This window comes from Pseudomonas sp. NY5710, from assembly GCF_013305665.1.
GTDB classification, from domain to species: domain Bacteria; phylum Pseudomonadota; class Gammaproteobacteria; order Pseudomonadales; family Pseudomonadaceae; genus Aquipseudomonas; species Aquipseudomonas juntendi.
In genome coordinates this window covers 3,812,208-3,925,141 of sequence record NZ_CP045554.1, presented here as the reverse complement: position 1 = coordinate 3,925,141, position 112,934 = coordinate 3,812,208, and the positions used below count along the sequence as shown (strand labels likewise).

Genomic DNA, 112,934 nt, shown 5'->3' with positions numbered 1-112,934 from the left:
GTCTTCCATCGTGACCAGGGGTTTGCCTGACACAGTGTCGAGACGATCGTCGATCGCGCTCACCCTGCTCTGGAGTGCGTCGATGGAAATTTTCTCTGCTGCTCCGTTCACAGCGCGAGACAGGGTCGACAGCTGGTATTGCTGGAACGCGATGATGCCGCCCAGGATGAGCAGTCCTGCGGCGATGGGCAGATATTTTCGGATCGGCAGTTTCATGGGTGTCCTCTCGAAGCCGAGTACACCCTCGCGCATCCATGATGCTGTTTCAGCAGAAAATACTTAGCCCGACCGTGTGGAATTTATTGATCGATGCCAAAGGGCCCGCCATCTGCTGGCGAGCGCCGCGACTGCAAACCCACCTTTGCAGCCCAGGTCGCTCAGGACGAGCGTGCTGGACAAACGGTTTTCTCGGCTGACGGCCAGTGAACGATTGCCACGAATGTTTAGAACCAGCCATCTGGGGGTTACACTGGATTCACTTTCCAGCAGGCAAAAAAAAACCGCCTTTAGGGAAGGCGGTTTTTGTGCAATCCAGATTAGGGGGCTGAATTGCGAGTCCTCACAGGGACCATCAACGTGCGTTCAGTTTACGTTCGTAAATTACGATTTGCAAATGGTGGTGGTCCGATTGGGATTGCGTTTTGGCATGCGACGAACGTACCGACCGTTTTCGGTGGCCTGAAAACCGATCCGCTTTTCGGCTTGGCTGAAAGCTGACTGCTTCCGCCCATGATCGCACAATGCCAGATTTGCAGCTATTATGGCGCTGCCTGCACTCACGTTGCCCGAAGCAGGTGGCCAGTTACGCAACAGTTTCATCCCCCAGACGCGGCGTAGGAACCCGCGCCAGATGACCATCCGGGGGTTCTCAACCGGCCACCTCACAGGGACCATCAACGGTAACTCGAAGGCGCTATGTGTTCTGGAAAAAGCGCTGGAGGTTCGGCCTTACCTACTTAGGAGGCCGAAATGTCTAAATTTGGACGTTTGTGGGACCTCGTTTGGAATGGTTACAGAGCTTTCAAGCTGTACGAGTTCCTGCGGGACCATTATGAAGACTGGTTCTAATTAATGGGGAAGCCCCGTTCTGGTTCGCCAGGGCGGGGCTTTTTGCATTAAGACAGAGCATGGCCAATGCCTGGCGCGCCACCCTCATCTGCAGTAAACCCGCCATAGCTGATCTAACCGGGTCGTAAACGACTGACTCAGCAGTTCCCGACGCATACCCCACTCAGGGCTTCTTGGAACGTTGGCAGATCTCAGTGTGCCTTTGCCGTACCGCTGGTTTATGCCATCCATTACCGACATCAGGCGATCGCAGGCAACTGGTTGCGTTGCCGCGAAGAGATCGTCAGTGAACTCACCCGGTTGCCGTAGCAAGGAGATATCGCGGTAATGCCCAAGCCCAGCCCTCGCTCTCCGCCGAAGTAGAGGGATAAGCCTTAGCCCGTTATAAGACTTGATAATCAATTGTGGCTGAAATAGGCTTAGGACCGGGCCACTTGCTGCCTGCCCCCTCCGCCGAATTGGCATGGTGAAAGCAAGGTTTTACCCCCTAATGGTGATTCTCACCGGCAGGTCGCAAAGGAGGGTCCGACACGCGATGCGAGCCGGTATATTGAGAACACATCATGACCAAGATTGAAGCGCTGAAGTCACAGGCCAAGCGCCTGCGCACCCACCTAGCAGCAAATAACGTTCCTCTCAGCCATAGCCAGGTTCTCGAAGCGGTTGCTGTCATGCATGGACATCGAGATTGGAACACGGCTTCAGCGGCCGAAAAAGAACATTCCGCGCTCCTGAAAGATCCCCAACATCTTAATTTGTCATTAGAAGCCATTTTGAATGGAGGCATGCAGCCTGGTGCAGACCTTGGGCCAGCCGAAGTGCAGAGGGAAGGCACTTACAGGCGCGGCTACCATCACTGTGCTGCTGTGATCATGCATGCGATGCGAGGGCCCGCGCCGATTACGGCTGCCATGTTGAAGGGCTGGATCGAGGGGGCGGGTAAGGAGTGGAGACATGATAAGCCTCTGGACCGTATGATCATCGCGCCCGCCTTTGTGGCTGCGAACGCAGAAGATTAGATGCTATCTAAGTGTTTTGAAGCGGAAGTAAAGGCATGCGTGGCCTCTAATTAGCGGGGGCTGAGTGTTCTTCCTCATACTAAAACCTTCACCAATTATTATAAGGGTCTTTCATGGCAAGCTTCACAGAAGGTAACAAATATCAGTTCGCGCTCCCAGATGGACAGGTCATTGTCCTTCTCTTTAAAGGTTTTGAGGGATATATGGAGCCTGTATGGATTGATCCGGCGTCCGGTCAGAAGGTCCAGCTGCCACCATTTAGCAGCTACAAGAAGGTTTGAGGGAACTAGATTAAAAGAGGCCACCTGAAGGTGGCCTTAAGTTATGCAGCAATCAGTTGTCGTGCGAGAGCCATCTCTACCGAATCTCCATCTTGGTTTAACGAGTCGAGTCCGGATTCCGGCACATCGCCCGAAGTGCTCTGGGCCACTGCGATCTTCTTGGCCATCAACTGCAGGCAGGTGATCTGCGAGCTGCCGGCGTAGCCGAAGAACACTACGCGGACCGGGTGTTTCTGCCCGATCCTCCACGACCGCCGCGCGGCCTGCTGTAGGGTGTACACGTTGTACCCGGTCTGCAGGAACGCGATGGTTGGGAAGTCCAGCAGGTCCAGCCCGGTCTTAACCAGCTCCGGGTTGGTGAGCAGCACGTCGACACCACGGTCAACCTGGTCGAGGATCCAGTCCTCGCGCCGAGCCGTTTCAACCGTGGCCCGCAGTACCGCAACGCGAAGGCCTGCCTGCTCGAGGACCTTCTTCAGCCTGGACGTGGTGTCGCGCGTCCCGCTGTAGACGGTATATGCAAGGACCTTGCGGCCTTTCGCTTTCTCCTCGAGGCAAAGGTTCAGCAGCGCCTGCTCCTTGGGCATCAGTTCATGGTCGCCGAAGAGCGCCGGCACAAAGGCCAGCGTGTCTCGAGTGCGCGGATGTTTGACCATCTCCGATCGGAAGCAGCAGTCCGGCCAGGCCAGTAGCACGTTGAGCACCACTCCCAGAAGAGTGGTGTCTCTCCGGGCCAGGGCCTGGCGGAGCTCAGCGGTCAACGTGGCCGCCAAGCGCTGGTAGGCCGAGGCCTGCTCCGGCGCCATGGGCACGTCGATGAACTCCTCCTGGTAGCTGGGCAGCACGTTGCCACCGATATCCTTGAGCTTCAGGAACACGGTGAATGGCAGCACGAACCGGTGGATGCCTTTAGGGCCGAAGCCTGGGGCCTTCACGGTGCGTACCGACAGCTTCTTGCCCTTGGCAGTCTTGTGCGAATCGCCATCGCGCTCGGTGTAGATGTCCTTGAGGACTCCGTGATCGCGCATGAACGACATGGCTGCAGGAGCCATACTGCCGCGTGCGTTGGGTCGGTAGCCGTCCTCGATCATGCGCTGGGTGAGAATGCGGAACAGGAGGTAGAACAGGTCGTCGGCGTAGCCGCCCATCAAGGTCCCGGTGAGAAGCACGGTTTTACGCGCCTTCGCGGCCAACACCCCCATGGCCTGGCCCTGGGCCGAACCGCTGTTCTTGTATTCATGCCCTTCGTCGACAACCAGCAGGTCGAAGAAACCATCGGGTAGGTAGCGCTTGATGAACTCTGTCGGCTGGTATCCGCCTTCGCCGAATCCAAACTCGATGTTGGCCATCGCCCGCTCCATGCGCTTGGCCTGACGGTCGCTGAAGACGAAGTTGCCTTTCGCGTCCATCAAGTTGATGAACTCTGAGACGTTGTCGACCAGCATCGAGGCCAGGAAGTCCTCGCCGAAGTCGTTCAGCAGCCGTTCCGCCCGGACCGGGCCGATCGTTGGTATCCGGCACATCGACTTCAGGATTGTCGAGCGTCGGTCCCCACCATCAGCTTTGCCTGGGCGCATAAGCGTCCAGAGGGCAGCGTTGCAGGCACTGCAGTTGCGACGGCGATCACCGCGCTCGAACTCTTCCACGGTGACCAGGTTGCCTTCCAGGTCCTCGAGGACCTGGCCGCAATCTGGACATGCCGCCAGCCGCTGGCCACCTGCAGTGCGCCGCTTCCAGCAGGCGAGTCGCCAGTGGAAACCCATCCGCATCCTGACGCGGCCGAGGATGAAGAACTCCGGCCGGCCGTCATAGGTTTGCCCCGCCTGGTCACGCAGCTTAAGCAGTTTGACCAACGTGTCCGGGCCGTTGAGCACCCAGACGCGGGCGCCTGGTGTGGTCTCCAGGATCTCGCGCCGCCACTTGTAGACAAGGTGGGGTGGTGAGATGACGAGGGTTCGACGGTAGCCTGCCGCGTGGAGCACGGCAGCGACTGCGATGGCCATCATCGTCTTCCCGGTACCCATCTCGGCGTTGATGATCGCAGCTTGCTCGTTGCGATCGAGCAGAAGCGCCGTGATGGCTTGGACAACCTCAGCTTGCGCCACGAATGGCGTGCGCTTGAGACTTGCCATCACGGCCTGGCGCTGTTCGTTAATGCTGCCGGTATAAACCGGAGGGTTGGAGCGGTTGAGCGACTCCAGTAGCTCATCGCCAAATTCGTCGATGAAAGCCGTCAGGTTGATATTCAGTGGGGAGTTGGCCGAGGCGGCTGCTTGGGTCAGTGCGTTCATGTGCATCTCCTGCAGGGAAAGCAGGGCATGCACAAACCCCAGCGGGTATGGGCATACCCTGTGGGTCGGTGTGGGGTTGTCGCCGTTGCGGCGTGGGTCAGTAGTCGCTGGGAAGCAGCAGGGTGGTGGAGCTGCGGTCGGCTTCGGTGATGATCCAGAGCCTGGACTCGTCGCCCGCGTCGATGTCGTAGCCTGAGAACAAACGGTCTCCGTGGGTAAGCGCAAGCTGATTGGAGGCCCGATCGTCATCGCATAGCTCACCCCAGTCGCCAGCAAGATGGCGTTTCAGCGCGGGAGTAGGGTTGAGCTGCCCGGTTTCGACCAGATGGCTGACAGCGGCGGTCATCATGATCTGCCCCGGGTTGAACAGCGGCGTTGCAACTGACTGATCGGTTGCAGGCGCTTCGTCGTTGCTCGCCGGTGAGGAACTGATGATCAGCACCTTGCCGTAGTTCACCGAGGAAGGTGTCATTTCCCAGGCGCGGATGATCGGAATGAACCGGTCGGTGAGGATCCTGACTTCTGAGACGTTGCCTTTCTCGTCCTCGGTGAATTCTGTCTTGCGCACCTTGTCCTTGTAGGTATCACCCTTCACGACCAAGACGCGCCCCGACTTCGAACGTACAACACCGGAGATTGCGCCGGCGGCCAGGGCCAGGGCGAGGTGCCAGCGAGAAAGCTCGCGGACAGGGGCTCGGGGTTGAAGGCCGGCCTGACCGAAATGCAAGTTGAAGTCGGGCCAGAGGCCTCGCAGCCGCAGAATCTCGGAGGCGAATTGCTCCGGCTCCAGGGTAATGCGGTAGAAGTGCTCCAGCTCGCTGGCAACTGACGGAATGAGGTACGGCTCCCATGGCCAGGTGGCAGGGATCTCCTCGGCCAGTTGCTGCCCAGCGCCGATCGCCTGCAGGCGGGACCTCACCTGGTTGGTGGTGGCCCGAGCCAGGTCTTGCCGGCGTACGCGAATGCCGAAGATCACCACCTGTTTGAAGGTGGGGTCTGCAGCACCGTATACGCGCAGTTCGGCGAAGTGGTTGCTCAGCCATCCTGTGAACTCGTCGTCCAGCACGTAGTGAGGAACGATGAGCACCATGACGCCGCCGTACTGCAGAAGCGGGAGGCAGCGTTGATAAAAGGCTTTCTCCAAGCGCCGGCGGCCGTTGCCTTGGTACTGGGATGCACCGGAGTGATCCGCGACCAGGTCACCGTAGGGTGGGTTGAGCCAGAGCAAGCCGAACGACTGGCGGCTGATCAAGGTGTCGAAGAGGTCGCTGTGCAGCACCCGGTCGAGCAGGCCACGCGCGTGATCCGCGCGTTCGAGATCGTACTCGACGGCGAACGCTTGGACCTGGTCGCGGCCTAAGAGATGAGCCGCTTCAGCAAGGGCGACACCCTCGCCGGCACAGGGGTCGCAGATCCTCATCCTGCCCGAAGTGGCGGGAGTGAGTGCCTGCAGCGTGCGTTCAAGAGTGATTTCATCGGTGGGGTAGTAGCCGTTGCGGGCAAAGTTGCGCGCCAGGCGCGGAAACATGAGGGCCATAGAGTGTCCTTTGAGTTGGTGGATGAGCTCAGGCAGGTGCCTGAGCTTCAGTGGTGAGTACGCCCTGGCGAATCAGCTCTCCGAGAGTAGGCTCGAGCACCTCGAGCTTCATGGCGAGTCGCCAGGCGCAGACATTGCCGATCGCTCCAGGGAGGGCGATCAGCATCTGGTGCTGGGTGAGTACCTCAATCACGGGCTCGCGCCAGTGGGAGAGAAGGGGGAGTGGGCAGGTCTCGATTACCAGCGGCCAGAGTCGATGGTGTGGAGCTTCATTTCGCTCCAGGAGGGCGAAAGCGAAGTGATTGGCTTGGTCGGGAACAGAGGCGCGTCGATCGAACAGCCAGAGGTGCAACATGCTGCCGAACAACGTCCCGCGGAATTGCCGTGTGGTGCGCTTTTCCAGCAGGTCCTGGTTGGGGAAGACGGGAATGCTCCGCCCGTCGACGAGAATGTGAAACTGCTCAAGGCCATTCTCTTCCCGGCCAAGTGTGAGCCTGGCCAGAAACTCCTGTAGTGCGGTGTCACGACCCCAGGCCGACATGAACACCAAGTTGCGTTGTTCGTCGCACACACAGGCGTCGACGTACAGGTCCGGGCATTCCTCGATCTGAAACAAGGGGGATGGGTGCATGATGGCCTCCATTGTGGAGGCGTCCGTCCCAGAGGGCGGAAACGCCCCCCGGGGTGGTCTGGTGGTTAATTGAAGGTCCTGGTGAGCGGATCGAAAGCCACACTGTCTTGTTGGTGCAGCGGGCCGTGACCCTCGAGGAATATTTGGATCCGGTACTGGTCGCGGAGACGTATAGCAGCCTCAGCCTGGTCCAGTGTGAGGTCCAACTCTTCGATGAAGAAGTCGACGAGTTCCTCGTCAGTCGACACCTCGTTGTTGGACAGCTGGTCCTCAATGTTGGCGAGGGTTTGTTTGCTCAAGTGGCTGAACATGGCGTTCATGGTGGTGCTCCAGGTAGATAAATGGAGCCCCCGAGGAGGCCCCTCAGGGTGTGTGGTTCAGGTTGACTGCGGCAGTGGTCTGGCAGGGGGGGGTTAAGGCGAAGCCCTGGTCCAGGTTTGAGTTTTGAAGTCCATGGTAAAACCGAGCTGGTCCAGCCGCGTGCACTGGGCGCGCAGCCGTTGTCGGTCTACGGTGGTGTCGAGCCTCACGGTTTCGCTCAATGGCCAAACCGTGCCAAATAGCTCGGCATCGATGTCGTTCGTGCTCGGTGGCTCCGATGGACTCATCCCGAAGGGCTCATCCGAGGCGAAGGCATCAGTTTGGGGCTGTCGCGCCGGCGTACTTGGAGTCCGACGTGGCGGTATCGGTGTGGGTGGTGGCCCGTCCTCTTCAAGAGGGTCAGGGACGTTGGTTGGCAGGTGTTCTTCGTCTTCGCGACTGAGACCTGTGACATCCTCCAGGGTCATGCCCTCGAGTTCAGCCCTGATCTCAACAACGAGTCGACCGCCGTGTGAGTAATACGATGGGCGAATCTGCTTGATCGCGAAATCACCTCGGTATTTACCCTCCTGGTACTGATCCAGAAGAGCATCCTTGATGGTGAACTCACCGATCGAGGTACTGAGGCGGCCGACGTTGAATAGCCCGAGTCGGCCGGAGATGGTGCGGATGGCCAACTGGCCGGTGATTGAGATCATGCGCGCTCCCCGTAAAGCATGGGGAACTCCCAGCGGGCGTTCCCCGCGAGGGTGGAAGGTGGTCAGCAGTCGAACAGCGGCAGACCGTCGAGAACGTTGCTGTTGGGGTCGATGACCAGGAACCTCACTTCAGCCTGAGCGGCAAGAGTGAGTACTCGGATGGTCTCCTCACTGAAGCCCTCGGTGGCTTGCAGAGCTTGAAGTGTCGACAGTTCGTACCCCCAGTACTGTCCCAGATGTTGGTCGGTCCAGGGCGTACTGAGAAGTTTGAAGCCGATGGCGTCACTGTCGGGCAGGGTGAAGCACTCGAACTGAAGCAGAGCTGTATCAGCAGTTTCAACGAGTGCCTGCAGCTCCTCCCAGTCCTCCTCGGGCAAGTGTGCAGATGCGATCTCGAACGCTTGGCTGCAGCAGGGATGAGGTACAGGGTGATCGCCGGTAGCGATGTTGAAGGGGTTGGGTGATTGTGCCATGTGGCGTGCTCCTGGTTGAGAGGAAGCCACCCCAGAGGGTGACCCCTCTGGGTGATTAACTGGCTGTGTCAGGCGGGGTCTGCAGTGGGCTGCAGCTGGATCTGGATGTAGGCAGGCTCGTTCTCGGGGGTGACGACTCGCAAAGCGAGGGCAACCCAGTCACGTTGGCGGCCAGTATGGCGCTTTGTATACACGCCGAAGGTAAAAGCCTTGGCCAGAGGTTGCTGCTTGAGTTCTTGCCACGCCGTTTGTACGACGGTAGCGAGGCGTTGGCTCATTTCGGCTACCCGGTCAGGGTTTTCGAGATAGACCGCACGCATCCACGCAGCGTTGTCCAGGACAACCGGAAGGGTGAGGTATGCCTCGGACGAGGCGGATGGTATGGACATCAGAGGTCTCCAGAATGAGCGAGGCCTCAGTCCGCGAGGGATGAGATCCCCGCGGGTAGGTAAAGTAGAAGGCACTCCATCACTGAGTGATGTGATCGCGCTGCCGAGTGCTAGGCGATCTTGGGTGGGTTGGCGCAACGCGCTGGAGCCTTAAACCCTGGCTCCGGGAGGCACTGTCAACGACAGTGAACCAATACGGAATTCGTTTCCCGGACTGTAGGCTGAGGCCTCACAGTTGCCAGGTGCCTGCTTTGAAAGTCCCCCCCTAAGGGATACCCTTCGGGGTGGAGGACTGGTGATACAGGGTGGGTCAGATCATGTCTTCGTAGATATCTTCCCAGAGGTTGGAACTAGCTTCCTGTACAGCGCGGTAGTGCTCATCATCGAGCTGGAAGCCTTGCCGTTCTGCCTCACGTTTGAACAACTGGTCGTGAGGAAAGGTGAGAGCTGCATACTGATCGCGCAGCGTAGTGAGCAGGCTCATCTCGTACAGTTCGAAGTGTTGGCCACAGCGATCCAGGGCGAGGTTCGAGCTAGCTTTGATTGAGTCCGCGAACCGCCGCTCAAGCACGTCTACGCGGATGAAGGCCCCGGCAACTCGTTTCTCGAAGGGATTGGTGATGAACATGACGCCATTGAAGACTTGGGTGGCTTGAGACATGGTGATTCTCCGATGAGGGGGTCACCAACCCGCTCGGGTGATGTACCCGATAAGGTTTATAAGAGCGCAGCCGAAGGATGTCTGGTTGTTACAGCTCGATGGCATACGTCGCATCGATACAAAAAGCGATGCCGTCGGTGAGTACATCACGTAACTCCCAGTTCAATACCCGAGGCTTATTCTCATCCAGCCACAAAAACGCTGACAGGACTGATGAGAAATGAACTGACCCTTCCAGGTCGGGATAATTAACTGGTACGTAGAGGAGTTCGAAATTTCGCTCGAAGTTCAGCAGAGGCATGATGTCTCTCCATTGAGGATCATCAGCCAGATCGGGTGATGTTCCCGATACGGTTAAGTGAAATGCTACAGATCATTCGGATCCATAAGACCCTGTATGACCCTGATAAGGCGTGTATTAACCCGAAGATCCTTGGGAGTTATCTCGCCTCGGGCATAGGCCATGTCAGCTAGATGGTATTCACGGCCGCTGAGCTGCGCATAGACATCAACAAGACGATATCTGTCATTTGACAGTTCATCATCCGTGATTGACCAAGATGAGGCGAAGTGAGGAAGCAGCTTGGCGTAATCGCACCACTGCATGTTTGTGTAGTCTGGGATTCGCACCCCGTTATCATCGATCTCACAGCCCAGATGCGCGAATGAGGTCGAGTAGTACAGCCTAGGTTTCTGACCCTGGTTACGCAGCTCCAGAATATCTGAGCGCGCGGTAGCGAAGTCAGGGAAGCACTGCTGAATATCTCCAGCGACAGTGATGCAGTAGGGCATGGCGAAGTCCTTTGTGAGGAAAACGCCTCCCGAAGGGGATCGTCGTCCCCTATTGGGTAGGAATCAGGTTAGTGATCAGTGGGGCAGCGCAGTCGGGACTGTGCTGGCTTTGCGGTTGAGCACGTTGATCGCGAAACCGCTCAGCCCAATGAAAGCGCAGGCACCGAAAACAATGTCGCCGAGGATTACAGCGGCGACCAGGATTAGAAGGTTCAACGCGAACAGGATTTTCATGACTGCCTCCTTGGCAGAATATGAAGGCGCTGAAATCAGCGCCTTGATAGGGGTTATGCAGCCTGGTTGGCTTCCTTGGGAAGATCAGTACCGAGGTCATGGTCGAGTTGCTCACCGAATTGGTCGGCGACTGGCTGTCCCTGATTCACGGGTTGCTCAGGTTGTTCCTGATTCAACGTTTGATCAACACCAGGTTGTCCCTGATTGTCAGTGGGCGGGGTGGCATTTTTCGGCTTCGCTTCGTAAACCAGCTTGCCGTCAACTTTGATCCAGCCGATGAAGAGCAGACGGCCTTTGAGGCTTGCGCCGGCCTGACCCTTCTTGTCGCCTTTATCATAGGTGAAAGCGTCAGCCCAGATGTCGCCGATTCGGAAGGAGACGAGCACCTTCTTTTTGGCTTCAACGGCCTGCTGGCAGCGTTTAACCAGCGATTCTGCCTCAGCACCGACAACGTTGCAGTCGATGTAGGAATACTCGGCTTTATCAGTCGCGCCGTGCAAAGCTGCAACGGTGACACAGGTGAAGGGCTTGCCCTTGCGGGGGCTGACTTCACGGATACGGTTGAGGTAGCCGATGCCAGTGGTGTGCAGGTCGAAGAATTTGGCTTCGTTGGATTGGTTGCTCATGGTGATTCTCCAGTTTCAATAGCGAAAGCGGAGAAACACTTCGCCCATGGGGGAAAGTATTCCCCGCGTGGGTTGGGATGTAGCAAGTTGGGTGGGCTTCCATCAATCTCTCGATTGATCAATCGCGCTTCCGGAAGCTTGGCGATTTTGGGGAGATCAACACCGCAGTGGGTGTAGCAGTCTTTCAGATCATGACTGCTCGGGCTTGGGTTACTGACGACGTCAGCAGCTCACGGTCACAAGGATGGAAACGGAGAAACACATTGTCAAGCCCTGAAAGAAAAAAACCCTCCAGGTGGAGGGTTATGTAGGGAAAATCGATGATCAATGTGCTCGAAGAATCTTCTGGCACCGGCGTTTGATATTAGGCCAATCGGCCCAAACTGCCATGCCGACGCAGATGACGAGCAGGGCGGTGAACATGAGGATGCCGAATGTGGTTTGGCTCATGTCATTCCTCCGGGGTGAGGTAAATGCCTGTGATCCAGATTACAACACCTACCACGAGGGCGAAAGCGGTCAGGAGACGGCTAGTGCTGAGGAAGATACCTACGAGGGCGGCGGCAACGGCCGTCGTTCCGATCTTGCGAAGGTCGTCTGCCACAGCGGCACGTTTTTTTGAAACCATGGCGTTCCTTTGATCGCCAGGCCCTCACCTTGCCAGGTGGGGTGCCTGGCACTGGGTGAGGTTGGAGGGAGTTAGATCGCAACTGGAGCTATGAGGTCGTTCAGCGGGCCCATACGCAGCTCTGATGCTTTGGATTTGCTCGGCTTGCGCTGACGGGTGCGGCGCTTGGTCGGTGGTACCGCTTTGGTGTTGTTTTCGAACCACTGGTTCAGATCAACACCGCGGCGTGCGAGGGTTGGAATGCGGCAAAGCTCATCCCAGTCGCTGCGGGTGGGTGCTATGTTCGCGAGTTGTACAACAGGCCGAACATGTGCTGGGACTACTGGGGCTGGACGTTTCATGGCGCGCAGGAACTCACGGGTGAGGGTGCCGAGCGCGTAGCCAAAACGGAAGCCGATGGAGGGTGCGGACATTGCGGTCATGGTGTTTCTCCTGCGGTTAAAAAATGCGGAGAAAACACTGTCCCTCACGGGGAAATGTATTCCCCGCTGGGTTTGCGGAAGGAGCTTCTATCGACGGAGGTCGACCGGTCGTGCTACCAGAAGCTAAACGACCTTGGGCTGGTGGATCACACAGACTTCGTGCTGCAGCATTACGGATCCGAGCTGCATGGGGCATGTTGCTGACGACGTCAGCAGATCACGGCTTAATAATCGGAGCGGGGAAGGGTTGTGTCAAGCGGAGGGGGGAAAGGGGGGAGAGATGGAGGGAGAAGTCCGGCTGGATCAGCCCTTGAAAGGTGACCCAGCCGTGTTTGAAAAAAAAAGTTGAAGGAGCCACCTGTGTCGGAATCGTCGATCCCTGGGCATTGATCGTCTCGATTCTCATCACCTGGCCATTCTCGTGGCTTTGGCCAGCAAACGTGAGGCACGCATCCGCGCACAAAAGGAGCCCGGCTTATCGCCGGCGGGCCACCGGCAGGGGGAGAAATACCCATTGGGTAGCCTGATGGACCTCGCTTGAAGTCCATCAGGCTACCCAAAGGGAAAGAAAAGAGTGGGGCCACATCACCGGTGTGGCCCTTGGAGCTAAGAAGCACCGAATCTCTTGAGACTCTGTATGCCTTTGGACTCGATCATCACGAGTTAGACGGCTGCGCGACTAGAGAGAGCAGGGAGGCAAAGGGAGAATCACAACCAGATCCGCACGCCCTTCCCGGAGCTATAGCGTGCTTACGGTTTGGTATTGGGGCGAACCACAACACCTGGGCGCTACTGATGACCGTCAGTAGCCAGCGGGGTTGAACCATTGCTGATGGCATTATGTTGTCGGCACCGTACAGATGCAAGCCGATACGCCCTTGCAGCCTGAATTCTTTAGTTGAGCGCTACGACCGCGCCTTCGGGTACAAGCGGAGGAATAGTGACGTTCGTCACGCCAGCAACTGGCGAGTACAGCAGTCCGGAACGCTTGACCCCAACGGACATCGATTGGGTTCTTTCCACTAGGGCAGCAGGTAGCCCCGCTGGTACGGCACCGGTGAAGTAGGTGTAGCTCTGTCCCGCCGTCACATAGGCGGCCAAGCCCGATGGTTTGGAAAACCAGGAGGGAAGCGACAAGGCGGCATCTGCAGGCGTGCCAGTGTAGGATGGGTTCGCAGCGGCATACTGCGCTGCAGCTGATCGGTAAACGAGGAAGTTACGGCTGACCGAATCAACCGTGGCGTAGTCCGAGAGCTGGAGAGACTGTTCCTCCTGCAGGGAAACTATCCCCACGGCAATCAGAAGTATGGTTATGACGATCCAGTTGAAAGACATTGCCTGGCCTCCTGGAGTGCAGAGGGTGAAGTTCAGCCCTGTGGGGCTTTGTCAAGACCAATAGTTCCTGAGATCGCCCCAGCCGCATCATGAGCGTGTTAGAAATTCCAACGCAGCAACGTTTTCCACATGTTCTTGAGCGGCGACCGCCAATGCTTGCGCCAGTTGCGCTCCCACCAATCATCTTCATTTTTAACCACTTGCTCCAGGTCGCTCCCAGTTACGCAGGCAGCGTGCTGCCGGAACATCATCGGGAAAACGCAGTGCTGGCGGATAGTGTTTTTGAAAACGACGTCGACAGGTGTGCCGTCATATTGGGTGTTTGCCAGGATCTGGCAGCCTTCTCGCGAAAGCACGTAGGCATGCAGCGCTACGACGCGTCCACGAGCGATAAATGGAAACCACGTCAGCCATGTTCGGCCCATGGAGTAGCCCAGGTGTAGCGCCTCGAATCGGTGCCGACGCATGAACCGGTTGATCCATTGAATGCGTGAGGCTTTGAGTTCATAAGGCTTCACATCATCTTCAAACACAAGAATGCGCTCAAGTCCCTGATCCAGGGCAAGGCGAGCCAGCTGCTGATGAGACTCGTAACAACCTTGTTTGGGATCGTGATGTTTTTGAACGATGTGGAAGTTGACAGGGTTATCGATTACTTCGCCGATGCTTTCTCTGAAGAGCTGGCGGCGATCTTCGCGAGTGTCTAAAGAGATGCAATACACTGCATCTACATCAAAATGGATACTGCTCACTTCTCAATCCTTGTAAGTGCTGCTTGGAAGCTCGGTAAGGCGGTAAGCCATGATACCCGCTAGAGGGTGTGTCACAAAGCCATCATTGCTTATCGAGCAGTTGGAGCCGCCGGCACGGCGGCGCTGGGTCAGAACTGGCAGCAGAAAATGGTCGAGTAATCGTTGGAGCCGATGATGATTCCGGGCGTCGTGCTCGAGCGCCAACCCTGGCCGTAGGTGTCCCACCCGATCTTGGTGTAGCCCGCGGGGCAGGCGTATGTGGTCACGTCGTTCGCGGCGTACCCGGGGATGGTGTAAGCCGCGCACTTGGGGGCTGTACTGGATGCGGAGCGCCATACCCCTGATTGGCAGGAAAGGGTTTGGCCGGCAGCGTTTTTGGCGATCAGGCTGTTGTCGCTGCAGGCAGCACCCTCAGCAGCCTGGCCACCGATCGAGAGATACTCCCCCGTCGTAAGTCGCCCAGACGCGCTGATGCTGCCGTAGGACTGGACCTGACCGGCGACGACGGCACCACCCGTAGCGAGGCCTTTGTTGTTGTAGATGCGCACCCAGTCCGGATCCGACTGGTAGATGCCGCCGCCCCATTTTTCGTTGTACCAGCCAGTATCACCGCGCGATCTGAACCAGCCGCCCGTATAGGTCTCCCCTGTGATGTTGGCGGTTGCTGCAGTCACCGTATTTGTCGCCGTCACGTTCCGAGCATTGAGGTCCGCACTGGTTGTCACATTGCCAGACGCAGTGATGGCTGCTGCGTTGTTGATATTGTGCCCCCCGATGCTGAGGTCGGTGTTCATGCTGTTCAGCTCGGGGTGGCCCGGCACCGCGTTGCGATACAGGTAGTCGTTGGCGAGTTGGCCATCCATCAGGAACAGTGCGCTTGCGGTATGGCCGGCGCCGGGGTTGATGGCGTAGTTGCTCAGGGTCACTTGCCAGCCACCGCGTACGCCCTGAATCACATTGGTGTTGCTCGAAGAAATGAAGCCGCCCGGGCCGCCGAGGTTTTCTGCAATTGTTCGAATGCCCAGCTCCGATATGGCCTGGCCACCGGTGGTGAGGACGACAGCTTCCAACTGGTTGGCATTCGGCTTGCGAGCCAGCCCGACGATCGTCTGGCCAAACCCATTGGTGTCCGTGAACCCGGCCGGCAGGAAGTTCGTGTTGCGAAGCATCGGTACTGTGATCTGTACCGGATTCGTAGCGGTGGCGCTCGCCAGCACAGTACTGAAGTTGTCTTTGAGGTACTTGCTGACCGCGTCAGCGACCGCCTTCTGCTTGTCTGCAGCGATCCTGAAGTCCTGGGCGTCCATCTGCTTGATGATCCACACCGAGCCCAGGGTGATGAGCACAGAGAGCACGAGCAATGCCATGACGGCGTCCACGCCGAGCATCCCCGCCTGGTTGCGTTTATTGATCATTCCAGAGGCTCCTAGAGGACTGGTTGGCGATGTCTTGCTCGAGCATCTGCAGTTGGCCGGCACGGATCTTTTCGCGGATACCAGGTGCGTCGGTTCCAACCAGAGACAGGCATTGAAGTTTCAGCCGCTTGAAGCCAGATGCGTCAGGGATCAGGACCTGGTGGATGACGGCAATGAGTCCTTGAGCCAGCAGGTCTTTCGCATTCGGGATCAGTGGCTGTGCCAGCGAAGCCAAGCGCTCAATGCCTTTGGTGGCGCTGCCGGCATGCCCGGTGCAGATGATGAAATGACCATTGATCGAGGCCTGGACTACTTGGGCGGCTGTCGGTGTGTCGCGTACTTCGCCCACCATCAGGATCTCCGCGCGCGTTCTCAGCGCCCGGATCAACGCCTCCTCATATCCACCCTGGCGACGGGAGACTGGGATCTGGATACAGCGCCCAAGTCCATGCTCGCCATGCAGCAGAGGTTCGGGTGGATCCTCGACGGTCAGTCCCATTCCCCCAAGCTCCTCAAGCCTTGCCGCAACCATCGAGGCCGCACTTGAGGTCTTGCCGGAGCCCATCTCACCGCAGATGAATATCAACCCTCGTATGCCAGGGTCGAACAGGCTCCGATGGAGTTCATCAGGCAGCCCGAGATCGTCCAGCGGGAGAATCCGAACCACCGACCTGCTCAGTACGAAGAGCGATTGTGCGTGGAGATCCTGGAGCTGGGTAACCCGGTAAACGGCACCATCGAAAATCAGCGAGAACTCAGGTTCCTGCGTTTTGTTGAAGTGCTCTTGGCAGCGCTCGCGCAGTTGATCAATTTCGACTCCCCATTCCTGAGGGGCAGGAACACGAGTGGGCTGCCCAGGCAGCCCCTTCACGTCCGCGAAACCGTCGCCGAGGTAGAGGTCGACGAAGTTTGCTTCGGAGATGGCGCTCACACCAAGCTCCTTCAGTAGGTGGTCCAGGTCATGGTGTTGGCGTTGTTCGAGCAGCTGGTGGTTGCTGCAGTCGCTAGTACTTCACCCGTGGTCGCCGTGCCGCCATTGATTGCGGTAGTGGTCTGCTTGTCTTTGGCCACCTTGGTTGCCAAAGTGATACAGGCGCTTTTCGGAACGTTGGCTTCGGAGATAGTGAAGGTCATACCGTTGCTGACGACCGTCACGGCACCATTCCACTGGTTCACCAGGGTGGTGCCGGAAATCCCCATCGAGCCGGTGCCTTCGATGTTGATCAGGGACGTTACCAGGCTCTGCCCGGACGTCCCGTAGCCAGTGGAGCCTTTAAGCTTTTTGGTGTTTGCGATCAGGGTGCTGATGTTGCTCTGTTCGATCGCGACATCGGAGTTGCCGATCATTCTCCAGCTCATCCAGACGATGAAACCGATCGCAACCGCGATCAGCATCAGCCAGAAAACACCGTCAATCGACAGGAAGCCGGCTTGTGTACGTTTTGCACGAGTTACCATGCTTGTTACTCCTTGGTTACTGTTTAAAAGCTGGTTGAGTCCATTACGCTTCCGGCCATCTGGAAGATCCCGATGACCACGAGGATCATCAGGACGCCCATGCACACCGAGGACATGGCGATCAGGAATTTGGAAGTCGCATCAACGCGAAGAAGGGTTTGCTCTAGCCAGCGATTGGCAAAGCGCTCCATGGACTCCGCGAATCCCTTGCGGGTCGCCAGGACCTCCAGATAGTGGATGGCCATCGCATCGGGAAATTGGTGTCCGGCGAGCTTCAGCGCTTCGCCGAAGTTTTTGCCTGAGCTCACGCCGTAGTGAATCGCGTCGAGCCTTTCGCTGAGCCAAGGTGGAGCGCTCCTGTTGAGGATGGCTAAGGCATCCAGCTGGTTGATGCCGGTGCGCAACATCACCGACATGTTCAACAGGAAAATTGAGCCGTGCAGAACCTTGTACAGAGACCAAGGTGGGAACGACTCAACGCGAAGGCGCGCGACTTGCAGAACCCTGCTCACCTGTACCTGCCAGGTCGGGCTGTCAGGTTTGATCTTGAGCCCGCAAAATACGGGTAGCGTGGTTACAGCAATGGCGATCACCGCCAGCAGGCCGATCAGTATTGCCAAACCGTAATGGGTGACGAGGTTGGACAGGTGGTAAAGCAGCGCCGGAATACCTGTCCAGGATTCTGGGTCCGATCGCCTTGTCATTGAAGGGACCATCCATAGGGCGATCACATACAAGAGCGCCCACATCAGGCTCCAGGTCAGCGATGGAAGCGCAACTACTGATCGGACCAGCCGGCCAATGCGCTGGCGGATCTCGATGATCCGCACGCAATCACGAAACGCCTGCACCAGGTTCCCGGTTTCTTCTCCCGTCTCGATCAGTGACGCTTCATCGTAAGGAACGTGAGCCCTGCAGGAGTGCGCCAGGGACTTCCCCCCACGTACTGTCATTGCGATCTCGCCGCAGATTATCGATACCGGATGCAGCTCCTTGCCGTTGTTGCTGAAGGCTTTTTCAACCGTCTCCAGAGCAACCTCGATCGGGATCCCGTCCTCGAGCACGCCCATGAGGCTCTCGTAGAATTGGACGCGCTCCTTCTTCCCGAATTGCTTGGCATAGAAGGTCTCGACCCAACCTCGGGACGCCTCTTTCAAACCAGCTCGGAAGTCTTGGAGCGCATCAAACATGGGAGAGCTCGACTAACTGGCGGTCAAAATCGAGCGGACCAATAATGGTCTCTGCGTGCCGAGGATCGATACTTCCCATTTCGATCTTTGTAATGGCATGAGCGATCTTGGTAATGCCCCCCATCTCCTTAACCCAATGCCTACGCGCAGCGCTGGCACCTCTCTCTGAGAAGACACCCATGAACTGCATGTCGGTGAGCAACACCTCACCTACTACGGTTCGATCGACGACACCGAGATTTCTACAGCATGAGCAGCCTTCGCCGCGCAGATTGACCTGGTCGACGATCCTCAGTTTTTCAAGGCGAGAAAGTAGGCCGGGAGTGATCGTCCCGAGGTTCCTAGACAATGGAACGCGACATGAAGGGCAGAGAACTGGAAGCAGGGACTGGTTGATGATGCCGGTGGTGAGGGCAGGATCCGTCACCAGGTACTTGGGTACCCCCATGTCGATCAGGCGCTGAAGGGAAGCGACAGCGTTATTCGTGTGCAACGTCGACCAAACCTGGTGACCTGTCATCCCTCCGCTGTAAGCGGCCTGGGCCGACTCAACGTCCCGCAGTTCTCCGTACATCAAAATGTCAGGATCCAGGCGGACTGAGTTTTTGATGCCGTGATTCCAAGTCTCACCGCTACTCAATGGGGATTGATTGGCTTTTAGCGGATACTCGGGTGGATCCTCGAGAGTCAGAAGGTGCTTCGTACCCTGCGTCTCGTCGTGGAGTAAGTTCAGGTTCACCTGCAGCGATTTTGACTTTCCGGAGCCAGTCGGACCGGTGATCAAGTTCACCCCATACGGCAGACTCCGAAGGCGCGCGAACTGTTCGATTTGCGCCGGCAAGAAGCCCAAGTGTTCGAGCGTCATCTTTTTTTGATCGTCGTAAAGAAGCCGCATGACCATCAGCGGACCGTCCACGAGAGGGCGCGTAGCTACCCTGGCACCGAACAACCCAAGCTGTTGCACGAATTCCCGACCAACGCGCGCGTCTTGCGCGATCTGCGGTTGGTAGTGATCTTTGGTGACGTCACACATGCTGTTGTAGAGCGCTGAACACAGCTCCAGACCGACCAGGCTTGACTCCTGGCGTGCCTCCCAGAGCAGTCCATGTAGGCGGTAGAAGATCTTGGAAATGTCGTGGCCAACAACGATGTGTACGTCACTGGCCCCGCGTCGATGGGCATCACCCAGTATCTGCAGGGCATGGGCCTGACGGTCGGTATCGACTTGCGCGAGACCCACGCCGGCCTGGGCGGAGGTTTGGTAAAGCGCCTTGATGTCTGTCATCGAGCACGTCGAGATCGTGTAGTCGAACCCTGCGTGGTCGAGCTGATCCATGAAAGCCATCACCCAAGGATCAGTCTGGTGCTGGGTCGACACATGAAGTGTGCCGTCTTCGGTTAGCGCGCAGTAAAGACGCAACTCGGGCTTTACCTCGAATCTGCCCCCTGGGGCCGTCAAGACGGTACAGGCAGGGGAGAACAGAGCTGCTGTGCCGGCATCTGCCGACAGACTATCGGCAGGGTTTGGAGCTGTAAGGACGGTCACTGGGCGCTACCTCAGGGCTTGGTTTGGAACATGCCGGGCAAGGCGTTGGCTGGCTGGGTGAGCGCAGGGGGCTGGATGGCTACCGATGGGGCCTGGTCAGAAAACCCCAACGGGAATCGCTTGCCCTTACGCTCGAGCGTTACGCCGTCCAGGGTGATCTGAGCAACGCGGTAGCCACCAGGCAGCTCGCGGCCAATCAGGGCATCAACCTCGATACCGCTGCTGTAGAGCAGGGTCGCCTGCATCCTGCGAGCTGAACCCGTGACGGCCTTGACCACTGGGAGGTCTGACTTGGCGGCTGCTTTGCTTTCAGAGGGCAGGTACTGCATAGGCTGAGGCGCAGGGAAGGGATTACTCATCCCAGTGCTTACCGGTTGGACCGATGGCGTGGGTTCGCCCTTCATTTCTCGCTCGGCCTTGGCTCGTTCGGCCTTGGCCTTCAACAGAATCGTCTCGCTCTGTACCTTCCCCAGTTCGCCAATGCTGATGCCAGACAATTCCGAAGGGGTCGCAAAGGCATTCGTAGCGAACGCCGCGACGATCAAGAGGCCCACGGCGTTATTTCGCATACAGATCACCTGTCACAGTCCACATCAAATGGTTGGCCTGATACTCAGCCTTGATTTCGCGCAGCCTCAGCCCCTGGACGGGTGCGTCCGTGAGCGAGTCGTGCGGTAGCACACCCGTGCTGTACTTCAATTCAAACTGCCTCCACTCAGGGGGCGGAGGCGGTGGAGGAGCGGGTTGTCCTGGCAGGGCGGGCTCTTGGGGAACAGCAACAGGCACTTCAGTGAGCGTCGGTTCTTGAGAAAAACGATGAAGCGACGACGTCAAATTGGCAGTTGCTTCGGCTACGTTCAGCAGTGGCTCGTCACCTGCTGCAGGCAGAGATATCGCGTAAGGCAGCGTCGCGGAATTACCCTGGTTGAAGAATGCAGGGGGACCCGAAAAGACGCCGTTCGTGGCGGATATGAGGTCAGCTGCCGTGCTGTTGCCTGTGCGGTTGTAGGTGGTCAGAACCTGGGAGCCGTCGCACACAGCGTCGGCATAAAGCCAGCCATCGATGCTGGGGGGCAGCCAGTAAATGACCTTGCTGCAACCGTCCACAAAGTCTCCGACTGAGGGACGTTTTGCCCAAGGGTGCTCCAAGGCTTGTGCAGGCTGAGTGCTGCCACTCTCCCGCTCCAGCCTGGCGAGTTCTTCGAGCCGCTTCTGCTCGGCCGCCAAGCGTTTCTCCAGCTCAACCTGGTCCTGGTAGGCGCTCCACTGCGACCAACCGATCAGCCCTGCTGTAACAACGATGCCTGCGATTGCTAGCTGGGACAGCTCTGCTCTGGATAGCCCGAACACCAATGGGCGTAGTCGATACTCGCGCTTGAGCTTCGACGGCTGGAGCAGCTCATCGACATCGAGTGGTTTGCCCCCCATGTCGAATTCGGTGGGCAAATACCACTCTTCAAACTCAATCCCGCGGCTGCGCTGTTGCGCCACTCGCCGGCGGATTTCGACTTCCGAGCCAATGACGTCACAGCCAGGGATGATGCCGCCCTTGTAAACAGCGACAAGCGCGTATCGATCCTCGTCCGGGCTCACTCGCCACGCGGCGATCCAGGACTCACCGAGCTGGCCTGCCAGGGTCGAGGCCAGGGAGTACATCCCTTTGGTCACACCATCGGTACGAGCAACGAAGCCGGCCTGGATAATTCGCGGGTTACGTCGAATCGTGACGATATCGAGCTTGTTCTCCTTACCGAACTGGCGAGCTTCCTTCATGTGGCCAGTCACGCTGCCCAGCGGGTGCCATCGCAATCCGGTGACGAACGCTCGGCCTCGGTGGTGCAGAATCTGCACCCGAGAGATGCGTGGCGACTGAGTTTCAGTGCTCATTGTCGGCATCTCAAAGAACCTGGCAGACGCTGAGTGGCGGCCTGCAGTGGGTGCGGGAGGCAGGAGCGGTTCCGTTCAAGCTGAACTGATGGCTGCTGAGGGGGTAAGGAATGCTCCAGCTGCTGGACAGGCTGTCGGGTAGAACGATCGGCGTTACCAGAACGACCAGGGAACTGTGGGTGGTAGCGCGCTTGCGACCGCCGCCCAGGCCAAAGAAGCTTGCACTCCCTACACCACTCTTGTCGGCGTTTTCACTGTTCTCATCGAACCCGGTCAGGACGAGTGTCTCACCGCTCCGCAGGCGTACCTTGGGGGCAACGTTCTTGGTGTCATAGTCTGTGGTCTGGATCTTCGATTCATTGCTTTCGAAGTCCTTGAAGGTGGGCTTGCTGCTGATGCTCAGCGTGATCATCAGCAGCATGTTTTCTTTGTCCAGGAGCTTCGGCAGCAGCATCATGTTGAAGCCACTGGTGATGGTTGCCGGCGTCAGGGCAGTGCTTGAACCTACCGAGGCAGTGGTGGTGGTCGAGCTCGAGGCGACGTAGCTCTGAACGTTACCGATCTGGATGGGCGCGGGTTGCAAGTTGAGTGTAGTGACCGAAGGCGAGCGGACCTCCGACACCCGGCCTTGCTCCGACAGAGCTTGGAGGACGGCTTTCGAGCCAGCCCACGGCGAGCTGGACGTGTCCAGAATGCTACCGGTTGCAGAGATTGCCTCTGAGCTAATGCCGGCAACGGTGTTGCTGAGTCCAAAGCCCCATTTGCCTGATATCGACTTGTAGACGGCGCTCCAGTTGATGGCTGTCTGATCGCTGTCGGTAAAGTTCACCTCATAGACCTTGACGTTGAAAAGTACCTGCCGCGTGATACTGCGATTGGTGTCCTTGAGGTAGGCCGCGATACGGTTCAGTACGTCAGGGCGATCGCTGACGGTGAGCGAACCGGTGGAGCGGGAAAGCGACAGGCGCCCGGGCGGTTGTACGCTTAGCATTGCCCGCACATCGTTCTCGATGTCGGTCATCAACGATGTCTTATAGGTCGACTTGGTGCTCTGGTTGCTCCCAGACTCCCCTGTGGCGCCCGAAGAGCTGGACGAGCCGGTATCTCCGCTGCCTGTCGAGGTCAGCAGGCCGGACTTCACCGTACTCTCGATTTCCAGGACATCGCCGAAGGTCCACACATCGAAGGTGCGCGTGTCAAAGTAGGTGATCCGCACGCCTCGTAGTTCCTGGTCAAAGTGCCAGGACAGGCCGAGCTGAGAGGTCGCCTGGTTGAGCAGACCGGATACTTTCCCTGAGTACTTGAGGCCCGAAATCAAGCTGCTGGAGCCAATGCCGAGGTCGAAGGTGCTCGTATCACCATAGCCACCCATCACTGAGCTTGGCAGGAGGCCGGCCAAGCTATCGGGGTTTGCTACAGGAGGCTTTGGCTGGGCCGTTTTGTCCGACTTCCCAGACGACAGAATTGCCGGGTTGATTGCATCAGGTGCCACGATTACCGGCAGGCCTGTTTCCTTGGTGATGTACTGGGCCAGCTGCGAAATCGAGACAGCCCCTGCCGGGCGATACGCGATGTCGGCATCGAGCGCGAAGGGCAGCCCACGCTTGCTCACCAGCGGCTGCGTCGACACCCACGGCTTGTTGCTAAACACCACGGTTTCACGCGCCTGTTGAGGCTGCTGATTCTGGAGGTACTTGCTGTATTGCCCTGCAGTTCGCCCTTCATACTCCGAGCGGTCAAATGACTCGTTCACGCGCTGCAGCGCGCAGCTGGTCAACATTGCCATGGCGATCGGCGTCAGGGCCCAGCGTGCCCAAGCGGACTTGGTCATTTCTTTTTCCTCTCAGCTACGTGCAGGACGCTCTGCGCCCCCTCGCTGCCGTCGACCACGAAGGGGCGAGGGGCGTTGTCGTAAAGTGGGAACAGCTGCTTGATGGCTTCCTGGAAAGACCCTTCGAAACGCAGCGGGGCCTCAATGGGGTAGTTGAGGTCCTCCTGTGCCCAGATCACTCGCCAATTGGCTTTTTTGGCCCATTCCTCAACGGTCTCGCGCAACGTTGATCCAACTGCGGCCGTCCATACCTGTGGCAGCGGCCGGGGAGCGGGTTTGACCTCGATGGGCGGGGCGCCGACTGCGGTACTAGAGACCGCAACCGCTGGCTTGGAAGCTGCCTGTTTGTTCGGCACTGTCGGTGCTGGGAACGCAGGCGTCGAAGGTTTAGCCGCGGCGGTTACGGTCGCAGCCGGGATAGAGCCATCCTTGGCGGGTGCCACTGGGGGGAGCGCGGGAGCCACTGGCGCTGGGGATGCGACAGCGGGCGTAGTGGTGGAGATGGGAGGGGGACTAGGCACTGCGGCGACGACTACGCCCGGCGTCGAGCCCGGTGTGGCGGAGCTGGTTTCAGGAGTCCGCGCTTTGTCGGCGTAGAGCTCGCCTGCCGGCGTCGACGGGGTTGGCAATTGGTAACCGGGGCGAAGCACGAAGCACACCTGACGGTTCACTTCATCGATCTTCACCTGCCAGGCTGGGCCGGCGAGGACCTGGAGGGTATTACGCAGCGTCATCGGGCCAAGTTTGTACTGGGCTGCCGGCAGAGGTCGGGTGTACAGGATGTTGACGTGCTGCGAACTGGGCGGGCAGAGGGCGTACCCTGACCGGTCGACCACGTAGAGCATGGCATCCCTAACGCTTGGGTTCATGCTGGACGGGATGGTTACGTCGATGATCTGTGCCATCAGGTCGCGCTGGCTCGCATCGGGTTGGGTGCTCACCAAGGTGTAGCGGCCATACCGAACGACCGGTTCCTTCTCCGGACTTGCACCGTTCGGGTAGATGTCCGGAGACAGCCATTCGGGATTACGGCTGCTATCGAACGCCGGCTTCGGCGGCTGCTCAGCCTTCTGAATCGCACAACCAGCAACGAGTGCGGCGAGCGAGAGAGTGGTCAACTGCCTGATCATGAGGCCCCCTGTAGTCATTGAGGGCACGGTGACAGCCAGCAGATTCTCATGCAGCAGGAAATCAATATCACACAGAGTTAGAATTTCCGGCGCGCTTGATGGAACGCAAGTGAGTAGCCGCTTGGGGCGCCGAGGTTGGCCTGACCTCGGACTGGAAAAGATCAACGGAGGTGATAATGCTCGACAGTCGAATTGCCGCTTTCGAACACCTGATGGACTGGGCGAACACTCTCAGCGCTGAACACAATCGGCGCGGCCTGGAAGACCTCATAAAAATTGTGCTCAGGCCCGTTCAGGCCATCCACTTACGGGACGCACTGCTTCGACCTCGGCATGCGGGCCCTCAGTCGCTGCACTGGATGAGCTCACTTGGTGGGCTGTGGGATGGGCACGCCGAGAACGGCACTTGGGCTGCATTTCTGCTGAAGAATTGCCGTCGGCCAGTGGATCAGAGCTCAAGTATCCGGTTGGCCAGTGACATGGTAATCCCTACTCTGTGGTCGGAAAGCAGCATACTCAATAGCCTCGGCATGATCGGGGAGGGACGTGAGCTCGGCGCGTTCGTGCAGGATCCAAACCATAGCGTGACCCTGATGCAGCCGTTGAACATAGCTTGGGTCAACGGTGGTAACCATTCGATCGCCCAAGGCATTCTGGGCGGGGAAGGGGTGCTCGTACCCGATGATGTTTATGACGTTACCGAGATCATCAGGGGAGTGCGTTTTGATGGCGAATGCTGGGTCTGTCGGAAGACCGGCGACAAATATGGTTCACCAATCTACGTTGAGTTTGGATGGGCCTGGGAGATCGCACGCTTGCTGGTCGATCTCCCACGCGGATCTACTGGCTGATGGTCGCGGCGAGCATAGCCTTGGCCAAGGCGTCCTGCTGCTCTTCCGGCTCGATAAGCTCCAAGCTGACTTGGCGCTTCGCTAAGAGCATCTGCCAGAGCTGCTGATCGATGCTGTTCTCCACGAGGGGGATCTTCACGATCACCGTCCTGAGCTGACCATTCCGGTACGCCCGGTCCTCGGCCTGATCCTGTTGTCCGGGTGTCCAGGGCAGGCCCAGGAAGAAGACATAGTTGGCGGCCGTGAGGTTGTTGCCGGTACCGGCGGCTTGTGTGGTGCAGATGAAAGCCCGGCAGTCGGGGTCGCCCTGGAACTTGTCGATCGCCCTCTGGCGCTTGGTGAGTGAGTCACTGCCGACCAGGGTGACGTTCCCGATACCGGCTGCATCGCACAGCTCCTTGAGGCGCGCGACGGTGGGTTTGAACTCGCAGAACAGGATGACCTTGTCTTCGGGGTCCAGCTCGCCCAGCAGGTCCATAGCGACTCTGACCTTCACCTGTTCCAGGTAATGGCGAAGCGCGCCGAGCCTGGCAAAGATGGGCCTGTCCTCGAGGCGAATGCTGTCGTACTTCTTCCGCTCCTCCACCCCCATCGCCACGGGCAGCAACTGGCGGTGCTTACCCTTGAGCCCGGGCAGAACGTCTTTGCGCCGGCGAAGCATCCAGTCGCCCAGTTCTGCCCGGAGGTTTTGCCGGAACTCTGGGCTGCCGGCGAAGCGTTCGCAGAAATCGCTGAGGGGCAACTGGCCGACCGGGTGCCCCGATAGACGTAGCAGGGTGTGCAGCTCCGTCTCACGATTGAGGACAGGCGTGCCTGTCAGCAGATAGCGATTCGGCACCTTGGCTGCGATATCGAAGCCATGGCGTGTACGCTCGGCAGTGGGCTCCTTCAGCTGGTGCGCCTCGTCGACCACTAGAACGTGGTAATGCTCAGCCAGCAGCACGTAATCGCCGAGACGCTCGTAGTTGATCAGCATCCATTGGACCAGCGGGTCGTGCTTCTGCACAGCGACTGTCGCGTCGGGGTAGACCGCCAAGATTTCGCGCTGCCAGTTGATCAGCAACGAGGAAAGGGTCACCACCAGGATCGGGCGACCGGCTGCACTGATATGCGCCGCGATGATGGCCTGGCGCGTCTTGCCGAGGCCCATATCATCAGCCAGCAGTGCGCTGGTGCGCTGGAGCAGGTGAGCGATGCCAGCAGGCTGGTGATCGAGCAGGGAATAGCCGACCAGGGCCTGGGCGATCATGGCATCTGAGAATTTGGTGCGTTCGATCGGCGAGACGGCAGCGAGGTAGATGTCGTTGGAGCTCTCCTCACCGCTGGCGGCTGTCGAGGGTTCCTGAGGAGCACCGCCCAGGCTGATGCGCGGAATGTCTGCTGCTGGAGTAACAGAGCCATCGCCCAGGAGCTCCTGTACAACGTCCAGGATCTCGAACTGATCCTCTACAAGACCGAGCTCCAGAACCAGGTTGCTGCGCAGGATCTCGGCGGTGGCGTTGACTCGCCACGAGCTGGATTTGCCCAGGAACACTCCCCGCATCCGGCGGGCCACTGCAACGACTCCAGGATGATAATCTCCGGACAGCAGCACACCGCCGTCGGCTAGCGGAGCAATTCGCAGCAGCATTCCGGAGATGAAAGCGTCTCGGCGTGGGTTGGCCAGTGCGCTCTCGATCTTCTGGCGGAATGCCTGCCATGATTCAGTGACCTTGCCACCGGCCAGCTCGATCAGCTGGTGGTACACCAGGTCCAGCTCGTCGATGAACTTGGCCTTGGGCACGCGCCAATAACGGCAGAGCGGGTGATCGCCGCGGCGAATGAAGAACCCGCTACGTGCGAACATGACCTTGTTTGCGCCCTCAATGTAGGGCATGAGGATGCCCATGTCGTAGCCGTCGAACACGGCGGCTTCGAGCAACACTGGCTGGCTGTTGAGGAGGCGTGGTCGTTTCAATTGGCGTCCGCGCTCTTGGGCTTCATCGGCACCGTTTGGTCGAGGTGGTAGGCCGCGACCCAACGGGTTAAGAGCACTGAGCCGTGGAGTGATCCTCCCTGGCCACTGATTACATACGCAGCTGGTTCTGCGCCCTTCGGCACACGTCTGCGTTCCTGCTTCCAGTACCCGGCGGTCTTGATGTCGTCAGGTTGTAGCGGCCAGCATGACTCACCTGGCCGGGACTCATAATGGGGGATCTTCGGATTGTTCGCCTGCTCGGCCTTCAGCCGATCAATGACTTTCTTGGAACGAGCCACAAGCACCTCCGGGAGGATGAGTAGTCAACACGTCATCATTCAAGGTGCGCCTGCCCGCACCCGTAAGAGCGAGCAGATTGGCAGCTGGGGGAGAGCGGCTACAGGAGAAATGGATTACCGCCCCCGAAGCATTTCGGCTACATGCCCCTGGGCTTGGACATATCCGGCTTGCCGCTCACCGAGGGGTAGCTCACACGGCAGTTGTTCACCTTGTACCCGGTGCATCCCCAGAAGTCGTAACCCCCATCACCGCGCTTCTGGCGGCGCGCCAGTGGCATCCCGCACTTGCCGCAGGAATGGCCGCCCTGGGTGCCTGATGAAGCTTCAGGCGAACGCGCCTTCATCGCCACTGTGGGCGCCTGGCGGAGGGCTGCGAGCTCCGACTGGAGATGCTGAAAGAACTTGGCGACCACCGACCCGTACTGCTCCTCCCCGCGTGCGATTCGGTCCAGGTCCTTCTCCAGCGTGCTGGTGAACGCCAGTTCGACGAAGCTGAAGCGGCCCTCCAACTGGTCGATGGTGCTCACCCCCAACGGGCCTGGGACCAATTTGCGCTTCTCCTCAACGACCAGGCCTTTTCCGGTGATGTTCTTGATGATCGATGCAAACGTGCTGGGGCGTCCTATCCCAAGTCGCTCTAGCTCCTTGATCAGGCTTGCCTTGGTGAAGCGTGCCGGCGCCTTCGTCTTCTGGTTGAGCACCTCACCCTGAAGCACGCTGAGGATCTGTTTGGGTTCGAGCACCGGCACCGGATTCTTGGGGATGTCGGTCGACTCTTCATCCGTCTCGTCCTTCTGCAAAAGCTTCATCCAGCCGAGATAGGCGACAGTGCTGCCAGTCGCGGCGAAGCGCAGAGGCCTCTGATCCGGCCCCCTGGCCAGCAGTTTGGCTATGCGCACGTCGTAGATGGCGTCTGCGAGCTGGCTGGCCAGCGCCCTGATCCGGATGAGCTTGTACAGCGCTTGCTCTTCAGCAGACTCGCCTGCGACTTCATCCTCCCACGCGGTTGGCGCAATTGCGGGGTGACCTTCCTGGGCGCTATCCGCAGCCTTGAACGTCCGGCGCTCGTCAACAACGTCGAGGCCTTGCCTGCGAGCCACTGCCTGGATATCTGGCATGGCTTCATCGGCCAAGTTGGGGTTATCCGTCCGGTGATAGGTGATCACGCCCTGCTCGTACAGGCGCTGCGCGACCTGCATGGTTTTGTCCGGGTCCCATTTCAGCGCTACGCTGGCCGCCTGCTGCAGGGTGGATGAAATGAACGGTGGGGGTGGCGGGCGCCGCTTCTTGCCGTCTTCACATGACTCGACAATTACCGCGCGCGTTGCGGCAACCCTTGCCGCGAGTGTGCCGTCCTGAATATAGGGGTTTTCTTTGCTCGCGAAGTCGGGGATCGGTTGCCATACGGCAGTCCAGTCCATACCGGTGGTTTCGTCCTTGAAGGTCAGCTCTACCCCGAAGTGGTGGACCACCTTGAAGTTCCTGATTTCACGCTCGCGCAACACCACCAGGTAGAGGGCAGGTGACTGAACTCGACCAGCGGAGGTAGGTTGGCCCAGGACTCTGCGAAGCTCCTGCGTGACCAGGTAGCCCACCAGGCGGTCCAGCACTCGCCGGCACTCTTGTGAGGCAACGAGTTGCCCATCGATTCTCCGTGCATTGGCCAGGCCCTCCCGTACTCTGGCTTGGGTGATCTCATTGAACGTGACTCGCTTGTACTCGCGGATCCCCAGCGCCTGCTGTATGTGCCAGGCGATACTTTCTCCCTCCCGGTCCGGGTCGGTGGCGATGTACACCTCCGTGGCGTCCTTGAGCGCTTTGCGAATGGTGCTGACGTTGCGGGCACTCTTGGGCAGGATCTCGTAGACCGGGCGAAGGGTTTTCAAGACGCCGGTTGTGATCATCGTGTCGTCCTGACCCGATTGGGGGAGATCACGGATATGGCCACCAGATGCCACCACCACCCAGTGCTCGCCAGGGCGGATCTTTTTCATCATGGGCCCAAGCTTCTTCAGCTTGCCCGGTGCCTCGATGATCATGAGTTTCATAGGGTGCCCCTGCACAGATAAATCAGGGAGCACTCTTGCCGCCGACCGGGGACGGCACAACGTGAAATGGTCAACTGGAAGAGAGGGAATTCGGTACGGCTCAGGCCCACGGAGGAAGGGTCAAAAATTGAGGGTGAGCTGCTGGGCGCGCTTGTACCCTTTCAGCCAGGAGGCCAGCATGGCAGGGTGCTTGTAGGGGCAGGCATATATGGGCAGCCCTTTCTCGGCGGCTTCAACCCCTGCAGCCTCCACCGCAGGATGGGGGTTATTGAACTGGCGCCTGTCCGCTTTTCGCTCCTGGGCATCTTCGTTCTGCATCGATTGTTCCTCATCAACGCCCTGTTCACGCCGGGCGAGTCACGCCTCAAACGACCTGGCCACCAGCAACTCCCCGACAAGGGCGTTTTTTACGACCCTGTGCCTCACTTCGATACAAGTTAGCAGCCGTAGAGCGGAGATGCCTTCAGGAAATGGTAATTTGCCAGCGCTGTCATTTCAAATGTGCCCCTGACCTGGGCAAGCGCTGCTTGCAGCGCCCCTTGGGCTACGAGTTCGCGTCCTCGTCGTAGGAGCTTCACGAGCTGCGGCCGCAACAGAAGGTCCTTGTCGCCAGAAATGCGAGGCACCAGACGGCAGGTCCAGAGGACGGGGCTGCGACGATCCGTCCTTGTCTCCGGAAACTTCACGAGTGGCGCGCCTGAAAATAGCTGTCACGCCAATGCCCGTGTACCACAGCTAGTGGGGAATCATGCTTGAGCGGTAGAGTGCCGACCATGCCAGCAGCGTCGCGCTGGGGTCATCCAGTGCGGCACGAACCATCACCTCAGCGTGTTGACCTGTGATGTCGCAAACTGCCTGCCCAAGTCGAAGGAGCTCAGCTTTCACTCCTGCATTCCAGGCCTTGGTCGCAAACTCATACTCCTCGCCCTGCCCATACTCAAAGGTGGCATTGAACCGGAGGCGAAGCATTTCGATGGCCTCCACTTCGGCCTCCGGCAGCATGATGGATTCGCCGTCGCAAAAGATCTGGCGGACGCCATTGAGAGCTCGAACCGCATCCATGTAGCGCGAGGCGTCTACAGTCGCTTTGACGGATGGATATTCCGGGTAGTCGTGGTGCATGGGGCGATACCTCGAAGCGGAATGAGGTGGCGACGATCCGTCCTTGCCCCCAGTGACTTCACGAGAGGCGCCTGAAAAATCGCCTGCCAGGCTGTGGCTAGAATGCCGTGGAGATGCCCCATCGAAGGGAGGGGAAACTCGAAGTGACGTCCTTGTCACCAGGAGCTTCGCGATGTGGCGCGCCAAATTAAGGGGGGGCTACAGGGGAATGTCGTCGTCAAAGCTGTCGCTGTAGTGGCGCATGTCTTCGGGGGTCGGCTGAGGAACGTTTTGAGCCTGGCCGCCGACGGCTTGACCGCGTGGCTGACCCTGCGGTTGATTGGTCGGACGCTGACCGCCGCCAGACAGAGATACGTGTTCGACTCGGTGTGGAAGAATCGAGATCCGGCTGGCCTCGACCTTGAGTGCAGACACCTCCTCGCCGCTCTGTTTATCCGTCCAGCTATCCATGATCGCGCGACCAATCACCACCACGCGCATGCCCTTCTGAAACAGAGCCGCAAACCGCTCGGCATCCTGATGCCACCATTCGACGTTGGCCCAGAAGCCACCCCGATCCTTGTAGCCACCCTGGCCGTCAGGGATCGAGTTGTCGAACATCACATTGAGTCGCAGCATGTGCCGCGGATCTTTGTTGCCGTTGGCAAACGACCGGTGCTCAGCGGCGTTACCAACGTTGCCTTCCCAAACTACTGGTGTACCCATGGTGTATCTCCCGTTCAGTGTTGAGGTGGGTTCATGACCTGCTGCAGTCGAGCCTGATATTCGGCTTCGGCCTGCCCCATCTTTTCTGCGCATTCGGCGGCCTGTTTGCCGATGGAGTGGATGAGGCTGATCTGCATGTTCAGGGTGATTCGGTGTTGCTCCAGGGCAAACAGGTCCTGCAGCAAGTGGATTGGTGTTTTGGGGGCGTGAACCATCTGAGCCCATACGCCGACACCCATGCGCCGCTCTTGCACGCTTTGCCAGCGAAGAAAGGTTGTGCCAGCTGCTGTGTTTTGCTCGATGAGCCTGACGGGCAGCAGAGCGAATGGATGTTGGCGAACCTGGGCCAGTACTTCCTGGGTAAGGGTGCGCAGCCCCGCCTCCAGCGATGCGCACTGCTCCGCCAACTGGACCAGCTCCCCCTTACCTTTAAAGGGCTTTAAAAGGCCTTTTAGTGAGGCACTCTGTTGCAGCCCCTGATAGGCACCCTGTTGCAGCGGTTTGAAGGCACTCTGTTGCAGTGCCTCCATTGGTCGGGTGTCCGATCGCATGAGCGTCATGCCTCGCCTTCGAATTCGTCATCCACATCCTCGACCGGGCCTGCGGAGCCACGGCGGATGGGCGGGGCGAAGTTCGAGCGGCGGGTGCCTTCCAGGATGTCCTGGGGGATATCGCCGTAGCGCTTGTACATTTCGCGCGCGTTTTCAGCCCGGGCATTGTTGGCGGCGAAGTCGTCACGCGATGCGCCGGAGAAGCGATGGAGCTGGGCCAGCCCAAAAAGACTGCGCAGCAGGTGAGCACCTTCATCGATCCAGATCTCGCCATCGCGGCGACCGATCATGGCGACGTGCTGAGCCAGCAGGATGCGGCGGACGACTTCGTCGTACTGAGTCAGTAGATGGACGCCCTTGAAGCCCAGCGGGTTGGAGATGAAGAGCGGCAGCTTCAGCGGCTGGATGGAGAGGTTCTCGCCGATTTCGAGTGCTTTGGGGAGTTGGGCCATCACTCCATCAAGGCGGCTGTCGATGGCCTTGAGGGCATCATCTACCTCCTGGATTTTCTCCTCGATCCTGATCATCCACCAGTCGGAGTACGGGTCGTCTTGCGCTGCGGCGCGATCGATCTGGTTGATCTTGAGGCAGAAGCCAGCCAGCCCAAGAATGCTGTGTTTGTCGTCGGTCTTCTGGCGACCCAGCCAGATTCGGGCGGCATGGTGAGTGTGGAGAGTCAGCTGGACCTGGCTCCTGAGGGAGCCGATGTTGAGCTGATAGTTGTCAGCCATGGACATGGTTTCCTTATATAAGGTGGGTGAACGATGTCCATGCTGCTGTCGGGCCGTTTGTGGCGCAGTAATAAATGAAGAACCCGGTGTGCTGGATTTGTCATTGGTTTAACGGTGCCTTGGAGATGTGGCCTGCACCACTATGAGGTGTTGCCAGTGGCAACAGCCGGTCACCGTCGCCCCCGGGAGAAGACCGTGTGTTGGTTGGGCTGTGCGTAGTGTTGCCAGTGGCAACAGTGGGTAAGCCGTCGGCGCCGGTGAAGACCGCCTGGCAGTCGGCGCTGCTTGGTGTTGCCAGTGGCAACAGTCGGCCACCGTCGCCCCCCCGGTGAAGACCGTGTGTTGGTTGGACTGTGCATAGTGTTGCCAGTGGCAACAGCCGGTCACTGTCGACGCGGGTGAAGACCGTGTGTCTGGTTGGCTGTGCGTAGTGTTGCCAGTGGCAACAGTGGAGAAGTTGTTCGGGCCGATGAGTGGCGGGCTGTTTTCCCGCGGGAGCACCGCTCAGATGGGCGGCATCGGTGGATGGTGTTGCCAGTGGCAACACGCCCTACCATTGATGTGGCAGCAGCATGCCTGCCCAGCCAGCCATCGCCAGGAACGGACCCAAAGGAATTCTTGAGGTGCTGGACAGAGCTTTTTGCAGCTTGAGGTATCCACATGCCAGGGCTGCAAGTACTAGGGTACAACCTGCTGTCCAGGGAAGTGCCTGCCAGCCAGTCCATGCCCCAATTAGGGCCAGCATCTTGAAGTCGCCAGCGCCCAGGCTTTCTATGCCGGTAATGAATTTGACCAGGTGGAAAACTGACCAAAGGCTCAAATAGCCCATGGCACAGCCCCAAAGTGCCTCGTGCAGTGTCGTGAAAACTCCAAAGGAGTTGAGTGCGAGACCGATCCAGAGGATGGGTATTACCAGCGCATCCGGCAGCATATGGTGTTCACTGTCGATCAAGCTCAAAGCCAGAAGACACCAAGTGAACACCAGGGCAAAGAATGCCTGCATGGTTGGCCCATAATGCACCGTCACCACTAACGACAAGACAGCGCAGCCGATTTGCGCGGCCCAGGTTCCACGCACCGGAGATCCGGTCGTTTGAAGCTCGCAAGGATTATCGAGATCCAGCCCGAGTAGTTCCCGAGCATCCCGCTGCCATTGTTGCTCGAGGAAAGCAGGCAACCAGCAGGCAACCCAAGTACTGAGGCGACCGGCCAGCATGCCCAAAACGATGGAGCCAAGCCCTAGGGTGATCTCAAGCCCCATCCACTCACTCATCGGTGGACTCCTCGCGGCGACGTGGGTCAAGCAGGGCTTGGAGCGAAGTCAGGGCGGAGTTCGCTGTCTGCATCGAGGTTGCTGTCGGTGCCGGCTTTTGGGCGGGGGACTGGGCAGGGCGTGCAACCGTCCGTGCCGGTGGAGGCGTTGGCGTCGGAGTTGCGGCGGGCGCTGAAGGATTCCACTCAGCGTTGAAGTCGCCCCGGATGGCCTTGCCAGCAAGGGTCGTCAGGTATGCAAGTGGCTTGGCCACGCTCCCAGTTGTGCATCGATGTTTCCACTGGTTGATCACCGCCTCTCGGACATGCTCCGGTACAGGTCCCATAATCTCTCGTGCTTTCACACGGTCCTCTGGCTTGAGAAGATCCAGGGCAAGCAACCAATTCACACCTGCACTCTCGCGCGGTTGTACAAAGCTTTTAGATACAGACTTGTCTGTATTTGTATACGTACTGTCAGAGTTCGGATTCCGAACTGAGGGTGTACTCAGCGGTTTTAGGCTGAGTTCGGATTCCGAACTGAGGGGAAGATCTCCCTGTTTCGCTGAGTTCTCACTGAGTTCGGATTCCGAACTCAGTCCTTCCGGGGCTAAATCTTGCTGAGTTCGGATTCCGAACTCAGGTGCGGGCAGCGCGTTATGCTTGGTCTCTACAGCCCAAGTCTGGGCATTCAGCCGATCGCTAATCGTGTCAATGCGCGAGGGAAGGCGTCGGCCCACGTCGGGATCGCTGGTGAATTCGCGCCAGGTGATCGCTGCGATGTCCTTGATCGCTTTGTTCTGATGCTCCATGGATTGCATCAGCAAGGTCATGTAGTCCTTGTCGAACTCCAGGGCCTCTGCCGGTGTTACTGGCTCGTCGTGGAGCAGATAGACATTCCCCTGAACCTGTCCGTTGATCTCATTGCGGACGGTCCTACCCAAGCTCAACCAACGAGTTAGACGGAGCACGGTGAGGGCCTTTGCCACGGTTTCTCGAGAGGCATGTTTCCCTGGGTTCATGCCCAAGTATGGCCGTAGCTGGTCATAGGTGGGGAAGGCAGTGATGCCATCTTCGTTGACAAGTAATCGGAATACTTGCCAACAATTACGTTCCAAGGGGGTGAGCCGATTGTCGAGCAGGAGCTTACGCGGGACCGTTTCATGCGGATTACCGCTGAATATGATCCCGGAGTAGGGGGTAGCAGGTGCAGCAGTAGGGGCGGTGTCCTCAGCTCTCTTCTTCTGTACATGGGCCTCGAGTTGCCCCGAGGCCGAATCTAGGAGCGTGGAAATCGGGAACCGTGCGAGCTTCATTTTCTATGTTCGCCTTCTCCAAAGTGAGCGGAGGCGGGGCAGCAGTCCTCGACACGGCGTATGCCACCCTCGTCCAGCAGAGTGAGTTGTCGACGTTCAGATACTCGGGACTTTTCCTTGCTGCTGGGATACAGGCCTTGTTCGATCCACTGAGTGATACGAGACCAGATCTGCGCAAGCGTTAAGCCATCTGTGCTCAGTTCTTCTGCAACCAGCATGGCAACGTCGAGCATGGCCAGGCTGTCCTCGAGCTCCACTCGGTTTTCACCCATCAACTTGGTCCAGCGGTGCCAAATATGATGATCTTGATCCTCGGAAAGCTCGGGCCAACGTCCGCGCGGGGCTCGAACCCCAATGACGGTACGCTGAAGGGCGATCTCCTGAGGTGTGAGCCCGAAGAACTTGTTGAGCAAGCTTGTAGTGGCACCCAAGCGGATTGCCCGCTCAATAAGGCGGGTTTCCTCTTCTGAGCGAGCAGCCCCGGTCAGAAGCTTGAGGATCATCGAGCTGTTGATAGACACGTTGACCCAACTGACCGGTGTGTTGCGGAGCAGGCTGAGTACTGTTGGATGCTGGATCTGGCCCAGCACCTCGGGTTCAACCCCCATCTCCACACAGCGCTGGAGTTGGCCATTGCGCATCAGGTCAAGAAGCTGCGACAGAACTGCTTCGTTAAGTGTTGACTTGGACATTGAGACTCCCTCCCATTCATCTCATCGAGTGTTCAGATGCCCTGGGCTTCCGAGGACCGTTTGAACTCTTCGATTTCCAAGTCGATCAACCGGCGAGCCAGTCGAATGATGCGGAACAGTTTGACCAGCGCGCCGTCGCTCAAACGGCCGTCGTCTCCTGGAGACTGTTCAGTACTCAAGGGCTGGCCCAGCAGCAGTTGTCCTAACCCGGCTGCAAATTCAAACTCACCTAATGCGCTGGCAGGATCTGGTTGCTCGTTCAGCATTTTCAGAGCGATAGCCATGGCTCCGCTCAATGACTGAAGCAGCGTCACGGTATGTTGAGCTGTTGCAGTGATTTCGACATCGGTGTCGGGCTGTTTGTATTTGAAACCGATCCCGCCATCGATTGCCTGGATATCGCCTGGGCCGTTGACGGACTCGAGAATCTCAACTGCCAGCTGGGCTACCTGGTTGCGCAATTCTGCAGCTTGGTCAATCTGCCGCTCGATGTACCAAAGGTCTGTGATGGGGTGCAGTCCCCCGGCCTGTACGGGAATGGCGACCAGACAGTTCGCGTTGAAATCGGGTAGGGTTTCCCCACTGAGGGCGGCAACCTTCGCTTTGGTCTCGATCACTCGCTGGCTGAGATTCGCTGGGGACGCAATGTGCCCTGCAACTCGCTCCTGCTGCTCCTCTGGTGTGAGCAAGGCTCCCGGCGCTGGGGCTGCTGGCTGGGGTGGTGTATGCGGAGACCGCTGCGAGCGACCAGTACCTTCAGATGGTTGTTGCGATGGCGGAAGGGTAGGGCCTGCCCCAGTGCCTGGCGCAGGCGCGGGTGGAGTGGACGTCGAACTGGTGATCGGCAATTCAACCACCGGCGTCGAGCGACGAAGCTTGTCCTGCTGTTGAGTGATCTCCAGCAAGATGTCCTCATAGCCCAACAGCAGCGATTTTTTCATCGTGCCGATGAGCTCGTCCTGGAAACGCTGGAACAGGAACTCTTCTGCCTCGCCTTCGAACTGGGCAAGGACGTCCTGGAACAACATCTCGAAGTCGACGCCTTCATTGCTGTAGTGCTTGTCCCAGCAGGCCAGTGCTGACTTCCTTAACGACAGTATTTTCTCGATCTGTGGCTTGCCGAGACCATTGTAGAGGAGAGCAGGTACGGCAGGGAGCAGGTGCTGAACCGTGTCTAGCATCCTGCTGATATGAGAAGGAGAGATTGGGTATCCGTCCTTCGTCAGACGGCGAGAGAGTTCTCGAATCCCAATCACCTCCCCACTCTCGGATTCATACAGCGCTTTTGCGTTCCCCACACCCACGGCGCGCTCGATGAACTTGAGTTCACCCTTGAGATCCTCAGCTAAGTGGCCGGTGAGCATGATGATCTCACCGCGGGCTTGGTCCCAAGGGCGGAACAGCACGTGGAGGCGCTGGTACAGCGGGTCGTTGGTCTCTTGGAACAGCTCCTTCAAGATCGAGATGCGAGTATTGCCACCGTTGCGAATACGGTACTTCTCTTCCCCTGGCCGGCGAGTTACAGGCGGGGGGGTGTCGAGGCCGCGGTTGCGTATCGACTCCTTGAGTTCATCGTACCGAGGGTTACGGGTGGTACGAGGGTTGTCCTCCCAAGGGAGGACCTCGTCGATGCTCAGCACGAGTGGGGTATCAGCGATAGGGTCGCTCATGGCGGCGGTGGAGCCTGTAGGGCTGAAGCCTGGAGCCAGGAGCTTGGCTTTGAGGTCTGTAGCGGCCATATCAAGCTCCTACCGCAGCAATGTGGGACAGACCCAGTGGAGTTTGCTTGCGGACCAGGTGCAACACCTCCTGGATGTCGGCCTGTGTAGGAACGGCGTTTTGCAGCAGGCGATCGATGATCTTGTAAGCGCGAACCAGCTCTGACTTGAGATTGTCGTCTGCTGAACCGGCCTGGACCTGAGCAGTATTGTGTTGGTCATTGAGCAGCGATTGCTCAAGACGCTCAATAATCTCGCTGTTCATAGAGCGATGGTTGTCGCGGGCGACTTGAGCGACACGTTCACGCATGCCATCAGGCAGGCGAACCACAAATTTGTCAGCGGTGCGGGAATTGGTTGCGTTCATGGTGTTCTCCTTACTGGCGGCGCTTGAGTTGGTCGGTGAGCTGAGTGGGCAGGTTCTTGATCGTCAGCGAGCCGGTGTCGGCGTCGTAGGTGACGTTGGAACCGAGTAGGTGCGCCTCAAAGCTGATCGACAGACCTTCGGCGCGGCCGGTGAAACGGCGGAACTGGTTGAGAGTGCGCTTATCGGCCGGGATCTCCGGGGATAGGCCGTAGTCGCTATTGCGGATGTGGTCATAAAACGCCTGAGGGCGGTCTTCATCGAGGGTCTGGGACAGCTCTTGAAGAGAGAGGGGCTGCCCCAGCTTCGTTTGGGTGGTGGCATAGTCGAGCAGCGCGTGGGTTTTCTCCCGGGCGCTTTCTTCTGGGAGATCTTCTTTCTCGACGTAATCGGTGAATGCTTTGAGAAGCGTGCGGGTTTCACCTGGCCCGTCGACGCCTTCTTGGCACCCGATGAAGTCGCGGAAGTAGTCCGAACTCTTCCTGCCGTTTTTGCCTTTAACGAAAGAAATGTACTGCTTCGAGTTTGGGTTGTTGCGCCACTCGCTCAGGTTGATCCGGGCCGCGCAGGAGAAGTTGCTGGTGTCCAGGTAGCGAGAGGCGACAACATTAAGATCACCGTCGAGGCCGACGGTTTCGACCTGCTGGAGGACAGCGATCATCAGGTATTCAGTCAGGCCTTGTTGGTAATGGCTGAAGAGCACGTGGCCGCCGGTAGACAGGTTGACCTCTTCAATCAATTTCTGCAGGTGTTCGACAGACACACGGCTGAAGCTGGTGAAGTCTTGCTGCTCCTCCAGGTACTGTTTCAGCCAACCGCTGAATGGGTACGCACCCGACTCCCCATGGAAGAAGCCCCACGCTTTGCCTTGCTTGGCGTTGTAGCTGTCGTTCAGGTCGGCCTGGAGGTTCTCGACGGCATCCGTAGCCGGTAGCTCTGTGTCACGAGCGTGAAGTACGGCCGGGTTGCCGTCGGGCTGCTTATCGAGCTGGTGAACGATTGCATGTCGGATTGGCATTATTGAATCCCCCGGGACATGTTGTTTTGGGCCTCGGCACGGCGGAGCAGCGCTCGAGTATTGCGCTCGGTACGGCGGTCGCTGGGCGTGCAAGACGTGAAGATCGGTGTAAAGCCGGACTTGCTGAATTTCAGATGCCCGCTGTTGGAGCGGGAGAGAGTCCAGCCTTCGGAGAGGGCGAATTCGGCAAGCCGGCGAACACTGTCGTGCGCGCCGCGAAGGAGGTTACGCATTGGATCCGGCCTCCTTCTGGCAAAGCGCATCACCGGCTTGGATGGCCACGATTTCCGGAGTGCAGCCGGGGTATTGAGTGGCCAGGTCGGTGAGGAACTCACGTGCTGTTTCGCGCGATCCAGGAATGCGGAAGACCACGGTGCAATGATGAGCCTCGTCATCGGAGCTGGTCAGATAGGGGGTTACTGCCACCTTCAGACCGCAGCTCAGGAGATGTCTTGGTACCCATACGGACCAGAAATAGTTGGTCAGCAGGGCTGGTTGGCCAAGAAGGGTCGCTGCCAGCGTTCCAGCATCATGGCTTTCCAGCTCGATGTACTGCAGCCGGGCAAGCTCTTGCATAGCCTCATTCAGCTCAACAGGCACCGTGGTTTCACCGAACTGGGTGAGCCGTGAGATAACCTGGCCGAGAGCATCCAGCCAAACCGCGTTGACGCCAGAGTGGTGCGCAAAGGCCAAGGCCGACTGGTCGGTGTTTGCGATCGCAGGGATCGAAGGGTAGATCTGCTCAACTTGCATTGGGCACCTCCGAAAGAGGATTGAGGTCGTAGCTGCCGCAGACCGGGCATACCAGGACCTCTGCCTCACCTTCAGGGGTGTGCTCGGCGGGATGCACCTGCCGTACTTGATGCAGTGCGAAGTGCCGGCCACAGCTATGGCAGGCATGCGTAATCGGATGGGGTTGCATGGACGTCATGCGGCAGCTCCTTGCCAATGATCGGCAGTGAGGTTTGCGAATCGGGTTTGGTTGGCGATGAAGGCAGCCCGGACATAGCCGACGGGGCCATTGCGGTGTTTACCAATGATCAGTTCGGCAACGCCTTTGAGTTCGGTGTCCTCGTTGTACACCTCGTCCCGATAGACAAAGAGGATGAGGTCCGCGTCCTGCTCGATAGCCCCGCTGTCCCGTAGATCAGCATTCACAGGGCGCTTATTGGGACGGCGCTCGAGGTCCCGATTGAGCTGGGAGAGGGCCATGAACGGGCAGTTGAATTCCTTGGCGATCCCCTTCAGTGATCGGGATATTTCGCTGATTTCGTTGACCCTGTTTTCTTGACCAGGACTCCGCATGAGCTGCAGGTAGTCCGCCATGATCAAGCAAGGCTTCCCGAAACGCCGGCTAGCACGTCGAACCTTGGCTCGCATAGCGGCAGGGGTCAGGTTCGCGCTGTCATCGATGACCAGTCGGTTGCCATAGGCGTTCATGCGATGGACGGCGGCTGATAGTTTGGGCCAGTCCTCATCCTGCAGCTGACCCGAAAGTAGCCTGCTCAGATCGATGTGGCCCAGAATGGCCAGCATTCGATAAATCAGGGCCTCGGTAGGCATCTCCATGCTGAAAACCAGCACGATCTTGTCAGGCGAATTGGTCAGCGCAGCATCGACGGTGCTCAAGCAGAACGAGGTTTTGCCCATGGAGGGGCGCGCGCCTACGATGATCAGATCGGCTGGCTGCAAACCACGGGTCATCTCGTCAAGATCGGTGATCCCGGTCGGCACACCGGTCACGGTCACATGGCCATTGAAATTGGCGTCGATCTTGTCGACGACAGAGAGCAATGCCTCATTCATGTCGGTGAATTCGCTAACCACACGACCTTCGCCCAGCTTAAACAGCTTCTGCTCTAGCGTGTCCTGGACCTCAGCCGCGTCAGCGGCGAGTTCAGCAGCGTCCCGAGTCCCCTGAAAACACAGGGACATGATGCGGCGGAGATGGGCGCGGTTGCGCACGATCTCAGCATACGACCGGATATTCGCTACAGACGGAGTGTTCTTGGCCAGCTCTGCCAGGTAGGAGAGGCCTCCAACCTCCTCAGGGATGGCCATCGCCTCAAAAATCGTCACTATATCGAATGGGCTGTTTTTCTCTGACAGCTCCTGGATGGCAGTGAAGATCAGCCTGTGTTGGGATAGAAAAAAGTCGTCGGCCTGCAGTAGATCACCGACCAGATCCCAGGCTTCGTTGTCCAGCATCAGCCCGCCCAGAACGCCTTGTTCAGCCTCGACGGAATGAGGAGGGGAAAGGATCAGATCGGTCATCTGGCACCTCCCTGGGCAATTCCTGGCTGTTCACTGCGGCCTACTCCCCGGTGGAGCTGAGCACGCTGACCCTGCTTAATTCCTTCGTACAGCGAGCTACGATCGTGGCCCTTGGCTTCGCTTGGCGTGATGTCGAAGCGCTTCAACTCAGGGTGATGTAAGGTCAAGTAGGCACTGATATCAGCCTGGATATCTGGGGCTAGGTCACCAGCGAATTCTCGAACTTTGTAGGCCACTGCCCCGATCCAGCCCTCAGCAAAGAGTTGGCCGCGACGTCGTTTGGTCTTCAGCTGACACCGTTTCTGCTGCGAGACATGCTCGCGACGTGCTTTCTGCAGTTGCAGGACGAGGCTGCTGTAGGCATAAGCAGCCAGATCCGGGCCGATACCCTTGCCCAGGAACTTGAAGCAGTACCCTTTCAATGGGTGGTAGTAGGAGAGGTGGCTGCAGTCGAAAGCGGCTGCGCACGTTGCGGCCAGGGAGTGCAGCCAATCAGCGGGGGAGCGGCGAGTGCCAGTGGGGACGCTTGTTTCTAGAACCTGGCTGGCTCGAAGTTCGTCGGACTCGATGTTGTACTTGGCCATGAGCGAGCGGGCCTGGCGCAATGCGGTTGCGGCCTCGTTCGTGTTTGCCCCCGGACTATTGGCCAAGGACATCAGCTTGGTGACCTTGTCGAGGATCTTCTGCTTGTCCATCATGAACTCTCCCCGGCGCGGCGAGGTCGGCTGCGCAGCGCGGATGCGATCAAGGCCAGGGAGTTCAGTACGCCGAAGACACAGAGCGCATAGGCTGAGTAGACCGCTCCCTGCAACGCGAGCTCGACATGGGGGGCTTTGAAGATCGAGCCCAAGCCATAGGCAGTGGCCAGTGCCACAGAGCAGTTCATGAGATACAGGCAAAGCGAGCCCGCGAATTGAGATATGAGGGCAAAGCTCATGCTTGGCCCTCCTGCCTGTCCGCTGCAGGCACCAAGGCCTCTTGCCAGAGGCGAAGGGTCTCGCGTTCGTCTGCTGTCAAGGCAGCCAAGCCTACAGCTTCGGCCACTTTCTCCTGCAGGAGCCGCAGGCGTTCCTCAACCGATGAACCATCGTCATAAGCAAGGTGGCTGGTCAGGTCGCTGATCATGAAGTAGCGGAGTGATCTGACATTACCTGCTCGGTGTTGCTCCACTGAATGCCCATGGAGCCGAGCAGGTGTCTTCAGCTCGTTTCTGATGTAAACGTTGAATTCAGAAGGGTTGTAGGAGGTGTTTAACTGCCGTGCACGATTCAGAATGAGTGCGGCTTTGATCGTCTCCAGCAGTTCTTCGTGAGTTTCGGTAGGCAAGGGGAACGTACGGGCTACCAGCTGTTTCGACTGAGCATCACGCGCATCTTGCCGGCGTTTCGTTTCTTTCTCGGAACGAACGCGCTTTTCCTTCGCATGGGTCACGTTGTGACCGATCGAATCAACGAGTTGTGCGGCACTACGCAGTAGATCGCGCTGTTCAATGCTCAGAAGGTCACCGAGCGATCCGAGCAAGCCGGCACCCATCTTCCAACCGTTGGCTAGCTTGTGCAGGTCTCCAGACGCGGATGTCAGCTTTTTCTGGATGCCGCGTAACTCATTGGAGCTGTAGAGTTTCCCAATCCTGAGGACTTCATCGGCCGTGATCCCGGCAGCCTCGGTTATCGCGTGCTTACTCATCGCGGCGGGCCTCCTTGGCGATCTCGGCAACACGCTCTTCGGTCATTGCCTCGAAGCGGTCTTTCCATTCTGGGAACGCCTCGATAGCCAGGTTGCGGATGACGTTCAGCGCCGACGGCGACTTACGGTTCGACGGTTGACGATATTCAAGCCGATGCGCTGGCACGCCTTGGCTCGCGGCTTTCTTGAAGATGACGGCATCTGGGATGATCGATTGCAGGACGGTGTAGTCAGGGTTCCCGTCGAAAATTTCACGGACGGTACGGTGGATCTCGCGTGCGTCAGCAGTTTCATCCAGGCCGTTGATGATGATGTTGATGTGGGGAATGGTGAGGCCGAGGCGTGCGTAACTGCGCAAGCCATCCATCATATGGATGGTCCCACGGCTGAATTCGCGCGCGGCCAACATGTTCGGGGGGAGGGGGGAGAGGATGATGTCGGATGCAAGAACGACCATCTCCAACATCGCAGAGCGGGCGCCCTGGGTATCAAAGAGGATGAGGTCGTAATTGGCATCGAAAGCCGACATCAGGTTGGCTAGTCGCAGTCTGCCATCAGGCGCCTGCAGTATGAGGTTGTTGAGCTGGTTGTTGGCGTCGTTCGAGATGATGACGTCGAGATTCTTGATCGACGTGCGGGAGATGATCTTGGCCGGGTCGGTCTCGTTGTACGACAGCAGCTCGAAAATGCCGCCCGGGGCGGTGTACTCCAGGGGAAATAGGAGGATGCGGAAGGCTGGACGGGGTCCAGATCGATGAGGAGGGTGCGCAGCCCGGCGTCTGCAGTGAATGCCCCCAGATTGGTGGATCCAGTGGATTTACCGGTGCCGCCTTTGGTGGAAACCTTACCTGCTCGTCTTGCTTTCTTCGGATGTGTCATTGCCATGCCTCTAATGTGGATTTCATTAGAGGCTGCTTAGCTAGGCGCTGGAATGGTGCTTAAAACCCCTCCCTAGGTGGAAATTTCGGCCTAGATCCCAATTGTCTTTTAACCAATTGGTCGTAGGTTCGAATCCTACACGACCCACCATATTCACAACGGTTCGTGGGTACTAGATAGGGGCTTGCCATAGCCGTTTTCTAGTCTCGCAGCCGTGTGAGGCGAGTCTTGGACTCGCTTCTGCGTGATGTCAACATGGAATAGCCCGCCAGTTATGGCGGGCTTTTTCATTTCTGCCCCAGAAAAGTCAATGAGTTAGCGGGTCTGCGGGCTATCACGGCTGTGTGTAACCGAGGATCCGCATCGTCATGAATCGCACGCAGTCAATAGCATGGCGCCAGTTTCCTAATATCATGATCTGGAACAGCTCAGACTTGTTCGTCGAACTACGGGCGGATGGGTCGGTGATCGCAGCGCTGCTTTAAGAGGACACGCGGGCGCTGTAGGCCGTGATCGTTTCATTTGCAGACATTCTGGGTGCGGGCGTCGTCTTTACGCCTGTACTCGGCGCACTATCTAATGGGCCACTTCCACTGGCTTCGGCCTAGTAACGCAATGATGCAAACGCTACGGCGCAAGCTGAGGGCAATGCCAAACCGTGCCCGGAAGCGTTGACCACCATAAGGATAGAAACAATGATCACTCGGTTGAGCTGGGTCCTGCGTCAAGTGACAAAACGCCTGTGGTTCCGTACAACGCTGTTTTCGCTTGCTGGCGTTGTCACGGCCTTGCTCGCCATCGCCTTACGCGACTTCGTACCGCCATCGCTGCCTGCGAAGATCGGTGCAGACTCGGTCGACAAGATACTCGGCATCATCGCCTCCAGCATGTTGGCGGTGACCACGTTTTCCTTGAGTATCATCGTTTCTGCCTACGGTGCTGCCAGTAATGGCGTGACACCCAGGGCGACGACCTTGGTGATGGAAGATTCGACAACGCAGAATGCACTGGCCACGTTCATTGGCTCGTTCCTGTTCAGCCTGGTCGGCATCATCGCGCTGAGTACCGGTGCTTATGGGGCTCAGGGGCGGGTGGTGCTTTTCGCGGTGACCCTGTTGATGATCGTCCTGATCGTATACACCCTGTTACGCTGGATCGGTCACCTATCCACGCTTGGGAGGGTCGGCGAGACAATTGATCGGGTCGAGGCCGCTACACTGGCTGCCTTGGAGCATCGCGCCCGCTGGCCTTATCTGGGTGGTGCCCCTTATCCCGAATCCTGCGTGCTGCCCACTGGCGCGCTGACGATTGCCAGTACCGACACTGGCTACGTCCAGCACATCGATATCAGCGGCCTGGCGGCAGTGGCCGAGAAGCACCAGCTCAAGATCTACCTGGAAGTACTGCCAGGCACCTTTGTCCACATTGGTGCGCCCATAGCGCGGCTGCTACCCACAGCTTCGCCTCCCCCACAGGGCTCGGCGCTGGCGGCTGAAATCCTGCGCGCGGTCACGGTTGGTGTACGCCGCTCATTTGACCAGGATCCACGCTTCGGCCTTGCGGTTCTAACCGAAATCGCCTCGCGCGCCCTGTCTCCGGCGACCAATGATTCCGGGACCGTGATCGATGTGATCGGCCGTGGAGTCAGGTGTTTTTCCACGTGGTCGATGCAATCCCCGGCGTCTGACCAGGTCGATGAGAAGTGCCTACGCGTTCATGTTCGGTGCATCGAAGTACACGATTTATTCGATGACTTCTTTACATTGATCGCACGGGACGGGGCAGGGCTGTTGGAAATCGATATCCGGATGATCAAGGCATTGATCAGTCTGGCTGAACTCGATCCACAGCGGTATGGCAAGCATTGCCGACACCATGGCGCTTTACTGGTCAAACGTGCGCAGACATCGTTGCACCTGGATGAAGAAAAGCAGCGGCTCCGGGATGTAGCCGCGCCGTTGCTTGGTCAGTAGCTTCGACGCGCAACCGCAAAGGCCATCGACAAAGTTTGATAAAGCTGAACCCACTACGGCGCTTCTTGCACCCTGCGCTTGGCGATGGAGAGTTGCGAGTAGTGTACTGGGGCGGCTGGTGCACCCTTTTCAATTGCCTTGAGAAATGCCTCGGGGTCGTTCATGGGCAGGCGTTTGAGGTACTCGACATCCAGGTTCCACCATTGGCTAGCAAGCAGCCGCTCAATGACTTCAGCGCTATGCCGGTATTTGATGAACTTGGCTGGGTTTCCGCCAACGATCGCATAGGGGGGCACGTTTTTTGTCACCACTGCCCGTGTGGCAATGATTGCCCCCGTGCCTACCTCTACACCTTCCAAAATGGTCGCGCCATGCCCGACCCAGACGTCGTGGCCCAGGGTCACCCAAGCGGCCCCTGGCGAATAGGACAAGCCTCCCGTTTCATACTGGAAGGGGTGCGTGCTTACCCAATCGGTAGGGTGGGTATGCTTTTCCTGGCCCAGCGTGCAGTCGGATCCTATTGAGCAAAAACGGCCGATTGCAGAAATCACGGATAACGTGCTGCCACTCCTGATATACGTGTGGGCACCGATGGTTATCGACGGCGACTCTACCCTGACGTGTCCAAGGCTTACACCTTGCTCAATGGTTGCGCAGGCACGGGCGCTAAAGGAACCAGAACCACCGGCAGCTTTGCCGCCCAGTTTTCGGAACGCTTTCTTGAATTGTCGTTCTCTGAATATTTTGAGCATAGTTTTGATCGCATCACGCTTTTGGGGGATCTTAGCAAGCCTTCTGCAATGAACAAACGCTTACTCCGCCCATTCCGGGTCACCCGTGAACACCACCGTCAACCAGCGGTTCGGCCCTTCACCGCCCACGGCTTCACCAATCTCGTTGCGCCACGCGTCCCATTCATCGATGGTCTTCGCTGCCATGGCCTTGGGTACGATGAAGTACAGCTCGATCTCGCGTGAGCGCCCGACCTTGGCAACATAGGCACGGTAGGACTGCAATCCGTGGCGGGCGACAAAGGCCTTGGCCACTTCGTCCACGTGCAGCTTGAGGTCGCCTGGGGTGACCAGGAAAATCTCCGCCAGGGCCTGGCGCACCACCGCCATCGGCAGCGGCACAATCACCAGGCACACCAGGGCCAGTACCGCCGGGTCGATGTACGGTGATACCCACTCCCATGAGGTTCCCTGAACCGCGTAACCAAAGCAGAAGGCGATCAGCAGTGCAGCGGTGATGCTGGCCGACATCACCCAGCCCTTGACGTCCATGGCCACGAAGTCCGACTTCAGCTGGCGGTTGGCGCGGGCCTCGACCAGGGCGATGGTCACGCAGCAGATCACGGTCACTACCGCGTAGACCATGGCAATGCCGAACTCCAGGTGTCGGCCGCCCTGCAGCAGGCTGCTGACGGCGTTGATCAGGGCATAGACCGCCACGCCACTGAGCAGGATGCCATTGAGTGCCAGCACCATCGGCTCCAGGTGCCAGAAGCCCATGGTGAAACGCTCGCGCAGCTTGCGCGACATCTGCACGCTGGTGGTATGCGAGGTGATCAGCTTGACCACCACCAGCGACAGGCCGCTCATGCTGGCGTCGACCAGTGAGTAAACGCCATCGAACATGATCGAGAACGAACCGGAGGCCACGCCGAAAGCGATGCCGATGCTGGCGATGAACAGGGTGACGGCGATCGAGGTGCGCAGCAGGCCCTGTTCGCTGGTGATGTCGAAGAACGAGGATCGGGGTGCGGTTTGCATAAGGTGTGCTCGGCAAAATCGATGATGCTGTGGTGCCTGTGAGGGCCTCTTCGCGGGTAAACCCGCTCCTACAGGGGGCATGTCTTCAAAGGCCAGTGCGGGTCCCTGTGGGGGGGGTACCCGCTAAGAAGCCCTCACAGATTAGACGCGGAACTGCTCCATGAGCGCTTGTTGCTGGTTGGCCAGCCGGTTCAAGGCCTGGCTGATGCGAGCCGACTCGTCTGCCTGGCCTGCCAGCGATTGGGTAACGTCGCGAATGCCGGCTACGTTGCGGTTCACCTCTTCGGCCACTGCGCTCTGTTGCTCCGCGGCCGAGGCGATCTGCAAGTTCATGTCGCTGATCACCGCCACCGCCTCGCCAATGCGTTGCAGTGCCGGCAGGGCCTGCTCCATGCGTGCGGCACTGACTTGCGCCTGGCGTTGGCCCTCGTGCATGGCGCCCACGACATCCTGCGTGCCTTGCTGCAAGCCTTCGATGACCTGGCGAATTTCCTCCACCGACACCTGCGTGCGCTGTGCCAGCCCGCGCACCTCGTCGGCGACTACGGCAAAGCCACGGCCGGCTTCCCCGGCACGGGCTGCTTCAATGGCCGCATTCAGTGCCAGCAGGTTGGTCTGCTCGGCGATGGAACGGATGACTTCCAGCACCGTGCCGATCTGAGCGCTGCGGCCCTCCAGGGCGCGTGCGTCGGCCATGGCCGTGTCCATGTCCAGTGCCAGCCGGTCGATGCCCTGGCGGGTGCTGTCTATCAACTGCAGGCCTTCCTGGCTGGCCTGGTCGGCGGTACGTGCCGCCTGGGCCGCCTGGGCGGCGTTATGGGCGACATCCAGTGCAGTGGCGCTCATTTCGTTGGCCGCCGTGGCCACTTGCTCGATTTCACGGTGCTGCTGCTGCATGCCGGCGCTGGTCTGGCTGGCGATGGCTGCCGACTGGTCGGCGGTGCCGCGGGCCTCCTGCAGCGAGCCTTTGACCTGGGCGATGACCGGCTGCAATTTGTCGAGGAAGCGGTTGAACCACGCGCTGAGCTGGCCCAGTTCGTCCTGGCGGGCGTAGTCCAGGCGGCGGGTAAGGTCGCCTTCGCCGCTGGCGATGTCTTCAAGCCGGGCAGCCACCGCCAGGATGGGGCGGGTGACCCCGCGCGCCGTCAGCCACACCAACAGCAAGCCCAGCACTGCCGCGCCCAGGCCGATCAGCAGGCTGGTCAGGTTGGCACGCTGGTTGTGCGCATCCAGGCGCTGATTGAGGGCTACCGCGGGTGCCTGCAGCACGCTTTCTGGCACTTCCAGCAATACCTGCCACGGGGCGGCGTCGGGAATGGGCGTGAAGGGGTGCGCAACCCGTAACTGGCCAGCGGCAACTGCAGGCTCAACGGGTTTGCCGAGCATGCTGGCGTCGCGGCTATTGCCTGCCAGCAGGCCGCCCGCGCTGGCGATGCTCACCTGGCCCTGACCCTCGAACAGCTCGCGGCGGCCGTTTATGCTCAACTGCTGCAGGTTGTCCAGGCTGATATCCAGGCCGACCACGCCCACCACTTTGCCGTGTTCCAGCAAGGGCAGGGCGATGCTGGTCATCAGTACCTGGCTGCCGTTGACCTCGTCCAGATACGGTTCCAGCAGGCAGGTTGTGCCGGTCTGCAGTGGGCAGGTCAGCCAGCGGTTCTTCGCCGCGCCGTTGCTGCCGATGCTGGCGTCGCCAAGCATCGCTTCTGGCATGGCTTCGCGCTCCAGGGTGCCCGGGCGCGGCTGCGACCAGTACAGCGAAAAGCGCCCGCTTTCGTTGCTGCCCGCCGCGTCCTGGCCGCGGTACTGGCTGTCTTGTTGGTCCAGTGCATTGGGTTGGAACACCAGGTACAGGCCGATCATGTCAGGTTTGCCGGCCAGGCTGGCTCGCGCCTGGCGGGTGAGTTCGGCGCGCAGGTCGTTGCCACCTCGGGCTTGCAGCACTTGCACCAGGCGGGCAAAGCCATTGCCGTATTGATAAGCGTCCATGAAGTAGCGCTGAATGCGCAGGGCCTGGGTTTCGGCGTGGGCCGCCAGGCGCTGCCGCGCGCTGCTGTCGAGCATGGCGGTGTTGGCTTGGTTGACCAGCGTGGCACTGCGCTGTGCCTGAGTCAGCGAGGTGGCCACCAGCAAGGCGACGATCGCCAGCAGGCAAAGGCCGGCCAGCAAGGTGATCTTCCATTGGATGGAGAGGCGGCGCAGCAGCATGGAGCTTTCCTTTTCGAACACTGCAACGCCCGCGGCCAGGCGCGGGCGTTGTGGGTAGCGTGGGTCATTCAGGCACGTAGTTGGGGGGCGCCGAGCGGAACGCCTTGGTCAGCCAGCCCAGGTACAGCAGGCCGAGCGCAGCCCAGATACCGCCAAAGATCAGCGAGTGGGCATTGAGGTCCAGCCACAGCGAAACGATGATGCAGAAGCCGATGGTGGGCAGTACCAGGTACTTCAGCTGGTTCGCCAGGCCCTTGCGGTTGCCCTCGCGAAGGTAGCAATGGTTGATCACCGACAGGTTGACGAAGCTGAACGCCACCAGGGCGCCGAAATTGATGATCGAGGTAGCAGTCACCAGGTCGAAGAAAATCGCCGACAGCGAAATGATGCCGACCACGGCAATGTTCAGTACCGGTGTCTTGTAGCGTGCGTGCAGGCGGGCGAAAACGCGGGCCGGGATCACGTTGTCGCGGCCCATCACGTACAGCAGGCGCGACACGCTGGTCTGCGAGGCCAGGCCCGAGGCGATGGTGTTGATCACCGTGCAGGCAATGAATACCGACTGGAACAGTTTGCCCCCGACATACAGGGCGATTTCCGGCAGCGCCGCCTCGTGGTCATGGAAACGCGCCATGGTCGGGAAGTAGGCCTGGATGAAGTACGACACGGTGATGAACACCACGCCACCGATCAGGGCGGTGAGGAAGATCGCCCGCGGGATGGTCTTGCCCGGGTCGCGGGTTTCTTCGGACAGGCAGGTGACGGCGTCAAAGCCCAGGAACGAGAAGCACAGGATGGTGGCGCCGGCGGCCAGTGCGCTGAACTGGGTTTGACCGTCGGCGAACGGGATCAGGCTCCAGGCCGTGCCAAGCCCTTCACCATGGTGCAGGCCACGCACGCACAGGTAGATGAACACGGCGATGATCGCCACCTGCACGCCCACGAACAGCAGGTTGAAGTGCGCCACCAGGTTCACGCTGCGCATGTTGATCAGGCTGATGAGGGTCACGAAAGCGGCCACCCACACCCACGCAGGTACTTCCGGGAACATCGCCGAGAGGTACAGCTTGGCCAGCAGGGCATTGACCATTGGCAGCAGCAGGTAATCCAGTAACGACGACCAGCCGACCAGGAAACCCACGTGCGGGTTGATCGCGCGCTGGGTGTAGGTGTAGGCCGAACCCGACTGCGGAAAGCGTTTTACCAGGGTGCCATAGCTGACTGCGGTGAACAGGATGCCGGCCAGCGCCAGGATGTACGCGCTGGGCACGTGGCCGGCGGTTATCCCGCTGACGATGCCGAAAGTGTCGAATACCGTCATCGGTGTCAGGTAGGCCAGGCCGATGATGATCACGTGCCACAGGCGCAGGGTTTTGCGAAGTTGGCCGTTGTCGGCAGCGCTAGGGTCATGCTGCATGCTGGCATGGCTCCTGTTGCTGGGCGTGTACGGCGGGCACGGGGTATGGCGCATGCGGCAAGGGCGAGCGGGTGGGCTCCATGTTGTTCACCTTTTATGTTGGAGCGGCGGAAGGCGCGGGGGACGCGCAAAGTGGTGAAAATAAAAAACGATGGGTAGGTGGGTGTCAAGTTAAACATGACAAGATGTTACGCAATTGAAATATTTATCGATTCTTTTTGGGGTTTGTTCGGTTTTTACGCGTTTTTTTGCGGTTATGATCAATTGATGTGTTCGAAAAAATCAACAATTTGACCGTCGGATTAGGCGGTTTGTCGGACGCTTCCGAAAGGCAGGATTTCAGCACTTTGCCCTGCGTCCCTTGCCTGTGGGGGTGATACTCTTCGCACTCTGTGTGGCCCGTGGCCGCCTAATCAGCCCTTACGGACAGCAATCGGTTCAATTCATGAAGAAATCAGTTGGCATTCTTTCCGGCCTGGCTGTCGCCATCGCCGTCGCAACCACCGCTGGCGCCTGGTACACCGGCAAGCAGTTGCCAGCCGAGCTGGACAACGCGGTGGCCCGCAGCAACGCCGAGCTGCAAAAGGCCCTGGTCACCACCGGTGGCAGCATGCGTATCGAGCGGGTGTCGCTGGAACAGCACTTCTTCAGCAGTACCGCCCAGTACCGGCTCAAGGCCCGCGACATCAACGTGGGTGAAGGCGAGGTGATCAACTTCGACGTGGGCGTGACCGACCACATCGAGCACGGCCCATTCCCCTGGTCGCGCATCAAGGCGCTGAAGCTGGTGCCGGTGATGGCCGTTAGCAACAGCACGTTGCAGAAGGACGATGCCGTCGCGCCTTGGTTCGACGCTGCCGGCGGCAAGGTGCCGCTCAGCGCGCAGACCAGCCTGGGTTACGGGGGGGATGTGGTCAGCCAGATTCAACTGGCCCCGCTCAAGCTCGACAAGGCAGACGGCAACCGCCTCGATTTTTCAGGGATGCAATTGGAGGTCAGTGGCGACAAGGACGGCAAGGCCTCCAAGTTCCACGGCCATGCCGACCGTTTGCTGATGAAGCTGGTGAATGACGACCAGCCACCGGCCACATTCGAGCTTCAGGGTCTCAAGCTTGGTGGCAACCTGGCGGCCACGCCTTACGACAATATCTACGTGGGCAACGTCGACCTGTTGTTGGCCGAGGCCAAGGTCACGCTAGGGCCAAAACAGCAGGTCCTGCTGGTCAAGGGCGTGGAGCAGTATGCCCTGCAGAGCCTTGAAACCCCCGATACCGTGGGCGGCCGCGTGGAGTACAAGGTCGGGGACATCAGTTGGGACGGCCGCGCGGTGGGCAAGGCGCAAATGGCGGTGAGCATCACCTCTGTCCATGCCCCGGCGCTGCAGGCCTTGTCGAAATGGTACCAGTCGCACCTGCCGGAGTTCGAAGCTGCCGCTGCTGCCGGCCAGCCGGTGCCGCAAATCCAGATGGACGACGCCGAAAAGGCCCGCTTCCAGGGCGACCTGCAGCAACTGCTGGCGGCCAAGCCCAAGGTGGCGTTGGAAAACCTGTCGTTCAAGACCGCCAACGGCGAGAGCCGCTTCAACCTGGCCATGGATTTCGCCGCGCCGGCCAGCTTCGACCTGCCGCCGGACCAACTGAGCAAACAGGTCCTCACTGAGGTGAAGGGCAAGCTCTCGCTGTCCAAACCCATGATTGGCGACCTGGCGACACTGCAAGCGCTGCTCGATGGCCAAACCGATGCACAGGCGATCGCCATGCAGTCGGGGCAGGCCGGGGAGATGGTCGGCATGATGGCCGTGCAAAGCGGCCTGGCCACCGTGCAGGGCGATGATGTGGTCAGCAGCCTGCACTATGCCGATGGCATGGTCGATTTCAATGGGCAGAAGATGACCGTGGAAGAGTTCGCCATGCTGATGGCCGCGCACCTCGCAGCGCTGTCCCCGCGGGGGTGATGGTTATCCGGCGCTGGCCTGTTGCCGGCCTTACCCGCGAACAGGCCAGCGCCGGCAACACAAAAACCCCTTTAGTAATCGCTGGATTCTCTGTAGCCTTCGGCCTCCGATAATAATCCGCGCCCGCAGAGGGCCGTGGCGGCCTGCGCCGTCCGGCACCCTTAGTCGATCTGTCAGGGCCGGGTGATACACTCGTTGATGCGCACGCGCGCTTGCAGGTCCAGCGATCATGACCCAGATTTCCGAACGCCTGTTGGTTCAGGCCCACCTCGACGCCAAGCAGCCCAACCCGCTGACAGCCGAGCAGGAGGCCGAATACCGTGCGGCCATCGCTGCCGAGCTCAAGGCCCAGAACGCTGTGCTGGTCGCCCATTATTACTGCGACCCGGTCATTCAGGCGCTGGCCGAAGAAACCGGCGGCTGCGTGTCCGACTCGCTGGAAATGGCCCGCTTCGGCAAGAACCACCCCGCCGAAACGGTGATCGTGGCCGGTGTGCGCTTCATGGGCGAAACGGCAAAAATCCTCACCCCGGAAAAGCGCGTGCTGATGCCGACCCTGGAGGCCACCTGTTCGCTCGACCTGGGCTGCCCGGTCGAAGCGTTTTCGGCGTTCTGCGACCAGCACCCGGAGCGCACCGTGGTGGTGTATGCCAATACCTCCGCTGCGGTGAAGGCCCGTGCCGACTGGGTAGTGACCTCCAGCTGCGCACTGGAAATTGTCGAAAGCCTGATGGACAACGGCGAAACCATCATCTGGGGCCCGGACCAGCACTTGGGCCGTTACATCCAGAAGCAGACTGGTGCCGACATGCTGTTGTGGGACGGTGCCTGTATCGTCCATGAAGAATTCAAGTCGCGCCAGTTGGCTGACATGAAGGCGTTGTACCCGGACGCCGCCATCCTCGTGCACCCCGAATCACCGGAAGCGGTGATCGAGTTGGCGGATGCGGTGGGTTCCACCAGCCAATTGATCAAGGCCGCGCAGACCTTGCCGAACAAGACCTTCATCGTTGCTACCGACCGCGGCATCTTCTACAAGATGCAGCAGTTGTGCCCGGACAAGGTATTCGTCGAAGCGCCTACAGCCGGCAACGGCGCCGCCTGCCGCAGCTGCGCGCACTGCCCGTGGATGGCCATGAACACCCTCGAGCGCGTGCTGCACTGCCTGCGCAATGGGGGGGATGAGATTTTTGTCGACCCCGCGTTGGTGCCCAAGGCGATCAAGCCATTGAACCGCATGCTGGACTTCACCCAGGCGGCGCGGCTCAAGCTTTCCGGTAACGCCTGAGATTGCCGGAGGCCGCTCGGCGGTCCAGCACAGCCACCGCGTCGCCTGCTTCGCGGGTAAACCCGCTCCTACGGCTCACGCTACCGATGTAGGAGCGGCTTCAGCCGCGAACACCGGCAACGCCGGTGCCATCCACCGTGTTGGATTCTTCGCGGGCACGCCCGCTCCCACATCGGCAAAGCCGGTGCCACCCACCGCGCCGCCTGCTTCGCGGATAAACCCACCTCAGCTCACGCTACCGATGTAGGAGCGGCTTCAGCCGCGAACACCGGCAACGCCGGTGCCATCCACCGTGTTGGATTCTTCGCGGGCACGCCCGCTCCCACACCAGCAAGGCCGGTGCCACCCACTGCGTAGCCTGCTTCGCGGGTAAACCCGCTCGTAGCGGCCGTGTGTCGCGATGGGCCGCAAGCGGTCTATAGCCAGCCCGACCTCTTGAAACTGGCATACAACCCGGTACATCCCGCAGCAATCACCCCCAACACCGCAAAATAGCCGTAATGCCAGCTCAGCTCCGGCATATTCTGGAAGTTCATCCCATACACCCCGGCAATCGCCGTGGGGAACGCCAGGATCGCCGCCCACGCGGCAAACTTGCGTTGCACGATGCTTTGCCGTGACGACTCGAGGAACATGCCGATCTCGATGGTCTGGCTGGCAATGTCGCGAATGCCCGACAAGTCCTCCATCTGCCGGGTGACGTGGATTTGCACATCACGAAAATACGGGCGCATGTTCTTGTCGATGAAGGGGAAGCTCAGGCGCTGCAGCTCTTCGCTGACCTCAACCATGGGGGCTACGTAGCGGCGTAGGCGCAGGATATCGCGGCGCAGGCTGTGCAGGCGGCGAATGTCGTCCTCTTGCAGTGAGCCACCCAGCACGCTCTGCTCCAGCGCTTCGATCTCGCCATGGATGGCTTCGCTGACTGGCTGGTAGTTTTCGGTGACGAAGTCGAGCAGGGCGTACAGCACGAAGTCTTCACCGTGCTCCAGCAGCAAGGGCCGCGCCTCGCAGCGCTGGCGCACCATGGCATAGGATTTGGAGTGGCCGTTGCGGCAGGTGATGATGTAGCCGTTGCCGGCGAAGATGTGGGTTTCGATGAACTCCAGCTTGCCTTCGTGACGTACCGGCGAGTAAGTGACGATGAACAGCGCGTCGCCGAATGTCTCGAGCTTGGGCCGGCTGTGCTTTTCCAGGGCGTCTTCAATGGCCAGTTCATGCAGGTTGAACTGGCATTGCAGGGTAGCCAGCTCCTCGGCGTTGGGCTCTTCCAGGCCGATCCACACAAAATGCCCGGGCTTGCGTGCCCACTCGCTGCCTTCGTCGATGCTGATGTTGGTGACCTTCCGGCCGGCGCTGTACACCGCTGACGCCACTACTCGACCCATGGTTGCCCGCTTATTCCGGTTGAACACGGTTCATAGCTTGGGCTGTAGACGGCTGAAGAGCAACCTAGCCCTTGCCCAGCTCCCCTTCCATGCGGTCGATGCACTGTTGCATCTGCACACGGCATTGCTCCACCAGCGCTGGCAGGTCCTGCTGGGTCAGGCCCGCGGTGGCAATGGGCGGCAGCGAGCGCACGATCACGGTGCGCCGGCGCCAGCTGTTCAGGCTCAGGCGCCGGGCATAGCGGCTGACGCACACTGGCACGATCGGCACGCCGGCCTCGATGGCCATGTGAAACGCGCCTTTCTTGAACGCCAGCAACTGCTCGCCGGCATTACGTGTGCCTTCGGGGAAAATCCAGATAGAGGTGTCGTTCTGCAGCACCCGGGTGGTCTTCTGCAGGGCCTTGCGCGCCTGGTAGGCGTTGTTGCGGTCGACCAACACGTTGCCGCCCAGCCAGAACAGCTGACCGAACAACGGTATCCAGCCCAGGCTTTTCTTGCCGATGGCGACCGTGCGCTGCGGCACCACCTGGCCCAGCACGAACAGATCGAAGTTGGACTGGTGGTTGGCGACGATCACGCAACCGGGTGGTTGGTCCCACAGCGGGCCGACCTCGGCCTTGACCTTGATGCGCAGCAGCCAGGTGGCCGGCCGGCTGTAAAGGCGGGCGAACAGGCGGCTGTTGTCGGGGTTGAAGGGGCGGCACAGGCCAATGGCCAGGCCCAGGACGCCAACGGCGAGAAAGTGCAGCGCCAGCAGGAGCATGCGCAATAAAAAAAGCATGGTACGACTCACACCAGACAGTCGCCGGGCAGTGTACGGCTGTGCACTGGTGGGGGCAAATGCCGGTGTCAGCTTGTGCTGGCTACTTCGCAGGTGCGCCCGCTCCTGCGCGGGAGCAGCGTACGCCTGCCCCGCGTCGCGGCCAGCAGGCTCAACCCATAGGTTGCTGGTCCAGTTGTATGGCGGTGTCCAAGGCCTCGAGCAGCCCTTTGCGCACCTTCAGCTTGGTGTTCTTGTGCGCCAGCATGTTCAACTTCTTCAATTCCAGCGCCACGCTCAGCGCCGCTTCCTGCAGTTGCTCGGCAGGCACCACCTTGTCGAGGAAGCCGGCATCCACCGCCGCATGCGGGTCAAACACTTCGGCGTTGATCACCGACCGGTGGAAGGCCGAGCGGCGCAGACGGTCGCGGGCCAGTTCGATGCCGGCGTGGTGCATGGTCATGCCGATCTGCACTTCGTTCAGGCAGATCTTGTAGGGCCCTTCGACGCCAATGCGGTAGTCGGCCGACAGCAGCAGGAAGGCGCCCTTGGCCACGGCATTGCCCGGGCAGGCGACCACTACCGGGAAGGGGTGAGCCAGCAGGCGGCGGGCGAGGGTGGACCCGGCGGTAACCAGGCTGATGGCTTCCTGTGGGCCGCGGGTCATCACCTTCAGGTCGTAGCCGCCCGATAGAATGCCTGGCTGCCCGGTGATGATCACCACCGCGCGGTCCTCGGTGGCGCGGTCCAGCGCGGCATTGAACGCGCTGATGACATCCGGCGAGATCGCATTGACCTTGCCGTTGTTCAGAGTCAGGGTGGCGATGCCGTCTTCGGCGTGGTAGGTAATCAGCTCGCTCATGGCAGAGTCCTTTTGTTGGCGTGGCACCGACGTTACCCAGCGCGATGGGCAAGGTAAAGCAGCAAGGCTGACTGGTCGGTCAGCGCCCAGCCGGGCTCTGGTGCAAATACATGAAAAAACTGAAAAAAATGCTTGCCAAAGGGGAACGCTTTCACTAAATTAGCGCACCTCGACGGGCCGCACGGCTTGGAGAGAAACGGTGAAGTGTCCGAGTGGTCGAAGGAGCACGCCTGGAAAGTGTGTATACGAGAAATCGTATCAAGGGTTCAAATCCCTTCTTCACCGCCACATTCTGAAAAGCCCCGCAAATCAATGGTTTGCGGGGCTTTTTCATTTCCGATTGTACTACTCGATTGTACTACTCGACCTAGCACCAGCTTAAGCCGATTTGCTCCGGCAGGACGTGCTCTCCAATTCGGGTCGTAACCGTTTGGCTGTCCCGGTTGTCACTGTGGCTTCTATTACCTGCTCTAACGTTGCTGCACCTAGAGTATGGCGGTTAGGATGCCATGACATCCTGTGACGAGAGTCGATCTGATGGAAAAACATAGAGCGCTTACATTCAGCCTTGAGGCCGAGTCTGCCGAACATCTGCGAAAGCTCCTTGAGTTGGCTTTGTTTGACTTGGACAAGCTGATGGAGAAGTCTCAGGAGCTGGAAGAGGGGGAGTCCGTTCCAGCTGCTATGACAGGCGATATGGGAAGTTACCAAATGGTTTATAAGCTTGGTTCCCATGCAGTGGTGGATGCACACGCCAGTTTACTTGAGCAGGGTTATAAGTGTACTGAGTCAGCAAAATGGACTGGCCAGCCTTACAACGTGTATGAGCATTCGGAGCGAGCGGCAGTAAGACTGTACTTTGATGATGGTAGAGTCATAGACCACGATGCTGCTGAACACGACGCTAGTTGCATTCGGTTCTGACTTGGCGCTACACCATCTAGGTCATAGTGAGTGGTAAGCGGTACGGCTAGTCTGATGTTGGCGTATGTGACAAACCAGACTTATGTAATTCGCTAAATTTGGTTGACATGCAGATATGGTTCGTGCTAAGTATCGACAATAAGTCTTATGCGATGGCAATATGGTATCATTCGTGGCGGCTGGGTATTCATCGTGCTGCAAGTCGTGCATGGTTATACGGAAATCTAGGCATGGAGTCTCAAACCAGAAATGCGAATAACGCTTAGCGCTCGCTATCATAGCGGCGAAACGAATTTCAATGGATTAGATGCTTACTATGGAGCGGATTCGCTTGGAGGGTTTGCCGAGGCTGTGTGTATTACTACACATGCTATATTGAACAAGGAAGTAAAGACTCAGACTCCAGCAACTTCCGGATTTGACCTTAAGTTCAAGGAGAATCACAGAGGCTCGTATGTTCAAAAGTTCACACTAGAGCTAACGGATCAAAACGCCATAAGCAATTTCACCTATCTGGGATTGAATGGCTTTATCGAGCTGTTAACTTTCCATATGGGGTCGCCGTTAGGTCTGAATAGGCCAGTTACCGGGCGTGCTGCGCGTAAGTGGCTGAGAGATGATATGGAAGACTCTGAGGCGCTCTTAGAGCGACTAGAGCGCCCTCTTAAGCGAATTCATCACCCTGTCACCGGGCAGGGATATCAGGTTACGGTATATCGGGCTCAGACGCCCATTCTTGAGTTTAACGAGCAGACCTATGACTATCTTGCTGGGGGCGAGACGAGTGAGCGAGTGGAGACACTTGATTTATCGGTAAGTAGATTTAATATTCGCACAGGTACAGGTCGATTTACCACTGATGGTGATGCAGAGTCAATAAGCTTTTCCCCAGTCCATGGGTACCTGTCTCAAGCAGCAAAGATACGACTTGCAGACAGTTTAGTGTCTGGTGCGCGTGGCGAGGAAAGACCGGTACGGGTTACGGTCAGACGAGTGTTGTCACGTGATGGTAGAACTAAACATTTGATATTGCAGGGTGTACATGAAATATAACGCTCTATACGTATCTATAGCGCTATTGGTTGGGGTTTGGGGGCTTTATTTCAGCAACTTTCATGGCGTGTTGTCTGACTCGCAGGGTGATTGGGGTACCTTCGGTGATTTCACTGGCGGGGTGGTGAATCCGCTCCTAAATTTTATAACAATTTATTTGCTGATAACTCAATATCGTACTTCGCGTGAAGATATGGCGCTTGAAAGAGCGGAGTCCGACGTGAAAGCCTTTGAAAGTTCTTTCTTTACGTTCACGACGATAGCACTTGACGAGTATAAAGGGTTCGAGCTAATCATTGAAGGGCGGGCTGTAAAAAGCGCAGAGGCTATAGGGCTCATACAAGCAAAGATAGAGGCGGCGGCCGGAGCTGGGGATGCGAGAACTATATTGGCAGAACTGGATCGTGTGACTAATGATTCTATTTATTCACTTATTGCGAGTTTCTGTGTTGTATTTCGTTTGATTCAGGATTCCTGTCCTACTCAAGCAAAGTCGAAATATATTCAAACCTTGAGTATGCTGCTTCCTATTAAAGTTACATACCTGTTATGCATCTGCGAGGCCTGCACTAACTGGGCTATGCTGGATCACCCGCGTGATCTAGGTTATTACGATAAAGAGTCTGTTAAAATTGTGCTAGATCATTTCAGGTCGTTCGCATGAGCTCGCGCCATACTTTGCCTATGCTGCCCGATTGAAGTCAATTGTCATTCCAAGGTCCTTGACTTCACTGCGGGATCCTCATATAGTCGACAACTTGCCGCAAACACCACAACCCACATCCGCCACGGTAACGTGATCTCGGAGTGTGGTTTTTCTGCGTCTGCGATTTGACAACCAACACACACCGGCAACCACCCAGAGGACTTGCCTATTGAACAAACCGAACAAGGAGACCATAAATGACTGACGCATTCTGCATATTCCCCAAGGCCCTCATGGCCGCTCAGCACTACATCAGCCTGACCACCGGCGAAGAAGTCCAGTTTACTCCCTCGAACAAGATTCTTTGGCTGGTAGTCAAGGATCGATACGACTTCTTCACTGGTCGTGGAAATGAATGGTTCGACAACCATGACGATATAGCGGCACTGTCTGGAACCACTCCTAGCACCGTGAAACGATTTCTGGCGGAGCTGACCAAGCACGGCTACCTCCGTACCACGAAGAGAAGGGTTAACGGCTGTGCATTCTCGAATAGCTACGTTGTCGTTCAGGACCTTGTTCTGTCTTCTGCGGGGCCCGTCGGGAAGCCTAAGACAATGCCTGTAAGTCCGGCCATACAGCAACGGCCTAAGCCAACACTGGTGCACAGCCCCTCTTACGATGAGACTGCGGAATGGGATTGGGACATTCGAGAGTCGGCTTGATTCAGAAGTTCAAATTGAACCGTGTCCAGTAGGTCAAATTGACCCCTGTCAGCGGTTCAAATTGGTCCCCTAATAATAATGATTTTAAGTAATAATGAAAGTATTAAGAATGAATTCCCGGTGTTGACAATAGAGAGGAAATCTCTCGAACTAAGCACGGTGAAGGGACTTCACGAGAGTATTACCTCCGTCGTCAACGACACAACAGCACACCCCGCTCCGAAGGAGCAGTTAGCACCGTAAAAGTGTATTGGGCGGATATGGATACGTAAGTATCCGCCCCAAGAGAATGGCATTTCCCTTCCAATGGTATTAACCTGTGTCGTAGACGACACACATGATCTTCCTTAATGGTATAAATTGTGAAGTCCCTTCACAGTTCAACAGCTTCGCCTACCGGCGTGTACACCATCTGAACGTATTCCGGGGGGTATATACGTAGTACCCCCGGAGAATCTTTGATGTGCAAAACAGCTTCGAAGTAGCGGGCGGACTGTCTCCTGCGGAGCGGGTGTGCAATCTATTGTGTCGTCAACGACACATGTATGTTACTGGCGTGCGAGAGCACTGAGCAGTAACCCTGCCCATTGGCGATTTGGCTGAATTGTTTGAAGCAGCTATGCTGATGCTTCACCGAACATTCAGTTACAGGAGCTGTTCATGGATCTAAAGGATTTCATCGCCAACAGCCTGACGCAGATAGCGGAAGGCATTCTACAGGCAAGCGAAGCGTTAGCTGATACAGATGCTGAGGTTAACCCCACCAATGTTAATCTTCACTCAAGCACAAGTCAGGTATATGGTTCTACTCGTAAACCAGAAGAAGATAGCACGAAGTTTCAATATCGCCTTATCGAGCGGGTGAGCTTTGATGTGGCTGTAACGACAGAGGGGTCAACAACGGGCAAGGCTGGTCTTAAAGTTGGGGTTGCTAGTTTCGGCCTCAATACCGGTGGTGAACTTACGGACAAGACCGGCCAGGCATCCCGAATTCAATTCGCTATTCCAATGGTGTTCCCGTCCAAGCGAAACCTTGGCAAAAAAGGGTAGTTCAATAACCTCCGTTTAACCCGGTGGAAACTCCCTGAAATCATCAGGTTTAATCCATTGGTATTGCCCTGATTGTTATGTCCGGTTCGCTGCACCCCGCATTATCTCTGGGGTGTGGCTTGCTGGTGCTAAGCCGGACACGTTAATCCCTTTCAAACTGAGGTTTCTGCAACGGAAACACGGATTTGATCGTCAATCGTCTGTTTTCAGCAGTAGGGTATGTATCCCCAAGCCCCAGACAGCCAGAACACCCCATCGGCTACGATGGAGCGAATCACCAGACATGAAGATACACATGAAGGATCAGATAACAGCCGATGCCCTGGAGCTACTTCTAAACCAGCAGGCATTACGTGCAGCAGTCGAAGAGGTGAGTCTGTGGGTCAAGGAACTACGAAGGTGCATGACGACGTGTTGAGGGCCTTGGCCACCCTTGATGCAAACGCCGAAGGCATCACCCCTGGGATTGAGTCGCTTCGGTCTCAGTAGCTCATAAAAGGATCGGTTGTCGGCACCAGCGTAAGGAGGGTTGTAGTGGTGTCATAAAAATAGGGGTTGAAACTATATGGCCTTTTGGTAAGGTGGCCCCACGTTTGATGACACCACCGATGACACCACCGATGACACAACCACAAGGAGCCCGCCGACATGTCCCGTACCTTCCTCTACTGCCGCGTAAGCACCGTATCTCAGCACAACGAGAACCAAGTGCAGGAAGTGAAGGCGGCAGGTTTCGACGTGCAGCCCAGCCGTGTAGTGGAAGAGAAGATCTCAGGCAGTGTTCCCGCCTCTGAGCGTCCGGGCTTTCAGAAGCTGCTGGAACGTATCGAGTGTGGAGATGTACTCATCGTCACCAAGTTGGACCGCCTTGGCCGCAACGCCATGGATGTACGGCAGACGGTCGAGCAATTGGCTGTTGCGGGCATACGGGTGCATTGCCTCGCCTTGGGTCGTGTGGACCTGACATCGCCAGCAGGCAAGATGACCATGCAAGTGCTGTGTGCAGTGGCAGAGTTTGAACGTGATCTGCTGATCGAGCGTACTCAGCAGGGGCTTGACCGGGCCAAGGCCGAAGGCAAGAAGCTGGGCAGACCCGAAGCCACTAACACCACTCGTGCAGTGCTGGAGTTAAAGGCACAAGGCAAGTCTCAATCTGAGGTTGCTCGTGAGCTGGGGATTGGGTTGTCTACGGTCAAGCGGCACTGGGGCAAGGTGATGGTGGTGAGCGCGCCTGGAGCTAAGGCACAAACACTGGGTCAGCCCGATGCGTGATGTAGTGGAGAGTTAGTGTGATGGTGGCCTGTCGCTAACAGGCTTCGCTTCAACAGTGAGAACAGTCAACGAGGAAGGGAAGATGTTCACACACCCACGCTGCATGATCTCTGAGAGCGAATCGGGGATCTCCGCTCTTGAACAACGTAACTTATTTATAGAAAACCAGCGTTTCCAGTGACCCGGAGAGGGGGCCGCTAAGCACCTGGGGCGTTTCTGACCAGATCCTACACTCAAGGCTCAGGGTTATTTTCTAGGCTGGCGTAATAGAGCGACCCCCACCCCATGCGATCCGTTCGCGGCGGGGGGCAAGGTATTTACACCGGAATCCATCCGTTGCTTTGGTACGTGGCCCACACATTTGTAGCGAGGTAGCACGCCAAGCCAAGAACGAGCATTACATTCCTTGCTTTGTACCAGCGGTGAGCTTCGCGATCCTTTTTAAGTCGCTGCAAGGTTTCTGCCCGCAGTTGGTTGTTAGGGTGTGCAAGGGCAGCAGCGTTTATGCGTAGATAGCTGATGTTTGCTTCGATGCGTTTGAATCCGCAAGCAGCGCTGGCAGCGAAGATGAGTAGGCTTAATAGCAGGAGCGTCGCTTCGTTCAGGCCGATCCGTTCGTAGGGGTTTGTCTGGGCAAGGTAGGCACAAGCAGCCAGAGTTGCTCCGAGGATGAAGTAATCGAATTTGCTTGTTGCTTCGTTGTGGATCGTTATCAGCTGATCGACGCGGCTTTGATGGCTGGACATTCGTGTTACCTTGGGTGGCCACACCCGAAGGGGGTGTGGCCTGGTTGGCTTAGAACTCGAAGGTGAGCTGATGCGGAGCACTGCGGTAATGCTGGCAGACATGCTCCCAGCGGCCGAAGCGGAAGCGTGGATAGGCGTGAACGTACACGGTTTTATTGCGGGGTGCCGACGAGCGGCGAGGATGGCGTCTACGCATGGTAGTCATTGCTCTCTATAGGAATTGCAGAAGGTGCAATCCTCTGGGCGTGACGACGAGTACACAGAATGTGTATTGACGTGACGGTCACGCTATTGGCTTAATGACCACCTGCCCAGATTCATGCGTTCTTAGAAATGCGCGTATCGGGGAGGGCGAGCAGGGCACGTGAAGTTTGGCGACAGACCGTGCTCAGCTCGCTAGCTTACCTCTACAACCCCCAAGATATGGGGGTTTTGCGTTTCTGGGGATACAAGATAATGCGGTACAGGGGTCTTTGCAAGGTAACCGCCTGTGGATAACTTGTGCGTACTTTGTGAGTGAATGGTGGGTATTCGCTGCAGCCCTCGTGTCCAGTGGTGTGCCTGTTTCGCTGGGGCGTCGCCTCGCATGCAGAATTTTCGGGCGTGTACGTTGCAACAAAAAACAGTTCACTCGATGCCTGTGCGTATCTATAGCGGCGAATTGTCGACGATGAATTCGAATTGTTGGACCTCGACGACTATGCGTGCAATGCGATCTGTAGCCATCAACCTCACGCTACGCATAGCCCCCGACGCATGACGCGAGGTACACGCTGAAGGGTGCTACCAAGAGCTAACCGATTTATGTGTGCCATTAGCCCTCTTCCGTGCGGGCTTCGTCTCGCCTGCATGACCGCTGAAGCTATTTACAGAAGCCTGGCGTACACAGTGACTGGAGGGCGATCCGCTTAGCCATGCCGGTAGAACCGAGCCAGCTTATTTTTCCCAGCTGGTGTAGAAGGCACCTCCACCCTGTGTAATCCTGTCAGCGGCGTGCATAGAATACGGTGTAAAGCGGATGATCCAAGGGAGGTGCGTTTGTGCATGAAGTAGATTCACCGGATTACAATAAGGCTCGTGGATTCCTAATTGGCTTCTCACTTCTCGTGTTATTGCTTTGGTTCTTTGGTATCGACATCGCTAAGCTTAAGATTATGGGGAGCCAGTTGGAGCTGCACCGTAATGGTGAGTATGTTTGGTTGGTTGTAGCATCAATCAATGCATACTTATTGCTCAGGTTCTATCAGCGTCTTCCAGAGCGTGCTTTGAAGCCGGATGCAAGTATGCATAAAGTAGTCGATGAATGTTTGATATCGATGTGCAAGAGGCTCTACAAGCGTGATGCCAACCGCTTTGCTCAGAAAGCATTAGAAGAAGATGAAGGCGTCCCGGTGAAAATTCTAAGATTGAGGATGGGAGGTCTTCTTTCATATCATGAGGAAATAGAAAGGGTGCAGTCAGATCAGTGCGGAGCTAAGCACCCATGGAACTATAGTTATCCAGAGCGTGCTGAGCTTAGCTATTCTCTGATCAAGGTATATATAAGGCGGGGTGAGCAAGTTACTTCTCATGGTGGTAGGCGGTATATAGTTACTCCCCATCGTGTGATCTATTCATTAATCTTTATGTATGCCTTCTTTAAAGGGCTGCTTGGCAAGCCTTGGTTTACTGATAATGTAATTCCCCTGATGCTTGGAATCCTTGGCGTGTCGGTGGCGCTCTCACAGTGGCTTAATGTGTGGTTTAGCTAAGCGGCAGCGTAAGAAGCTTGGAAATCGCTTCAAGCTTCTGCTTGGCTGATGCCCCTTTATAGTAGGTGTCATGAGTAACTGAGCCGGTTTCGTCACCCACCAATTCCTTGGCGAGTGCATCCGGTACATCAGCTCGAATCAGTTCAGTCACCACAGTGTGACGGAAGCTGTGAAATACGTGCAGTGAGCTGAATCCAGCGGCTGTCCTGAGACGGCCAAACGCTTTCGAGATTGCGTGTGAACGTTTCCCGTACTGGTTGTTAGTGTTGGTTGGGATCAAATAGCCATCAGTCGTATCATTCAGGAGTCGGAGCACGATTGGTTGAAGGCTCGGATGGATCGGTACAACACGTTTGCTCGCCTTGCTCTTGCTCTTCGGGAAGTCAAAGCATTCGACGCCATCGACTACGATCACGGATTCTCGGTTGAGCTGGGTTAGTTCTTCGATTCGTCCGCCTGTGTACCAACCGAACGTAATCAGGTCTGCGAGAGCTTGATCTCCATGGTCCATGGCTGCTTTGTGTAGCTTGATGGCATCCTCTTAGGAGTAGATCTCCCTGTCCTGGCCAGCCGTTTCAGAGCCGCCTCCTTGTGGAAGGTCATGGCCCGTAAATGGATTCGCCTTGTCCTTGTATTCGTCACGCCATACCGCATCGTACTTGATCGCCCATTTCCAGAAGGCAGTGCCCGCCATAAGGTATTGGGAGAGTGTCTTTGGTGCTCGGTTCAGTGACTGCAACCAGTGGTCTACCGCGTCGAAGTCGAGCTTTAGGTCATGTTTGGCCAGATGCTTGGTGAGCCGTTCCATTTTACCCAATTGTTGATCTACATGTTTTGCGGCACCGCCACGGCTCTCCCTGAACTCACGGAAGGCTGCGAGTCTGGCCTTGGTGATAGGTGACTTTGGTTTGTGGGCTTTCGGCTCAGCAACGATGCCTGTCATTGACTCGACCTCAGTAGGGGAGAGGTCAAGTTTGTCCGTATAGAATGCTGAGAAGTCTTCTTGGAACGTCTTTTGTTGGAAAGCGAGCCAAGCCATTTTCGTGGCTTGCTCTTCCTGTGGAAGTGCCTTCAACCGCTCCAGTTCGGCTTCTCGTTCTGGGCCGATGTGGTTGTAGAAGCCCTGCCGCCACGAGTTGGCGAACGCTGGATTGCTAATCAGCTCACTAACGATGTCGTAGCCCTCTGGGTTAGACTCATCAGTAGCAATGTCCCGTTTCATGTCCCTGAACTGCTGGTTGTAGTGGGTAACCTGGGCCGCCACCTCGTCCTTCCATGCATCTCCACGGTTCTTACGAAAGTCCCTCGCTGCCTGTATCTGTGCTTTCCATTCGGCAAGGATTGGGAGTCGCCTGCTCATGGCTTCCTTGCGTAAGCCGGTATTGAGGGTCTGGATGAACACCTTCCTACCGATCTTGTGTTGCACGTCTGCCGGAACAGCGAGCCTCACGTACCAAGTGGATTCGCCTTTCTTTTGGATCAGGTTGTCTGCCATCGGGATTGCCCAGCGGGAGGGGGGTAGTACAGCGAATTGTACTACTCAATTGTACTACTATGTTAGCTGTATCCCGCTAAATACGGGGCTTAAAGGGTTGCGAGGCGGGAAAATTCAAATCCCTTCTTCACCGCCACATTCTACGAAAAGCCCCCGCGCTGAAAAGCACGGGGGCTTTTTGTTTCAAGGCCCATTGGGCCGGCTGCAAAGCCCCTGTGGCAGCGGGCATGCCGGCGATGGGCCGCACGCGGCCCTGAATATCAGAAACTGACCGAAGCTGACAGCCGGGCACTGCGCGGCGCGCCCTGGAACAGGTAGTTGTCACCCAGGTAGTCGCCCACATCGCGCCAGTAACGCTTGTCGAACAGGTTGTCCACCGTCAGCCGCAGTACCGTGTCATACCCGCCGACTCGCGTACGATAGCGGCTGCCTACATCGAATACCGTATACCCACCAACCGCCACATTCCCCGCCTGGCTCGCATACTTGCTGGCGCTGTAGCGTGCGCCGCCCAGCAACGCCAGGCCTGCGACCGGCAGGGTGTATTCGGCGTGCAGAGCTGCGCGCAAGCGTGGCACGTTGATCGCCTGGTGCCCTTCATAGTCGGGCGTGCCGCTGTCCTGCACCCGCGCCCGAATGGCCGCTGCGCTAGCTTGCACCTGCAGCCTGCGGGTCAGCCAGCCGCTGGCGCCCAGTTCCAGGCCGATGTTCTTCTGCTGGCCTTGCTGCACGTAAGTGAAGCTGCCGGCGCCGTCGGGGCGCGCATACTGGTAGGCCTGGCGAATCTGAAACAGCGCGGCGCTGAGGCTCAGCGCCTGCAAGTCGTGCTTGACGCCTAGCTCCAGCTGGTGTGATGTTGTCGGCGCAAGGATTTCGGCGGCGTTGCTGGCGAACCAGGGCGCCGTCCCGCCAGCAGACAACCCCTTGGCGTAGCTGACATACACGGTGGTCTCCGGCTGCGGCTTGTAGATGAGCGCAGCATTGGGCAGCAGCTGGTATTGGCGGGTATGGCGCCCCGCAACGCCGGTCTCGTCCCAGGTCTGCTCGTCCAGGCGTATCTCACGGGCACCCAGCACGGTTTGCCATTGGTCGTTGAAACGGATGCTGTCGCTGACGAACGGGCCGTACTGGCGGCTGTCCAGTCGGCGCTGGCTGGCGCCAAGCGGCTTGTCGGACGGCTCGAAAGCCGGGGCCCCGGTGTAGATGTTGCCGGTACCCAGCCACTCGTTGTAATACGGGCGCTGGTCCAGCGTGCGCCGCTGGGCGCTGCTGCCCACGGTCAGTTCGTGGCCCACCCCCAAGCCATCGAAGCGCCCGGTGAGCAGGGCCTGGGCCTCGTCGGTGCGGCGGGTGTCGTCTGGGCTGCGGTAGTCGTAGATGTCGTAATCGCCCGTGCTGCCGAAGTACGCGCCTTCACTCGAGCCCCAGGCAAACGCGCTGTAGTCATCGATCACCACCTTGCTGCGCGAAGCGCTGAGGGTGCCGGTCCAGTTGTCGTTGAAGCGGTACTCGAAGCGCCCGCCCAGGTTCAGCGAGTCGGTCTGCACCGGCTTTGCCCAGTGCTGGTAGGCCAGCCGGTCATCCGGGTCGATGCCGTGCGGCACTGCGCTGCCGCCGAGCAACTGGTAACCGGGCACCGAGCGCTGTTCGCGGTGCTGGTATTCAGCGTCCAGCTGCAGGGTGGCGTCGGGGCTGATCTGCCAGTCGAAGGCCAGCGAGGCGAAGTCGCGCTGGCCATCGGCGTGGTCGACGTACGAGCGCAGGTCTTCATGGGCCAGGTTGGCGCGCAGGCCGAACTGCTGTTCGCTGCCAAACCAGCCGCCAAGGTCGGTGGCCAGGTAGCGCTCGCCCTGTTCGTTGGTCGACAGCGTAAGGCTGCGCACCGCTTCAGCGCGCTTGGTCACGTAGTTGATCAAGCCGCCGGGGGCCGCTACGCCGCTCTGCAGCCCGGACAGCCCCTTGAGCAGTTCCACCTGCTGCTTGTTCTCCAGGGCGACGCTCTGTTCGCCGGCGATGGTCTGGCCGTTGATGCGGTAGCTGCTGGCCGCGTTCAGCGCAAAGCCCCGCACATTGAAGTTTTCGTAGTAACCGATGGGGGCATAGCTTTCGCCAACCGACGCGTCGCTTTGCAGCACCTGGCTGAGCATGCGCACCTGGCGGTCTTCCAGCAGTGTCTGGCTGAACACACTGATCGAAGCCGGGGTGTCGAGCAGGGGGGCGGGCTGGAAGCCACCCACTGCTGCCTCGCTGGCCTGGTAGCCGTCGTTGGCGTAGGTATCGACGACCTGCACCGGGGCCAGCAGCACGCTGCCCTGGGCGAGCACGGCGGGGCACTGCAAGGCCAGGCCCAGGCCGAGCAGGCTCAGGGGCAGACGGGGAGGGCGCGGGGGCATGCGGGGGGCTCCTGGAGGCGCGACAGGCCGGGAAAAGGCGGCATCTTATCAGCCGCCTTTACCCTAAGACGATCCAGCGTTGCGCTCGGCCGTCAGGCAGATGCGCCTGGCCGTTTGTGCTGGCGCCAGTTGGCGTCGATTTTTCGACCAGGCTAGGCCGCCTTGGCGGAGGGGCGAGCTTCGGTTCTACGCGCGGCAAGCAGCCATGCCAGCAATGCCAAGGCGCCGATGACCAACCCTGCCGCGACGATGCCCAGCCAGCCTTGACGCTGGTACAGCTGCGTGCCCAACAAAGAGCCCAGCGCACCGCCAATGAAGTAGCAGGTGATATACCCGGCGTTGAGGCGTGTACGCGCTTCGGGCCGCAGGGCGATCACGGCGTTCTGGTTGCTCACGTGGACCAGTTGCACCGCCAGGTCGAGCATCAGCACGCCCAGCAGCAAGGCCAGCAGTGACTGTTGGGCAAACCCCAACGGTACCCACGACAGCAGCAATACCACCAGGCCCACGGTGATGCCCAGCTGGCCCTTGCCTCTGTCGGCCAGGCGCCCGGCCCAGTTGGCCGACAGTGCACCGGCTGCACCCGCCAGGCCGAACAGGCCGATCACCGCATCTGAATAATGGTAAGGAGGGTTTGCCAGCAGAAATGCCAGCGGTGTCCAGAACAGGGCGAACAGGCTGAATGCCAGCAGGCCCAGCAGCGAGCGCAAGCGCAGGACCGGCTCTTCCAGGAACAGGCGGAACACCGAGCCGATCAGCGCCGGGTACTTCAGCCCGGCATGGCTGTGGTGTTGCGGCAGGCAGCGGTACAGCGCCACGGCGGTAATCGCCATCAGCACGGCGGCCAGCACATAGATACTGCGCCAGCCGCCCAGTTCGGCCATGAAGCCGGCCGCGGTGCGCGCCAGCAGAATGCCCAGCAGCAGCCCGCTCATCAGGGTGCCGACCGCACGGCCGCGCTGCTGCGGCTCGCTCAGCGAGGCAGCCATGGGCACCAGAATTTGTGCCACTACCGAGAACAGGCCGGTCAACGCCGTACCAAGAATCAGCCACGGCAGGCCAGGGGCACAGGCGCTGATGACCAGGCCGAGAGTGGCAATGGCGGTCATCACGGTAATCAGCCGACGCTGCTCGAACAGGTCGCCTAGCGGTGCCAGCAGCAACAGGCCGGCGCCATAGCTGAGCTGGGCGGCAATCACGATACTGCCGGCGCTGGCGGTGCTCAGGCCGAATTGCTGGGCAATGCTGTGCAACAGCGGCTGGGCGTAGTAGTTACTGGCCACGGCCAGGCCGGTGGCGGTGGCCATCAGCAGGATCAGGGTGCGGCTGAGAGGAGGGGCGGGCATGTGTTTCTCGTAGCGGGCAGCAGCAAGTGGGGTATTATCGGCAAGTGCCGGGCACGGCGCCAATGCATTTGCGGGGCCGGGGGCGGCGGGTGGCGCTCGATCTACCGTGTGCCACTGCACCAAAGGCAAGCGCCCGCCAGCCCAGCCCCGCCACCAACGGCGCAATCAGGCGGCAAAGCCACCGTCCACCGTCAAGCTCGCTCCCGTGATATAGCCCGCCTCAGGCCCCGCCAGGTAGGCCACGAAGCTGGCAATCTCGTCCGCTTCGCCATACCGCCCAATTGCCATCAGCGGGATCAGGCTCTCGGCGAATTCGCCGCTGGCCGGGTTCATGTCGGTGTCCACTGGCCCTGGTTGCACGTTGTTCACGGTAATACCCTGCGGCCCCAGGTCGCGCGCCATGCCGCGGGTCAGGCCGACCAGCGCCGACTTGCTCATGGCATAAGGCGCGCCGCCGGCAAACGGCATGCGCTCGGCATTGGTGCTGCCAATGTTGATGATGCGCCCGCCCTGGCCCATGTACCGCGCTGCGGCCTGGCTGGCGACAAAGACACTGCGTACGTTCACCGCCAACGTGCGGTCGAAATCGGCGAGGTCGAATTCGGTGAGCGGCGCGACCGTCAGTACCCCGGCGTTGTTGACCAGGATATCCAGCCGGCCGAAGGCCTTCACTGTGTCATCCACGGCCAGCTGCACGGCAGCGGCATCGGCGCTGTCGGCGCGCAGGGCCAGGGCCTTGCCGCCGTTGTCGCCGATTTCCCGTGCCAGGTCTTCTGCCGGCCCGGCAGAGCTGACGTAGGTGAAGGCCACTTGCGCACCCTCGCGGGCCAGGCGCCGCACGATAGCCGCGCCAATACCCCGGGAACCGCCCTGTACCAGGGCCACCTTGCCTTCGAGTGTAAGTTGCTTGGACATGCTGATCTCCTGCTGTAAGCCAGGCTGGAATGCCTTGGATAGGCGCAGTATCGGCGCTCGATTACCTGCTGATAAGATGGCAATCACTATAAGCAGAGTAAACTTTTGGTTGCCAATCATGGCCATGGAATCGTTCAACGCGTTGGAATGCTTCATCCGCAGTGCCGAGGTAGGCAGCTTTGCCGAAGCGGCCAGGCGCTTGCGCATTACGCCGGCTGCCGTGGGCAAGCACGTTGCGCAGTTGGAGGCGCGCCTGGGGGTGCGGTTGTTCCAGCGTAGTACCCGCAAGCTGACCTTGACCGAAGCAGGGCAGCGTTTTCTTGGCGAGGTAAGCGACAGCTTTCGCACCATTCAGTATGCGGTGGCCAACCTGGCCAGTGCCGAAGGGCAACCGGCCGGGCTGCTGCGGGTCAGCATGGGCACGGTGTTCGGGCGTTTGTACGTGCTGCCCTTGCTGGGCGAATTTCTGCGCCGCTACCCAGCCATTACTCCGGACTGGCATTTCGATAACCGCCAGGTCGACCTGATCGGCCAGGGCTTCGACGCGGCCATTGGCGGTGGTTTTGAACTGCCGCCGGGGGTGGTGGCGCGCAAGTTGACCCCGGCGCACCGGGTGCTGGTGGCGGCGCCGGCGTACCTGCAGCGGCATGCACAGATCGATGAGCCGCACGTGTTGCAGCGCCATGACGGCATTCTGATCCGCTCGCCGCAGACCGGGCGGGTGCGCTCGTGGCCGTTGACCAGCCGCTGGCAGGGACAGCAGCCATTGCTCTTGCGCCAGGCCATGACCATGAGCGATTCGGACGCTGCCTGCGCGGTGGCCGAGCAGGGGCTGGGGATTGCGCTGGTGAGTTTGCCGTTCGCGGTGCCCTACCTGCAGGCCGGCCGGTTGCAGCGGGTGTTGCCGGACTGGTATGTGGACGATGGGCATATCAGCCTGTATTTCGCCGAGCACAAGCTGTTGCCGGGCAAGACCCGTGCATTCGTCGATTTCATCGTCGAGCAGTTCGCCGAGCAGGGCCTGGCGGGGCGCTTCGATGCCCTGCAGTGTTAGTAGGCGTCAGGCAACATCAACGACGAACAGTACCTGCACTCCCAGGCTCACCTCATCGTCCACCCGCTTACCCAGCAACACTTGCCCCAGCGGCGAGCGCGGCGTGATCACTGTCACCAGCCCGTCTGCTGCGGCAATCTTCAGGCCGGCAGCCTCAGGCCCCAGAAACACCCGACGTTGTTCGCCGGCCTCATCCTCCAGGGTCACCAGGTTGCTCACCTGCACCCCGCGCGCCGGGTCGTAGTCGCGCAGCAGCAGTTGCTGGTAAATCAGCAGCGCCTGGCGGATTTGCGCACTGCGTCGGGCTTGCCCGGTGGCCAGGTACGAGGCCTCCAGGCCCAGGGTGTCGTACTTGTTCTCGGCGATGTTCTCTTCCGCCGTGGCGGCTTCATAGGCGGTTTGGGCCGCACGGGTCAGCACGTCCAGGTCATGTTCCAGGGTGGCGACGATCTGTGCCAGCAGGTGGTGCTTGCGCGTGGTCAATAACAGAACTCCAGCACGTTGGCCTGGCTTTTGTCGGTAGGTGCAGTGCGATTCTGTTGCAGCCAGAACTGGCATTTGGGGCTGTTCAGGTTGCGCGGGTTACCCTGCGCAGCCTCAGCGGCCTGTTGTTGTTCCTGTTGCTGCAGCATGTGCTTGTAGCGCTCGAACATTTCAGCTTGCGCATCGGCCGGTTGCACCGGTGCCGGTGCTGGTGCCACGGCCGGGGCCGCGGCTTGCCGCTCGGGCGGGAGCGGCCACAGTTGATGGGCCAGCAGCAGGCTAAGGGCAATCGCCATTGCGCCAAGCCACAGGCCCAAAGCCACGCACAGTATCAACTGCAACGGCTTCAGGGTGATGGTCAGTTCACGGCGGCGGGGCATGGCGGCCTCCTTGGCAAGTGGGCGGGGTGCATTGTCGCATGCTGTCGGGCAGAATCCGCGTTTTTACGCAAGTTAAAGGGAACGGCGCATGAAAGCCACCTGGGACATCTTCTGCAGCGTGGTCGACAACTACGGCGATATTGGCGTGACCTGGCGCCTGGCCCGGCAGTTGGTGGCCGAGCATGGCCTGGCGGTGCGCCTGTGGGTGGATGATCTCAACGCCTTCACGCCCATGTGCCCCGGCGCCGACGCCAACGCTGCGCAGCAGTGGCAGCAGGGCGTGGACGTACGCCAGTGGCCGGCGGCCTGGTTGCCGGTAGCGCCTGCCGATGTGGTGATCGGTGCCTTTGCCTGCCAGTTGCCAGCGGCCTATGTCGAGGCCATGCGGGCCTGCCCCCGGCCACCACTGTGGTTGAACCTTGAATACCTCAGTGCCGAGGATTGGGTAGAGGGTTGCCATGGTCTGCCGTCGCCGCAGGCAAATGGCCTGCGCAAAGTGTTCTTCTTCCCCGGCTTCACCGAGAACACCGGTGGCCTGCTGCGCGAGGCTGAGCTGCTGGCCCGCCGCGACGCGTTGCAACAGTCGGCGGCTGCCCGGCAGGCGTTCCTGCAGGGGTTGGCTGTAAGCCCCGCGCCCGGGGCGCTGCTGATCAGCCTGTTCGCCTATGAAAACCCGCAACTGGGCAACTGGCTCGAGGCCTTGGCTGCCGGTGACCAAGCCTGCCACCTGCTGGTGCCGCAAGGCCGTGTGGTCGCCGGCCTCAGCCACTGGCTTGGCGAGGCGCCGCTGCAGGCCGGGCAGGTGCGCACGCGTGGTGCGCTGACCGTGCAGGTGTTGCCGTTCGTCAGCCAGGATGATTTCGACCGGCTGCTGTGGTGCTGCGACTTCAATGCGGTGCGGGGCGAGGATTCGTTCGTACGAGCGCAGTGGGCCGGGCAGCCCATGTTGTGGCACATCTACGTGCAGGACGAGAATGCTCACTGGGAAAAGCTCGAAGCGTTCCTGGCGCATTACCGACGCGGTTTGTCAGCCGATGCCGGCGCCGCGTTGCTGGGCCTGTGGCGGGCCTGGAACATGGATCAGGACATGGGCCAGGCCTGGCAGGCAGCCCGCCGGTATTGGCCGCAACTGCAGCAACACGCCCGGCGCTGGGCGGCGCAACAGGCCGCTCAGCCGGACCTTGCCACGGCGCTAGTACACTTTTATGGAAATTCGCTATGATATGCGGCCTCGATTTTTATAAATCCATCCAGATTCGGATACTTCGTAATGAAAACTGGTAAAGAACTGAAACCCGGTACCGTGCTGCGCATCGACAACGACCCGTGGCTGGTTCAAAAAGCTGAGTTCACCAAGTCGGGCCGTAACAGCGCGATCATGAAAACCAAGCTGAAGAACCTGCTGACCGGCTACAAGACCGAAACCGTATACGGTGCAGACGACAAGCTGGACGACGTGATCCTGGACCGCAAAGAAGCGACCCTGTCGTTCATCAGCGGTGACTCGTACACCTTCATGGACACCAGCGACTACACCATGTACGAGCTGAACGAAGAAGACATCGAAGCTGTTCTGCCTTACATCGAAGAAGGCATGGAAGACGTCTGCGAAGCTGTGTTCTTCGAAGGCCGCCTGGTATCGGTTGAACTGCCGACCACCATCAGCCGTCAGGTTGTCTACACCGAGAACGCTGCGCGCGGCGACACCTCGGGCAAGGTCATGAAGCCTGCCAAACTGAAGAACGGTACCGAGATTTCGGTTGCCGACTTCATCCAGATCGACGAGTGGATCGACATCGACACCCGCGACAACAGCTTCAAGGGCCGTTCCAAGAAGTAATGCTTCTTGTGAAAGGCAAAAAACCCGGCTTCGGCCGGGTTTTTTTGTGTCTGCCAATTGTGCATCGCTGCACCTGGAGGGCAGGCTTAAACGGCTACGTGCAGCCGCACATCCACATTGCCGCGGGTGGCATTGGAGTACGGGCACACCTTGTGCGCCTTTTCCACCAGCGCTTCGGCGTCGGCCTGGGCCAAGCCGGGCAGGCTGATGTGCAGATCGATGTCCAGGCCGAAGCCGCCAGGAATCTGGCCAATCCCCACCTTGGCGGTGATCGAAGCATCGGCCGGCAAGGCTTTTTTCTCTTGCCCTGCCACGAACTTCAAGGCGCCGATGAAGCACGCCGAGTAGCCGGCGGCAAACATCTGCTCAGGGTTGGTGCCGTCACCGCCAGCCCCACCCAACTCTTTCGGAGTGCTCAGCTTGACGTCCAGCTTGCCGTCACTGGAACGGGATTTACCGTCGCGCCCACCGGTGGAGGTAGCTTCTGCGATGTACAGCGGAGTGACCTTTTGCATCTTGAGCCTCGCTAATGCGCTGTGCGCCCCCGTTGGCGGGAGGACGCGGGTTGGTGTGGAATTTAAATTAGCGCGCAATTAGTTAGCGCGCAAGATAAATATTCACCGCTCAGCCGAACGGCCATTGCCCAGCATAGCCGCTAAAGGTTTTTCTGCAGGTTCTCGCGCAGGTCCAGCAACTCGGCCTGCAACTGCTGCAACTGCTCAAGGCTGCGACCGCTGGCCTTGAGGATGCACTGTGGCACTTCCTTGGCCCGCTGCTGCAGGGCGCGGCCTTTGTCGGTGAGTTGCACCAGCACCACCCGTTCGTCCTCGCGGCTGCGGTTGCGCTGTAACAGGCCTTCGCTTTCCAGGCGCTTGAGCAGCGGGGTCAGCGAGCCCGGGTCGGTCAGCAGATGCTGGCTGATTTCACCCACGGTCAGGCCGTCATGCTCCCACAGCACGAGCATGGCCAGGTATTGCGGGTACGTCAGGCCCAGGGCCTGCAGCAGTGGTTTGTAGACCTTGGTCATCAGCAACGAGGTGGAATGCAGGGCGAAACAGACCTGGTTGTCCAGCAGCAGCTCGTCACAGGAAGCTTGGGTGTCGGCGTTCATGCACGTCCTTGAAGGTAATCAATGGGAAATCCTGGCACGTTGCGCGTCACTGCACGCATCACTCGCGCAGTCCGCTGCGCAGGGCCAGGTCCCAGGGTGGAATCGGACTGAAGCGGCTCTTGAGAAATTCGAGCAGCAAACGGCTGCGAGAGTTCGTTTCATGTTCCAGGCGTAGCGCGTAAATGCCGCTGCTTTCAGCCTGGGGCAGGCCTGCGTCACAAAACAGTGGCACCAGTTCGCCGCGCAGCAGGTACTCGCTGATCAGCCAGGTGGGCAGGTGGGCGATGCCCAGCCCCGCCAGCGCGCCGAACAACAGGGTTTCGGCGTTGTTGGCCGCCATGCGCATGCGGGCCGGGCGGTACAGGCGGGTTTGCCCCGCTACCTCGAAACGCCACGCATACGGCGGTGCCAGGCCGTCCCAGTCCAGGCCGTCATGGCCGGGCAGTTCGCTGGGGCAGTCGGGGATGCCGCGGCTGGCCAAGTAGGTGGGGCTGGCGCAGGCGATGCGCACCATGTAGGCCAGTGGCGTGGCGACCAGGCGGGTATCGGCCAACGGGCCGGCACGCAACACCAGGTCCACTTCGCCCAGGTGGCTGCCATGCAGGTCGACAAAGCTGTCGATCAGGCGCAGCTGCACGTCCAGGCCCGGGTAGGCCAGCAGGAAGTCGGCAATGGCCGGGGCCAGGTGGCGGCGGCCGAACGCGGCGGGGGCGTCGATGCGGATCAGCCCTTCCGGTGCATTGCTCAGCGACACCGCCTCGGCACGGGCCAGGCGCAGTTCCTCGATGATGCGCCTGGCACGCTCGGCAAAGGCGTGGCCCGCCGGGGTGGCGCGCACGGCATGGGTGCTGCGGGTGAAGAGGCGGCTGCCAACGGCGCTTTCCAGGGCGTCAATGCGCCGCGCCACCGCAGACGGGGTCAGCGGGTAGCGGCGAGCGGCGGCAGAAAAACTGCCGCTTTGCAGCACGTCCAGGAACAGGCTTAGCTGCTCGGTGAGGGTATCGGGGCTCATGGTTGCCTTGCTTTTGCACAATACGCACAGCCATTGTGCGCTGCTGTGCGTTTCCCCGCCAGCGCACACTGGTTAGCATGCCGCTATCAACTTTGCTGGCGAACGAGGCCCTGATGATCGAGTGGTTGCTGTATATCGTGCTGGGCGCTGCCCTGGGCACCATGGGGGGGCTGTTCGGCATAGGCGGTGGGCTGATCGCGATCCCGGCGCTGGGCGTGCTGTTCGGCCTGGACCAGCAACTGGCACAGGGCACTGCGCTGGTCATGGTGGTGCCGAATGTGTTGCTGGCGTTGTGGCGTTATCACCAGCGCAACCGCATCGAGTTGCGCCACGCCGTGCCGCTGTCCTTGTGCAGTTTCGTGTTTGCCTGGCTGGGTTCGATCTGGGCCGTGGGGCTGGATGCGCATTCCATGCGCCTGGGCTTTGTCGGCTTTTTGGTGGCGCTGGCGGTGTGGAACGTGGCGCGGATGTTCATGAAAGTGGCGCCAGCCAGTGCCGAACTGCGTTATGCCTGGCCTTGGCTGGGGGTGCTGGGCAGCTTTGCCGGTACCATGGGCGGGTTGTTCGGGGTGGGTGGCGCCGTGGTAGCCACACCGATCCTGACCAGTGTGTTCGGCACTACCCAGGTGGTGGCCCAAGGGCTGTCGCTGGCATTGGCGGCGCCGAGCACCCTGGTGACTCTGGTGACCTATGGCGTGCATCACAGTGTTGACTGGGGGGTAGGGTTGCCGTTGGCGGTGGGCGGCCTGCTCAGTATCAGCTGGGGGGTGAAGCTGGCCCATGCGCTGCCAGAGAAGGTGTTACGGGCGATGTTCTGCGTGTTCCTGGTTGTGTGTGCGGTGATGCTCGGGTTCGAGCTTTGAGCGTTTGACCGCGCCGGTGGGGGCGAGCGCCGCGCAGGCGGCGCTTCGCGGCACCAGGCCGAGGGAGTATGGCGCCGAGGGTCAGCGCCGCACTTGCTTCAGTGTTTCTGCAATCAGGAACGCCAGCTCCAGCGACTGGTCGGCATTCATCCGGGGGTCGCAGTGGGTGTGATACCGGTCTGACAGGGTATCTTCGGTGATTGGCCGTGCGCCACCGATGCACTCGGTCACATTCTGCCCGGTCATCTCGATATGAATGCCGCCGGCATGACTGCCTTCGGCCTGGTGCACCTGGAAGAACTGCTTCACCTCGTCGAGGATCTGCGCAAAATCACGGGTCTTGTAGCCACTGCTGGCCTTGATGGTATTGCCGTGCATGGGGTCGGAGCTCCACAGCACCTTGCGCCCCTCGCGCTCTACGCAGCGGATCAGCCCTGGCAGGTGGTCGCCAACCTTGCCCGCCCCCATGCGTACGATCAGGTTCAGGCGCCCTGGGTCGTTGGCGGGGTTGAGGGTGTCGATCAGGCGGAGCAGCTCCTCGGGGTTCATGCTGGGGCCGACCTTGACCCCGATCGGGTTGTGCACCCCGCGCAGGAACTCGACATGGGCGCCGTCCAGCTGGCGAGTGCGGTCGCCGATCCACAGCATGTGCGCCGAGCAGTCGTAGTAGTCGCCGGTCAGGCTGTCCTGGCGCACGAAGGCCTCTTCATAGTTCAGCAGCAGCGCTTCGTGGGCGGTGAAGAAGCTGGTTTCACGCAACTGCGGCGCGCTGTCCAGGCCGCAGGCACGCATGAACGCCAGGGTTTCGTCGATGCGGTTGGCCAACTGGTGGTACTTGTCGGCCAGCGCCGAGTTGGCAATGAAGTCCAGGTTCCACTTGTGCACTTGGTGCAGGTCGGCAAAACCGCCCTGGGCGAAGGCCCGCAGCAGGTTGAGGCTGGCGGTGGCCTGGTGGTAGGCCTGCAGCAGACGCTCCGGGTCGGGGATGCGGCTCTTGGCGTCGAAACCGATGCCGTTGACGATGTCGCCCCGGTAGGCCGGCAGGGTGACGTTGCCGATGGTTTCATCGCCCGCCGAGCGGGGCTTGGCGAACTGCCCGGCCATGCGCCCGACCTTGACCACCGGGCAGCCCGCGGCAAACGTCATGACGATGGCCATTTGCAGCAGCACCTTGAAGGTGTCGCGGATTTTTGCCGCTGAAAACTCGGCGAAGCTCTCGGCGCAGTCGCCGCCTTGCAGCAGGAACGCGCGGCCTTCGGTCACTTCGGCAAACTGCCGTCGCAGTTCGCGCGCTTCGCCGGCGAACACCAGCGGCGGGTAGCTGGCCAGGGTCTGTTCGACCTTCAGCAGGTGCGCGGCATCGGGGTAGGTCGGTTGCTGCTGGATCGGAAGGGCGCGCCAGCTGTCGGGGCTCCACGGTTGGTTCATGTCAGGCTCGGTCTTGTCGGTTGTCGGCTGGAGACCATGGTAACAGTTGGCGCTGCGCTTGTTGCATCGGGGGTGTTGGCGGACAATGCGCGTTTTTGTGCGGGCGGGTGCAGGCATGACGGCGCAACGGCAAGAGCGGCTACTGGCGCGGGTGGAAGATGCCTTTGGCGTCATCAGCGTGTACGAAGTGGACGACTACCGCTTTCTGGAATTCGGCGATGCCATCGAGCAAAGCTGCGTGTTCACCGCCGACCCCAGCTGGTTGGAGTACGACTACACCCGCGCCATGCTGGTCGGCGCGTTGTGCCATGAACAGCCGGAAAGCGCGCTGTTCCTGGGCCTTGGGGCGGGCACGCTGACCCAGGCCTGCATGAAGTTCCTGGCGCTGGACGATATCGAAGCCATCGAGCTGCGCCCGGACGTCCCGCGCCTGGCCATGCAGTACCTGGGCCTGGACGACGACCCGCGGCTGTACGTGCGCATTGGCGATGCCCTGGAGCTGCTGCCCAGCGCAGAAAAGGCCGACCTGTTGTTCGTTGACCTGTACACCGACCATGGGCCGGGGGTCGGGCACCTGGCGTGGAACTTCCTGGCGAGCTGCCAGCAACAACTCAACCCGGGCGGCTGGTTGGTGATCAACCAGTGGGCCACCGATGATGGCAAGCCGCTGGGGGCTGCGTTGCTGCGCGGCTTGTACCACCGCCATTACTGGGAACTGCCGGTGAAGGAGGGCAATGTGATTCTGCTCGTGCCGGCGGATCTGGAGCAGACCCTGGACATGGAAGGCTTGCGGGCCCGGGCGCAGGCGCTGGCGCCACGGTTGGGCTACAGCCTCGAGGGTTTGATCCGCGAGATTCGGCCGGCTACCTGAATGGCAGGTGCGGCCGTAGCCGTGGCGATCCCTGTAGGAGCGGCCTTGTGTCGCGAAAGGGGCGCGCAGCGGCCCCACATTTTCAGCTTCGCAGCGGATATTGCCGGGGCCGCCCTGCGGCCCTTTCGCGACACAAGGCCGCTCCTACGGGGAACGTGGCAGCGTCAGGGATTATCGTTTCAGCCCCTGAAAATATTCCTCACCTAACCGTACATTTCAGGTATAGTACGCGCCGGTCTTTTAGCGGACCTCAAAATCAGGTGGTGCAAATCCTCCGAGTCCAGCTTCGGCTGCACGTCCGCTAGGCGGACCTTCCCAAGTTTTCTTTTTCAATCGTTTTCGCAAATCCCCGCCGCCAAAGCTGCCTGGGTGACCTGACGGTCTTTCAAGGCATGTGCAGCTTTGGAGCATGGGTCTTTGCGGATGCACCTAGAGGCAGACCCATGACCCAGGAAACCGGCGGCTTCGCCGCTCTCGATCTCAACCCGAATATCGTTGCTGCCGTAGTGGCTACCGGCTATGAAGAGCCGTCCGCCATTCAGCAGCAATCTATCCCGATCATCCTCGCCGGTCATGACATGATCGGCCAGGCGCAGACTGGCACCGGCAAGACCGCTGCCTTCGCCCTGCCGATCCTCAACAAGATCGATGTGAGCAAGCGCGAACCGCAAGCCCTGATCCTGGCGCCAACCCGTGAGTTGGCGCTGCAAGTTGCTACCGCTTTCGAAACCTACGCCAAGCAGATGCCAGGCGTGAACGTGGTTGCCGTGTACGGTGGTGCCCCAATGGGCCCACAGCTGCGCGCCATCCGCAACGGCGCGCAAATCGTCGTCGCCACCCCGGGCCGTCTGTGCGACCACCTGCGTCGCGACGAAAAAGTCCTGTCGACCGTGCAGTACCTGGTACTGGACGAAGCCGACGAGATGCTCAAGCTGGGCTTCATGGACGACCTCGAAGTGATCTTCGACGCCATCCCTGCTACCCGCCAGACCGTGCTGTTCTCCGCCACCCTGCCGTCGTCGATCCGTTCGATCGCTGAACGCCACCTGCGCGAACCGAAGCACGTCAAAATTCAGAGCAAGACCCAGACCGTTACCGCGATCGATCAGGCCCACCTGATGGTCCACGCCGACCAGAAGATCCCGGCTGTACTGCGTCTGCTGGAAGTGGAAGAGTTCGACGCGCTGATCGCCTTCGTGCGCACCAAGCAAGCCACCCTGGACCTGGCCGCCGCGCTGGAAGCCAAGGGCTACAAGGCTGCTGCGCTGAACGGCGACATCGCCCAGAACCAGCGTGAGCGCGTGATCGACTCGCTCAAGGATGGCCGCCTGGACATCGTTGTCGCCACCGACGTGGCGGCCCGTGGCCTGGACGTACCGCGCATCACTCACGTATTCAACGTTGACATGCCGTACGACCCGGAGTCCTACGTGCACCGTATCGGCCGTACCGGCCGTGCCGGTCGCGAAGGCCGTGCGCTGCTGCTGGTCACGCCACGTGAGCGCCGCATGCTGCAGGTGATCGAGCGTGTAACCGGGCAGAAGGTTGCCGAAGCGCGCCTGCCGAACGCCCAGGCGGTGCTTGATGCGCGCATCAAGAAGCTGACCAACAGCCTGGCGCCACTGGTTGCCGAGGCTGAAGCCACCCATGGTGACCTGTTTGACCGCCTGACCAACGACTTGGGTTGCAGCGCTCGTGCCCTGGCCTCGGCCCTGCTGCGCAAGGCCACCAACGGCCAGGCGCTGGACCTGGCGGCGGTAGAGCGTGAGCAGCCGCTGGTGCCGAGCTTCGCCCCGCGTGGTGAGCGTGCCGAACGTGGTGAGCGCAGCGAGCGCCCTGACCGCGGCGACCGCGAGCGTCGTGCGCCGCTGCCGCTGGCCGAAGGCCGCGTGCGTTGCCGTACCGCCCTGGGTGCCCGTGACGGCATCGCCGCCAAGAACCTGCTGGGCGCGATCCTCAACGAGGGTGGCCTGGCGCGTGACGCGATCGGTCGTATCCAGGTCCGCGACAGCTTCAGCCTGGTCGAGCTGCCGGAAGATGGCCTCGAGAAGCTGCTGTCCAAGCTCAAGGACACCCGCGTGGCCGGCAAGCAGCTGAAGCTGCGCCGCTACCGCGAGGATTGATCCTGGCGCAATGAAAAATCCCCGGCCTTGGCTGGGGATTTTTTTGCCTGTGCCATTGTGGGGTTGCGCGGCAGCCCCCGGCAATCGTCAGTCGAACCGGTAGATGTCCATCCCCAGCGCCCCCAAGGTAAAGCCTTGGTGCACAACGCCAAACTGCCCCCCCGCCCCAAGGGCGAAAAACAGCGGCAACAAATGCTCATCGCTCGGGTGGTTGCGCACCGCAAACGGCGCCTGTTGCCGATAAGCCAGCAACCCCTCCCGGTCATCATCCCGCAGTTTTTCCACTACCCAATCCCGAAACGCCAATGCCCACGGCTCGATCACGTCGGGCCCGGCATGCCAGTCCAGCTCGCCCAGGTTGTGGGTAATGCTGCCCGAACCCACCAGCAGCACGCCCTCCTGGCGTAGCCCCGCCAGTGCCTGGCCAACCTTCACTTGCAGCGCCGGGCCCATCTGGGTGGGCAGCGAAACCTGCACCACCGGGATGCTCGCATCGGGGTACATCAATGACAACGGCACCCAGGCGCCATGGTCGAACGGCCGCTGCGGGTCGAGGCGCGCGGCCAGCCCGGCGCCCTGCAGCAGCTCGCCGACCCGGCTGGCGAGGGCAGGGGCACCGGGCGCTGGGTACTGCACCGCATACAAGGCTGGTGGGAAGCCGTAGAAGTCATGCCAGGTTTCTGGATGTGCGCCGCCGGTGATCAGCAGCTCGCGGCTTTCCCAGTGCGCCGACACCATCACAATGGCGTTCGGCCGCGGCAGTGCGTGGGCCAGCCCGGCCAGCGCCGGGCCGCTGGCGCCGGGTTGCAGGGCAAGCATGGGGGAGCCGTGGGAAATGAACAGGCTGGGCAGCATGGCGGGGTCCTGAAGGTTAAGATGCACTCATCTTCGATCAACTAAAGATCGAAATCCAAACCAACTTTTACTGGCAAACCATCAAAAAATCGGGAGTGTTCATGGAACCATCATTCTGGCAGCAACGGTGGGCCGACAACCAGATCGGCTTCCACCAGGCGCAGGTGAACCCGTATCTGCAGCGGTACTGGCCAGGATTGCAGCAGGTGCCCGGCAGCCGCGTGCTGGTGCCACTGTGCGGCAAAAGCCTCGATCTGGCCTGGTTGGCCGGGCAGGGGCACCGGGTGTTGGGCGTGGAGCTTTCGCGGCGGGCCGTGGAGGGTTTCTTCCGCGAGCATGAGCTTGAGGCCGAGGTGCAGCCGCGTGGCGACTTTGAAGTATGGCGCAGTGGCGACGTGGAGCTGTGGTGTGGGGACTTCTTTGCCCTGCAGGCAGAGGATGTCAGCGACTGCGCGGGCCTGTACGACCGCGCGGCGCTGATTGCCCTGCCGCCGCCCATGCGTATGCGCTACACGCAGGCACTTTCGGCGTTGTTGCCAGCCGGGTGCCGTGGCTTGGTGGTGACCTTGGATTACGACCAGTCGCTGCTGGCCGGGCCGCCGTTTTCGGTGGCGGATGAGGAGCTGAGGCAGGGCTTTGCGGGCTGGCAGGTGGTTGAACTGGAGCAGGCGCAGGTGCTCGGGGAAAGTCCGAAGTTTCTGCAGGCCGGGGCATCCAGTGTGTTGGAGCGGGTGTACCGGGTCTGCCGGCCCTTGCGCGGGTAAGCCTGCACAGGCAGGCACAAAAAAGGGCGACCGAAGTCGCCCTTGCTTGCCTGTTGGATCAACCGCGACGGCGCAGGGCCTCGATACGGTCTTCCAGCGGCGGGTGGCTCATCAGCAAGCCGGCCAGGCCGTGCTTGAGGCCGCCGTTGATGCCGAAGGCCTTGAGCGTGTCCGGCATGTGCACCGGCAGGCCTTGTTCTACCCGCAGGCGCTGTAGGGCGCCGATCATCGCCGAAGTGCCGGCCAGCTGTGCACCTGCTTCGTCGGCGCGGTATTCGCGGCGGCGCGAGAACCACATGACGATCATGCTGGCCAGGATGCCCAATACCAGCTCGGCAACGATGGTTGCCACGTAGTAGGCGATGCCCTGGCCTTCTTCGTTCTTGAAGATGACCTTGTCGACAAAATTACCGATGATCCGGGCGAAGAACATCACGAAGGTGTTCACCACGCCCTGGACCAGCGCCAAGGTGACCATGTCGCCGTTGGCCACGTGGCCGATTTCGTGGGCCAGTACCGCCCGCACTTCGTCGGGCGAGAAACGCTCCAGCAAGCCCTGGGACACCGCTACCAGTGCGTCGTTACGGTTCCAGCCGGTGGCGAAGGCGTTCGCCTCGTAGGCAGGAAAAATGCCCACTTCAGGCATTTTGATGCCCGCTTCCCGAGACAGCTCCTCGACCGTTTGCAACAGCCACTGCTCGTGGCGGGTGCGCGGCTGGGTGATGATCTGGGTGCCGGTGGTCATCTTCGCCATCCACTTGGAGATGAACAGCGAGACGAGGGAGCCGGCGAAGCCGAACACGGCGCAGAACACCAGCAGGCTGCTGAGGTTCAGGTCGACCCCGTTGGCGGCCATGAACCCGTTGAAACCGAACAGGCTCAGGGTAATGCTTGCAACCAGCACCACCGCGAGGTTGGTGGCTACAAACAACAGAATGCGCATCATGGTTGTTACGTTCTCCTGACGGATGAATTGTCGCTTACTGCGGGGTATATAAGGGGCCTGGGGTGCCGTTTCAATCGGGGGACTATTTCAAACTGTGTACGGCGGAGTATGGCAGAGGATGATGCGGGGGCAGTGGGATAGAGCGTTGCAGGATGTAAGAAACAGGTGGCTTGGGGGTTGCCTCAAGGCCACTGGGTGTTTGCCGCAAGGGGGGTGGCGCCTGTGAGATCGAGCGCCGCCCGCGCGGCGCTTCGCGGGTAAACCCGCTCCTACGTTTGTTTCGGGCCAGTCCATCCTGTGCCAGGCGCGCGCGATGGCCTTGTTTGTACGACGCGATATCGAGCCATGCGCCAGGGCGTTCGCGCGCAAATCCCACAGGCATAATTGGCCCGAAACAAACGTAATCGATGGACTCGCCCCCGCCGAGGCATCACAGTGCCACGGTGGCGTTCGAAGAAGCCAACGGCAGCGAGGGCGAGACCATGAAAAAGCATAGTTCCAAGCAAGCTTCTCTGTCTTCCACTGATGTGGAATCTTGCACCACCATTGCGATCGACCTGGCCAAACAGGTCTTTCAATTGGCAGGTGAGGATGCTACTGGCAGGGTTATCTACGAAGATCGCATTAAATCGCGGCAAGCTTTCCACGATTTCCTGATCAGATTGCCCTCCACAATGGCCGTCTTGATGGAGTGCGGCCCTGGTGCACAAGCCTGGGCAAGGCTGTTGCAGACCCAAGGTAACCCAGTGCGTATTCTTCCTGCGCAGCGCGTTGCCGAACACCGCAGCGGTGCAAAGAACGACCGCAACGACACCCATGCCATTTTGCGTGCCGGCCGAGATAGCAGCATCGCGGCGATACCCATCAAGAGCACCGCAGCATTGGCCATCCAGGCCCTGCACCGTGTTCGGCGCGGCAGCATCAAGCGGCATACAGCCTTGGGTAATCAGATGCGTGGCTTGCTGCTTGAGCACGGCGTATCCATGCCGCAGGGCGATGCAGCGATCATCAAGCATGTGCCGCGGTGCCTGGAGGATGCTTCTTTGCCTTTGCCAGACTTGTTGCGCGAGCTGCTCGATGAGCTGTTGGCTGACTGGCTGTCCCTGGGTGAGCGCATCGCCCGGTTGAGTAAGCGGCTGGAAGCGACAGCTCGCGAGGACAAGGTTGCGCAGAGACTGATCACCATTCGTGGCGTCGGCGCCATCACCGCCACCGCGATTGTCGCGAAGCAGACAGAGCCCAGCCGTTTCGCCAGTGGCCGAATGTATTCAGCCTTCTTCGGCATCGTGCCCGACCAGCACAGCAGCGGAAACAAGGTCAGATTGGGCAGGATGAGCAAACGAGGTGATGGCTACATACGCAGCCTGATGATTCAGGGCGCGCATGCTGTCTTGAGTCAGCTAAAGCCTGATTCCGATCAGCCAGACGATCGCCGCCTCTTACGCTGGCTGTCTCGCCTTGGACGCAAGGAGGCGGCGATCAGACTGGCTAATCGGAATCTGCGCATCATCTGGGCGCTATTGCAGAGCGATCAGGTTTATCAACGCAAACCGAACAGCAAGCCGGAGGCGGCTATGAGCCTCTGACCAACCGAGTAATGCCACCGGGGCGCTAAGCGCTCCAACCCCTGCTAGTGAACATCGACCCTTGGTAAGACCGTCGCAGATTGATGCCTCCGCTCCTACAGGCCTGTTAGTGGCCTCAATGTAAACGGCACTCTGCGAGCTCACCACGATGGTGGCCAGAAGCAAAAAGCTTCCTCGAATAGGCCTGATACATAGATGCAACCGGGTTCCTATGTTCAAAAGCAGCTAGACAGTGTGGGCGAGTCCATACATAGGAGCGGGTTTACCCGCGAAGCGCCGCGCGGGCGGCGCTCGATCTGCGCCCCACCACCACCCCCACGTCGAACCTCTCGTGGCCTCCCGCGCCCCCGCGTCGAACCTCTCGAAACCCCCACCCCCCCCCGTCGAACCCTACTGCGAATAACCCTTCAGGAAATTGCCGATCCGCCCAATCGCCGCTTCCAAGTCATCCACCCGCGGCAAGGTCACCACGCGGAAGTGGTCCGGCCACGGCCAGTTGAACGCGGTACCCTGAACGATCAGCAGCTTCTCCGACAGCAGCAGGTCAAGGGCGAACTTCTCGTCATTGAGGATCGGGCACACCTTCGGGTCGATCCGCGGGAACGCATACAGCGCACCCATCGGCTTCACGCAGCTCACCCCAGGGATGTCGTTCAGCAGCTCGTAGGTGCGGTTGCGCTGCTCCAGCAGGCGCCCGGGTGGCAGCACCAGGTCATTGATGCTCTGGTAACCACCCAGCGCAGTCTGGATGGCATGCTGCGCCGGCACGTTGGCACACAGGCGCATGTTGGCCAGCATGTCGATGCCTTCGATGTAGCTTTGCGCATGGTGCTTGGGCCCGGAAATGATCAGCCAGCCAGAGCGGAAGCCCGCCACCCGGTACGACTTGGACAGGCCGTTGAAGGTCAGGCACAGCAGGTCTGGTGCCAGCGAGGCGGTGCTGATGTGCACGGCTTCGTCGTACAGGATCTTGTCGTAGATCTCGTCGGAGAACACCACCAGGTTGTGCTGGCGGGCCAGCGCCAGCATGCCCAGCAGCAACTCCCTGGAGTACACCGCGCCCGTCGGGTTGTTCGGGTTGATGATCACCAGGGCCTTGGTGTTCGGGGTGATCTTGGCCTTGATGTCCTCCAGGTCGGGGAACCAGTCGGCCTGCTCGTCGCACAGGTAGTGCACCGGCTTGCCGCCGGCCAGGCTCACGGCAGCGGTCCACAGTGGGTAATCGGGCGCCGGGATCAGCACCTCGTCACCGTTGTTGAGCAACGCCTGCATCGACATCACGATCAGCTCGGAGACACCGTTGCCGAGGTAGATGTCCTCGATGGTGACGCCTTCGATCTCTTTCTGCTGGCAGTACTGCATCACCGCCTTGCGCGCACTGAACAGGCCCTTGGAGTCGCTGTAGCCCTGCGCGGTAGGCAGGTTGCGGATCACATCCTGGAGAATTTCGTCGGGCGCCTCGAAACCGAAGGGCGCTGGGTTGCCGATGTTCAGCTTGAGGATGCGGTGGCCTTCCTCTTCCAGGCGCTTGGCGTGCTTGAGCACTGGGCCGCGAATGTCATAGCAGACATTGGCGAGCTTGTTCGATTTGCTGAACTGCATGATGGGATCCCGATTGAGAATACGCGCTACGCCCCGCCGAAAGGTTTGAAAGGGCAGCAAGCGGATGCCAGACTGAACGCCTGGCACACGAAGCCACCTAATATACGTGCCGCCCGCGCCCTGGAAAAGACGGCGTGGGGTGAAATTCAGCCCGCCGAGGTTCCTGCATGAAAAAGATCGAGAAAACCCTGGAAGAATGGCGGTCGATGCTCGACCCCGAGCAGTACCAGGTCTGCCGCCTGAAGGGCACCGAACGGCCGTTCAGCGGCAAGTACAACAGCGAGCGCCGCGACGGCATCTACCATTGCATCTGCTGCGGCCTGGCGTTGTTCGACGCCCAGACCAAGTTCGATTCCGGCTGTGGCTGGCCGAGCTTCTACGCGCCGATCGAAGACAGCGCGATGATCGAGATCCGCGACACCTCCCACGGCATGATCCGTACCGAAGTCACCTGTGCCCGTTGCGATGCGCACCTGGGCCACGTGTTCCCCGACGGCCCGCCACCGACAGGCCTGCGCTACTGCATCAACTCGGTGTGCATCGACTTGCGCCCGCGCGACTGACCGGAGCCCGACCATGGCTGGATCGATACTGGACATCCCCTGCGTGACCCTGGGCGGCGAGCACAAGACCCTCGGCGACTTCCCCGGCAAGGCGCTGCTGGTGGTCAATACTGCCAGCCAGTGCGGGTTTACCCCCCAGTACAAGGGGCTGGAGCAACTGTGGCAGGCCTACCGCGGGCGTGGCCTGGTAGTGCTGGGCTTTCCGTGCAACCAGTTCGGCAAGCAGGAGCCTGGCGAGGCGCGGGACATTGCCCAGTTCTGCGAGCGCAATTTCGGCGTGAGCTTCCCATTGTTCCGCAAGGTGGACGTCAACGGCCCCGGCACCCACCCGTTGTATGTCGAGCTGAAGCAGCGTGCCCCAGGCTTGCTCGGCTCGCAGAAGGTCAAGTGGAACTTCACCAAGTTCCTGCTCGACCCGGCCAGTGGCCAGGTCACGCGTTACGCGCCTTTCACCAAGCCGCAGGCACTGGAAGCGGACATCGAGCGCCTGCTCAGCCGCTAAGCGGCACCCAGTGGTCGACCAGCGCCAGTAGCTCTTCGCGGCGGAACGGTTTGGCCAGGTAGTCGTTCATGCCCGCGGCCCGGCAGCGCTCGCGCTCTTCGGGCATGGCGTTGGCGGTGAGGGCGACGATGGGCAGGTGCGGCCAGCGGCCGCTCTGGCGAATGCGCCGGCTGGCCTCGTAGCCGTCCATCACCGGCATGTTGCAGTCCATCAGCACCAGGTCGAAGCCTTGCCGTTCCAGCATCGCCAGGGCCTCGGCGCCCTGGGTTGCCAGTTCGACCTGGCAACCGAGCTTGGCCAGCATCCCCTTGGCCACCAGCTGGTTCACCGGGTTGTCTTCTACCAACAGAATGCGCGCGCGGCCTTCGCCCTGGGTCACGGGCGGCGTGGCCAGTGGGTGTTCCGGCTCATGGCCTTGCAAGGTTCGGCGCAGGGTCTGGTACAAGGCGTTGCGCGCCAGCGGGCGGGCCAGCTGGTGCAGCGGTGCCAGGGCCAGCGCCTGCTCCTGGGAGAGAAAGTTGCCGTAGGCGGTAACCAGCAGGATCGGCGCTTGCAGGGCCGGGCGCAGTTCGACCAGGTGGTCCACGTCATCGGTGATCAACAGGTCGAACGCGGTGGCCTGCAGGGTGGTACGGCTGTCATGCCGCTGGTAGCTCAAGCCCCAGGCGGGCAACAAGGCCTGCAGTAGCTCGTGCAGCCCGCTGCCCGCCGCACTCAGGGCGGCCACGCGGCCCTGCAGGGGCTGTGGCGGGATGGCTTCGGTGTGTGCGGCCAGCGGCAGCTCAGCGGTGAAGCAACTGCCAAAGCCCGCTTCGGAGCTTATGTGCAGGTGGCCCTTCATGGCTTCGCACAGGTTGTGGGTCAGGGCCAGGCCCAGGCCGGTGCCACCGTACTGGCGGGTGATGCCGGCGCCGGCCTGGGTGAAGGGCTGGAAAATGCGCACCTGGGCCTCTTCGGGGATGCCGATGCCCGTGTCGCGCACTTGCAGGCGTACGCCGCCGACAAGGCGCTCCAGGCGCACATCGACGCGGCCGAAGCGGGTGAACTTCAAGGCATTGGACAGCAGGTTGCTGACGATCTGCCGCACCCGCGTGGGGTCACCCAGCACGCTGCTGGGGAAGTCGCTGGCGATCAGGCAGGTCAGCTCCACGCTTTGCGCGGTGTTCTGCGACAGCAGGTTGGCGGTGTCTTCGACCATCGAGCCCATGTCGAAGGCAATGCGCTCCAGTTCCAGCTGGCCGGCGTCGAACTTGGACAGGTCGAGAATATCGTTCAGCAGTTCGACCAGCACCTTGCCCGAGTCGTGGGCAATCGCCAGTTGCTGGCGTTGCTCGCTGGGCAACGGGTTATCCAGCGCCAGGGCGATCATGCCGAGCATGCCGTTGAGCGGGGTGCGGATTTCGTGGCTCATGTTGGCAAGGAAGGCGGCGCGGGCCTGGGCCATGTCCAGCGCCCGCCGGCGGGCCTGTTCCAGTTCCTGGTTGGTCAGGCTCAAGCTGCTGTTGCTGGCCTTCAGCTCGTTGGTACGTGCCGAGACGATGTCTTCCAGCTCGTTGAGGTATTGGGTCAGTCGGTTTTCCGCAGTACGCCGCTGCTCAATTTCCGTGGCCATGCTGACGAACTGCTGGTTGGCGACCTTCACCAGCACGCCGATTTCATCAAGCTCATGGCCGTGCGGGCACTCCAGGCGGGTTTGCCGGGGTTTACGCGGGTCACTGCCGCTGAGCGCACTGATCACGGTGACCAGTGGCTTGGTCAGCATCAGGTAGAACAGGGCCAGCAGCAGGCCTGTCAGCACCAGGCTGCGGGCAAAGCCGTTGAGCAGGGTGATGCCGGCGCGGTCGAGAAAGCGGCTGCCGAAGGCGAAGGTGTCGACGTCCAGGTACAGGGTGCCAAGGTATTCCTCGGGCATATGGGTAAGGTACAGGCGTTCCCGTAATTGGCGCTGTTCGCCGAACAGGAAGTCGCTCAGTGGCCGCAGGCGGTCTTGCTGGCGTGGGCGCTCGACATCGGCCAGGACCGTCTGGTTGTTGTCGATCAGCCGTGCGCGGAACACCGCCGGCGACTGCAGCAGGCCGCGGGTCAGTTCCAGGGCCAGTTCCGAGTCTATGTTGTAGGCGATCCGCGAGGCCGGGTTGTGGCTGATTTGCAGCAAGGCCCGCACTTCACGGTTGATGGATGCGTCTTCGCTGGCATAATCGATGCCGATCTGGATGAGACTGAGCAAGGTTCCCAGGATGAAGCCGACCAGGACTGTCAACCGGGCTTGCTTGTATGACAGGCGATTGGTGAACTTGATATCCATGAGTCCCGAGCTGGTTTCCCGTTCCTTGCGCTGCGCAAGCATAGCCGATCATCCCCGGCTACTGGTGGGTCTGTCTGTTCATTTCAGTTGATCGCCAAGCGGGGGCCGCCTTGCGCCCCTTCGCGGGCCCCCAGGCCTAACACAATCCCTGTAGGAGCGGGCAAGCCCGCGAAGGGGCGCGCAGCGGCCCCCAAAAACTGAAATTGCTAGGAGTCGTCATGGACGCTCGCTTGATCGCTTTCCTGGACCGCGCCGAATCGGTACTGGCGCGCCTCGAACCCCTGCTGCCGGCCCCGCGCCCGCACATCGACTGGGCCACCACCCTGGCTGCCCGCTGGCAGCGCGATGGCCGCAGCGGTTACTTGCTGCCATTGGAAGTCAGCCTGGACATCCGCCTGACCGACCTGATTGGCGTCGACAAACAGCGTGACCAGCTGGGCCGCAACACCCACCAGTTCATCAACGGCCTGCCGGCCAACCATGCGCTGCTGTGGGGCTCACGCGGCACCGGCAAGTCGTCGCTGGTGCGTGCGCTGCTGGCCGAGCACGCCAGCGCCGGTTTGCGCCTGATCGAAATCGAACGCGACCACCTGGCCGACCTGCCGCGCGTGGTCGAGCAACTGCAGAAGCTGCCGCAGCGCTTCATCCTGTTCTGCGACGACTTGTCGTTCGAGGCCGGGGAGGGCGACTACCGGGTGCTCAAGAGCGTGCTCGATGGCTCACTCGAGCAGGCACCGGACAATGTCCTGCTGTACGCCACTTCCAACCGCCGCCACCTGGTGCCGGAAAAGCAGAGCGACAACGAAAACTGGAAGAGGGTCGACGGCGAGCTGCACCCCAATGAAGCGGTGGAGGACAAGATCGCGCTGTCCGACCGCTTTGGCCTGTGGCTGTCGTTCTACCCGTTCACCCAGGCGCACTTCCTTGACGTGGTCGAGCATTGGATCGGCCAGCTGGCGGCCCCGGCCGGGCTGGCCTGGCAGCGTGACGAAGCGCTGGAAATTCTCGCCGTGCGCTGGGCTACCGGCCGCGGTAACCGTAATGGCCGTTGTGCCTATCAGTTCGCTCGCTACTGGGTCGGGCTGCAATTGCTGGAGCAAAAGTAAATGATCGACCTCAATGCCAGTGGCGTCGGCCTCGACGGCTACCACCTGCTGGCGGCGCAAGTGCAGGCGCTGTTTGCCGACGAACGTGACTTCATCGCCAATGCCGCGCAGTTTTCGGCGTTCCTCTATAACCAGGTGGACGACCTGAACTGGGCGGGGTTCTACCTCAACCGCGATGAGCAACTGGTGCTTGGGCCGTTCCAGGGCCAGGTGGCGTGCGTGCGTATTCCGTTCGGCAGGGGCGTGTGCGGAGCAGCGGCGGCTACCCGCAAGACCCAGCGGGTGGAAGACGTGCATGCGTTTGCGGGGCACATTGCCTGTGACAGTGCGTCCAACAGCGAACTGGTTATCCCGCTGGTGAAGGAGGGAAGGTTGATTGGTGTGCTGGACCTGGACAGCCCGAAGCTGGCGCGATTCAGCGAGGCGGACCAGGTGGGGCTGGAGCGCCTGGCGGCGATCTTCCTGGAGCTGACTGACTGCTGATTGTTGTGTTGCCTGGGCTGGCCCTATCGCCGGCAAGCCAGCCCCCACAAGGTAACCGCAGGCTCGAAGACCTGTGCAGTAACCTGTGGGACTGGCTTGCCGGCGATAGGGCCATCAAATCCACAACAAATTCCGGATCAGTCGTACATCACCTTCTTCTTCCAGGTCTCGTCTTCATCGGTCTTGAGCCCTTCGGTCAGTTCGTTGTGTTCGTCTTCGGCCGGTTCCATCTGGTCCAGCACCTGGGCGTTGGCCCGGCCCAGCAGTTTCTCCAGGTACGTCAGCTGCTCTTCATACACCTTCGGCTCCGGCTGCTTGCGCAGGTACTGCACCCCCCGCTCGAATGCCAGGCGGGCCTGGCCTGGCTGGCCTTTCTGCAGGGCCTGCTGGCCGAGGTTGTTGAAGAACTCGATATGCAGCAGCACCAGAATGTGGCGGATTTCCTTGACCCAGTGCTTGGCCTCCGGCGCGGGCAGGAAGCCCTCCTGCGCGGCCCGGGTGACCTGGTTGTGCAGTGCCTCCAGCAAGAAGCGCACATCCTTGGCCTTGACCTCGGTCTGAATGGGGTTGGGCGGGTTGTTCACCGGGATCTTTTCACCCAGGGCGATCAGCCCTTCCAGCTCGGCCATGCGTGCCTTCGACTGGGCATTGTGCTTGTCCAGCGCCAGCTGGCGCTGGTTGATGTTGAGCTCCAGGCGGGTCAGCAGCAGCTTCAGCGCCGGGGTCATGAACTGGCCCGGGAAGGTCTCGGTGATTTCGCCGCAGCGGCGCAGGCGGTCGGCCAGTTCGATCTTCAGGCGGGCGCGCTCCAGCTTGCCGTTCTCGACCACATTGTTGAGGTAGCCGATCACGATCAGCAACGCGATACCCGCTACGATGAGCAGGGTGATCAGAAGTGGTGTCACCGTTAATGCCTCATTGAAGAAGAATTACAGCGTTGAGTGTAGTGAGTTTGCCTGGGAGCGAATAGCGGCACAGGCAAACCCGTTCTCTATATCGACAAGCCAGCCCGCATCTGCACCCCAACCCACCCGGAAGTCATTGATTTAAATAAATTTCTACAAAGGGGTTGACGCCTGTATCAAGCATCCATAGAATGCGCGCCACTTGCAGCGTAAAGCACACAGCGAAACGCGGCAGGGAGTGAAAGCAGGCAGCGATGCCAGCAGCGTGTCCCCTTCGTCTAGTGGCCTAGGACACCGCCCTTTCACGGCGGTAACAGGGGTTCGAGTCCCCTAGGGGACGCCAAATTGCGGGAATAGCTCAGTTGGTAGAGCACGACCTTGCCAAGGTCGGGGTCGCGAGTTCGAGTCTCGTTTCCCGCTCCAGTTTCTCCGGCAGCGCCTGATGGCGGGGCAGGAAAAGAAAATCCAGGCTGAATCGTGAGGTTCTGTTCTGGTGCACTGAAAAGTGTCGTGTGTCCCCTTCGTCTAGTGGCCTAGGACACCGCCCTTTCACGGCGGTAACAGGGGTTCGAGTCCCCTAGGGGACGCCATTTGCGGGAATAGCTCAGTTGGTAGAGCACGACCTTGCCAAGGTCGGGGTCGCGAGTTCGAGTCTCGTTTCCCGCTCCAGTCTTCCAAGGCTGTGGCGTTCAGCAAAACGGTACGGTCTGCTTCAAATATGCGGGAATAGCTCAGTTGGTAGAGCACGACCTTGCCAAGGTCGGGGTCGCGAGTTCGAGTCTCGTTTTCCGCTCCAAATCAAGAATGCCACTCTTTCGAGTGGCATTCTTCGTTGTGCCTGGGTGAAAAACAGGCGCATCGCTACTGATAAAACTGTCAGTACCCCCCTCCTTGCTCCCATGCGAACCTGCTCCGGTCACTCTGACAGCAGGGCTTGACTGCCTGCGCACCTATCATCAGGAGGTCTGACATGGCCAGCAAGAGCGAACTTATTGACTGGATGGCGATGGACAGTCGGTTACTCAAGTGGGGAATGATCGCAGCATTCGATCGCGCGACGCTCAACCGCTTTTTGCTCCAGGAATACATCCGTCGTTTTTCCGATGAATCTTACTTTCCACCGATCTGTGGGATGGTCTCTTCGGCCAGTAACGACTGGCAGTACCGATTTGAAAGTTTCGTGCTCGACACCCCGAGAGTCTCGTTCGAAACGGCAGCCCTGGACAACTCCAAGGCTGACATGACCCTGCGAGTTATCGGCGGTAACTTACTGAGTAAAAAGAAAATCAACGGCCAGTGGCAGGTTCGGGAGATCGAATGGATCGACCCGCTTCAGGGGCCGGTGCTGAAGCTGCACCTGGAGTTGTCGGATGTTCCTGGGCTTGTCAGTGATGGCGGCGAGTTGCTGTTGGATCTGAAGCACAGCAGTGATTTCACGTTGACGTTCACCGACGAGTCTTATGAGAACTCGCTGGGGGGGCTTGTCTTCAAGGAGCTGTTCGAGTCTTTACCCGACGCGCAACGGCGTTTTCTGCTGGGGCGCATTCAGCGGGGTGAGCACGAGCTGATGCATCCACAGTCGTTCATCATGCGTACACAGTCTGCGGGGGAGGGCAGCGAGGGGGGTGTGCTCGGCTTGGTCAGGATGGAGAACGCCCGTTATAACGGCGACGAACCCACCCCAGGGTCTGACTTCCGGTATCTGGTAGCCGATGACCATACCGCGACGGTCATGATGGATACGCGATATTTCTCAATACCTGCATTGGGCCATGAGCTGCCGAAAGTCATATCAGGCGGCACATTCAAGACGAACTATGACAATAATGGGTTTCCATCTGGGCTTGAGGTAAGCGGCGGTGTTCTAGCCTTGGCTGAAACACCTTACTACGTTGAGATGCCAGTTCCGGAAGAGTTTGGTTATCAGGATCGGTACGTCAACATCTGGTACGCAATCGAAAATCTAGACGTGTCCGCTGAGGGATTGAAGTTCGAGGCTCGCGACGGCAGGGTCTGTTGTTCATGGCCAGTCAAGCAGGATTTTAACGTGCTTATCATGGGGTTTGAGAATCCCTGGTTTCTTCTGATGTATGGGTTCGCAGTTGTATATGCTGCGGTGCATCGCCCTGATCTTGTTGAACGATTAACAACCTTAGTACCGGTGCACGTTGATACCACAGTAACGGGATATTATAAAGGTCAAAAAAATTCCGCTAACCTCGTCTATACCTCTACCAGTACGGTTTCTAACGGTCGGTCGCAACGGGTCAAAGGCTCTAGGCGGATCAGAACTTTTGAACCTCCGACTGATAAGGAATTAGATCGTTTCTGCGACTTTCTTATTACGGTTCATAAGGCCATCGCTGGCTTGATCATGAAGGATGGTCTCATCCTGCATGAGATCGCCAAAAGCATCGAAAGGGATGCGTTGAATTTGCTCCCCATCAAGATCTCCATGGAAGAGCCCATCCGTTCTGTCCTGACGATGAATTTCGGGGAAGTGGTACGGGTGTCCGACATCGTGGCCCCCTATGACGCGGTGGCATTCGGAGACATCAGTCCCGCGCGCACCCAGGTGCAGCTGAATACTTACGAGCATATCCTGGCTGCTGGAGAGTCTTATCAGTTCTCCACCGCTTCCGCATTTGTTAGGTGGTCGGTCGAGGCAATTCCCGGCATGGGGAAGGCGGGTTCGATCGATTCGAATGGCCTCTATACCGCACCGCCGGCAGAACTCATAGAGGGGGCATTCACGCGTGTACGCGTCACAGCGACTGCAATCGGTTCCAAGGCCACTGCGTTGCTGACGATCATGCGCAACGTCTTGCAGGTCAACCCCCAAGTGAAAGCAACGAGCAACACAGAGGAAGTGGAGCTCTTGGCGAGCACACTTACGACCGGTGGCAAACTCAGCTGGTCGGTGACCGAGCACGCGATGGCAGGTTCCGTCGAGCCCGCCGCCGATGGCCTGTCCGCCACCTACAGGGCGTACGAGCCCAAAGATGGTGAAAGAATGCCGAGCTACGTTCTGGACCAGATCACGGTGAGTGATACCTCGGGTAATACCAGAGTTTGCCATCAGATCGCCATGCATCGTGAGCCGCTGCTCGAAGTGCAGATGGTCGCCATGAATGAGGGCAGCGTTCAGCTCGAAAGCCGGTTCAATGGCGATCCGATAACGGGTGGGCTGTGGGAAGTGATAGCGGGGCCCGGCGACGTGGACGCCTCGGGGCTCTACAAAGTTGATGAAACGCTCCCTGCGTCCAGATACGCGGTGGTCTCCTGCGAGGTGGATGGAGGTCCACTCGGCACCTTCGACGGCTTCATCATTCTGCCCCTGCCATTGACGGAGCAACAGCGTGCCTTGCCAGGATCGGTCGAGGTCGTCGTAGGGCAGGGCTTGCGTCAATTGCGTTGTTTGTAAGTTCTCGCCAAGCCCTTGGGCGATGGCCGACCGGCCATCGCCCAAGGGGCATCAGTCCACGAGCAATGGAAAGATGATCGGCATCGGCTGCCAGCTGTTCTTGTTGTCGAAACTGATCGACGCCTCGATGCGCAGGGTTTCGTCGCGCTTATAGAGCGCCAGTTTGTCCTTGTCGATCTCACCCAGTTCAATACGGCCTTGCGTGCTAACGACTGCCTTCTCGCCGATTTGGGTGCGCAGATTCGAGCCATCGGCAGCGCTCCGCCCGTACAGTTCGATCTTGATGAACTGGCTAGTTGCGATGAACGGCCAGATGGCCGAATGCAGGCTGGCCTTGCCAGTACCCAGGCGGGTGAGGTTGAGTATGCCAGCGTCGATCGCATCGCTCTGCGGCGTAGGCAGGTGGTCGACGTTGTCCACGGTCAGGGTGTGGGCCGGCGACTTCTCCGTTTCCCTCTCGGTGAGTTCATAGTACAGCTCGATCCGCTTGCCAATATGAATGGCGACGAACTCAGGGGGCACATGATAAAGGCGGGCATCGGGCTGCAGCGGCTGGGGCTTGTACGAACCTTCTTCGCCCGGCTTGCCCCAGAATACCTCGATGCTTTCGTTAGGGCCGATGTCGGCGCTGTCCGGTATCCGCACGGTGGCGCCCTGGGTCGCCATATTCGGGCGCAAGATGCTTCGGCTCGCCCCGCCTTCGGCTTCGACCAGCGTGGGGGCTGGCAGTACCCGGCCTCGGGGTGTGGCGCGGGCGTACAGCGATTTTGGTATGGAAAAGTGTTCCAGGTTACCGGCGCGGTCTTGAACCCCATACCAGGCCCAGCGCCCGCCCTCGCCGCTGTCGCGAATGTCGGTTCCGGAAATCCAGGCGCGCAGGGGCTGGCCTAGGTCTTGCGGGGTGAGGGTGTAACGGTCGACGACCGTGCTGGTTTTGGGGTCGGGCGCCTCGCCCCAGTAAATCTTCACCACATCGCCCGGCGCGGCATCGTCGTAGGGTGCGATATTGCCCTGCAGCAGGTCGTCATGGGCCTTGAGGTAGCGGTCACTGACGCCATCCTGGATCACTTCCTCCGGAAAGTGGATCGCGTTGTCTTGCGGCAACTCCGGTGGTGCCAGGTCGATGGTGATCGGCAGTGGCTCGCAATAAGCTGGGTTGCCGTCACCTAGCACTACCTCATAGAACACTTCATGTTCGCCTTCCACCAGATGCTCGACAGGGACTTCGACGAACAGTTCTTCCTCCCCGATTGGTGCCTCCCAGGTTTTGGAGTGGACGCATTGCTTGTTCCAATACAGGTTCAGTGTTTCTGGGGCTGCAGGGGTTGGCTTTGAATTGAGCCACATGACCACTTCGACCCGCAGCGGCGCGGCCAGTGCGTTGACCGGTAGCAGGTTGGGTTGACCACCGGGAATGTTCGGCAACAGGGCCGGGATGGTGGGAAGAGGGAGTTGTGCGAGTGGCGTTGGGCGCATGGTGTTTCTCCTTGATGTTACGTGGGGGCCGCGGGGCCCCCACGCGAATGCGTTACCAGCGATAGTTGACGCCCAGTGACATGCCCCAAGGCTTTTCCAGCTTGTCCCCGTTGCTGTAGTCGAACTCGGCGTGCACCTGCCAGCGCTCCGCCCAGCGAGCGGACAGGCCTGCGCCCACTTCGCCACGGGTGCCGGCCAGGTCGTTGTGGAAGCGATTGTCGTTGACCTTCACATCGTTGCCGCGCGCGAATTCGTGCAGTGCGGCGACCTTGATATACGGCTGCAAAGTGCCGCCGCCTTCGAGGGCGATGTCACGCCCCAGCGCGCTGCCGACCTTGCCCTGCAACGAGCGGCTGCGCTGGCTGTCGGCGCGCATGCCGTTGTCGAGGGTGACTTCGCGGCCTTGCACGATCAGGCCGGCGACCTGTGCGTAGGGTTCGACGAACCAGCCATCACCCAGTTTCAGATGGCGACCGGCCTCCAGCGAAACACCTGCACCGGTGGTATCGAAGTCGCCCTTGGCTCGCTGGCCATCGCTCAGGCGTACCTCGGCCTGGTTACGGAAGCGGTTGAGTTTGCCGACCGCGTCGAAATAGTAACCGGACTGCGGGTCTACCCAGGTGGCATAAACACCCAGGTGGTAGCTGTCGACTTCGCCGGAAGCCCCGCGCGGCAGGTTCAGGTCGGATTTGCTGTAGCCCGCGGTAACGCCGGCCAGCCACTGGCCCTGGCCCAGCGGCATGTCGGCACCGAACGAGATGCCTTGCTGGGTCTGCTGATACTGCGTCGTGGAACTGGACGACACGTTGTATTGGTTGCCATAGCTGCGCAGCCAGGTACCGGCCGTATCGCCACCCCGGCGTACGTCGCCCATCCGGCTGCGCAAGGTGGCCAATTCGCCATACCACACCGTCGGGGCAGTGTTGAACAGCCCCAGCAAGGTTTGGGTGCCTGGGCTGACGGTTCTTGTGCTGGTGTCGAGGAACCAGTCGTTGTCGCGCTGGACCAGGTCGTAGGAGTAAGCGCCCAGGTCGACCGGCCCGCCGACCAGCGAGAAACGTGCATCACCCGAGCCGGTATGCACCAGGTGCATCTGGCTCTCGGCTTGCGGCTCGGTACCGCTGCTGCTGACCAGTAAACCATGGTCACCGGTAGCCTGGCCGGTAATGTTGAGGTAGTCATGCTGCAGGGTGTTGAAGTCCACAGCCATGACGAAGGTGCCATTACCCTCCAGGCTGTCGGCGGTAAGGGTATGGAATTGGCCGTCCGCTTCGCCGAAGCGGATACTGCCACCGTTCATCGACAAGGCGCCGATCTGGCTGTCTTCGACCAGCGTCCAGCTGGCGAGGCTGTCGATGGCTACCCGCTCGATGTTATCCAGGCGCCCACGCAGGGTCGCTCGGTTTTCCAGGGTCAGGCTGGCGTGCCCGTCGGGCTGCGCGACGATGTCGCCTATCAGGTCGCTGGCGTTGACGCGTACATTGGCGGTGGCATTGCCGCCGATGTCGATCAGTGCCTCGCCAGCACCGGCGCTGAGGGTCGAACCATTGAGTATGGCGATTTGTGCATCGGCGGGCGCGCCACCCTGGCCCACGCGGATGGCCGGCCCGGCTTGGCCGCTTGCCTGACTGGCGTCCAGCACCACGGAATTGGCCGTACCGGTTGGCGTCGAACGTATCAATATCCCTTCGTTGACGCCTGAAATCACGCTGCCTTGACTGGCGCGCAGCGTGCCGTCGAGCACCACCAGGCCTGACGATGTGGCCGCGGTTGCACTGACCTGGGTGCGCGTGAGTTCCAGGGTGCTGGCATTGACCGTGGCGCCGCGCAAGGCACCGGTGATCTGGCTGTCGAACACTTGCGCCTGGCTACCCTCGTTCATCAGCAAGCCTTGGTTGCTCTGGCTGCTGAGCTGCGAACGGTTGACCACCGCAGAAGCACCCAGCAACCGCAGGCCAGCGGCATTGGCGGCGACGGTGCTGTCGTTGAGCGTTACGCGAGTACCTGGTTCGGCGATGATTTCGTTGGTGGTGGCACCGTTGGCGGTGAGGCTGCCATCGATTACCTGCCAGCTCTGGCGGGGGGTGCTGGCGTCGATGGTTTGGTCGTCGAACACAGGGGCAGCATCCGTCACTGGGCTGAACGGTAGCAGGAGAAAGCCGCTCAGCCCCAGGAATGGGGCCGTGCGGGTACGATGGATTCGCATGAGTTATTTCCTTTCAGGTCTAGGACGCAACTAAAGTTCTACGAAAAGGAAAACTGTATTCAGATTGGTCTCTAGGTTATGTAGGAAAAGTCGCCAGTTGCCTGAGTGGTCATCGCTCTCGCGGACAGGAGAGCGATTCCGGTCAGGCCCCAGAAGGTATTTCGCACGAGCCACCGCCATTGAAAATACTCACCAACATTTCAGCGGAGATGGCATTGATCGTTTCCGCTCCGCCGCTGATTTCATAGTCGACCCGTCCACGCCCCCTGTTGACGCCATCGTAGATAGGGTAGATTTTTTCCTCGTAAGGTTTTATTTCCCATCCCCCGCCGGTAATGGGCAGGTCGGTGCCGATGGTCAGATTCTGGGTCAACTCAGCTACTTGCATATCACCGCTTTCCCCCTTCAGCGCGGTCCAGGTGATCTTCAGCACATGGCCGGCCGAGACGCCGAGGCTTGTCAGGTCCGGGATCGTGACGAGGAACGCGGCCTCTTTGCTCCCATCGTTTGGGTCCCAGAGGGAATTGCAATTCAACACCTCCGTGCCATCAGCGCGCTTGAAGGTGCGCTCGAACTTCACCGCAGGTGCCCGCAGCACCACGGCATTTGCGTTCACCAAGGTGGTGAGTGAGTGCTCTTCGTTGGTTTCTCCGGGGGCGGTGATGCCGTAGTGCACAGGCAATTGCGGATCGTTACGTGCGTTATAGATGTATTCCCATGGGATTTCGGCCGTCAGTTCGACGGGCTCCGTGGTGTCGATGGTCAGATTGGCTTCCGGAACGTGTTCGCCTTTCCAGTAGAATTGAATCCGCTCGCCGTCCTTGGCCTCCGTGTAGCGTGTCAGGCTGATGCGGGCAGGCTGGTTTTCATCCTCACGCGTGAGCGTATTGGCCGTGTTGGATACCTTGCCGCGAACCTCGAGCGTGGGCAGATTGGCGTTTCCGCCTGGCCAGTCCGGATCCGGATCAGGGCGCACAGGGCCTATGACCGAAAAGTCGACATCCACGTCCGTGTGCTTTGTGCCCTGTGACATCGTTCCCCTGAACAGCTCATAGGAGACACGCGTACTTTGGCGTTCGGGTGCGTCGGTGTACTCCGCCTTCAAGGCTGCGGGACGCACGCGCACCTCGAGAGGGAAGTGCGGGCTGGAGCCGATCTGCTCCCTGGGAAGCGGGGTGTTGCCCCAGCTCACAATGATGGTGTCCGTGCTTTTCCAGTTCTCGAAGGCGGGAATTTCCACCAGCACCCCAGTTCGGGCATCCTCCAGATCCACCAAATTGTCGGGAGCGGCCAATGGCACCACCGGGTCACCCATACCGCTGGGCAGGGTGCCGAGCGCGACGTCCAGGGCAGTGTAAGTGGAAATGCGGCTGGCATTGCCCGCGATGTCTATCAGCACGTAGACCACATAGCAGCCACCGTCGCCATAGGTACGCACGTCATCTTCACTGATGGTGATCTGCCTGTCTTCAGGTACGTCGATGAGGAGGATTGGGTCAGGGAGATCGTCTGAGCTATCCGGGGGGAGCTCATTGAAGTAATAGACGGCAACCTTGTCGTTGCTCTGGCTGTCCTCATACTCGGGAATGGTACCCGTCACACCTTGCGGGTTTAGTTTCAGGTAGGCATCGGTGATGGGGACGGCGGGCAGGGCCAGCTTTTCAGGGTACTGATGGCCCCAAGGCGGTGTGCGGTCCACGCGCAGTGGCTGGGGGGCGGAGTCGATCGAATTGCCGTCGGCGTTCATCTGTTTGTAAAAAAGATCGAAGGCCCCCTCTTGCTCTAGATGCGCCTGGTCCATTGGCACATTCAGTGGGAAGGTTGTGCTCTCGTCGGCCGGGATCGATTCGCTCACAGCAATGCTTTCGTTGCTGCCATGCCTCTTGATATACAGTTGCACGCTGTCGCCGTCGGCAATGTTCGGCCATTCTGGGATGCTCACATCGAGATCTTGATCGATTAGTTTCACATTCAGTGTGCCGTCGATAGGGTCGACGATTGCCGCGACGGTTGGCTCAGCGAGGGCGGCGATGGGCAGGCTGGCCAGGCGCTTGATCCGTTGCGCCTGGTACTGGCGGCGGGCTTCGTCGGCGAGCTGTCGGTTGGGGTGGCGTGAGTCTTTACTGTTCATCCGTAAACTCCTTTGCAGGGGGCGAAGCACAGAGGTGTCAGGTGAATTCGGTTCCTGGCATGCCAGGGGGCGCTGACGTTACGTTAGCGCCCGTTCAGGCCATCGGACTACTGGTAAAAATGCTAGGCATGTCCCGACCTGAATAAGGTTTACATCCCCATTCATCAGAGCTACTGCTGAGCAAGCCAGATGACCTGGCGCAGGCGAGAAAGATGGTTGATGAGGCGGTGCAGATGTACACAGAGCAGCCTCACATAGCCGTGAAAAACAAAACGCCCGATGCGGTGCATCGGGCGTTTTTAGGCCGATCGGCCTACGGGAACAGACCCCGACCGTAGTAAGCCTGTTCCCACCTGCGCCGAACTTGCTCGGCCTGGGCTTCACTCACCTGAATCCACCCTTGAGTACGGGATTTAAACCAGATTAACCCGGACGAGTAGTTAAGCGGGGGGCGGTCGAACTCCGAGAGATAATCACTTGCCAGGGAACTGGACCGTGACGTTCTTGCAATCGCGGAAGAAGTTCCTGGCGAGCTCGGTGGAATGGTATTTTCGAGCTGATTCACTTCCCCGCCGGCTGCTATCGATGAAGTTCGGCTGTTTGCCCCACTTCTTTGCGCATTTAGGCTGGCATTTGAGATAAACGAGGGTCGTCTTGACGTTGAACCGCGGGACGAGGTGGAGGGCACGGCGTCGTCACTTACCGAAGAAGCGCTCGTCGTGGAGTTGCTTCTTACTATTGATGATCTCGATGACCGCGCCGCCGGCGACCCAGACTGTCTCCTGAATGACCTGAAAAGACTGGCCATTTTTGTAAACGCCGCGTACATGATTGACACGAACGTCACCGCGATGTTTATCGCGAAAGCGATCATGTTCGCTTTCTCGTCCTGCTTGATGGTGGCGTAGATTTGCATACCATACGAGATGACGGCGCCGGCAGCGATGATGGTCAGCACCGTGGCCTTGGCGATCATTCCCGCGGTGACGCTGGCGGCTGCTACCAGTGCACTGATCGAGCTCCCTGCGGTAAACACCGCTGCGACGGTGGCAATCAGCCCGACGCCCAGCATCAACCATCCTTCCCAGTTCCCACCGCCGCCACCGTAGGTGGGCACCTCGTCCTCGACCGGGGAGCGCCGCCGGCCGCTGCTGCTCTCACCCTCGTGCCCACTGGGATCGCGGAAATTCACCGGGTCGTTGCGGCAGTAGCTGTAAGGGTTGATATCGCCGCCATCGAACACGGTCAGGCTATCGGGGCTATGAAAGCGCCGGATACGTTCGTTGTAGACCCGATAGCCCCGCCCGAGCAGGTACCAGCCCAGTGCAGTCGTGGCCAGCTCGCCGTTGAAACGCAACAGGCCTTTGGCGGCGGCCTGTTCGCTTTCCGGCAGGCTGCCGTAAGCGCCATAGCTGAGTTTGCGCAACTCGCCCAAGTGATACTCGGCGATCACGCTGTGGCTGGCGTTGGTCTGCAACAGCAGCGTCTGGCCAGGTTCGCCACACGCCTGCTGGGCCACCGGCCCTTCGCCGTTGTATAGCACTCGTTGCGCCTGCGCGTTGCCTATGGCCAGGCTCAGCCGATACCCTTCGAAAAACACCTGTGTGGCTTGTTGACCGGTGGCCTGGACTGCATGAAGGTCACCGTTACCGTCATAATGGTATTTGGTGAGTACCTGGCTGGAGGCGTCGGTCACTGACAGCAAACGGCTCTGGGTATCGTAGCAAAGCCGGCGCCCGGCTTCGTCGTTGAGCAGGTTGCCGTTGGCGTCGTACTCGAATGGCGGTATGGGAAGGCCCGGCCGTGCGGGCAGATGCTGAATGCTGGCGAGCTTGCAGGGGTCGTCTTCCCGGGGGGTGTAAAGGGTACGGTATAGCTTTCCTTCGATGGTAGTCGTGACGACTTTGATATTGTCGAAACCGTCGTAGAGGAAGATCTCTTTACTGATCGGTCGGCCAAGTTCGTCACGGGGTAATTCGCTGCCAGTGCAGCTGTAGATGCTCAGGCGAGCACGGTTGTCGTAGGCGAACGTTTCACCCAGCAGCAGCGTGCCCTCTTCGGTCAGCGTGCGGCTTTTCAGGCGTTCACCTGGGTACCAGGTCTGTTCCAGGGTTCGCGTTGGTTGGCCGGTGACCCTGGTGGTCCGGCTGGTCTCGCGGTCGTGGTCATCGTAGCCATGGGTGGTGACCTGCTCACTGCCACCGGCCCGGTCGGTAGTGGTGACGTGCTCGAGCCGGCCGAGGGTATCGTAACGGTAGGTGACCGTCACCTGTTCGCAGGTCATGCTGCTCACCCTTCCGGCGGCGTCATAGGTATAGCGTGTGGGGGTGCGCGTCTGGTCCTCGCGCAGGTGGATACGCCCGTGCAGCGATGGCTGGTAACGAGTGGTCCAGGTTACCTGATCCTTGCCTGTCCACTGCTCGCGGATCAAATGGCCAAAGTTGTCGTACTCGTACTGGCGCTCGCCCTCTTCGCTGGTGGCGCGTTCCAGTTGGGCGTTGCGTGGGTCGTAGCCGTAGCTGCAGGTTTGGTCGGGGGCCACACTGGCGATCGGCGCGCCGGTCAGGTTGAGCAGGTAGCTCAGTTCGATCTTCGCGCCGGCAGGTGTGGTGTAGCTTGACGGTCGGTTGCGTCCGCCTTGGTAGTGGTAACGATGGCTCTGTTTGCCCACGTCGGTACGCGTGCGGCGATGCAGGCTATCGAACGCTTGAGAACCCAATATCGCACGTTGGTTACGGTCCCCCTCGGGTACCAGGGCAACCTCGGTGAGCAGCGCGGCTTCAGCGTGGGCGGCGTAGCCATGCTCAAGGACCGTCCCATCCGGCAGGCGGGTGCTGCTTAGCCGCCCTAGGGCATCATAGGTGAAGCTCTGGGTGTCGCCATGTTCATCGGTTTGGCGGTGGATGCGTCCAAGGCCATCGTAGGTAAAGTTACGTGTCCACAATAGTGTGCCGCTGGCGTCCAGCGTGCGCAGCTGGTCCGGGGCCTGGAACCTGTTCATCGAAGCTTCGGTCATTGCGTTGATGCGATCGCCGCTGCTGCGCCAACTGCGAATCACCATGCCTTCGCGGGTCGGCTTGGCTTGTTCGTGGTGAATGACGCCGTCGGGGGTCGTGGTGCGATGGCATTGCCCCCAGTCGTCGTATTCGAAGCGGGTGACAAGCGGCTGCGGATTGTTCTGGTACCAGTCATGCTCGGTGCGTTCGATGGTTTGACCTAGCGCGTCATAGCGTACTTCCAGGGTTTCGTGCAGGCGCTGGGGGACGTCTTTGTCGATGTGGTCGCGGGCCTCGCCGATCACTCGTCCGAACCCGTCGACATACGTGCGGGTGGTGACCCCGCCGACAGAGGTCGTGGATGTGCCAGGTGCCTCGCCTATTTCCGTGCAATGCAGATAGTACTGCCAGGTGTTCTCGGCACGGTGTTGCGGGTCCTCGGGGGCTAGAATTTCGCGTTGCGGGCGCCCAAGGGCATCGTACTCATAGAGTACTTGAACCCCTTCGGTGTCCTCGCGCAGTACCACGTCCCCGGTGAACGCCGACTCCTGAACCAGGCTCGTCGATACGCTGCCGTCCCACCCGCTGAGGGTTTCCTGGGTCTGTACCACCGGTACATTGGCCAGTGTCTGGTCGGCTCTCAGCTGGCTGAATGCATGCGTCACCACGGTAGGCAGGAAGTCGCGGGTGGTCACTTTCATCACCACCCGCCCATGCAGGAAGGGTACGTCGATATCGTTGACATAGGTGTACTCATGCCGGGTCAGCTCGACTTCCTGTTGATTGTCCAGCTGCAGCGTTCGCTCTTGCGTCACGGTATGCCAGTCGGCCAAGTCGGCTCGCTCAGGGTCTCTCAGTGCCGGCAGGGCCCTGTAGTCGAAACGCTTGACCAGCGTGGCGGCATTTCCTGGCCCGGCTACGGGTATCGTCACCTGTCGCTTCAGGTAGCTCACGAAACCTTCAGGATTGGCGGGGCAGACACCCTCGTCACCGTCTTCGCCCTCGGCCGGATAGTACTCGCTGATTTCCTGCACCCCGTCGCGCCGAGTGAGGGTCCTGAGGTTCCCTTGGTGGTCGTACGTGCGTGATTCCTTCTCATGGTAAACCTCGCTCGAAGCGCTCGTCAGCCACCAGGAATATTGCGTTTCGATGGGCAATTGGCAGGTGGCCGGCTGCTGATCGAAGTGGGTATCGTCGTGCAGGTTGTAGGTGATGGTCTGGCGTGCCACCGCCTCGCCCTGGCTTGTTTGCTCCAGCACCAGCAGGTGGTAACGGTTGTAATGGCGGTTGATCGAGCGCAGCGCACGCGGCGAGCCGTTACCGTCGTTTGTCCAGTACGTCTCGATGGTGCCGTACCGGTAGTCGCCTCTGTGCTGGTAGAGGTAGTCCAGGCCATCGTCGAGCCAGCTGTAGTTCAATTCATAGCCCAGGAAGTTGCGGGCGTCCGGACGCTGCGCATCCATGCAGTACTGGTAGCGGATGTCGACAGGGTCGCCGTCAGCGGTAGGGTGCCGCAGGTGCCGGGTGACCCTGGGTAATGTGGGCCGGTTGGCACTGGTGGGGAAATGATGCCCACCGTCGGCGTACTCCAGCCGTTCCACACCACCCATGGGCGTACGCATTTCCACGACACACCACATGTCCCTGATTTTTTGGTAGTCGAAGGCCCAGGTAGCCTTCTCGTCAGTGGGTAGCTCGAAGCGCTCGAGCTTGCCTTCGGCATCGAGGTGCAGTGTGTAGGAGGGGCCTGGCTGGTCGCTGATGTCGGGGTTGAACGACAAAACCACGGTGTTGCGGCCCGGGGCCCGTTCTATCCGTAACAGTGTCTCGCCGTCGCTCTGATGAACGCGGGACAGGTAAGGATGGCCGCCGTAGGTGTCGTAGTCGAGGTTCAGCCGATGGCCCTGTGGGGTACAGATTTGCACCGGCACGGCAGTACGGAATTCGCCGCTGCCGCGCTCTTCCAGAAACTCCACCTCACCGCTGCGGTGCACCAGGCGAAAAACCGCTGCGCTGTCGCGATAGAAGTGAAAACTTTCGAGCTTCTGTTGGCCCACGGTCATGCGCCCGAGCTGTGTCGGGTCGCTGATGATCTTGAAGTTTTCGCCGCTGTTGGTGGTGAGCAGCCCCTTGCTTTGGCGAAACTGCGACAGGGGTATATCCCAGCCCAGCCCGTAGCCTGCATCAATGGGGGTCAAGGCGTTGTAGGCGAGCGCGATGTCCAGCGCCGGCCCTCGCCGATCATGCGCTTGGACGGTAGGCAGTTTCAGGTTCACGGTGAACTGGCCGGTGCGTGCATCGACACCGGTTTGCAGTTGTTCGATGAAATTACTGGCATTGCTGCGCACTCTGGAATTGAGCGTCATTGTGCTGACCTCGGAACAGGGGTACTGGGTCAGGCACCGGTCACGGTAGAAGCCGGGCCTGTTTGTTGCAGACCTTAGCAGCGTGATCCAGGTGTGCCACCTAGCATATTTGCCAGTTTCCCGTGGGGTGGGGGCAGGGGTAAAAAAGGTTCCATTGCGAGCTTCTGAGACCTCAGTAGCGCTCATCAATGGAGTTCCCCATGCCGTTTTTACCGATGCCTGATGTTCCGGCACTCGATGCCAACAACAGCCTCGATGCCGATGCATTGGATGACATGCTCGACACACTGATCTGCTATCCGGGCATTGTCGTAGGTGACACGCTCGATATCGATCTTCGCGGCTGTGCGGCCGACGGCAGCCCTTCGGATCACCTTCAAGTGGCACTGGTTGTAGATGCGTTGGATGACCAAGGCTGCTATCACTGCCTCATCCCGGCAGTAAGGTTCAGTGGCCTGAAAGGCGGGTGGGTGTTCTACGCTTACAATGCGCATACTCGGGTAGGCACCCCGGGCGAAACCTGTGAAGCGTCATTGCGCCGTTTTTTTTATGTCAACCGTGAATTACCGGCCCAGGGTGGCTTACCTGTAGCACAGCTCATGGAGTCTCACGACTTGACCGTGGTGGTCGACGATCTGGGCGGCCAGGATGCGCACCTTGTGCTGTTGCCGTATCAGGCAATGAGCGAAGGGGACCAGTTCACGTGCTCGTGGTCGCTTGTCTTCCCCGACAGTGATATAGAACTCGAAAAAGGCACCATTGGCCACACGGTGGGGCCTGACGATATAAACCGTGCAGTCAGCTTACCATTCCAGAATTCGATCCTCGTGACCGGGAGAGGCCTGGCCCTGAAGGTTTCCTACCGCCTCGATTATGTGGGGAACACTCGCTTCAGCGATTCGCCCATGCAAACGCTGCTGATAGTGGACAGCGACCCTGGCCTCCCGGACTTGCTGCCCCCGCCACGGGTGCGCGACGTTCCCCCTGGTGCTGACGGCACGGTGATCATCGACCCCGATGCTTACCCTGAAGGTATCACCCTCGAGTTTGCACCCTATGCTGGCATGTCCGACAGAGACGGCGTCGTTCTGCTTCTGCAGTATGCCTCGGGGACCAGCGAGGCGCTCGGCATGCGGCTGGACCTTACGTCAGTGGACAGCCAGTTTTTTGCATTCAGTCTCGATGGGCAGTGGGTACGTGACCATCGTGGCGACAAGGTGCTGCTCTCATACCAGTGCGCACGGGGTGGCTACGATGGCCGCTCGCAAGACCTGAGCATCGACATCAAGACACAACTGAAACTGCCCACTCCAAGCGTGGAAGACGCCGTGCCTGGCGACGACGGCGGAGCGCACGACGGCTCCATCGACGGCTGGAATTCGCTGCTTTTCGGTTCGGCCATCTTGATACCTGACCTTTTAGACCTGCCGGTCGGAGCCGAACTCAGCGCTCACTGGCGGGGGTTCACCGAGGCGGGTTCGCAAAGCTTTTCGCTAGCGAGCGACCAGAAGCGCTGCGCTGTCCCAGCCAACCTGATACTGCCGAATCTTGACCGGGTCGTAGAGGTTTCCTGCTCGGTCAGCTTGGGGGGGGAACACCTGGGCAGTTCCGACGCCTACCGGCTTCACGTGGTTGAGGACATCGTCAAAGACCGCCTCCCAGGCATCCAGTGCCAACCGGTCGAGAACGGCACTGTGTCGCTGGCGAAGGTGCCGGACGAAGGGCTGGAGCTAAGTGTTGACTACTGGAAAGGCATGGCTGCCGGGCAACAGGTCACTCTTGAAATTCACGGGCTCGTCGGGGGCGCCTCGAAAACCTTCTACCCGCGCTGCAAGGTGGCCGTTAGCGAAGAGGAGGAAGAGGCTGAGCGAATCGTTGCCCATTTCGAAAGGGCCCAACTGAGTGAGTTGGCATTGAACCAGATTTTCCAGGTTCAGGGCAGTGTGAGCTTCGATGAGGGTGCTTCTTTCAAGCCGTTCAAAGCGCTGTCCCTGAGCCTGAGGTCATAGCGGCTTCGATATGGCAGGCAGGGCGTCGTCCCTGATCGCCATCCGATCCATAACCGAGCAAGAGGACTATCTGCATGTCCGTACATACCGTAGAGGCAATATTAGAGTGGATGGTCCGCTATCCAGACCTGGCCAAGTGGGATTTCGTCCATGCCCTGGACGTCCGGGGGCTCAACGATTCGATGCGCCAGGGGTATCTGTTGCGATGGCGCGATGGAAATGCCATCGACGAGATCAACGGCCAGTTCGACATCGAGCATACCGACCTCTCATACAACTTGAATGATGTGCGCCTGGCGGCTCCCCAGTTGGACCTGAGCATCGTTTCCGAAGCACGGCCAGTGGCGCGTGTGACGCTGCAGGTGGAAGGCACCGTGGTCATGCTGCAGCGCCTGCGCGGTATCCGTCAATTGGCCCATTACGATGCGCTGAACAGCCTGTGTTTGAGATCCGACCATACCTTGGCCGCTGCTGACGGGAGGCTTCAGCTTGACCTACCAAGCGGTGACGACTTTTTCATGGAAGGAATGGGCTCTTCGCTCGACGGTATGCTGGGGGGGGAGTTTTTCCAGGGCCATTTCGCCGAACTGAGCGATGCACAGCGTTACTTCCTGTTGGCCGGCATCCGCACTGCGCCGGACAAGCCGTTGCGTGCTGGCAAAAATATGGTCGCCAGGTTTCAGCGCAGCGATGATGAGCAGCGCATGGCGCTCGTGCTGTGGTCGACGCTCGATAGCGGAGCGAACGGTGAGCTGCCGGGTGCCCCGTTGCCTTTCCTGCTACCGGATGAGTTCGCCGGCCCGCAGCAGGTGACCAGTCTGTTATCGCTGGCCGCGTTGCAAAGGGTGGCGTTTGCCGAGGCCATGTTGGGGCTGATTCCTGATGGCAATTTCTCCTGGACGAGAGGCGAGGGTGGCAGGCTCGAGGGGCTTTCGGCGCGTGCAGGCCGACTCTATGTCCCTGGCAGTGATTACAGCTCGCAAGCTTTTGACTTTCAGCTCGACGGTTTCGATCTAGAGGCACACACCCTGCGGGCGACCTTTTCGGCGCCGGCGAGCGAGCAGGCCTGGCGCCAGTCGTTCTCGTTGTCATTGAAATACCGCCCGCGCGAAAGCTCGTCCTGGAGCAGCCTGCCGCTGACAGGCTCTGTGACGCTGGCTCACCGGTTCGAATTGGGTCTGGCAAGTGACGCAGCCTTCATGACCGAGGGCAAACTGCAGACTTCGGCCATTGGTGCACCGGTGGTCCAGCTCACCGGCGGGCTGCCGCCCGACCTGCCCATGGAAGCGCGCGCGCAGATTCACGAGGCGGTGGCGTATTCGATTCACAAGGCCTTCTACAACGCTTTGGCCCCCCACCTGACGGCGCATATCGGCGAGCAGTTGCTGCAGGACTTCACGGTGGGTGAGGCCAGCCAACCGGTGCCCCAGCGGGTTGAAACAGCGATCAACCCGGCGGTGTTCGGTACCTTGCGGGCGCAGGGCTCAACGCTACGGATTGTCGATGCGCCGCTGGTGCTCAAGGCC

Annotated in this window: 101 protein-coding genes, 6 tRNA genes and 5 pseudogenes (2 of these 112 cut by a window edge); 34 read left to right on the top strand and 78 right to left on the bottom strand. The window is 59.7% G+C overall.

Annotated elements, in window-relative coordinates:
• Window positions 1-216, bottom strand: the start of a protein-coding gene (locus GEV39_RS18055) for a hypothetical protein (protein ID WP_031324277.1). 483 nt of this gene lie to the left of the window's left edge; 216 of the gene's 699 nt are visible here — the first part of the coding sequence; it begins with the start codon at window positions 214-216; its stop codon lies beyond the left edge, outside the window.
• Window positions 217-1,152: 936 nt separating this feature from the next.
• Window positions 1,153-1,377: pseudogene (locus GEV39_RS26175) on the bottom strand (DUF4113 domain-containing protein); the annotation flags it as partial.
• 254 nt (window positions 1,378-1,631) lie between these two features.
• Here GEV39_RS26175 and GEV39_RS26170 point away from each other — a divergent pair.
• The gene (locus GEV39_RS26170; RefSeq protein WP_023660738.1) at window positions 1,632-2,087 is read left to right on the top strand and encodes a glyoxalase superfamily protein; all 456 of its coding nucleotides are present in this window, start codon (window positions 1,632-1,634) and stop codon (window positions 2,085-2,087) included.
• 322 nt (window positions 2,088-2,409) lie between these two features.
• On the opposite strand, the gene GEV39_RS18040 is transcribed toward GEV39_RS26170, so the two are convergent.
• From GEV39_RS18040 to pilL2, 25 genes are all read right to left on the bottom strand, one after another.
• Window positions 2,410-4,659: an SNF2-related protein gene (locus GEV39_RS18040; protein ID WP_031324274.1), complete on the bottom strand. Its 2,250-nt coding sequence runs from the start codon at window positions 4,657-4,659 to the stop codon at window positions 2,410-2,412.
• Window positions 4,660-4,756: 97 nt separating this feature from the next.
• Window positions 4,757-6,196 (bottom strand): DUF6094 domain-containing protein, encoded by a 1,440-nt coding sequence (locus tag GEV39_RS18035; protein WP_023660735.1) that lies wholly within the window; start codon window positions 6,194-6,196, stop codon window positions 4,757-4,759.
• A 28-nt stretch (window positions 6,197-6,224) separates the two neighbouring features.
• Window positions 6,225-6,827, bottom strand: coding sequence for a hypothetical protein (locus GEV39_RS18030; RefSeq protein ID WP_232109481.1), 603 nt, complete (start codon window positions 6,825-6,827; stop codon window positions 6,225-6,227).
• Window positions 6,828-6,892: 65 nt separating this feature from the next.
• Entirely contained in the window at window positions 6,893-7,147 is a 255-nt protein-coding gene (locus GEV39_RS18025) for a hypothetical protein (protein ID WP_023660733.1), read from the bottom strand.
• A gap of 93 nt (window positions 7,148-7,240) precedes the next feature.
• Window positions 7,241-7,846: a DUF3275 family protein gene (locus tag GEV39_RS18020; RefSeq protein WP_023660732.1), complete on the bottom strand. Its 606-nt coding sequence runs from the start codon at window positions 7,844-7,846 to the stop codon at window positions 7,241-7,243.
• Window positions 7,847-7,908: 62 nt separating this feature from the next.
• Window positions 7,909-8,319: a DUF5983 family protein gene (locus tag GEV39_RS18015; protein ID WP_023660731.1), complete on the bottom strand. Its 411-nt coding sequence runs from the start codon at window positions 8,317-8,319 to the stop codon at window positions 7,909-7,911.
• A gap of 68 nt (window positions 8,320-8,387) precedes the next feature.
• Window positions 8,388-8,708 carry a hypothetical protein gene (locus tag GEV39_RS18010; protein ID WP_043287754.1) on the bottom strand — a complete coding sequence of 107 codons (321 nt, stop codon included), beginning with the start codon at window positions 8,706-8,708 and terminating at the stop codon, window positions 8,388-8,390.
• 310 nt (window positions 8,709-9,018) lie between these two features.
• Window positions 9,019-9,369, bottom strand: coding sequence for a hypothetical protein (locus GEV39_RS18005; RefSeq protein ID WP_028700173.1), 351 nt, complete (start codon window positions 9,367-9,369; stop codon window positions 9,019-9,021).
• Window positions 9,370-9,457: 88 nt separating this feature from the next.
• The gene (locus tag GEV39_RS18000; protein ID WP_028700174.1) at window positions 9,458-9,670 is read right to left on the bottom strand and encodes a hypothetical protein; all 213 of its coding nucleotides are present in this window, start codon (window positions 9,668-9,670) and stop codon (window positions 9,458-9,460) included.
• A gap of 65 nt (window positions 9,671-9,735) precedes the next feature.
• The gene (locus tag GEV39_RS17995) at window positions 9,736-10,161 is read right to left on the bottom strand and encodes a hypothetical protein (RefSeq protein WP_028700175.1); all 426 of its coding nucleotides are present in this window, start codon (window positions 10,159-10,161) and stop codon (window positions 9,736-9,738) included.
• A gap of 75 nt (window positions 10,162-10,236) precedes the next feature.
• Window positions 10,237-10,395, bottom strand: a complete 159-nt coding sequence (locus tag GEV39_RS17990) for a hypothetical protein (RefSeq protein ID WP_023629568.1) — start codon at window positions 10,393-10,395, stop codon at window positions 10,237-10,239.
• Window positions 10,396-10,448: 53 nt separating this feature from the next.
• Window positions 10,449-11,021 (bottom strand): STY4534 family ICE replication protein, encoded by a 573-nt coding sequence (locus tag GEV39_RS17985; RefSeq protein ID WP_028700176.1) that lies wholly within the window; start codon window positions 11,019-11,021, stop codon window positions 10,449-10,451.
• Between the two features lie 324 nt (window positions 11,022-11,345).
• Window positions 11,346-11,471, bottom strand: a complete 126-nt coding sequence (locus GEV39_RS26370; RefSeq protein ID WP_023629570.1) for a hypothetical protein — start codon at window positions 11,469-11,471, stop codon at window positions 11,346-11,348.
• Between the two features lie 249 nt (window positions 11,472-11,720).
• Window positions 11,721-12,071, bottom strand: coding sequence for a hypothetical protein (locus GEV39_RS17980; protein ID WP_051564724.1), 351 nt, complete (start codon window positions 12,069-12,071; stop codon window positions 11,721-11,723).
• Between the two features lie 894 nt (window positions 12,072-12,965).
• On the bottom strand, window positions 12,966-13,406 hold the full coding sequence (gene pilM / locus GEV39_RS17975) for a type IV pilus biogenesis protein PilM (protein ID WP_023660721.1): 441 nt from the start codon (window positions 13,404-13,406) through the stop codon (window positions 12,966-12,968).
• 98 nt (window positions 13,407-13,504) lie between these two features.
• Window positions 13,505-14,158, bottom strand: a complete 654-nt coding sequence (locus tag GEV39_RS17970; protein ID WP_023660720.1) for a glycosyltransferase family protein — start codon at window positions 14,156-14,158, stop codon at window positions 13,505-13,507.
• A 128-nt stretch (window positions 14,159-14,286) separates the two neighbouring features.
• The gene (pilV, locus tag GEV39_RS17965; RefSeq protein WP_055985445.1) at window positions 14,287-15,573 is read right to left on the bottom strand and encodes a shufflon system plasmid conjugative transfer pilus tip adhesin PilV; all 1,287 of its coding nucleotides are present in this window, start codon (window positions 15,571-15,573) and stop codon (window positions 14,287-14,289) included.
• Window positions 15,563-16,504, bottom strand: a complete 942-nt coding sequence (locus tag GEV39_RS17960) for an ATPase, T2SS/T4P/T4SS family (RefSeq protein ID WP_023660718.1) — start codon at window positions 16,502-16,504, stop codon at window positions 15,563-15,565. The genes pilV and GEV39_RS17960 overlap by 11 nt, the downstream gene beginning before the upstream one ends.
• Window positions 16,505-16,515: 11 nt before the next feature.
• Window positions 16,516-17,031, bottom strand: coding sequence for a type 4 pilus major pilin (locus tag GEV39_RS17955; RefSeq protein ID WP_023660717.1), 516 nt, complete (start codon window positions 17,029-17,031; stop codon window positions 16,516-16,518).
• 23 nt (window positions 17,032-17,054) lie between these two features.
• Complete coding sequence (locus tag GEV39_RS17950) at window positions 17,055-18,221, bottom strand: type II secretion system F family protein (protein ID WP_023660716.1); 1,167 nt, start codon at window positions 18,219-18,221, stop codon at window positions 17,055-17,057.
• Complete coding sequence (locus GEV39_RS17945; protein ID WP_023660715.1) at window positions 18,214-19,767, bottom strand: GspE/PulE family protein; 1,554 nt, start codon at window positions 19,765-19,767, stop codon at window positions 18,214-18,216. Before GEV39_RS17945 ends, GEV39_RS17950 begins: the two co-directional genes overlap by 8 nt.
• 11 nt (window positions 19,768-19,778) lie before the next feature.
• Window positions 19,779-20,336, bottom strand: a complete 558-nt coding sequence (gene pilP, locus GEV39_RS17940; protein WP_023660714.1) for a type IV pilus biogenesis protein PilP — start codon at window positions 20,334-20,336, stop codon at window positions 19,779-19,781.
• Window positions 20,326-21,654 carry a type 4b pilus protein PilO2 gene (gene pilO2, locus GEV39_RS17935; protein WP_031324269.1) on the bottom strand — a complete coding sequence of 443 codons (1,329 nt, stop codon included), beginning with the start codon at window positions 21,652-21,654 and terminating at the stop codon, window positions 20,326-20,328. Before pilO2 ends, pilP begins: the two co-directional genes overlap by 11 nt.
• A 10-nt stretch (window positions 21,655-21,664) precedes the next feature.
• Complete coding sequence (pilN, locus tag GEV39_RS17930; RefSeq protein ID WP_023660712.1) at window positions 21,665-23,485, bottom strand: PilN family type IVB pilus formation outer membrane protein; 1,821 nt, start codon at window positions 23,483-23,485, stop codon at window positions 21,665-21,667.
• Complete coding sequence (gene pilL2 / locus GEV39_RS17925; RefSeq protein ID WP_031324267.1) at window positions 23,482-24,615, bottom strand: PFGI-1 class ICE element type IV pilus protein PilL2; 1,134 nt, start codon at window positions 24,613-24,615, stop codon at window positions 23,482-23,484. Before pilL2 ends, pilN begins: the two co-directional genes overlap by 4 nt.
• Before the next feature lie 176 nt (window positions 24,616-24,791).
• Between pilL2 and GEV39_RS17920 the strand changes: the two genes are divergently transcribed.
• A complete protein-coding gene (locus tag GEV39_RS17920) occupies window positions 24,792-25,466 on the top strand; it encodes a DUF6710 family protein (protein WP_023660710.1) in 675 nt (224 codons plus the stop codon).
• Here GEV39_RS17920 and GEV39_RS17915 read toward each other — a convergent pair.
• The 21 genes and pseudogenes from GEV39_RS17915 to GEV39_RS17815 all read right to left on the bottom strand — a co-directional run bounded on the left by GEV39_RS17915 (window position 25,456) and on the right by GEV39_RS17815 (window position 44,077).
• Window positions 25,456-27,423 (bottom strand): DEAD/DEAH box helicase, encoded by a 1,968-nt coding sequence (locus GEV39_RS17915; RefSeq protein WP_023660709.1) that lies wholly within the window; start codon window positions 27,421-27,423, stop codon window positions 25,456-25,458. The genes GEV39_RS17920 and GEV39_RS17915 overlap by 11 nt on opposite strands.
• Window positions 27,420-27,722 carry a hypothetical protein gene (locus GEV39_RS17910; protein ID WP_023660708.1) on the bottom strand — a complete coding sequence of 101 codons (303 nt, stop codon included), beginning with the start codon at window positions 27,720-27,722 and terminating at the stop codon, window positions 27,420-27,422. Before GEV39_RS17910 ends, GEV39_RS17915 begins: the two co-directional genes overlap by 4 nt.
• Window positions 27,723-27,859: 137 nt before the next feature.
• A complete protein-coding gene (locus GEV39_RS17905) occupies window positions 27,860-29,770 on the bottom strand; it encodes a DNA topoisomerase (protein WP_023660707.1) in 1,911 nt (636 codons plus the stop codon).
• Window positions 29,771-29,890: 120 nt separating this feature from the next.
• Window positions 29,891-30,088 carry a CrpP family ICE-associated protein gene (locus GEV39_RS17900; RefSeq protein WP_023660706.1) on the bottom strand — a complete coding sequence of 66 codons (198 nt, stop codon included), beginning with the start codon at window positions 30,086-30,088 and terminating at the stop codon, window positions 29,891-29,893.
• 417 nt (window positions 30,089-30,505) lie between these two features.
• The gene (locus tag GEV39_RS17895; protein ID WP_023660704.1) at window positions 30,506-30,892 is read right to left on the bottom strand and encodes a hypothetical protein; all 387 of its coding nucleotides are present in this window, start codon (window positions 30,890-30,892) and stop codon (window positions 30,506-30,508) included.
• A 198-nt stretch (window positions 30,893-31,090) separates the two neighbouring features.
• Window positions 31,091-31,597 carry a single-stranded DNA-binding protein gene (locus tag GEV39_RS17890; protein ID WP_023660703.1) on the bottom strand — a complete coding sequence of 169 codons (507 nt, stop codon included), beginning with the start codon at window positions 31,595-31,597 and terminating at the stop codon, window positions 31,091-31,093.
• 14 nt (window positions 31,598-31,611) lie between these two features.
• Entirely contained in the window at window positions 31,612-32,127 is a 516-nt protein-coding gene (locus GEV39_RS17885; protein ID WP_370691251.1) for a DUF3158 family protein, read from the bottom strand.
• Window positions 32,128-32,153: 26 nt separating this feature from the next.
• Window positions 32,154-32,879, bottom strand: a complete 726-nt coding sequence (locus GEV39_RS17880) for a PFL_4669 family integrating conjugative element protein (RefSeq protein WP_023660701.1) — start codon at window positions 32,877-32,879, stop codon at window positions 32,154-32,156.
• 550 nt (window positions 32,880-33,429) lie between these two features.
• Window positions 33,430-34,152 (bottom strand): prepilin peptidase, encoded by a 723-nt coding sequence (locus tag GEV39_RS17875; RefSeq protein ID WP_055985449.1) that lies wholly within the window; start codon window positions 34,150-34,152, stop codon window positions 33,430-33,432.
• Entirely contained in the window at window positions 34,145-35,446 is a 1,302-nt protein-coding gene (locus tag GEV39_RS17870; RefSeq protein WP_023660700.1) for an STY4528 family pathogenicity island replication protein, read from the bottom strand. The genes GEV39_RS17875 and GEV39_RS17870 overlap by 8 nt, the downstream gene beginning before the upstream one ends.
• Window positions 35,443-36,138: a DUF2857 domain-containing protein gene (locus GEV39_RS17865; protein ID WP_023660699.1), complete on the bottom strand. Its 696-nt coding sequence runs from the start codon at window positions 36,136-36,138 to the stop codon at window positions 35,443-35,445. Before GEV39_RS17865 ends, GEV39_RS17870 begins: the two co-directional genes overlap by 4 nt.
• Window positions 36,139-36,170: 32 nt before the next feature.
• Window positions 36,171-37,877 (bottom strand): ParB family protein, encoded by a 1,707-nt coding sequence (locus GEV39_RS17860; protein WP_023660698.1) that lies wholly within the window; start codon window positions 37,875-37,877, stop codon window positions 36,171-36,173.
• Window position 37,878: 1 nt separating this feature from the next.
• Window positions 37,879-38,223 (bottom strand): Arc family DNA-binding protein, encoded by a 345-nt coding sequence (locus GEV39_RS17855; protein ID WP_023660697.1) that lies wholly within the window; start codon window positions 38,221-38,223, stop codon window positions 37,879-37,881.
• Window positions 38,224-38,233: 10 nt separating this feature from the next.
• Complete coding sequence (yejK, locus tag GEV39_RS17850) at window positions 38,234-39,238, bottom strand: nucleoid-associated protein YejK (RefSeq protein ID WP_023660696.1); 1,005 nt, start codon at window positions 39,236-39,238, stop codon at window positions 38,234-38,236.
• Complete coding sequence (locus GEV39_RS17845) at window positions 39,238-39,471, bottom strand: hypothetical protein (RefSeq protein ID WP_023660695.1); 234 nt, start codon at window positions 39,469-39,471, stop codon at window positions 39,238-39,240. Before GEV39_RS17845 ends, yejK begins: the two co-directional genes overlap by 1 nt.
• Complete coding sequence (locus GEV39_RS17840; protein ID WP_023660694.1) at window positions 39,464-39,991, bottom strand: hypothetical protein; 528 nt, start codon at window positions 39,989-39,991, stop codon at window positions 39,464-39,466. The genes GEV39_RS17845 and GEV39_RS17840 overlap by 8 nt, the downstream gene beginning before the upstream one ends.
• 174 nt (window positions 39,992-40,165) lie before the next feature.
• Entirely contained in the window at window positions 40,166-41,512 is a 1,347-nt protein-coding gene (dnaB, locus tag GEV39_RS17835) for a replicative DNA helicase (protein WP_023660693.1), read from the bottom strand.
• A complete protein-coding gene (locus GEV39_RS17830) occupies window positions 41,509-42,207 on the bottom strand; it encodes a DUF2786 domain-containing protein (protein ID WP_031324260.1) in 699 nt (232 codons plus the stop codon). The genes dnaB and GEV39_RS17830 overlap by 4 nt, the downstream gene beginning before the upstream one ends.
• Window positions 42,207-42,449 (bottom strand): hypothetical protein, encoded by a 243-nt coding sequence (locus tag GEV39_RS17825; protein WP_023660691.1) that lies wholly within the window; start codon window positions 42,447-42,449, stop codon window positions 42,207-42,209. Before GEV39_RS17825 ends, GEV39_RS17830 begins: the two co-directional genes overlap by 1 nt.
• On the bottom strand, window positions 42,446-43,198 hold the full coding sequence (locus tag GEV39_RS17820) for a hypothetical protein (protein ID WP_023660690.1): 753 nt from the start codon (window positions 43,196-43,198) through the stop codon (window positions 42,446-42,448). Before GEV39_RS17820 ends, GEV39_RS17825 begins: the two co-directional genes overlap by 4 nt.
• Window positions 43,191-44,077, bottom strand: a pseudogene (locus tag GEV39_RS17815) (ParA family protein). The gene GEV39_RS17820 and the pseudogene GEV39_RS17815 overlap by 8 nt, the downstream one beginning before the upstream one ends.
• Before the next feature lie 695 nt (window positions 44,078-44,772).
• Here GEV39_RS17815 and GEV39_RS17810 point away from each other — a divergent pair.
• Entirely contained in the window at window positions 44,773-46,050 is a 1,278-nt protein-coding gene (locus GEV39_RS17810) for a DUF2254 domain-containing protein (RefSeq protein WP_173890762.1), read from the top strand.
• A gap of 53 nt (window positions 46,051-46,103) precedes the next feature.
• On the opposite strand, the gene GEV39_RS17805 is transcribed toward GEV39_RS17810, so the two are convergent.
• The 5 genes and pseudogenes from GEV39_RS17805 to GEV39_RS17790 form a co-directional block, all read right to left on the bottom strand.
• Complete coding sequence (locus GEV39_RS17805) at window positions 46,104-46,802, bottom strand: CatB-related O-acetyltransferase (protein ID WP_173890761.1); 699 nt, start codon at window positions 46,800-46,802, stop codon at window positions 46,104-46,106.
• 60 nt (window positions 46,803-46,862) lie between these two features.
• Window positions 46,863-47,822 (bottom strand): cation diffusion facilitator family transporter, encoded by a 960-nt coding sequence (locus tag GEV39_RS17800; protein WP_173890760.1) that lies wholly within the window; start codon window positions 47,820-47,822, stop codon window positions 46,863-46,865.
• A 141-nt stretch (window positions 47,823-47,963) separates the two neighbouring features.
• A pseudogene (locus tag GEV39_RS26590) lies at window positions 47,964-48,473 on the bottom strand (methyl-accepting chemotaxis protein); the annotation flags it as partial.
• Between the two features lie 348 nt (window positions 48,474-48,821).
• Window positions 48,822-49,685: pseudogene (locus GEV39_RS26585) on the bottom strand (PDC sensor domain-containing protein); the annotation flags it as partial.
• Between the two features lie 409 nt (window positions 49,686-50,094).
• A complete protein-coding gene (locus GEV39_RS17790) occupies window positions 50,095-51,447 on the bottom strand; it encodes an APC family permease (RefSeq protein WP_173890758.1) in 1,353 nt (450 codons plus the stop codon).
• Window positions 51,448-51,892: 445 nt separating this feature from the next.
• On the opposite strand from GEV39_RS17790, the gene GEV39_RS17785 reads away from it, so the two are divergent.
• Both GEV39_RS17785 and nadA read left to right on the top strand, forming a co-directional pair.
• The gene (locus GEV39_RS17785; RefSeq protein ID WP_173890757.1) at window positions 51,893-53,401 is read left to right on the top strand and encodes a YdgA family protein; all 1,509 of its coding nucleotides are present in this window, start codon (window positions 51,893-51,895) and stop codon (window positions 53,399-53,401) included.
• 229 nt (window positions 53,402-53,630) lie between these two features.
• Entirely contained in the window at window positions 53,631-54,689 is a 1,059-nt protein-coding gene (gene nadA, locus GEV39_RS17780) for a quinolinate synthase NadA (RefSeq protein ID WP_009684090.1), read from the top strand.
• Window positions 54,690-55,105: 416 nt separating this feature from the next.
• Here nadA and GEV39_RS17775 read toward each other — a convergent pair whose 3' ends face one another.
• The 3 genes from GEV39_RS17775 to GEV39_RS17765 all read right to left on the bottom strand — a co-directional run bounded on the left by GEV39_RS17775 (window position 55,106) and on the right by GEV39_RS17765 (window position 57,702).
• Window positions 55,106-56,077, bottom strand: coding sequence for a magnesium and cobalt transport protein CorA (locus GEV39_RS17775; protein ID WP_009684091.1), 972 nt, complete (start codon window positions 56,075-56,077; stop codon window positions 55,106-55,108).
• Between the two features lie 64 nt (window positions 56,078-56,141).
• The gene (locus GEV39_RS17770; RefSeq protein WP_173890756.1) at window positions 56,142-56,861 is read right to left on the bottom strand and encodes a lysophospholipid acyltransferase family protein; all 720 of its coding nucleotides are present in this window, start codon (window positions 56,859-56,861) and stop codon (window positions 56,142-56,144) included.
• A gap of 151 nt (window positions 56,862-57,012) precedes the next feature.
• On the bottom strand, window positions 57,013-57,702 hold the full coding sequence (locus GEV39_RS17765; RefSeq protein WP_173890755.1) for a crotonase/enoyl-CoA hydratase family protein: 690 nt from the start codon (window positions 57,700-57,702) through the stop codon (window positions 57,013-57,015).
• Between the two features lie 198 nt (window positions 57,703-57,900).
• Here GEV39_RS17765 and GEV39_RS17760 point away from each other — a divergent pair.
• The 7 genes from GEV39_RS17760 to GEV39_RS17730 all read left to right on the top strand — a co-directional run bounded on the left by GEV39_RS17760 (window position 57,901) and on the right by GEV39_RS17730 (window position 63,372).
• A tRNA-Ser gene (locus tag GEV39_RS17760) sits at window positions 57,901-57,990 on the top strand.
• 249 nt (window positions 57,991-58,239) lie between these two features.
• Window positions 58,240-58,626: a hypothetical protein gene (locus tag GEV39_RS17755; RefSeq protein WP_173890754.1), complete on the top strand. Its 387-nt coding sequence runs from the start codon at window positions 58,240-58,242 to the stop codon at window positions 58,624-58,626.
• A gap of 249 nt (window positions 58,627-58,875) precedes the next feature.
• Window positions 58,876-59,679 (top strand): DUF7947 five-stranded beta-barrel domain-containing protein, encoded by an 804-nt coding sequence (locus GEV39_RS17750; protein ID WP_173890753.1) that lies wholly within the window; start codon window positions 58,876-58,878, stop codon window positions 59,677-59,679.
• Entirely contained in the window at window positions 59,669-60,343 is a 675-nt protein-coding gene (locus GEV39_RS17745; protein ID WP_173890752.1) for a hypothetical protein, read from the top strand. The genes GEV39_RS17750 and GEV39_RS17745 overlap by 11 nt, the downstream gene beginning before the upstream one ends.
• A 239-nt stretch (window positions 60,344-60,582) precedes the next feature.
• Window positions 60,583-61,050 carry a helix-turn-helix domain-containing protein gene (locus GEV39_RS17740; protein WP_173890751.1) on the top strand — a complete coding sequence of 156 codons (468 nt, stop codon included), beginning with the start codon at window positions 60,583-60,585 and terminating at the stop codon, window positions 61,048-61,050.
• Between the two features lie 660 nt (window positions 61,051-61,710).
• Window positions 61,711-62,100 carry a hypothetical protein gene (locus GEV39_RS17735; RefSeq protein ID WP_173890750.1) on the top strand — a complete coding sequence of 130 codons (390 nt, stop codon included), beginning with the start codon at window positions 61,711-61,713 and terminating at the stop codon, window positions 62,098-62,100.
• Window positions 62,101-62,748: 648 nt separating this feature from the next.
• Window positions 62,749-63,372: a recombinase family protein gene (locus GEV39_RS17730; protein WP_173890749.1), complete on the top strand. Its 624-nt coding sequence runs from the start codon at window positions 62,749-62,751 to the stop codon at window positions 63,370-63,372.
• Between the two features lie 317 nt (window positions 63,373-63,689).
• On the opposite strand, the gene GEV39_RS17725 is transcribed toward GEV39_RS17730, so the two are convergent.
• Entirely contained in the window at window positions 63,690-64,118 is a 429-nt protein-coding gene (locus GEV39_RS17725; RefSeq protein ID WP_173890748.1) for a hypothetical protein, read from the bottom strand.
• A 49-nt stretch (window positions 64,119-64,167) separates the two neighbouring features.
• Window positions 64,168-64,314: a hypothetical protein gene (locus GEV39_RS17720; protein ID WP_173890747.1), complete on the bottom strand. Its 147-nt coding sequence runs from the start codon at window positions 64,312-64,314 to the stop codon at window positions 64,168-64,170.
• Window positions 64,315-65,158: 844 nt separating this feature from the next.
• Between GEV39_RS17720 and GEV39_RS17715 the strand changes: the two genes are divergently transcribed.
• On the top strand, window positions 65,159-65,869 hold the full coding sequence (locus GEV39_RS17715; RefSeq protein ID WP_173890746.1) for a hypothetical protein: 711 nt from the start codon (window positions 65,159-65,161) through the stop codon (window positions 65,867-65,869).
• On the opposite strand, the gene GEV39_RS26160 is transcribed toward GEV39_RS17715, so the two are convergent.
• The 5 genes from GEV39_RS26160 to GEV39_RS17695 all read right to left on the bottom strand — a co-directional run bounded on the left by GEV39_RS26160 (window position 65,862) and on the right by GEV39_RS17695 (window position 72,018).
• Complete coding sequence (locus tag GEV39_RS26160) at window positions 65,862-66,380, bottom strand: tyrosine-type recombinase/integrase (RefSeq protein WP_249414290.1); 519 nt, start codon at window positions 66,378-66,380, stop codon at window positions 65,862-65,864. The genes GEV39_RS17715 and GEV39_RS26160 overlap by 8 nt on opposite strands.
• Before the next feature lie 30 nt (window positions 66,381-66,410).
• Complete coding sequence (locus GEV39_RS26155; RefSeq protein ID WP_249414289.1) at window positions 66,411-67,364, bottom strand: DUF6538 domain-containing protein; 954 nt, start codon at window positions 67,362-67,364, stop codon at window positions 66,411-66,413.
• Window positions 67,365-67,624: 260 nt separating this feature from the next.
• Window positions 67,625-69,757 (bottom strand): TonB-dependent siderophore receptor, encoded by a 2,133-nt coding sequence (locus GEV39_RS17705; protein ID WP_173890745.1) that lies wholly within the window; start codon window positions 69,755-69,757, stop codon window positions 67,625-67,627.
• Window positions 69,758-69,909: 152 nt separating this feature from the next.
• Window positions 69,910-71,103 carry an MFS transporter gene (locus tag GEV39_RS17700; RefSeq protein ID WP_173890744.1) on the bottom strand — a complete coding sequence of 398 codons (1,194 nt, stop codon included), beginning with the start codon at window positions 71,101-71,103 and terminating at the stop codon, window positions 69,910-69,912.
• Between the two features lie 165 nt (window positions 71,104-71,268).
• Entirely contained in the window at window positions 71,269-72,018 is a 750-nt protein-coding gene (locus GEV39_RS17695) for a 3-oxoacyl-ACP reductase family protein (protein ID WP_009685217.1), read from the bottom strand.
• Between the two features lie 118 nt (window positions 72,019-72,136).
• Here GEV39_RS17695 and GEV39_RS17690 point away from each other — a divergent pair, with 118 nt between their 5' ends.
• Window positions 72,137-73,072, top strand: a complete 936-nt coding sequence (locus GEV39_RS17690) for a LysR family transcriptional regulator (protein WP_173890743.1) — start codon at window positions 72,137-72,139, stop codon at window positions 73,070-73,072.
• A gap of 6 nt (window positions 73,073-73,078) precedes the next feature.
• Here the strand turns inward: GEV39_RS17690 and GEV39_RS17685 are convergent, their stop codons facing one another.
• Together GEV39_RS17685 and GEV39_RS17680 are read right to left on the bottom strand one after the other, a co-directional pair.
• The gene (locus tag GEV39_RS17685) at window positions 73,079-73,555 is read right to left on the bottom strand and encodes a GreA/GreB family elongation factor (protein ID WP_173890742.1); all 477 of its coding nucleotides are present in this window, start codon (window positions 73,553-73,555) and stop codon (window positions 73,079-73,081) included.
• A complete protein-coding gene (locus tag GEV39_RS17680; RefSeq protein WP_173890741.1) occupies window positions 73,552-73,935 on the bottom strand; it encodes a hypothetical protein in 384 nt (127 codons plus the stop codon). Before GEV39_RS17680 ends, GEV39_RS17685 begins: the two co-directional genes overlap by 4 nt.
• A gap of 88 nt (window positions 73,936-74,023) precedes the next feature.
• Here GEV39_RS17680 and earP point away from each other — a divergent pair, with 88 nt between their 5' ends.
• Window positions 74,024-75,157, top strand: a complete 1,134-nt coding sequence (gene earP / locus GEV39_RS17675) for an elongation factor P maturation arginine rhamnosyltransferase EarP (RefSeq protein WP_173890740.1) — start codon at window positions 74,024-74,026, stop codon at window positions 75,155-75,157.
• Window positions 75,158-75,205: 48 nt separating this feature from the next.
• Window positions 75,206-75,775: an elongation factor P gene (gene efp / locus GEV39_RS17670; RefSeq protein WP_009685223.1), complete on the top strand. Its 570-nt coding sequence runs from the start codon at window positions 75,206-75,208 to the stop codon at window positions 75,773-75,775.
• Window positions 75,776-75,861: 86 nt separating this feature from the next.
• Here efp and GEV39_RS17665 read toward each other — a convergent pair whose 3' ends face one another.
• The 3 genes from GEV39_RS17665 to GEV39_RS17655 all read right to left on the bottom strand — a co-directional run bounded on the left by GEV39_RS17665 (window position 75,862) and on the right by GEV39_RS17655 (window position 77,898).
• A complete protein-coding gene (locus GEV39_RS17665) occupies window positions 75,862-76,290 on the bottom strand; it encodes an organic hydroperoxide resistance protein (protein ID WP_054913037.1) in 429 nt (142 codons plus the stop codon).
• Between the two features lie 140 nt (window positions 76,291-76,430).
• Window positions 76,431-76,886, bottom strand: coding sequence for a MarR family winged helix-turn-helix transcriptional regulator (locus GEV39_RS17660; protein WP_009685225.1), 456 nt, complete (start codon window positions 76,884-76,886; stop codon window positions 76,431-76,433).
• Window positions 76,887-76,944: 58 nt separating this feature from the next.
• Window positions 76,945-77,898, bottom strand: a complete 954-nt coding sequence (locus tag GEV39_RS17655) for a LysR family transcriptional regulator (protein ID WP_173890739.1) — start codon at window positions 77,896-77,898, stop codon at window positions 76,945-76,947.
• Between the two features lie 113 nt (window positions 77,899-78,011).
• Between GEV39_RS17655 and GEV39_RS17650 the strand changes: the two genes are divergently transcribed.
• The gene (locus GEV39_RS17650; RefSeq protein WP_029885627.1) at window positions 78,012-78,761 is read left to right on the top strand and encodes a sulfite exporter TauE/SafE family protein; all 750 of its coding nucleotides are present in this window, start codon (window positions 78,012-78,014) and stop codon (window positions 78,759-78,761) included.
• 81 nt (window positions 78,762-78,842) lie between these two features.
• Here GEV39_RS17650 and GEV39_RS17645 read toward each other — a convergent pair whose 3' ends face one another.
• The gene (locus GEV39_RS17645; protein WP_173890738.1) at window positions 78,843-80,189 is read right to left on the bottom strand and encodes a class II 3-deoxy-7-phosphoheptulonate synthase; all 1,347 of its coding nucleotides are present in this window, start codon (window positions 80,187-80,189) and stop codon (window positions 78,843-78,845) included.
• A gap of 115 nt (window positions 80,190-80,304) precedes the next feature.
• Here GEV39_RS17645 and GEV39_RS17640 point away from each other — a divergent pair, with 115 nt between their 5' ends.
• Window positions 80,305-81,060: a spermidine synthase gene (locus GEV39_RS17640; protein ID WP_173890737.1), complete on the top strand. Its 756-nt coding sequence runs from the start codon at window positions 80,305-80,307 to the stop codon at window positions 81,058-81,060.
• Window positions 81,061-81,503: 443 nt separating this feature from the next.
• The gene (locus GEV39_RS17635; RefSeq protein WP_173890736.1) at window positions 81,504-83,183 is read left to right on the top strand and encodes a DEAD/DEAH box helicase; all 1,680 of its coding nucleotides are present in this window, start codon (window positions 81,504-81,506) and stop codon (window positions 83,181-83,183) included.
• A gap of 87 nt (window positions 83,184-83,270) precedes the next feature.
• Here GEV39_RS17635 and GEV39_RS17630 read toward each other — a convergent pair whose 3' ends face one another.
• Entirely contained in the window at window positions 83,271-84,038 is a 768-nt protein-coding gene (locus GEV39_RS17630) for a DODA-type extradiol aromatic ring-opening family dioxygenase (RefSeq protein ID WP_173890735.1), read from the bottom strand.
• 101 nt (window positions 84,039-84,139) lie between these two features.
• On the opposite strand from GEV39_RS17630, the gene GEV39_RS17625 reads away from it, so the two are divergent.
• Window positions 84,140-84,802, top strand: coding sequence for a thiopurine S-methyltransferase (locus tag GEV39_RS17625; RefSeq protein WP_173890734.1), 663 nt, complete (start codon window positions 84,140-84,142; stop codon window positions 84,800-84,802).
• Between the two features lie 58 nt (window positions 84,803-84,860).
• On the opposite strand, the gene htpX is transcribed toward GEV39_RS17625, so the two are convergent.
• Window positions 84,861-85,748: a protease HtpX gene (gene htpX / locus GEV39_RS17620; protein ID WP_047150248.1), complete on the bottom strand. Its 888-nt coding sequence runs from the start codon at window positions 85,746-85,748 to the stop codon at window positions 84,861-84,863.
• Between the two features lie 527 nt (window positions 85,749-86,275).
• Here htpX and GEV39_RS17615 point away from each other — a divergent pair.
• On the top strand, window positions 86,276-87,334 hold the full coding sequence (locus tag GEV39_RS17615) for an IS110 family RNA-guided transposase (protein ID WP_173891654.1): 1,059 nt from the start codon (window positions 86,276-86,278) through the stop codon (window positions 87,332-87,334).
• A gap of 390 nt (window positions 87,335-87,724) precedes the next feature.
• Here the strand turns inward: GEV39_RS17615 and GEV39_RS17610 are convergent, their stop codons facing one another.
• On the bottom strand, window positions 87,725-88,936 hold the full coding sequence (locus GEV39_RS17610) for a pyridoxal phosphate-dependent aminotransferase (RefSeq protein ID WP_173890733.1): 1,212 nt from the start codon (window positions 88,934-88,936) through the stop codon (window positions 87,725-87,727).
• A 167-nt stretch (window positions 88,937-89,103) separates the two neighbouring features.
• Here GEV39_RS17610 and msrB point away from each other — a divergent pair, with 167 nt between their 5' ends.
• Window positions 89,104-89,499 (top strand): peptide-methionine (R)-S-oxide reductase MsrB, encoded by a 396-nt coding sequence (gene msrB, locus GEV39_RS17605; RefSeq protein WP_173890732.1) that lies wholly within the window; start codon window positions 89,104-89,106, stop codon window positions 89,497-89,499.
• A 13-nt stretch (window positions 89,500-89,512) separates the two neighbouring features.
• Window positions 89,513-90,001: a glutathione peroxidase gene (locus GEV39_RS17600; protein ID WP_173890731.1), complete on the top strand. Its 489-nt coding sequence runs from the start codon at window positions 89,513-89,515 to the stop codon at window positions 89,999-90,001.
• Here GEV39_RS17600 and GEV39_RS17595 read toward each other — a convergent pair.
• The gene (locus tag GEV39_RS17595) at window positions 89,991-92,348 is read right to left on the bottom strand and encodes a hybrid sensor histidine kinase/response regulator (RefSeq protein WP_173890730.1); all 2,358 of its coding nucleotides are present in this window, start codon (window positions 92,346-92,348) and stop codon (window positions 89,991-89,993) included. The genes GEV39_RS17600 and GEV39_RS17595 overlap by 11 nt on opposite strands.
• Window positions 92,349-92,524: 176 nt before the next feature.
• Between GEV39_RS17595 and GEV39_RS17590 the strand changes: the two genes are divergently transcribed.
• Both GEV39_RS17590 and msrC read left to right on the top strand, forming a co-directional pair.
• The gene (locus tag GEV39_RS17590; RefSeq protein ID WP_173890729.1) at window positions 92,525-93,412 is read left to right on the top strand and encodes an ATP-binding protein; all 888 of its coding nucleotides are present in this window, start codon (window positions 92,525-92,527) and stop codon (window positions 93,410-93,412) included.
• Window positions 93,413-93,895: a free L-methionine (R)-S-oxide reductase MsrC gene (gene msrC / locus GEV39_RS17585; protein ID WP_173890728.1), complete on the top strand. Its 483-nt coding sequence runs from the start codon at window positions 93,413-93,415 to the stop codon at window positions 93,893-93,895.
• 137 nt (window positions 93,896-94,032) lie between these two features.
• Here msrC and GEV39_RS17580 read toward each other — a convergent pair whose 3' ends face one another.
• Window positions 94,033-94,800 carry a hypothetical protein gene (locus GEV39_RS17580; RefSeq protein ID WP_173890727.1) on the bottom strand — a complete coding sequence of 256 codons (768 nt, stop codon included), beginning with the start codon at window positions 94,798-94,800 and terminating at the stop codon, window positions 94,033-94,035.
• 267 nt (window positions 94,801-95,067) lie between these two features.
• On the opposite strand from GEV39_RS17580, the gene GEV39_RS17575 reads away from it, so the two are divergent.
• The 6 genes from GEV39_RS17575 (at window position 95,068) to GEV39_RS17550 (ending at window position 98,224) form a co-directional block, all read left to right on the top strand.
• Window positions 95,068-95,143, top strand: a tRNA-Glu gene (locus GEV39_RS17575).
• 4 nt (window positions 95,144-95,147) lie between these two features.
• Window positions 95,148-95,223: transfer RNA gene (locus tag GEV39_RS17570), tRNA-Gly, on the top strand.
• A gap of 91 nt (window positions 95,224-95,314) precedes the next feature.
• Window positions 95,315-95,390 (top strand) — tRNA-Glu (locus GEV39_RS17565).
• Window positions 95,391-95,393: 3 nt separating this feature from the next.
• Window positions 95,394-95,469 (top strand) — tRNA-Gly (locus tag GEV39_RS17560).
• 51 nt (window positions 95,470-95,520) lie between these two features.
• Window positions 95,521-95,596 (top strand) — tRNA-Gly (locus tag GEV39_RS17555).
• Between the two features lie 174 nt (window positions 95,597-95,770).
• Window positions 95,771-98,224 (top strand): hypothetical protein, encoded by a 2,454-nt coding sequence (locus GEV39_RS17550; RefSeq protein WP_173890726.1) that lies wholly within the window; start codon window positions 95,771-95,773, stop codon window positions 98,222-98,224.
• Between the two features lie 51 nt (window positions 98,225-98,275).
• On the opposite strand, the gene GEV39_RS17545 is transcribed toward GEV39_RS17550, so the two are convergent.
• From GEV39_RS17545 to GEV39_RS17535, 3 genes are all read right to left on the bottom strand, one after another.
• Window positions 98,276-99,700, bottom strand: a complete 1,425-nt coding sequence (locus GEV39_RS17545; RefSeq protein WP_173890725.1) for a hypothetical protein — start codon at window positions 99,698-99,700, stop codon at window positions 98,276-98,278.
• Between the two features lie 52 nt (window positions 99,701-99,752).
• Complete coding sequence (locus GEV39_RS17540; protein WP_173890724.1) at window positions 99,753-101,906, bottom strand: autotransporter outer membrane beta-barrel domain-containing protein; 2,154 nt, start codon at window positions 101,904-101,906, stop codon at window positions 99,753-99,755.
• A gap of 142 nt (window positions 101,907-102,048) precedes the next feature.
• Window positions 102,049-104,037, bottom strand: coding sequence for a hypothetical protein (locus GEV39_RS17535; protein ID WP_173890723.1), 1,989 nt, complete (start codon window positions 104,035-104,037; stop codon window positions 102,049-102,051).
• Between the two features lie 167 nt (window positions 104,038-104,204).
• Between GEV39_RS17535 and GEV39_RS26580 the strand changes: the two are divergent.
• A pseudogene (locus GEV39_RS26580) lies at window positions 104,205-104,375 on the top strand (integrase core domain-containing protein); the annotation flags it as partial.
• Here GEV39_RS26580 and GEV39_RS17530 read toward each other — a convergent pair.
• The gene (locus GEV39_RS17530) at window positions 104,351-109,399 is read right to left on the bottom strand and encodes an RHS repeat domain-containing protein (RefSeq protein WP_173890722.1); all 5,049 of its coding nucleotides are present in this window, start codon (window positions 109,397-109,399) and stop codon (window positions 104,351-104,353) included. The pseudogene GEV39_RS26580 and the gene GEV39_RS17530 sit on opposite strands and share 25 nt — an antisense overlap.
• Before the next feature lie 200 nt (window positions 109,400-109,599).
• Here GEV39_RS17530 and GEV39_RS17525 point away from each other — a divergent pair, with 200 nt between their 5' ends.
• Window positions 109,600-111,408, top strand: a complete 1,809-nt coding sequence (locus GEV39_RS17525; RefSeq protein WP_173890721.1) for a hypothetical protein — start codon at window positions 109,600-109,602, stop codon at window positions 111,406-111,408.
• A gap of 74 nt (window positions 111,409-111,482) precedes the next feature.
• A protein-coding gene (locus GEV39_RS17520) for a hypothetical protein (RefSeq protein ID WP_173890720.1) crosses the window boundary here: on the top strand, window positions 111,483-112,934 show its 5' portion. 822 nt of this gene lie beyond the right edge of the window; 1,452 of the gene's 2,274 nt are visible here — the first part of the coding sequence; the start codon lies at window positions 111,483-111,485; its stop codon lies beyond the right edge, outside the window.

Coding starts and splice junctions, on each gene's coding strand:
- GEV39_RS17630 (WP_173890735.1), bottom strand. CDS start 84,038: ATGCTGCCCAGCCTGTTCATTTCCCACGGCTCCCCCATGCTTGCCCTG.
- GEV39_RS17695 (WP_009685217.1), bottom strand. CDS start 72,018: ATGTCCAAGCAACTTACACTCGAAGGCAAGGTGGCCCTGGTACAGGGC.
- GEV39_RS17610 (WP_173890733.1), bottom strand. CDS start 88,936: ATGCAGTTCAGCAAATCGAACAAGCTCGCCAATGTCTGCTATGACATT.
- GEV39_RS17900 (WP_023660706.1), bottom strand. CDS start 30,088: ATGCAGAACGAAGATGCCCAGGAGCGAAAAGCGGACAGGCGCCAGTTC.
- GEV39_RS17545 (WP_173890725.1), bottom strand. CDS start 99,700: ATGCGCCCAACGCCACTCGCACAACTCCCTCTTCCCACCATCCCGGCC.
- GEV39_RS17980 (WP_051564724.1), bottom strand. CDS start 12,071: ATGACCGCAATGTCCGCACCCTCCATCGGCTTCCGTTTTGGCTACGCG.
- GEV39_RS17525 (WP_173890721.1), top strand. CDS start 109,600: ATGCCGTTTTTACCGATGCCTGATGTTCCGGCACTCGATGCCAACAAC.
- GEV39_RS17535 (WP_173890723.1), bottom strand. CDS start 104,037: ATGAACAGTAAAGACTCACGCCACCCCAACCGACAGCTCGCCGACGAA.
- pilO2 (WP_031324269.1), bottom strand. CDS start 21,654: ATGAGCACTGAAACTCAGTCGCCACGCATCTCTCGGGTGCAGATTCTG.
- GEV39_RS17540 (WP_173890724.1), bottom strand. CDS start 101,906: ATGCGAATCCATCGTACCCGCACGGCCCCATTCCTGGGGCTGAGCGGC.
- GEV39_RS17855 (WP_023660697.1), bottom strand. CDS start 38,223: ATGAACGCAACCAATTCCCGCACCGCTGACAAATTTGTGGTTCGCCTG.
- GEV39_RS17690 (WP_173890743.1), top strand. CDS start 72,137: ATGGCCATGGAATCGTTCAACGCGTTGGAATGCTTCATCCGCAGTGCC.
- htpX (WP_047150248.1), bottom strand. CDS start 85,748: ATGATGCGCATTCTGTTGTTTGTAGCCACCAACCTCGCGGTGGTGCTG.
- GEV39_RS17740 (WP_173890751.1), top strand. CDS start 60,583: ATGACTGACGCATTCTGCATATTCCCCAAGGCCCTCATGGCCGCTCAG.
- GEV39_RS17660 (WP_009685225.1), bottom strand. CDS start 76,886: ATGAACGCCGACACCCAAGCTTCCTGTGACGAGCTGCTGCTGGACAAC.
- GEV39_RS17595 (WP_173890730.1), bottom strand. CDS start 92,348: ATGCTTGCGCAGCGCAAGGAACGGGAAACCAGCTCGGGACTCATGGAT.
- GEV39_RS18020 (WP_023660732.1), bottom strand. CDS start 7,846: ATGATCTCAATCACCGGCCAGTTGGCCATCCGCACCATCTCCGGCCGA.
- GEV39_RS17825 (WP_023660691.1), bottom strand. CDS start 42,449: ATGAGCTTTGCCCTCATATCTCAATTCGCGGGCTCGCTTTGCCTGTAT.
- GEV39_RS26155 (WP_249414289.1), bottom strand. CDS start 67,364: ATGGCAGACAACCTGATCCAAAAGAAAGGCGAATCCACTTGGTACGTG.
- GEV39_RS18025 (WP_023660733.1), bottom strand. CDS start 7,147: ATGAACGCCATGTTCAGCCACTTGAGCAAACAAACCCTCGCCAACATT.
- GEV39_RS17765 (WP_173890755.1), bottom strand. CDS start 57,702: ATGAGCGAGCTGATTACCTACCACGCCGAAGACGGCATCGCCACCCTG.
- pilN (WP_023660712.1), bottom strand. CDS start 23,485: ATGACCAAGTCCGCTTGGGCACGCTGGGCCCTGACGCCGATCGCCATG.
- GEV39_RS18010 (WP_043287754.1), bottom strand. CDS start 8,708: ATGTCCATACCATCCGCCTCGTCCGAGGCATACCTCACCCTTCCGGTT.
- pilP (WP_023660714.1), bottom strand. CDS start 20,336: ATGCGAAATAACGCCGTGGGCCTCTTGATCGTCGCGGCGTTCGCTACG.
- GEV39_RS17890 (WP_023660703.1), bottom strand. CDS start 31,597: ATGGGTACACCAGTAGTTTGGGAAGGCAACGTTGGTAACGCCGCTGAG.
- GEV39_RS17725 (WP_173890748.1), bottom strand. CDS start 64,118: ATGTCCAGCCATCAAAGCCGCGTCGATCAGCTGATAACGATCCACAAC.
- nadA (WP_009684090.1), top strand. CDS start 53,631: ATGACCCAGATTTCCGAACGCCTGTTGGTTCAGGCCCACCTCGACGCC.
- pilM (WP_023660721.1), bottom strand. CDS start 13,406: ATGTCTTTCAACTGGATCGTCATAACCATACTTCTGATTGCCGTGGGG.
- GEV39_RS17990 (WP_023629568.1), bottom strand. CDS start 10,395: ATGAAAATCCTGTTCGCGTTGAACCTTCTAATCCTGGTCGCCGCTGTA.
- GEV39_RS17680 (WP_173890741.1), bottom strand. CDS start 73,935: ATGCCCCGCCGCCGTGAACTGACCATCACCCTGAAGCCGTTGCAGTTG.
- GEV39_RS17955 (WP_023660717.1), bottom strand. CDS start 17,031: ATGGTAACTCGTGCAAAACGTACACAAGCCGGCTTCCTGTCGATTGAC.
- GEV39_RS17645 (WP_173890738.1), bottom strand. CDS start 80,189: ATGAACCAACCGTGGAGCCCCGACAGCTGGCGCGCCCTTCCGATCCAG.
- GEV39_RS17905 (WP_023660707.1), bottom strand. CDS start 29,770: ATGAAACTCATGATCATCGAGGCACCGGGCAAGCTGAAGAAGCTTGGG.
- GEV39_RS17730 (WP_173890749.1), top strand. CDS start 62,749: ATGTCCCGTACCTTCCTCTACTGCCGCGTAAGCACCGTATCTCAGCAC.
- GEV39_RS17805 (WP_173890761.1), bottom strand. CDS start 46,802: ATGCTCAAAATATTCAGAGAACGACAATTCAAGAAAGCGTTCCGAAAA.
- GEV39_RS17770 (WP_173890756.1), bottom strand. CDS start 56,861: ATGCTTTTTTTATTGCGCATGCTCCTGCTGGCGCTGCACTTTCTCGCC.
- GEV39_RS17745 (WP_173890752.1), top strand. CDS start 59,669: ATGAAATATAACGCTCTATACGTATCTATAGCGCTATTGGTTGGGGTT.
- GEV39_RS17550 (WP_173890726.1), top strand. CDS start 95,771: ATGGCCAGCAAGAGCGAACTTATTGACTGGATGGCGATGGACAGTCGG.
- GEV39_RS17635 (WP_173890736.1), top strand. CDS start 81,504: ATGACCCAGGAAACCGGCGGCTTCGCCGCTCTCGATCTCAACCCGAAT.
- GEV39_RS17735 (WP_173890750.1), top strand. CDS start 61,711: ATGGATCTAAAGGATTTCATCGCCAACAGCCTGACGCAGATAGCGGAA.
- GEV39_RS17830 (WP_031324260.1), bottom strand. CDS start 42,207: ATGGACAAGCAGAAGATCCTCGACAAGGTCACCAAGCTGATGTCCTTG.
- GEV39_RS17665 (WP_054913037.1), bottom strand. CDS start 76,290: ATGCAAAAGGTCACTCCGCTGTACATCGCAGAAGCTACCTCCACCGGT.
- GEV39_RS17785 (WP_173890757.1), top strand. CDS start 51,893: ATGAAGAAATCAGTTGGCATTCTTTCCGGCCTGGCTGTCGCCATCGCC.
- GEV39_RS17775 (WP_009684091.1), bottom strand. CDS start 56,077: ATGGGTCGAGTAGTGGCGTCAGCGGTGTACAGCGCCGGCCGGAAGGTC.
- GEV39_RS18040 (WP_031324274.1), bottom strand. CDS start 4,659: ATGAACGCACTGACCCAAGCAGCCGCCTCGGCCAACTCCCCACTGAAT.
- efp (WP_009685223.1), top strand. CDS start 75,206: ATGAAAACTGGTAAAGAACTGAAACCCGGTACCGTGCTGCGCATCGAC.
- GEV39_RS17840 (WP_023660694.1), bottom strand. CDS start 39,991: ATGCAAGTTGAGCAGATCTACCCTTCGATCCCTGCGATCGCAAACACC.
- GEV39_RS17860 (WP_023660698.1), bottom strand. CDS start 37,877: ATGGCCGCTACAGACCTCAAAGCCAAGCTCCTGGCTCCAGGCTTCAGC.
- msrB (WP_173890732.1), top strand. CDS start 89,104: ATGAAAAAGATCGAGAAAACCCTGGAAGAATGGCGGTCGATGCTCGAC.
- GEV39_RS17655 (WP_173890739.1), bottom strand. CDS start 77,898: ATGAGCCCCGATACCCTCACCGAGCAGCTAAGCCTGTTCCTGGACGTG.
- GEV39_RS17590 (WP_173890729.1), top strand. CDS start 92,525: ATGGACGCTCGCTTGATCGCTTTCCTGGACCGCGCCGAATCGGTACTG.
- yejK (WP_023660696.1), bottom strand. CDS start 39,238: ATGCCAATCCGACATGCAATCGTTCACCAGCTCGATAAGCAGCCCGAC.
- GEV39_RS17755 (WP_173890754.1), top strand. CDS start 58,240: ATGGAAAAACATAGAGCGCTTACATTCAGCCTTGAGGCCGAGTCTGCC.
- GEV39_RS17875 (WP_055985449.1), bottom strand. CDS start 34,152: ATGAGTGAGTGGATGGGGCTTGAGATCACCCTAGGGCTTGGCTCCATC.
- msrC (WP_173890728.1), top strand. CDS start 93,413: ATGATCGACCTCAATGCCAGTGGCGTCGGCCTCGACGGCTACCACCTG.
- GEV39_RS17750 (WP_173890753.1), top strand. CDS start 58,876: ATGCGAATAACGCTTAGCGCTCGCTATCATAGCGGCGAAACGAATTTC.
- GEV39_RS17920 (WP_023660710.1), top strand. CDS start 24,792: ATGCTCGACAGTCGAATTGCCGCTTTCGAACACCTGATGGACTGGGCG.
- GEV39_RS17845 (WP_023660695.1), bottom strand. CDS start 39,471: ATGCGTAACCTCCTTCGCGGCGCGCACGACAGTGTTCGCCGGCTTGCC.
- GEV39_RS26160 (WP_249414290.1), bottom strand. CDS start 66,380: ATGGACCATGGAGATCAAGCTCTCGCAGACCTGATTACGTTCGGTTGG.
- GEV39_RS17810 (WP_173890762.1), top strand. CDS start 44,773: ATGATCACTCGGTTGAGCTGGGTCCTGCGTCAAGTGACAAAACGCCTG.
- GEV39_RS17705 (WP_173890745.1), bottom strand. CDS start 69,757: ATGCCCCCGCGCCCTCCCCGTCTGCCCCTGAGCCTGCTCGGCCTGGGC.
- pilL2 (WP_031324267.1), bottom strand. CDS start 24,615: ATGATCAGGCAGTTGACCACTCTCTCGCTCGCCGCACTCGTTGCTGGT.
- GEV39_RS17800 (WP_173890760.1), bottom strand. CDS start 47,822: ATGCAAACCGCACCCCGATCCTCGTTCTTCGACATCACCAGCGAACAG.
- GEV39_RS18015 (WP_023660731.1), bottom strand. CDS start 8,319: ATGGCACAATCACCCAACCCCTTCAACATCGCTACCGGCGATCACCCT.
- GEV39_RS26370 (WP_023629570.1), bottom strand. CDS start 11,471: ATGAGCCAAACCACATTCGGCATCCTCATGTTCACCGCCCTGCTCGTC.
- GEV39_RS17530 (WP_173890722.1), bottom strand. CDS start 109,399: ATGACGCTCAATTCCAGAGTGCGCAGCAATGCCAGTAATTTCATCGAA.
- earP (WP_173890740.1), top strand. CDS start 74,024: ATGAAAGCCACCTGGGACATCTTCTGCAGCGTGGTCGACAACTACGGC.
- GEV39_RS17995 (WP_028700175.1), bottom strand. CDS start 10,161: ATGCCCTACTGCATCACTGTCGCTGGAGATATTCAGCAGTGCTTCCCT.
- GEV39_RS17650 (WP_029885627.1), top strand. CDS start 78,012: ATGATCGAGTGGTTGCTGTATATCGTGCTGGGCGCTGCCCTGGGCACC.
- GEV39_RS17870 (WP_023660700.1), bottom strand. CDS start 35,446: ATGAAGCTCGCACGGTTCCCGATTTCCACGCTCCTAGATTCGGCCTCG.
- GEV39_RS17700 (WP_173890744.1), bottom strand. CDS start 71,103: ATGCCCGCCCCTCCTCTCAGCCGCACCCTGATCCTGCTGATGGCCACC.
- GEV39_RS17625 (WP_173890734.1), top strand. CDS start 84,140: ATGGAACCATCATTCTGGCAGCAACGGTGGGCCGACAACCAGATCGGC.
- GEV39_RS17985 (WP_028700176.1), bottom strand. CDS start 11,021: ATGAGCAACCAATCCAACGAAGCCAAATTCTTCGACCTGCACACCACT.
- dnaB (WP_023660693.1), bottom strand. CDS start 41,512: ATGACCGATCTGATCCTTTCCCCTCCTCATTCCGTCGAGGCTGAACAA.
- GEV39_RS17895 (WP_023660704.1), bottom strand. CDS start 30,892: ATGCACCACGACTACCCGGAATATCCATCCGTCAAAGCGACTGTAGAC.
- pilV (WP_055985445.1), bottom strand. CDS start 15,573: ATGATCAATAAACGCAACCAGGCGGGGATGCTCGGCGTGGACGCCGTC.
- GEV39_RS18030 (WP_232109481.1), bottom strand. CDS start 6,827: ATGCACCCATCCCCCTTGTTTCAGATCGAGGAATGCCCGGACCTGTAC.
- GEV39_RS18035 (WP_023660735.1), bottom strand. CDS start 6,196: ATGGCCCTCATGTTTCCGCGCCTGGCGCGCAACTTTGCCCGCAACGGC.
- GEV39_RS17820 (WP_023660690.1), bottom strand. CDS start 43,198: ATGAGTAAGCACGCGATAACCGAGGCTGCCGGGATCACGGCCGATGAA.
- GEV39_RS18000 (WP_028700174.1), bottom strand. CDS start 9,670: ATGCCTCTGCTGAACTTCGAGCGAAATTTCGAACTCCTCTACGTACCA.
- GEV39_RS17600 (WP_173890731.1), top strand. CDS start 89,513: ATGGCTGGATCGATACTGGACATCCCCTGCGTGACCCTGGGCGGCGAG.
- GEV39_RS17640 (WP_173890737.1), top strand. CDS start 80,305: ATGACGGCGCAACGGCAAGAGCGGCTACTGGCGCGGGTGGAAGATGCC.
- GEV39_RS17885 (WP_370691251.1), bottom strand. CDS start 32,127: ATGGAGGCACTGCAACAGAGTGCCTTCAAACCGCTGCAACAGGGTGCC.
- GEV39_RS26170 (WP_023660738.1), top strand. CDS start 1,632: ATGACCAAGATTGAAGCGCTGAAGTCACAGGCCAAGCGCCTGCGCACC.
- GEV39_RS17950 (WP_023660716.1), bottom strand. CDS start 18,221: ATGTTTGATGCGCTCCAAGACTTCCGAGCTGGTTTGAAAGAGGCGTCC.
- GEV39_RS18005 (WP_028700173.1), bottom strand. CDS start 9,369: ATGTCTCAAGCCACCCAAGTCTTCAATGGCGTCATGTTCATCACCAAT.
- GEV39_RS17880 (WP_023660701.1), bottom strand. CDS start 32,879: ATGGCTGACAACTATCAGCTCAACATCGGCTCCCTCAGGAGCCAGGTC.
- GEV39_RS17790 (WP_173890758.1), bottom strand. CDS start 51,447: ATGCAGCATGACCCTAGCGCTGCCGACAACGGCCAACTTCGCAAAACC.
- GEV39_RS17720 (WP_173890747.1), bottom strand. CDS start 64,314: ATGCGTAGACGCCATCCTCGCCGCTCGTCGGCACCCCGCAATAAAACC.
- GEV39_RS17865 (WP_023660699.1), bottom strand. CDS start 36,138: ATGTCCAAGTCAACACTTAACGAAGCAGTTCTGTCGCAGCTTCTTGAC.